General features: G+C 48.8%; 104 protein-coding genes, 1 tRNA gene, 1 pseudogene and 1 riboswitch (2 of these 107 running past the window's edge). Of the genes and pseudogenes, 64 read left to right on the top strand and 42 right to left on the bottom strand.

Features of this window, described 5'->3' with window-relative positions; translation table 11 throughout:
• Positions 1-236: the start of an acyl-CoA carboxylase subunit beta gene (locus DDZ15_RS07280; protein WP_109646411.1), read on the bottom strand. It extends 1,375 nt beyond the left edge of the window; only the first 236 of its 1,611 coding nucleotides appear in the window; it begins with the start codon at positions 234-236; the stop codon falls past the left edge of the window.
• Between the two features lie 121 nt (positions 237-357).
• On the opposite strand from DDZ15_RS07280, the gene DDZ15_RS07275 reads away from it, so the two are divergent.
• The 4 genes from DDZ15_RS07275 (at position 358) to ftsE (ending at position 4,288) form a co-directional block, all read left to right on the top strand.
• The gene (locus DDZ15_RS07275) at positions 358-1,761 is read left to right on the top strand and encodes a GWxTD domain-containing protein (protein ID WP_109646410.1); all 1,404 of its coding nucleotides are present in this window, start codon (positions 358-360) and stop codon (positions 1,759-1,761) included.
• A gap of 76 nt (positions 1,762-1,837) precedes the next feature.
• The gene (gene pdxA / locus DDZ15_RS07270) at positions 1,838-2,848 is read left to right on the top strand and encodes a 4-hydroxythreonine-4-phosphate dehydrogenase PdxA (RefSeq protein ID WP_109646409.1); all 1,011 of its coding nucleotides are present in this window, start codon (positions 1,838-1,840) and stop codon (positions 2,846-2,848) included.
• The gene (locus DDZ15_RS07265) at positions 2,838-3,614 is read left to right on the top strand and encodes a class I SAM-dependent DNA methyltransferase (RefSeq protein WP_242978921.1); all 777 of its coding nucleotides are present in this window, start codon (positions 2,838-2,840) and stop codon (positions 3,612-3,614) included. Before pdxA ends, DDZ15_RS07265 begins: the two co-directional genes overlap by 11 nt.
• Entirely contained in the window at positions 3,611-4,288 is a 678-nt protein-coding gene (gene ftsE / locus DDZ15_RS07260) for a cell division ATP-binding protein FtsE (protein WP_109646408.1), read from the top strand. The genes DDZ15_RS07265 and ftsE overlap by 4 nt, the downstream gene beginning before the upstream one ends.
• Before the next feature lie 366 nt (positions 4,289-4,654).
• Here ftsE and DDZ15_RS07255 read toward each other — a convergent pair whose 3' ends face one another.
• The 7 genes from DDZ15_RS07255 to DDZ15_RS07225 form a co-directional block, all read right to left on the bottom strand.
• A complete protein-coding gene (locus DDZ15_RS07255) occupies positions 4,655-5,374 on the bottom strand; it encodes an SDR family NAD(P)-dependent oxidoreductase (protein ID WP_109646407.1) in 720 nt (239 codons plus the stop codon).
• Between the two features lie 50 nt (positions 5,375-5,424).
• On the bottom strand, positions 5,425-6,078 hold the full coding sequence (locus DDZ15_RS07250) for a 7-carboxy-7-deazaguanine synthase QueE (RefSeq protein ID WP_109646406.1): 654 nt from the start codon (positions 6,076-6,078) through the stop codon (positions 5,425-5,427).
• The gene (locus DDZ15_RS07245; protein WP_109646405.1) at positions 6,071-6,460 is read right to left on the bottom strand and encodes a 6-pyruvoyl trahydropterin synthase family protein; all 390 of its coding nucleotides are present in this window, start codon (positions 6,458-6,460) and stop codon (positions 6,071-6,073) included. The genes DDZ15_RS07250 and DDZ15_RS07245 overlap by 8 nt, the downstream gene beginning before the upstream one ends.
• Before the next feature lie 102 nt (positions 6,461-6,562).
• On the bottom strand, positions 6,563-6,892 hold the full coding sequence (locus DDZ15_RS07240; protein ID WP_109646404.1) for an MGMT family protein: 330 nt from the start codon (positions 6,890-6,892) through the stop codon (positions 6,563-6,565).
• 151 nt (positions 6,893-7,043) lie between these two features.
• Positions 7,044-7,346 carry a P-II family nitrogen regulator gene (locus DDZ15_RS07235; protein ID WP_109646403.1) on the bottom strand — a complete coding sequence of 101 codons (303 nt, stop codon included), beginning with the start codon at positions 7,344-7,346 and terminating at the stop codon, positions 7,044-7,046.
• 60 nt (positions 7,347-7,406) lie between these two features.
• Positions 7,407-8,369: a sodium-dependent bicarbonate transport family permease gene (locus DDZ15_RS07230; RefSeq protein ID WP_109646402.1), complete on the bottom strand. Its 963-nt coding sequence runs from the start codon at positions 8,367-8,369 to the stop codon at positions 7,407-7,409.
• Between the two features lie 140 nt (positions 8,370-8,509).
• Positions 8,510-8,788: a hypothetical protein gene (locus DDZ15_RS07225; RefSeq protein WP_109646401.1), complete on the bottom strand. Its 279-nt coding sequence runs from the start codon at positions 8,786-8,788 to the stop codon at positions 8,510-8,512.
• 299 nt (positions 8,789-9,087) lie between these two features.
• Between DDZ15_RS07225 and DDZ15_RS07220 the strand changes: the two genes are divergently transcribed.
• On the top strand, positions 9,088-9,357 hold the full coding sequence (locus DDZ15_RS07220; RefSeq protein ID WP_146198539.1) for a hypothetical protein: 270 nt from the start codon (positions 9,088-9,090) through the stop codon (positions 9,355-9,357).
• Positions 9,354-9,752 carry a type II toxin-antitoxin system VapC family toxin gene (locus tag DDZ15_RS07215; RefSeq protein WP_109646399.1) on the top strand — a complete coding sequence of 133 codons (399 nt, stop codon included), beginning with the start codon at positions 9,354-9,356 and terminating at the stop codon, positions 9,750-9,752. The genes DDZ15_RS07220 and DDZ15_RS07215 overlap by 4 nt, the downstream gene beginning before the upstream one ends.
• A 227-nt stretch (positions 9,753-9,979) precedes the next feature.
• Here the strand turns inward: DDZ15_RS07215 and DDZ15_RS07210 are convergent, their stop codons facing one another.
• Genes DDZ15_RS07210 through DDZ15_RS07200 form a run of 3 tightly spaced genes read right to left on the bottom strand, consistent with a single transcriptional unit; the run spans position 9,980 to position 12,258 of the window.
• Complete coding sequence (locus DDZ15_RS07210; protein ID WP_109646398.1) at positions 9,980-10,801, bottom strand: Rossmann-like and DUF2520 domain-containing protein; 822 nt, start codon at positions 10,799-10,801, stop codon at positions 9,980-9,982.
• Complete coding sequence (gene amrB / locus DDZ15_RS07205) at positions 10,801-11,580, bottom strand: AmmeMemoRadiSam system protein B (RefSeq protein WP_109646397.1); 780 nt, start codon at positions 11,578-11,580, stop codon at positions 10,801-10,803. The genes DDZ15_RS07210 and amrB overlap by 1 nt, the downstream gene beginning before the upstream one ends.
• Before the next feature lie 21 nt (positions 11,581-11,601).
• Positions 11,602-12,258, bottom strand: a complete 657-nt coding sequence (locus DDZ15_RS07200; protein WP_109646396.1) for a 4'-phosphopantetheinyl transferase family protein — start codon at positions 12,256-12,258, stop codon at positions 11,602-11,604.
• A gap of 160 nt (positions 12,259-12,418) precedes the next feature.
• Here DDZ15_RS07200 and lysS point away from each other — a divergent pair, with 160 nt between their 5' ends.
• From lysS to DDZ15_RS07185, 3 genes are all read left to right on the top strand, one after another.
• Entirely contained in the window at positions 12,419-13,948 is a 1,530-nt protein-coding gene (gene lysS, locus DDZ15_RS07195) for a lysine--tRNA ligase (protein WP_109646395.1), read from the top strand.
• 315 nt (positions 13,949-14,263) lie between these two features.
• Entirely contained in the window at positions 14,264-15,490 is a 1,227-nt protein-coding gene (locus tag DDZ15_RS07190) for an ABC transporter permease (protein WP_109646394.1), read from the top strand.
• A gap of 540 nt (positions 15,491-16,030) precedes the next feature.
• Positions 16,031-16,114: transfer RNA gene (locus DDZ15_RS07185), tRNA-Leu, on the top strand.
• Positions 16,115-16,217: 103 nt separating this feature from the next.
• Here the strand turns inward: DDZ15_RS07185 and DDZ15_RS07180 are convergent.
• A complete protein-coding gene (locus DDZ15_RS07180) occupies positions 16,218-18,275 on the bottom strand; it encodes a S9 family peptidase (protein WP_109646393.1) in 2,058 nt (685 codons plus the stop codon).
• 510 nt (positions 18,276-18,785) lie between these two features.
• Between DDZ15_RS07180 and DDZ15_RS07175 the strand changes: the two genes are divergently transcribed.
• Complete coding sequence (locus tag DDZ15_RS07175) at positions 18,786-20,171, top strand: hypothetical protein (protein ID WP_146198538.1); 1,386 nt, start codon at positions 18,786-18,788, stop codon at positions 20,169-20,171.
• 167 nt (positions 20,172-20,338) lie between these two features.
• Complete coding sequence (locus DDZ15_RS07170; protein ID WP_109646391.1) at positions 20,339-21,358, top strand: BspA family leucine-rich repeat surface protein; 1,020 nt, start codon at positions 20,339-20,341, stop codon at positions 21,356-21,358.
• Between the two features lie 196 nt (positions 21,359-21,554).
• Here the strand turns inward: DDZ15_RS07170 and DDZ15_RS07165 are convergent, their stop codons facing one another.
• From DDZ15_RS07165 to DDZ15_RS07150, 4 genes are all read right to left on the bottom strand, one after another.
• Complete coding sequence (locus tag DDZ15_RS07165; RefSeq protein ID WP_109646390.1) at positions 21,555-22,421, bottom strand: hypothetical protein; 867 nt, start codon at positions 22,419-22,421, stop codon at positions 21,555-21,557.
• 238 nt (positions 22,422-22,659) lie between these two features.
• A complete protein-coding gene (locus DDZ15_RS07160) occupies positions 22,660-23,217 on the bottom strand; it encodes a Spy/CpxP family protein refolding chaperone (RefSeq protein WP_109646389.1) in 558 nt (185 codons plus the stop codon).
• The gene (locus DDZ15_RS07155) at positions 23,214-23,690 is read right to left on the bottom strand and encodes a zf-HC2 domain-containing protein (protein ID WP_109646388.1); all 477 of its coding nucleotides are present in this window, start codon (positions 23,688-23,690) and stop codon (positions 23,214-23,216) included. Before DDZ15_RS07155 ends, DDZ15_RS07160 begins: the two co-directional genes overlap by 4 nt.
• 23 nt (positions 23,691-23,713) lie before the next feature.
• Complete coding sequence (locus DDZ15_RS07150; protein WP_109646387.1) at positions 23,714-24,289, bottom strand: RNA polymerase sigma factor; 576 nt, start codon at positions 24,287-24,289, stop codon at positions 23,714-23,716.
• Between the two features lie 397 nt (positions 24,290-24,686).
• Here DDZ15_RS07150 and DDZ15_RS16700 point away from each other — a divergent pair, with 397 nt between their 5' ends.
• From DDZ15_RS16700 to DDZ15_RS07125, 5 genes are all read left to right on the top strand, one after another.
• Positions 24,687-24,959, top strand: coding sequence for a hypothetical protein (locus tag DDZ15_RS16700; protein ID WP_109646386.1), 273 nt, complete (start codon positions 24,687-24,689; stop codon positions 24,957-24,959).
• Positions 24,919-26,160 carry a DUF418 domain-containing protein gene (locus DDZ15_RS07140; RefSeq protein WP_109646385.1) on the top strand — a complete coding sequence of 414 codons (1,242 nt, stop codon included), beginning with the start codon at positions 24,919-24,921 and terminating at the stop codon, positions 26,158-26,160. Before DDZ15_RS16700 ends, DDZ15_RS07140 begins: the two co-directional genes overlap by 41 nt.
• A 470-nt stretch (positions 26,161-26,630) precedes the next feature.
• Positions 26,631-27,905, top strand: coding sequence for an acetyl-CoA hydrolase/transferase family protein (locus DDZ15_RS07135; RefSeq protein ID WP_109646384.1), 1,275 nt, complete (start codon positions 26,631-26,633; stop codon positions 27,903-27,905).
• Positions 27,906-28,373: 468 nt separating this feature from the next.
• A complete protein-coding gene (locus DDZ15_RS07130) occupies positions 28,374-29,084 on the top strand; it encodes a DUF5995 family protein (RefSeq protein WP_146198536.1) in 711 nt (236 codons plus the stop codon).
• 172 nt (positions 29,085-29,256) lie between these two features.
• Positions 29,257-29,808, top strand: coding sequence for a hypothetical protein (locus tag DDZ15_RS07125; RefSeq protein WP_109646382.1), 552 nt, complete (start codon positions 29,257-29,259; stop codon positions 29,806-29,808).
• 58 nt (positions 29,809-29,866) lie between these two features.
• Here DDZ15_RS07125 and DDZ15_RS07120 read toward each other — a convergent pair whose 3' ends face one another.
• Positions 29,867-30,358, bottom strand: a complete 492-nt coding sequence (locus tag DDZ15_RS07120) for a putative metallopeptidase (protein WP_109646381.1) — start codon at positions 30,356-30,358, stop codon at positions 29,867-29,869.
• 307 nt (positions 30,359-30,665) lie between these two features.
• Between DDZ15_RS07120 and DDZ15_RS07115 the strand changes: the two genes are divergently transcribed.
• Positions 30,666-31,172, top strand: coding sequence for a hypothetical protein (locus DDZ15_RS07115; protein WP_109646380.1), 507 nt, complete (start codon positions 30,666-30,668; stop codon positions 31,170-31,172).
• Positions 31,173-31,393: 221 nt separating this feature from the next.
• On the opposite strand, the gene DDZ15_RS07110 is transcribed toward DDZ15_RS07115, so the two are convergent.
• Together DDZ15_RS07110 and DDZ15_RS07105 are read right to left on the bottom strand one after the other, a co-directional pair.
• Positions 31,394-32,143, bottom strand: a complete 750-nt coding sequence (locus DDZ15_RS07110) for a lysophospholipid acyltransferase family protein (protein WP_109646379.1) — start codon at positions 32,141-32,143, stop codon at positions 31,394-31,396.
• A 10-nt stretch (positions 32,144-32,153) separates the two neighbouring features.
• Positions 32,154-33,776: a DEAD/DEAH box helicase gene (locus DDZ15_RS07105; protein WP_109646378.1), complete on the bottom strand. Its 1,623-nt coding sequence runs from the start codon at positions 33,774-33,776 to the stop codon at positions 32,154-32,156.
• Between the two features lie 152 nt (positions 33,777-33,928).
• Here DDZ15_RS07105 and bamJ point away from each other — a divergent pair, with 152 nt between their 5' ends.
• Both bamJ and queG read left to right on the top strand, forming a co-directional pair.
• Positions 33,929-34,642 (top strand): BamJ family beta-barrel-assembly machinery protein, encoded by a 714-nt coding sequence (bamJ, locus tag DDZ15_RS17015; protein ID WP_109646516.1) that lies wholly within the window; start codon positions 33,929-33,931, stop codon positions 34,640-34,642.
• A 174-nt stretch (positions 34,643-34,816) separates the two neighbouring features.
• Complete coding sequence (gene queG, locus DDZ15_RS07095) at positions 34,817-35,764, top strand: tRNA epoxyqueuosine(34) reductase QueG (RefSeq protein ID WP_109646377.1); 948 nt, start codon at positions 34,817-34,819, stop codon at positions 35,762-35,764.
• A gap of 142 nt (positions 35,765-35,906) precedes the next feature.
• Here the strand turns inward: queG and DDZ15_RS07090 are convergent, their stop codons facing one another.
• Both DDZ15_RS07090 and DDZ15_RS07085 read right to left on the bottom strand, forming a co-directional pair.
• Positions 35,907-36,704: a hypothetical protein gene (locus DDZ15_RS07090; RefSeq protein ID WP_109646376.1), complete on the bottom strand. Its 798-nt coding sequence runs from the start codon at positions 36,702-36,704 to the stop codon at positions 35,907-35,909.
• 115 nt (positions 36,705-36,819) lie between these two features.
• Positions 36,820-37,461, bottom strand: a complete 642-nt coding sequence (locus DDZ15_RS07085; protein WP_109646375.1) for an RNA polymerase sigma factor — start codon at positions 37,459-37,461, stop codon at positions 36,820-36,822.
• Between the two features lie 413 nt (positions 37,462-37,874).
• Here DDZ15_RS07085 and DDZ15_RS07080 point away from each other — a divergent pair, with 413 nt between their 5' ends.
• A complete protein-coding gene (locus tag DDZ15_RS07080) occupies positions 37,875-38,201 on the top strand; it encodes a hypothetical protein (RefSeq protein WP_109646374.1) in 327 nt (108 codons plus the stop codon).
• Positions 38,202-38,208: 7 nt separating this feature from the next.
• Positions 38,209-38,448, top strand: coding sequence for a hypothetical protein (locus tag DDZ15_RS07075; protein ID WP_109646373.1), 240 nt, complete (start codon positions 38,209-38,211; stop codon positions 38,446-38,448).
• Between the two features lie 77 nt (positions 38,449-38,525).
• Here DDZ15_RS07075 and DDZ15_RS07070 read toward each other — a convergent pair whose 3' ends face one another.
• The 6 genes from DDZ15_RS07070 to DDZ15_RS07045 are packed head-to-tail and all read right to left on the bottom strand — an operon-like array spanning position 38,526 to position 43,838.
• On the bottom strand, positions 38,526-39,467 hold the full coding sequence (locus tag DDZ15_RS07070; RefSeq protein ID WP_109646372.1) for a Ppx/GppA phosphatase family protein: 942 nt from the start codon (positions 39,465-39,467) through the stop codon (positions 38,526-38,528).
• A gap of 18 nt (positions 39,468-39,485) precedes the next feature.
• Complete coding sequence (prmA, locus tag DDZ15_RS07065) at positions 39,486-40,322, bottom strand: 50S ribosomal protein L11 methyltransferase (protein WP_109646371.1); 837 nt, start codon at positions 40,320-40,322, stop codon at positions 39,486-39,488.
• Positions 40,319-41,293 (bottom strand): M28 family peptidase, encoded by a 975-nt coding sequence (locus DDZ15_RS07060; RefSeq protein ID WP_109646370.1) that lies wholly within the window; start codon positions 41,291-41,293, stop codon positions 40,319-40,321. The genes prmA and DDZ15_RS07060 overlap by 4 nt, the downstream gene beginning before the upstream one ends.
• Positions 41,293-42,066, bottom strand: coding sequence for an SDR family NAD(P)-dependent oxidoreductase (locus tag DDZ15_RS07055; RefSeq protein ID WP_199222901.1), 774 nt, complete (start codon positions 42,064-42,066; stop codon positions 41,293-41,295). Before DDZ15_RS07055 ends, DDZ15_RS07060 begins: the two co-directional genes overlap by 1 nt.
• Positions 42,063-43,601, bottom strand: a complete 1,539-nt coding sequence (locus tag DDZ15_RS07050) for an amidase family protein (RefSeq protein ID WP_109646369.1) — start codon at positions 43,599-43,601, stop codon at positions 42,063-42,065. Before DDZ15_RS07050 ends, DDZ15_RS07055 begins: the two co-directional genes overlap by 4 nt.
• A gap of 12 nt (positions 43,602-43,613) precedes the next feature.
• Entirely contained in the window at positions 43,614-43,838 is a 225-nt protein-coding gene (locus tag DDZ15_RS07045; RefSeq protein WP_109646368.1) for a Sec-independent protein translocase subunit TatA/TatB, read from the bottom strand.
• Between the two features lie 192 nt (positions 43,839-44,030).
• Here DDZ15_RS07045 and DDZ15_RS07040 point away from each other — a divergent pair, with 192 nt between their 5' ends.
• The 5 genes from DDZ15_RS07040 to DDZ15_RS07020 all read left to right on the top strand — a co-directional run bounded on the left by DDZ15_RS07040 (position 44,031) and on the right by DDZ15_RS07020 (position 50,421).
• Positions 44,031-44,285 (top strand): DUF2795 domain-containing protein, encoded by a 255-nt coding sequence (locus DDZ15_RS07040; RefSeq protein ID WP_109646367.1) that lies wholly within the window; start codon positions 44,031-44,033, stop codon positions 44,283-44,285.
• A gap of 94 nt (positions 44,286-44,379) precedes the next feature.
• Positions 44,380-46,767 (top strand): BamA/TamA family outer membrane protein, encoded by a 2,388-nt coding sequence (locus tag DDZ15_RS07035; RefSeq protein ID WP_242978919.1) that lies wholly within the window; start codon positions 44,380-44,382, stop codon positions 46,765-46,767.
• Between the two features lie 29 nt (positions 46,768-46,796).
• Entirely contained in the window at positions 46,797-47,354 is a 558-nt protein-coding gene (locus DDZ15_RS07030; RefSeq protein ID WP_109646366.1) for a cyclic nucleotide-binding domain-containing protein, read from the top strand.
• The gene (rlmD, locus tag DDZ15_RS07025; protein ID WP_109646365.1) at positions 47,354-48,760 is read left to right on the top strand and encodes a 23S rRNA (uracil(1939)-C(5))-methyltransferase RlmD; all 1,407 of its coding nucleotides are present in this window, start codon (positions 47,354-47,356) and stop codon (positions 48,758-48,760) included. Before DDZ15_RS07030 ends, rlmD begins: the two co-directional genes overlap by 1 nt.
• A gap of 185 nt (positions 48,761-48,945) precedes the next feature.
• Positions 48,946-50,421 carry a phytoene desaturase family protein gene (locus DDZ15_RS07020; protein WP_109646364.1) on the top strand — a complete coding sequence of 492 codons (1,476 nt, stop codon included), beginning with the start codon at positions 48,946-48,948 and terminating at the stop codon, positions 50,419-50,421.
• A 111-nt stretch (positions 50,422-50,532) separates the two neighbouring features.
• Here the strand turns inward: DDZ15_RS07020 and DDZ15_RS07015 are convergent, their stop codons facing one another.
• Positions 50,533-51,042: a metallophosphoesterase family protein gene (locus tag DDZ15_RS07015; RefSeq protein ID WP_109646363.1), complete on the bottom strand. Its 510-nt coding sequence runs from the start codon at positions 51,040-51,042 to the stop codon at positions 50,533-50,535.
• Positions 51,043-51,239: 197 nt separating this feature from the next.
• On the opposite strand from DDZ15_RS07015, the gene DDZ15_RS07010 reads away from it, so the two are divergent.
• The 4 genes from DDZ15_RS07010 to DDZ15_RS06995 all read left to right on the top strand — a co-directional run bounded on the left by DDZ15_RS07010 (position 51,240) and on the right by DDZ15_RS06995 (position 55,134).
• Positions 51,240-52,259 (top strand): glycosyltransferase family 2 protein, encoded by a 1,020-nt coding sequence (locus DDZ15_RS07010; protein ID WP_109646362.1) that lies wholly within the window; start codon positions 51,240-51,242, stop codon positions 52,257-52,259.
• A complete protein-coding gene (locus DDZ15_RS07005) occupies positions 52,256-52,864 on the top strand; it encodes a hypothetical protein (protein ID WP_109646361.1) in 609 nt (202 codons plus the stop codon). The genes DDZ15_RS07010 and DDZ15_RS07005 overlap by 4 nt, the downstream gene beginning before the upstream one ends.
• 154 nt (positions 52,865-53,018) lie before the next feature.
• Positions 53,019-54,203 carry a lycopene cyclase family protein gene (locus DDZ15_RS07000; RefSeq protein ID WP_109646360.1) on the top strand — a complete coding sequence of 395 codons (1,185 nt, stop codon included), beginning with the start codon at positions 53,019-53,021 and terminating at the stop codon, positions 54,201-54,203.
• A 10-nt stretch (positions 54,204-54,213) separates the two neighbouring features.
• Entirely contained in the window at positions 54,214-55,134 is a 921-nt protein-coding gene (locus DDZ15_RS06995) for a Brp/Blh family beta-carotene 15,15'-dioxygenase (protein WP_109646359.1), read from the top strand.
• Here the strand turns inward: DDZ15_RS06995 and DDZ15_RS06990 are convergent, their stop codons facing one another.
• Both DDZ15_RS06990 and sov read right to left on the bottom strand, forming a co-directional pair.
• A complete protein-coding gene (locus DDZ15_RS06990; protein ID WP_109646358.1) occupies positions 55,135-56,166 on the bottom strand; it encodes a patatin-like phospholipase family protein in 1,032 nt (343 codons plus the stop codon).
• Positions 56,167-56,203: 37 nt separating this feature from the next.
• Entirely contained in the window at positions 56,204-63,412 is a 7,209-nt protein-coding gene (sov, locus tag DDZ15_RS06985) for a T9SS outer membrane translocon Sov/SprA (protein ID WP_146198535.1), read from the bottom strand.
• Between the two features lie 331 nt (positions 63,413-63,743).
• Here sov and DDZ15_RS06980 point away from each other — a divergent pair, with 331 nt between their 5' ends.
• Positions 63,744-65,159, top strand: a complete 1,416-nt coding sequence (locus DDZ15_RS06980) for an LptF/LptG family permease (protein WP_242978918.1) — start codon at positions 63,744-63,746, stop codon at positions 65,157-65,159.
• Positions 65,149-66,231 (top strand): LptF/LptG family permease, encoded by a 1,083-nt coding sequence (locus tag DDZ15_RS06975; RefSeq protein WP_109646355.1) that lies wholly within the window; start codon positions 65,149-65,151, stop codon positions 66,229-66,231. Before DDZ15_RS06980 ends, DDZ15_RS06975 begins: the two co-directional genes overlap by 11 nt.
• A 24-nt stretch (positions 66,232-66,255) precedes the next feature.
• Here DDZ15_RS06975 and DDZ15_RS06970 read toward each other — a convergent pair whose 3' ends face one another.
• Positions 66,256-66,573 carry a DUF3467 domain-containing protein gene (locus DDZ15_RS06970; protein ID WP_109646513.1) on the bottom strand — a complete coding sequence of 106 codons (318 nt, stop codon included), beginning with the start codon at positions 66,571-66,573 and terminating at the stop codon, positions 66,256-66,258.
• A 100-nt stretch (positions 66,574-66,673) separates the two neighbouring features.
• A pseudogene (locus DDZ15_RS06965) lies at positions 66,674-67,654 on the bottom strand (PLP-dependent cysteine synthase family protein); the annotation flags it as partial.
• 243 nt (positions 67,655-67,897) lie between these two features.
• Here DDZ15_RS06965 and DDZ15_RS06960 point away from each other — a divergent pair.
• The 5 genes from DDZ15_RS06960 (at position 67,898) to DDZ15_RS06940 (ending at position 73,147) form a co-directional block, all read left to right on the top strand.
• Entirely contained in the window at positions 67,898-68,173 is a 276-nt protein-coding gene (locus tag DDZ15_RS06960; RefSeq protein ID WP_109646353.1) for a DUF4290 domain-containing protein, read from the top strand.
• Between the two features lie 148 nt (positions 68,174-68,321).
• Positions 68,322-69,758, top strand: coding sequence for an isochorismate synthase (locus tag DDZ15_RS06955; RefSeq protein ID WP_109646352.1), 1,437 nt, complete (start codon positions 68,322-68,324; stop codon positions 69,756-69,758).
• A 14-nt stretch (positions 69,759-69,772) separates the two neighbouring features.
• Positions 69,773-71,506 carry a 2-succinyl-5-enolpyruvyl-6-hydroxy-3-cyclohexene-1-carboxylic-acid synthase gene (gene menD, locus DDZ15_RS06950; RefSeq protein WP_109646351.1) on the top strand — a complete coding sequence of 578 codons (1,734 nt, stop codon included), beginning with the start codon at positions 69,773-69,775 and terminating at the stop codon, positions 71,504-71,506.
• Complete coding sequence (gene menH / locus DDZ15_RS06945) at positions 71,503-72,318, top strand: 2-succinyl-6-hydroxy-2,4-cyclohexadiene-1-carboxylate synthase (RefSeq protein WP_109646350.1); 816 nt, start codon at positions 71,503-71,505, stop codon at positions 72,316-72,318. The genes menD and menH overlap by 4 nt, the downstream gene beginning before the upstream one ends.
• Entirely contained in the window at positions 72,311-73,147 is an 837-nt protein-coding gene (locus DDZ15_RS06940; RefSeq protein ID WP_109646349.1) for a 1,4-dihydroxy-2-naphthoyl-CoA synthase, read from the top strand. The genes menH and DDZ15_RS06940 overlap by 8 nt, the downstream gene beginning before the upstream one ends.
• On the opposite strand, the gene DDZ15_RS16695 is transcribed toward DDZ15_RS06940, so the two are convergent.
• Positions 73,142-73,300: a hypothetical protein gene (locus DDZ15_RS16695; RefSeq protein ID WP_158278641.1), complete on the bottom strand. Its 159-nt coding sequence runs from the start codon at positions 73,298-73,300 to the stop codon at positions 73,142-73,144. The two genes, DDZ15_RS06940 and DDZ15_RS16695, sit on opposite strands and share 6 nt — an antisense overlap.
• A gap of 209 nt (positions 73,301-73,509) precedes the next feature.
• On the opposite strand from DDZ15_RS16695, the gene rplU reads away from it, so the two are divergent.
• The 4 genes from rplU to DDZ15_RS06920 all read left to right on the top strand — a co-directional run bounded on the left by rplU (position 73,510) and on the right by DDZ15_RS06920 (position 76,795).
• On the top strand, positions 73,510-73,818 hold the full coding sequence (rplU, locus tag DDZ15_RS06935; RefSeq protein WP_109646348.1) for a 50S ribosomal protein L21: 309 nt from the start codon (positions 73,510-73,512) through the stop codon (positions 73,816-73,818).
• A gap of 28 nt (positions 73,819-73,846) precedes the next feature.
• Positions 73,847-74,101, top strand: a complete 255-nt coding sequence (gene rpmA, locus DDZ15_RS06930; RefSeq protein ID WP_109646347.1) for a 50S ribosomal protein L27 — start codon at positions 73,847-73,849, stop codon at positions 74,099-74,101.
• 149 nt (positions 74,102-74,250) lie between these two features.
• Positions 74,251-74,910, top strand: a complete 660-nt coding sequence (locus DDZ15_RS06925; protein WP_109646346.1) for a fumarylacetoacetate hydrolase family protein — start codon at positions 74,251-74,253, stop codon at positions 74,908-74,910.
• Positions 74,911-74,929: 19 nt separating this feature from the next.
• Positions 74,930-76,795 (top strand): M23 family metallopeptidase, encoded by a 1,866-nt coding sequence (locus DDZ15_RS06920; protein ID WP_242978940.1) that lies wholly within the window; start codon positions 74,930-74,932, stop codon positions 76,793-76,795.
• 51 nt (positions 76,796-76,846) lie between these two features.
• Here DDZ15_RS06920 and DDZ15_RS06915 read toward each other — a convergent pair whose 3' ends face one another.
• The gene (locus tag DDZ15_RS06915) at positions 76,847-77,227 is read right to left on the bottom strand and encodes a RidA family protein (RefSeq protein WP_109646344.1); all 381 of its coding nucleotides are present in this window, start codon (positions 77,225-77,227) and stop codon (positions 76,847-76,849) included.
• A 490-nt stretch (positions 77,228-77,717) separates the two neighbouring features.
• Here DDZ15_RS06915 and DDZ15_RS06905 point away from each other — a divergent pair, with 490 nt between their 5' ends.
• The 13 genes from DDZ15_RS06905 to DDZ15_RS06845 all read left to right on the top strand — a co-directional run bounded on the left by DDZ15_RS06905 (position 77,718) and on the right by DDZ15_RS06845 (position 95,934).
• A complete protein-coding gene (locus tag DDZ15_RS06905) occupies positions 77,718-79,031 on the top strand; it encodes a tetratricopeptide repeat protein (RefSeq protein WP_109646342.1) in 1,314 nt (437 codons plus the stop codon).
• An 18-nt stretch (positions 79,032-79,049) separates the two neighbouring features.
• A complete protein-coding gene (locus DDZ15_RS06900; protein ID WP_109646341.1) occupies positions 79,050-80,294 on the top strand; it encodes a tetratricopeptide repeat protein in 1,245 nt (414 codons plus the stop codon).
• 6 nt (positions 80,295-80,300) lie between these two features.
• Positions 80,301-81,437, top strand: a complete 1,137-nt coding sequence (locus DDZ15_RS06895; RefSeq protein WP_109646340.1) for a cystathionine gamma-synthase — start codon at positions 80,301-80,303, stop codon at positions 81,435-81,437.
• A 27-nt stretch (positions 81,438-81,464) separates the two neighbouring features.
• Positions 81,465-82,643 carry an acetyl-CoA C-acyltransferase gene (locus DDZ15_RS06890; RefSeq protein WP_109646339.1) on the top strand — a complete coding sequence of 393 codons (1,179 nt, stop codon included), beginning with the start codon at positions 81,465-81,467 and terminating at the stop codon, positions 82,641-82,643.
• A 372-nt stretch (positions 82,644-83,015) separates the two neighbouring features.
• Positions 83,016-84,155, top strand: a complete 1,140-nt coding sequence (gene porV / locus DDZ15_RS06885; protein WP_109646338.1) for a type IX secretion system outer membrane channel protein PorV — start codon at positions 83,016-83,018, stop codon at positions 84,153-84,155.
• Between the two features lie 16 nt (positions 84,156-84,171).
• Positions 84,172-87,342, top strand: coding sequence for a T9SS-dependent M6-like inactivated metalloprotease (locus DDZ15_RS06880; RefSeq protein ID WP_109646337.1), 3,171 nt, complete (start codon positions 84,172-84,174; stop codon positions 87,340-87,342).
• Complete coding sequence (locus DDZ15_RS06875; protein ID WP_242978916.1) at positions 87,339-90,638, top strand: hypothetical protein; 3,300 nt, start codon at positions 87,339-87,341, stop codon at positions 90,636-90,638. Before DDZ15_RS06880 ends, DDZ15_RS06875 begins: the two co-directional genes overlap by 4 nt.
• Entirely contained in the window at positions 90,635-91,633 is a 999-nt protein-coding gene (locus DDZ15_RS06870; RefSeq protein WP_109646336.1) for a hypothetical protein, read from the top strand. Before DDZ15_RS06875 ends, DDZ15_RS06870 begins: the two co-directional genes overlap by 4 nt.
• Before the next feature lie 28 nt (positions 91,634-91,661).
• The gene (locus DDZ15_RS06865; RefSeq protein WP_109646335.1) at positions 91,662-92,519 is read left to right on the top strand and encodes a PASTA domain-containing protein; all 858 of its coding nucleotides are present in this window, start codon (positions 91,662-91,664) and stop codon (positions 92,517-92,519) included.
• Positions 92,509-93,213 carry a ribulose-phosphate 3-epimerase gene (gene rpe / locus DDZ15_RS06860; RefSeq protein ID WP_242978915.1) on the top strand — a complete coding sequence of 235 codons (705 nt, stop codon included), beginning with the start codon at positions 92,509-92,511 and terminating at the stop codon, positions 93,211-93,213. The genes DDZ15_RS06865 and rpe overlap by 11 nt, the downstream gene beginning before the upstream one ends.
• A 221-nt stretch (positions 93,214-93,434) precedes the next feature.
• Complete coding sequence (locus tag DDZ15_RS06855) at positions 93,435-94,289, top strand: PhoH family protein (RefSeq protein WP_242978914.1); 855 nt, start codon at positions 93,435-93,437, stop codon at positions 94,287-94,289.
• A 59-nt stretch (positions 94,290-94,348) separates the two neighbouring features.
• Positions 94,349-95,143, top strand: coding sequence for an MBL fold metallo-hydrolase (locus DDZ15_RS06850; protein ID WP_109646333.1), 795 nt, complete (start codon positions 94,349-94,351; stop codon positions 95,141-95,143).
• Complete coding sequence (locus DDZ15_RS06845) at positions 95,140-95,934, top strand: purine-nucleoside phosphorylase (RefSeq protein WP_109646332.1); 795 nt, start codon at positions 95,140-95,142, stop codon at positions 95,932-95,934. The genes DDZ15_RS06850 and DDZ15_RS06845 overlap by 4 nt, the downstream gene beginning before the upstream one ends.
• 127 nt (positions 95,935-96,061) lie before the next feature.
• On the opposite strand, the gene DDZ15_RS06840 is transcribed toward DDZ15_RS06845, so the two are convergent.
• The 3 genes from DDZ15_RS06840 to DDZ15_RS06830 all read right to left on the bottom strand — a co-directional run bounded on the left by DDZ15_RS06840 (position 96,062) and on the right by DDZ15_RS06830 (position 99,209).
• On the bottom strand, positions 96,062-96,784 hold the full coding sequence (locus DDZ15_RS06840) for a hypothetical protein (RefSeq protein ID WP_109646331.1): 723 nt from the start codon (positions 96,782-96,784) through the stop codon (positions 96,062-96,064).
• Positions 96,785-97,013: 229 nt separating this feature from the next.
• Complete coding sequence (locus tag DDZ15_RS06835) at positions 97,014-98,849, bottom strand: glycoside hydrolase family 31 protein (protein ID WP_109646330.1); 1,836 nt, start codon at positions 98,847-98,849, stop codon at positions 97,014-97,016.
• Between the two features lie 75 nt (positions 98,850-98,924).
• On the bottom strand, positions 98,925-99,209 hold the full coding sequence (locus DDZ15_RS06830) for an HU family DNA-binding protein (RefSeq protein ID WP_109646329.1): 285 nt from the start codon (positions 99,207-99,209) through the stop codon (positions 98,925-98,927).
• Positions 99,210-99,410: 201 nt separating this feature from the next.
• Between DDZ15_RS06830 and DDZ15_RS06825 the strand changes: the two genes are divergently transcribed.
• The 8 genes from DDZ15_RS06825 (at position 99,411) to DDZ15_RS06790 (ending at position 109,776) form a co-directional block, all read left to right on the top strand.
• A complete protein-coding gene (locus tag DDZ15_RS06825) occupies positions 99,411-101,033 on the top strand; it encodes an alanine/glycine:cation symporter family protein (protein ID WP_109646328.1) in 1,623 nt (540 codons plus the stop codon).
• 88 nt (positions 101,034-101,121) lie between these two features.
• The gene (gene upp / locus DDZ15_RS06820; protein WP_109646327.1) at positions 101,122-101,775 is read left to right on the top strand and encodes a uracil phosphoribosyltransferase; all 654 of its coding nucleotides are present in this window, start codon (positions 101,122-101,124) and stop codon (positions 101,773-101,775) included.
• Positions 101,717-102,316 (top strand): LPS export ABC transporter periplasmic protein LptC, encoded by a 600-nt coding sequence (gene lptC, locus DDZ15_RS06815; protein ID WP_158278638.1) that lies wholly within the window; start codon positions 101,717-101,719, stop codon positions 102,314-102,316. Before upp ends, lptC begins: the two co-directional genes overlap by 59 nt.
• Entirely contained in the window at positions 102,313-103,728 is a 1,416-nt protein-coding gene (locus DDZ15_RS06810) for an OstA-like protein (RefSeq protein ID WP_109646325.1), read from the top strand. Before lptC ends, DDZ15_RS06810 begins: the two co-directional genes overlap by 4 nt.
• A 141-nt stretch (positions 103,729-103,869) precedes the next feature.
• A complete protein-coding gene (locus DDZ15_RS06805; protein ID WP_109646324.1) occupies positions 103,870-105,075 on the top strand; it encodes an acetyl-CoA C-acyltransferase in 1,206 nt (401 codons plus the stop codon).
• A gap of 297 nt (positions 105,076-105,372) precedes the next feature.
• Positions 105,373-105,506: riboswitch (SAM riboswitch) on the top strand.
• Positions 105,507-105,923: 417 nt separating this feature from the next.
• The gene (locus tag DDZ15_RS06800; protein ID WP_109646323.1) at positions 105,924-107,255 is read left to right on the top strand and encodes an O-acetylhomoserine aminocarboxypropyltransferase/cysteine synthase family protein; all 1,332 of its coding nucleotides are present in this window, start codon (positions 105,924-105,926) and stop codon (positions 107,253-107,255) included.
• 263 nt (positions 107,256-107,518) lie between these two features.
• On the top strand, positions 107,519-108,580 hold the full coding sequence (gene metX, locus DDZ15_RS06795; RefSeq protein ID WP_341458170.1) for a homoserine O-acetyltransferase MetX: 1,062 nt from the start codon (positions 107,519-107,521) through the stop codon (positions 108,578-108,580).
• Between the two features lie 110 nt (positions 108,581-108,690).
• Positions 108,691-109,776, top strand: coding sequence for a homoserine dehydrogenase family protein (locus DDZ15_RS06790; RefSeq protein WP_109646321.1), 1,086 nt, complete (start codon positions 108,691-108,693; stop codon positions 109,774-109,776).
• A gap of 106 nt (positions 109,777-109,882) precedes the next feature.
• On the opposite strand, the gene DDZ15_RS06785 is transcribed toward DDZ15_RS06790, so the two are convergent.
• The 5 genes from DDZ15_RS06785 to DDZ15_RS06765 all read right to left on the bottom strand — a co-directional run bounded on the left by DDZ15_RS06785 (position 109,883) and on the right by DDZ15_RS06765 (position 113,505).
• Positions 109,883-110,344 carry a GNAT family N-acetyltransferase gene (locus tag DDZ15_RS06785; RefSeq protein WP_199222900.1) on the bottom strand — a complete coding sequence of 154 codons (462 nt, stop codon included), beginning with the start codon at positions 110,342-110,344 and terminating at the stop codon, positions 109,883-109,885.
• Positions 110,345-110,448: 104 nt separating this feature from the next.
• Entirely contained in the window at positions 110,449-111,573 is a 1,125-nt protein-coding gene (locus DDZ15_RS06780; RefSeq protein WP_109646320.1) for a serine hydrolase domain-containing protein, read from the bottom strand.
• A 156-nt stretch (positions 111,574-111,729) separates the two neighbouring features.
• Entirely contained in the window at positions 111,730-112,125 is a 396-nt protein-coding gene (locus tag DDZ15_RS06775; RefSeq protein WP_109646319.1) for a hypothetical protein, read from the bottom strand.
• Positions 112,126-112,678: 553 nt separating this feature from the next.
• Positions 112,679-113,101 carry a Dabb family protein gene (locus DDZ15_RS06770; RefSeq protein ID WP_109646318.1) on the bottom strand — a complete coding sequence of 141 codons (423 nt, stop codon included), beginning with the start codon at positions 113,099-113,101 and terminating at the stop codon, positions 112,679-112,681.
• Between the two features lie 101 nt (positions 113,102-113,202).
• Positions 113,203-113,505: a hypothetical protein gene (locus DDZ15_RS06765; protein ID WP_109646317.1), complete on the bottom strand. Its 303-nt coding sequence runs from the start codon at positions 113,503-113,505 to the stop codon at positions 113,203-113,205.
• Between the two features lie 501 nt (positions 113,506-114,006).
• On the opposite strand from DDZ15_RS06765, the gene DDZ15_RS06760 reads away from it, so the two are divergent.
• Both DDZ15_RS06760 and DDZ15_RS06755 read left to right on the top strand, forming a co-directional pair.
• The gene (locus DDZ15_RS06760; protein ID WP_109646316.1) at positions 114,007-115,062 is read left to right on the top strand and encodes an efflux RND transporter periplasmic adaptor subunit; all 1,056 of its coding nucleotides are present in this window, start codon (positions 114,007-114,009) and stop codon (positions 115,060-115,062) included.
• 14 nt (positions 115,063-115,076) lie between these two features.
• Positions 115,077-115,343, top strand: partial view of an efflux RND transporter permease subunit gene (locus DDZ15_RS06755; RefSeq protein WP_109646315.1) — the beginning only. It continues 3,039 nt past the right edge of the window; only the first 267 of its 3,306 coding nucleotides appear in the window; its start codon is at positions 115,077-115,079; the stop codon falls past the right edge of the window.

The raw sequence follows: 115,343 nt of genomic DNA, 5'->3' as shown, positions 1-115,343 counted from the left end.
ATCACAACCCCGGCTGACGGACACCCGCCCTCCTGTTCGTACATGCCGTGTGCGGCCCAGAGGCCAAGCTCCAGAAAATCAGAATCCTCGTCGATCAAAAAGTTGATTCGCTCACGGGCGGTCATTTTCCCTTTTTTATGCTCCTTCTCAATACGTTTTTCACCCCCGCCTTTCCTGATTTTCTGCTCTCCGATCCTCAATTGCTCCATAAAATCGTTCAACGAATTATCTTTCATGACATCTGTTTAATTTGAGGTAAATTTATCTGGACTGATAATACCGATTGTATCGTTCACGTTCCATGAGTGAATAATAACCAATTGCAGCGGCAAACCGGCTCTGCACAAGCCCAACAACATGCTGAAAACTATCCCATTTCTTATACTTTTTTCCATTGTTCTTTCTCTGTCTGATGCTGATGCACAGCGCAGAACCACCTACGAGTCTCTTCTCCAGCGATCGGAACAGCCGTCCACCTACATTGATGAGGCTCTAATACCCATCTCTGACTCTACCTCGGCAGCACTGGTTTTTTTCCGGCTGGATTACGATTTCCTGCCGTTTCTACGGACAGATTCGGACATGGAAACACCGTCTGAAGAAACAGAGTACTACTCTCCGGTTCGAATGGGAATTGAGTTTTTCGAGGGCAATGTGTCTGAATCGGGACGTCAAAACCGTACAGCGGTCTCCGTATTCCGTGACTTCTGGAGTGATACCGTGTGGGTAAATTCATTTGAGGAAACTACATCGAGGTTCGATCATGTGGAAGGGCTGATGTGGCATGAGATGAAGGAAGGAAAGTACCACTATGAGCTTCAATTGGGCAGAGGCGATTCGAACAGAGACTTACCGTCGAGGCGCCGCAATCTGAATGTGCCTGCAAAGGCTGAAACAGAAAAGGGATCGATTATTCTGGCATCCTCAACAACGGCAGATGAGGAGTCATTTACCGGTACACTGATGAATTATGGGAACAACGTACTCTACGGGCAGGATTATGAACTGTTGATCCGTTTTCCTTCGTCAGCAGATGTAACGGATGGCAGCTACACCCTTCAGATTTTAAAAAGACTGCCCGGCAATGAGGATCGGACTGAAGAAGATCCTGTGTTCGAATTCTCCGTAACCGCTGACAATATGTTTCATGCCGTATTTGAATCTGCCACACCCGGCAAGGAAGGTCCGGTCGGTTTTACGCTTAAAAAAACGGAGAGTGAAAATGGCTTTGCCTATGCGGCGATATCCGTTCCCAATTCTGAATTTGAAAACGCAGCCTACCGTGTGCAGCTGGTCGCTGACGGACAGGATGAACCGTTAGCTCAGCGTGACATCTCATCAAGATGGATTGATATGCCTGTAAGCCTCTATAATCTGGATGTCGCTATTGATCAGCTAAGCTACATCGCGGACGAAAGTACCATCCAATCGCTAAACACCGGCTCAACAGCGGAACGGGAGCAGAAATTCCGGGAGTTCTGGGAACAGCGCGATCCCACGCCCGATACCGAATTCAATGAGCTGATGACAGAGTATTACAGCCGAATTGATTATGCATATCGTAACTTCTCATCCATGCAAACCCCGGGTTATGAAACGGATCAGGGAAGAGCATACATCCTTCTGGGTCCACCGGATAACATCGAGCGCAGGCTGCCAACCGACAGCCCTGCCCGGGAGATCTGGACCTATCCCAACCGTACACTTATCTTCGAAGCAACCAGCGGATTTGGTGACTTCAAACTCATTTCCGAGTCATAACTTCTATGCCCAAACCAGATCTCTCACAAGCCGATAAAATCTTTCAGGGTCCCGGTCAGTTTCCTATTTTCAGCCCATGAGTGAGAAAATTGTGATCAGCATGGGCGATTATAACGGAATAGGCCCTGAAGTGATATTAAAATCATTTTCATCTTCATTCCCTTCCGGTGAAGCGGTTGTGATATTGGGGCATCCGGATGTATTCAGCTACTATGCCAATACACTTGATATGGCACCCGGCCTGAATGTTATAGATTCACTCGACCGGGCACAACATGGTTCGCTGAATCTTCTGCAGTGCTGTGATGACGGTGATATTACGCTGTCGCCCGGAACCATTTCAGAAAGTGCCGGGCGTGCCGCCATGAAAGCAGTGGAATACGGAATTGATGCATGTCTTTCAGGCGATGCGGATGCACTCGTAACGGCTCCGATATCCAAAGAGGCCATTCACAAGGCAGGCTACACGGTTCCCGGCCATACAGAGTTTCTGGCGGAAAAAGCGGACACCCGGCAGTTTATGATGATCCTGGCATCCGGAAACCTGCGAGTGGGCCTGGTTACCGGGCACATACCCCTTCAAAATGTATCCGCAGAGATCACTCCCGAACTGATTCTCAACAAACTGGAGACTCTTCATCTGAGCCTGATGCGGGATTTTGGGATTAACAAACCCCGGATTGCAGTATTCGGCCTGAATCCGCATGCGGGCGACGGCGGCGTGCTGGGAACCGAAGAGATCGAAATCATAACCCCGGCCCTGGCACGGGCTGAAGAGTCAGGAATTGAAGCGGACGGACCACTTCCCGCCGACGGTTTCTTCGGAAGCGGTCTGCAGAAAAAATATGACGGAATTCTTGCGATGTACCATGATCAGGGCCTGGTGCCCTTCAAAGCCCTGAGTTTCGGGAGCGGGGTGAATTTTACCGCAGGCCTTCCCTTTATACGAACCTCACCCGATCACGGCACAGCTTTCGGACTGGCGGGGGAAAATCGTGCCGATGCGCGATCGTTCAGTGAAGCATTCCGCCTGGCCTCAGATATGGTTCGCAACAGAAAAAAAGCGGTGAAAACGAATGATGGATAAATCTCCGCAAGAAGAAAATTACTCCGTACTTGCGGAGATCTACGATGATGTTATGGGTGATGTGGATTATGAAACCTGGACGGACTACATCGACGACATCATTGTAGAACACAATCCGGAATCGGTTGATATTCTGGAGCTGGCCTGTGGTACGGGTACCATGGCGTTGTCGCTCGAAGAGCTCGACTGCTACACCATCACTGCCACCGATGCCTCTCCGGAAATGATCCGAGTGGCTCAGCAGAAAGCAGAGAGAATGAAATCGGATATCGAGTTCAGAACCATGAATTTTCTGGACCTGCAGTTTGAGAAGACGTTCGATGTGGTGTATATGGTTTTCGACAGCCTCAACTATCTGCATACCGAAGAGGAGATCCTAGAACTTCACCGGCAGGTCAGGGATGTGCTCAAACCGGACGGAATCTTCATCTATGATTTTACCACTCCGCGAAATTCACGCAAAGCCATTCACTTTCTGAACCATGAGGAGAAAGTGGTAAACCGGAATTATCGATACCGCCGCACAAGCAGGTACGACGAAGATGCCGGCATCCACACCAATTGCTTCATCATAGAGCAAACCGATCCTCACACCAAAAAAACCCTGCAAACTTTTCAGGAAGAGCACCGTCAAAAAATCTATACACAGCGCGAAATTGAAACAATGATCAAAAAAACGGATTTTAAAATAGTGATGGCCTACGACGGCTTCGAGCTGAAACCCGCGCATTCCCGCAGTTTGCGAATAACCATGGTGCTGAAATGAGTGAAAATACTGTGATTGAACTGAACAATGTGAGTGTGATATATGATCAGAGACATGTGCTCGACCGTATTAATTTTTCACTCGAGATTGGTGAGTTTTGCTATGTAATAGGTAAAACCGGAGCGGGGAAAAGCTCTTTCCTGAAACTTCTTTATAGCGATATAAAACCCGATAACGGCATGATTCGCGTCGCTGATTTTGAGGTTAGCAATATATCAGACAGAAAAATCCCACATCTTCGCCGTCGCCTGGGCATCGTTTTCCAGGACTTTCAGCTTCTCCCCGATCGGAATGTCTATGAAAATGTCGCTTTCGCCCTGCGCGTAACCGATCACAAGCCAAAATTTATCAAAAACCGCGTTATGGAAGTTCTGGGGCTGGTAGGTCTCAGTCATAAACGCAATGCGATGCCGGCTGACCTATCGGGCGGTGAACAGCAGCGCGTGGTAATTGCCAGGGCCCTGGCAAACGAACCGCGGATTCTTCTGGCCGATGAACCTACCGGCAACCTGGATCCCGAAGCAAGCAGCTCCATTATGGACCTGCTGAAGCAGATCAACAACCGCGGGATGGCCGTTCTGATGGTTACACACGACTATGAAATGGTTAGGCGGCACCCTTTTCGTACCGTGCAGATCAAAGACGGGCAGCTGCACGAAATCAAGGTGATTTGACGCTGGGTCCCCGGGTGTTACTGCGTGGGGATATAAAGGTCTATTAAGAATACCCCCGTTTGAAGAAAAAACTCTTCAATTAAGTCATGATTTTTTATCGAAAGAAGGGTAAATAAAAAAAGAGAAGCCCGGCTTTCAACCAGGCTCCTCTTCTACGTTGGCTTTTTCGGGGTACATTGTAATATCCGGGTAGATATTACAGTCACTATAACGGCTCATCACCACCTTTGTTCCCCGGGATTTTGTAAAAGTTATTCACCGTTTGAGCGGGCACTGATGCAATGGCGATTTTGCAATTATAAGCGCCTGAGTGAAGCCTGGTGCCTGCCGCTTGCAGCATGTGCCATTAAACATGACGCGAGCGTTTTACATTGCAGGAACACGTCCGTGTTGCGGCTGTATGATGATCTCTTCGACCAGTGTGCGCGGTGAGAGGTGCGACAGTGTAACCAGGATCTGTGCCACATCGGTTGGATTTATCAGCTTTTCTGGCGGCATCGTTGATTCATCCCAGGATGGGGAGTGCGTTTGACCCAGGTTGATCGCGGTTACCCCGATGTTTGTATTTTTCAGCTCATCACGCAGCGAGCGGGTGTACCCCAATACCGCGTGCTTCGCTGCCGAATACGCGCCGCTGTCGGCCAGCCCCGTGAGTGAACCCACCGAACAGATGTTTATGATAAGTGCCCTGTCCAGCTCCATAAGTTCGGACAGGAAGCGGTTTACGGTATTGACGGCCGTAAAAAGATTCACATCGATCTGATGCTGAAACTCCTCGTTGGTTGTCTGAGTCAGGGTTTTATAAAGAAAACTGCCTGCATTGTTGATAATAAGTCCGGGAGACGGAACCTCTTCCGGGAGGTCTAGACTCATTACCGATGGCCTGTCTGTTGCATCACAGCAAATAATGTGGGTATAGGCGGATCCGGCCTTGCGGCAAAGTTCGGCCGTCTCTTCAAGATTTTCCTTATTGCGGGCCAGCAGTATAAGAGGGCGGTCTGTTGAAGCTGCAAATGAAAGTGCAATGCTTCGGCCGATGCCCTGGCTGGCACCGGTTATTAAAACAGAAGAGTGTTCGTACGTCATGAAGTCTGTAGGATGTTCTGTGGTTAATGCGGTCTTTCCGCAGCAGGTACCTACGGCACATTCATAAACTTGTGCGTCTGCAGGCTGATTCCCCACCGCGGATTTTTTTTAACGTACTCTACAATCAAATTTACCGACTCCGGCGTTTCCCATTCAGGCTGTAAAAGCAATCGGGTTCCTTTCGGGCATTTTACCGCATTCTTTTCGGCCCACTCCAGGTCCTTCTTTTTGAGCACTACGACCTTTAGCTCGTCAACATACGGAAAGACTTCATCCAGAGGCTCTTTGAATCGCTTGGGTGAAAGCGTAATCCAGTCGAGATGCCCTGAAAGCGGTGACGAGCCGCTGGTTTCAATATGCACGCTGAATCCTTCCTGACGCAGGCGGATTGTAAGAGGCTCCAGATTGTGAAGAAGCGGTTCGCCACCCGTGATTACGGCAAGCCGGGTGCCGCTCTCTTTGGCGCGTTTAACGATATCGCCCGTTTTAACACGGGGATGTTTCGATTCGTCCCAGCTGTCTTTTACGTCACACCACCAGCACTTTACGTCACACCCTGCCAGACGTATAAAATAGGCGGCACTTCCCGTATGGGCGCCTTCCCCCTGGATGGTATAAAAGTCTTCCATCAGCGGATATTCCACCTGATCAAGTTCAGTCACTTCACCGGTGGTTCTGGTGGTTTGTTCTTCCGTGCTATACATCCTGATCCGTATATTCTACCCAGCTGCTCTCCGTTTCCCATACGGTTACACGCAGGTCGATGTCAGCCGGTATTCTCTTTTTGGTTTCTTTGTGAATGTATTCTGCTATGCGTTCAGCCGTAGTCGCAACGGGAATGGTTTCATTGAGCACCGCGTGATCGAAACCTCCTTTTTTTCCGTCGGCAGCAGCCCATTTAAGCTCCTTAAAATCACACACCATATCGGGTGATTTCAGGTATTTTGAGGGATTAAGCTTGTGCGATTTCGCCGCAATGTGAACTTTGTACGTATGTCCGTGCATACGGCCGCACTTCCCGTCGTAACCTTCGATAAAATGGGCAGCGTCAAATTTAAATTCAGTATGTAGCGTCCAGGTTGCCATGTAATAATTATCAGGTAAATAGCATTTGAAATAGCTTTAAAAGATACGGAAAATTAATGTCCAAATCAGGCATAGGAAGGCAACACCAATAATCCTCAGGGATCAGATATTCAGACCCGGATCCCAAAAGTGTTTGTCAATGTCGACCGTATACTCCTCTGTAAACCGAACCCCCTCCTGTTCAAGACGTTCGCGCATGGTGTCACCCGGAAACCACGCACGCCCCGTGAGCTGGCCCAGGCGGTTTACCACGCGATGTGCGGGAAGAGGTTCATCCGATTTTTCGTGAATAAGCTGATTCAACGCGTAGCCCACCATGCGCGCACCGGAAGCAACACCAAGGCAAGTTGCAATGGCACCGTAGGTAGTTACTTTACCTTCCGGAATTTCAGCAACCACACGGTACACATTCCTGTAAAAATCGCTGGACATAACGCTGATTTGCTTCTTGATTGACCTCCTTGCGGTCCATAACTATTCAATTAATGGAACCACAGCTGAAACGCGCATTCGGACCTTTTCGGCCTCTGTGCAATCGACCGGAAAAGATGATTCAGAAAAGAGCGGTTCAACGATAACCTGATCAGATATATTTATCACCCCGTACAACATGGGCTTCCTGAACGTATACGATAACGGCGTAGTGTTCAAAAAGGTTATCCGAAATGTACTCTATAATCCCGTCTGCCACATCACTGCTCACCAGTGTTTCAATTCGTGTATCGGGCCCCTCCCATTCACTGGCACGAACGCCCCTGGAGCCTTTTCCGGTCGCCTTTGTAAGCGTGTACCCCCTGGCTCCAATCTCGGTAATCTTACGAAGAACGCGTTCTTCCAGTATTCTTTCCGTTACGATGGTCACAAGCTTCAGTGTAGTGGTTTTCATAAGCTAATCCGTTTGATAATCATTGTCAGAAAATTGTATGTATGAATCACTCATAATGACTCAAAGTAGCCACTCCGCAAAGGCATAATAAATCGGTATTCCGATTGTAATGTTAAACGGGAAGGTTATACCGAGCGAAGCCGTCAGGTAAAGCGTTGGATTGGCTTCGGGAAGCGCAATCCGTACGGCCGCCGGAGCTGCAATATAGGAAGCGCTCGACACCATGGCACCCAAAACCGCCGACCCTGCGACGGATAACCCTGCCATATTGCCCAGCCATATAGCCAGGATACCATGCAGGATGGGAACAATAATACCAAATGCGATCAGGAAACCTCCAACCTCCTTCAGGCCTTCCAGCCTTTTGGCCGTAATTACGCCCATTTCGAGCAGAAACAGCGCAAGAGCGCCCTTGAATCCCGTTTCAAAAAACGGAGATATCGGTTCAAATCCATCGGGACCCGAAATCCAGCCGATAATCAGTCCACCCAGCAGCAGCATTACGCTGCGTCCGGCCAACACTTCGTGAAGCGCTTCCTGCCAAGAACCGGCCCGCTTTTCACGGGTAAATGCAATCATCAGAGCTACCACGATGGCGGGCACCTCCAGAATGGCTACCATGGCGGGCATAAACCCTTCGGATGTGAGCCCGTTCATGGTACCAAAACTGACCGCAACAATAAATGTAACGGCCGAAACGGATCCGTAATGTGCTGCAATAGCCGATGCATTGATCCTGTCGAACCTGCCTAATCGTCGCAGCACATTGTATGCGGTTATCGGTGTAATGATACCCAGAAGCAGGGTGATAAGGGCAGGCCATATAAACTCGCTGACCGGTGTCTTATGCAGCTCCACCCCTCCTTTCAGGCCGATGGCCAGAAGCAAATAGATTGTAAGTCCATTGTAGAGAGGTGACGGAAGTTTAAGGTCGCTTTTCAGCAGCGACGCCAGTATACCCAGAACAAAAAGAAGAATTATCGGGGAAAGCAGGTTTGAAGCCAGAACGCCAATATGCTCCATAACGTAGAATGAGGTTAGTTGGATTTTTTAAGTGGTAAGCAGAACCGAAGAGAGCTTAATCTGAAACGGGCCTGCAACATGCAAATAAATAGTGTTTCAGTACATACCGGACTACAGGGATAGTGAACATCCCCGGCACATCATTCAAGGGTGATATGGATCGTCGAGTTGATTATCACGTTGCTTATCCCCTTCTCGTCAACGGATTTCAGCATATCAAGAATCTCTTTGCGCGTCTCCTTTAGATCCGAAATTCTGTCCTCCGATTTTTCATCCCTGGACCCGCTTTTTTCAAAAGAGCTCAGTTTTCGGATGTTGTGAAACTGAATCTTGCTTTGGATCAGGTTCATCAATATTTCCTTCGCATCATCCGGTGAATAAGAACCTTTGACGAGTGTAAATGTTTTGCTTGAGCTCATAATTCGTGGTATTCGTTGCCTTGGGTTCAATGTTCGCAGATTGAAAAAATCAAAAAACCTGTGTTAAATAAAAAGCATTGTGATGCGGTCAGGACGTTTGAACCGAAATTTTATGCCGTTGATCCGAATGCCCTGGAATACGATACAGATACAGGCTGAAATGATCAGTTTTGTGCGATGAATGTAACCCTACCGGCAGGCATTATGCAAATTTACAGGCAGATTCACGAACCTTTGGATGTAATTGATTTCTTAATGAGTCTGTTTGAAAATTTGATGCAATATGTTAATATGTTTTTATGCGAACAACAATAGATTTACCCGATGCCCTGATGAAAGAGGCGAAAAAGAAAGCCATTGAGGAGGGTATATCCCTGAAACAGTTGTTCACGCGGAGCCTTGAAAATGAACTAAAGGCCAAAACCATGTCAACCGAAAATGCGCCCTGGAAAAAGCTGAAGGGAAGCGGATCCGCTTCATCCCTCTCCCCTGAAGAGTCAGGTTTTGAAGGATATTCCGGACCGGACTGGAATCACTCGATATCCGTCAATGAGCCCGAAAGTAAGTGATTCTTCTCGATACCCATATCTGGCTCTGGTGGCTGCTTGGTGACGTAAACCTTTCAGAAAAAGAGCGCAAAGTCATCGATCAGAAAGCATCAACCGGTGAACTGGCCATATCATGGGTGTCCGTCTGGGAAGCGGAAATGCTGGAACGAAAAGGACGGATCACTCTTAATCCCGGTTTTTCAGAATGGATCCGCGCTGCCCTTGCAACCCGTGCCGCAACTCTTCTCATTGCCGATACGGATGTTGTCATTGCACAACGAGAGCTTCCCGACTCTTTTCACACCGACCCCGCCGATCGTCTGATAGTTGCTACATCCATTCTTTCAGGATATCCCCTGGCTACTCACGACACCCGGATAGCAGATTCCGGAGCCTGCAACATCTGGAAACCCTGAACGGGGTAATAAAAGTATTAATGTGTTAAGGTTTTAAGGTGCTTTTGTTAGTAGTCAGTGGTCAGTTGCGTGTTGTTGGTTCCTTTATAGTCCACTTCACCGGTTCGGTATTCATCTGTTTATCTGCATCACATCGCGGGAATCGCCTTCGGCCCGGAGGTCGGTTTCATTACCTCAAAGGCTTGTCTGGTTGAAATGATGTTTTTCCGGCTTATGTCTGAAATCCACTACTCAAAAAGCTGCATCAGTTTATCCGCTTCCTCTTCGGTAAGGCTGCCCGATTCCCTGGCAATATCCAGTGCGGTTTTGCCGAGCCGGCGATAAAGCGCCTGATGTTCGGGGTAAAAAATGAGGCGGCTAAGATGCGATTCAACCGTTTGAACATCACCGCGGCTCACAGGGCCCGTTAACGCTTCAGAAGTGCCTTTTTCAAAAATGTTTCGCATTGTCTGCTCAACAAGGGGACGCATGATTGTGATACCGTCCTCAATCTCTTCTGCTTCAAGATACTCTTCAACGGTTCGAAAAAGGGAAACAAGGTAGTTGGAGGTGAATACGGCACCAATGTGCAGAGCTTGTTTCTGGCCCGGAGTTACATCAATGTGCTTTGCCCGCATTTGTTTTACGAGTGGTTTCAGAAGGGCTTTGGCTTCAAAATCTCCTTCCAGGGAGATCGTAATTCCTTGGAAACGGCCGGCATTATCTCCTTTCCGGAATGTTTGAATGGGATGCATCGATGCGGTGCCGGCACCTTTGGACGCCAAGGCAGAAAGCTGGTCGGATGAGAGGCCTCCGGAGCAGTGTACTGCTGTCTTTCCGGCCCATTTGATCTCTTTCGCAGCAAGGCTTTCAGAGACGGATTTGATCGCATCATCAGGAGTTGTAATAAAAATCACATCACCGTACCGATGACTCTCTTCCGGCAGTCCGGATGTTTGATTTACGGCGGATATAACGGTGTATCCGTTCGATAGAAAAAAATCCTGCAGCGCCGAACCCACGGCGCCGGTTCCGATAATAGTTACCGAAAACTGTTGTTCATAGGTCATTAGCCAAAGATAGGCTGATGCTGCATTTCTGCAAAACCGAGAAGCAGATTTCGGGTATCAGAATGGGTGGTATGATTGAAATTGAGGGACAAACCCCATCTTCTGGATACGATCAGGCCGGCCAGAAAGGTTCCGGCTCCGCGCATGGATAAATCGGCCGATGAGAGGTAGTTCATCATACTGTTGAAATTCTCATCCTTGTAGTGGCTCATTAGCATCTCGAATTCATCACTGTGCGATCCGTCCAGGTCGCAGCAAAACACAACCAGCGCATTCTTTGATGCGAGAATCTCTTCCAGAGCGTAGGCAAGTTCTTTTACGATGTACGGGTTTTCATCCGTAATCTGTATGCTTACAACAGAGAAGTTCTTGAGCGAACACTGCAGCATCATCAGCTGATCGTAAAGGCATACCGATGACGAGTCAAACGCTTCGTCATTAATGAAGAAATCGTCGTCCTCGTCGCAGAAGTCATTTCTGAGGCGGTCATTAGCCATCACTTCGCCCAGCGGGGTGGTAACGGATTTAAAAGAGGGAAGCGGAAGTTTCTTCTCTGCACTGCCCGGATGGGATTCCACAACGACTACGGTGTCGAACTGTTCCTCTGAAATGCGGGAGTATAGCTCGTACACTTCATCTATGTTTTCGCTTGTAATGGAACCCGGTGCAAACATGACGCGGACTGCATCGTCTGATGATTGCTGACCCGAATTTCGTTTCGACCGTGCGCGTTCCAGACCCTGGGTTAGCTCTTCGCGACTATATGATGATATATTCATAAGATTAGCTCCTTCGATGACCTAAATAATGTGAAGTCTTTTACTATCGATGATATGTTTTTTGGGTAGTTGTCTGTAGCAAATGGAGATCCAATGACCGTGATTCGGGAAGCTACAAATTTTTGCACGCATTCCATCGTCAAATTGTACACTGAACCCATATTTATCCATCTGAATAATGCTTACGCTATTCATCGGTTTTCTGAGTCCGGTTCCGATCATTTTTAAGGCCGCTTCCTTGAGCGTCCAAATGCGGATCCATTCATTTTGTTCATAAAGGAGTGGCGACTCTTCGAAATGTTTCATTCTTTCTGCAAGACGCTTGTGAACCGGGCGTCCCATGCTCTCCATATCGAGACCCACATTATACTTTTCGGATACCGCCGCGGCCAGTGCATCCGTAGTATGTGAGAAGCTGACCGATACCTCACGGCTTCCGATGAATGCTTTTGGTTTCTCGTACTTTTCCGTATAGACGTCGATTCTGGAAACATCCATACAGCGGTCGGCAATTTTTTTGATAAGCAGTGTGCCTGTGATGCTCTGTGATGTGTCTATGTCGCCCCCGGATGTTTCAACCCTCAGAGGTTCGTACCCCGAAAGGATCTCCTCCGGCAGACCGTGATGTTGAATTTGTTCAAACAAAACTTCCGGTATGGTATCGATAACGTAGCTCAACTCACCCCCCTCCCTGTTTCATTTCAAAGCATTCAGGCATTCGATTCGTGCCTTTCACTCCTGTGAACATAGTAAAAAGGAAGTATCTGTTGCTACGTTTTTTTGTTATTTTAGGCGTTTCTATAGAACTATAAAATACGTTAATAATCCAACTATTTAAATGACGAAGGCTGAACCCTCGCTAAGTGAACAACAACAGATCCGAAAATCCAAACTTGAGCAGCTCAGGGAACTTGACATCAACCCCTACCCTTATGAATATGATGTCACCCATACTTCAAAGGATATTCTGGAGAATGAAGAGACGCTGATCGCCGGGGAACCGGAAGGCGCAGAGCGTGTATCCGTTGCAGGCCGTGTAATGACGCGGCGTATCATGGGAAAGGCCTCTTTTTTTACGCTTCAGGATTCCGGCGGCATCATCCAGATCTACATTCGCCGCGACGACGTGGGCACCGAGGAGTACAATACCGTATTCAAGAAGCTCACCGACATCGGCGACTTTATCGGCATCCGCGGATTTGTTTTTAAAACGCGAACCGGCGAGACCACCATTCACGCTGAAGAGTTCGAATTTTTAGGCAAAACCCTTCGCCCGATTCCAACCCCCAAGGAAGTGGAGACCGAAGAGGGTGAAACAAAGACCTTTGACGCATTCTCGGATAAGGAGATGCGGTACCGGCAGCGATATGTGGATCTGATCGTCAATCCGGATGTCAAGGATGCCTTCATCAAACGCACGCACATGGTACAGTCAATGCGGGAGTTTATGAATGAGCGCGGATACCTGGAGGTGGAAACTCCCATCCTGCAGCCAATTTACGGGGGAGCCTCGGCAAGGCCTTTTAAAACACACCTCAACGCTCTTGATATCGACCTTTACCTTCGTATTGCCAATGAGCTCTATCTGAAACGATTGATCGTAGGCGGTTTTGACGGGGTATATGAGTTTTCAAAAGACTTCCGGAATGAAGGACTTTCCCGCTTTCACAATCCGGAGTTCACGCAGGTGGAACTCTATGTGGCGTGGAAAGACTACAACTGGATGATGAGCTTCATGGAGAACATGATCGAGCATGTTGCCCTGAAGCTGCACGGTTCAACCAGCGTAACCGTGGGTGAACATGAAATTGATTTCAAGGCACCCTGGCCCCGAATCCCCATGTACGAAGCCATTGAGAAAGAGACCGGCCACGATCTTTCCGGCAAATCGGAAAGTGAGATTCGCAACATCGCAAAGGATCTCCACATTGAAGTGGATAAAAGCATGGGCAAAGGAAAGCTGATAGATGAAATTTTTGGTGAAACCGTTGAACCCAAATTGATTCAGCCCACATTCATCACAGACTACCCCGTTGAGATGAGTCCGCTGGCCAAGAAACACCGCAGCAAGGAAGGGCTTGTTGAGCGTTTTGAAGCGATCTGCAACGGTAAGGAGATCGCAAACGCCTTTACAGAGCTCAACGATCCGGTAGACCAACGCGAGCGATTCGAAGAACAGGCCCGCCTTAGAGCCGGCGGCGACGAGGAAGCGATGACCGTGGATGAAGACTTCCTGCGAGCCATAGAATACGGCATGCCGCCAACCGCCGGTATCGGTATCGGTATCGACCGCCTTGCGATGATTATGACCGATTCAGACTCCATACGCGATGTGCTCTTCTTTCCGCAAATGAAACCGGAGGGGTAGCGCAGAGCGCTTTGGCGTTACAGGTTTGACGGTTAAGGTTTCAGGTTACATGTTGAAATTTGAGGCTGAGGTTAAGCTTGAGGATCACGAGTGCTTTGGATAAGTCCGAGTGTTGTGGTTTTGCAATACATGTTTTCACATTTCCTGATGTACTAAAACCGGGTCCAGAGCGTCTCCTGTAAGAAGTGCTTTTTTTGAAGATGTCTATTTCCAATCCAATCCTGATATTCTCGTGTAGAACTTTAAACCTGAAACCTGCAACTTGCAACCTGAAAAATCCCGAATTATCGGGGAATCCTGCACCCCGCACCTGATATGAATTTCACCGCCTACATTGCGCGACGCTATTTCTGGGGATCGAAGCGTGAATCCCGTTTTTTATCGTTCATCAAGCTGATGGCCATCGGGGGGGTTGCCATCGGCTCGGCGGGACTGCTTATTTCACTGTCGATCGTGCACGGGTTTAAATCCACCATCAATGAGAAAATACTGGGATTTGCGCCGCATGTGACGGTGCATTCGTTTATGAATGATCCCATATTCCGGTCGGATACGCTCAGTGTTCATATAGGCGACATGCCGGGAGTGGATGTAGCACAGCCGGTAATTTTGGGTCAGGTTATGATCCAGGGGCCAGGCGAAGTGAGCGGTACAGGGATCAAGGGAGTACCCGGCGAAGGCGATGTAACCCGGCTCCGGGACTACATATCGGAAGGAACCTACGACATCAGTAAGCAGCAGGACGGGCTGCACGGCATCATACTCGGCAGCTCACTCACCCAAACTCTTGGCGCAGAGATCGGAGACCGCATCACCGTTTATGCGCTGGACGGACTCCCCTCCCCCCTCAATAGTCCCGAGATCAGCCAGTTCCGGCTCACAGGCGTCTATCAGACCGGAATCGCACGATTTGATGACAATTTTGCATTGACGCATATTCAGCCGGTTCGACGCCTGTTTGAGCTTGGAACGCTTGAAGCGAGCATGATCGATATCAATGCGGTGAATATGGATAATATACGCTCCGTATATGCATCGGTTCGTGATGATACACGCTTCCCTTTTGTAACTGAAAATGTATACCAGCGATACCGCAATATTTTCGCATGGGTGGATCTGCAGGAAGAGACGATCCCTTTTGTGATCGCGGTTATGATTGTCGTTGCCGCTTTCAACCTGATTGGCACGGTGCTGATGATGGTACTCGAGCGGGTCAAGGACATTGGTATTTTGAAGACAATCGGGGCCAGAAGCCGTTCTATACGACAGGTTTTTCTTTTGGAGGGACTTTATGTCGCCGTATCGGGACTTCTGATGGGTACCGGAATTGCAATGGTATTTTTCTGGCTGCAGATCAACTACCAGATTATTCCGCTTTCTGAGGAAAACTACTACATGAGCACCGTACCCGTTGAGCCGCATCTGCTCGACTTTGTGATTGTCAGTGCAGTCACCATTCTTCTCTGTACACTCGCTTCCTGGCTTCCGGCCCGCATTGCGGCCAAAACGGATCCTGTTGCCGTGTTGTCGTTCGGAAAGTGAGGTGGGATTCAAGGTTCAAGGTTCAAGGTTCAAGGTTCAAGGTTCAAGGTTTAAGGTTTAAGGTTTAAGGTTTAAGGTTTAAGGTTTAAGGTTTAAGGTTCAACTAAAAGCTGCTAGAATTTTTATCCTTATTGCAAACAGTCTTTTTATTGTCGCAATCCTAGTCCAAAGGTCGACACAGCCGAGCGGGGAATTTCCCATGGGGATCCCTTCGGGGTATTCCCCGTGGACAGGGCTTCAGGCTTTCCCGAAGTCTCGGGACTGCGCTCCGAGCCGCAGGCGATTCCCACGAAGTGAACTGCTCGCAGCAGTCTACAGGCTTCAGCGGGCAATATTGACAACAATACTGAGGTCCACAATCACAAGTCGCACATTTTCAATCGCCAGTCGCCAGTCTCAGTTTCCCATCTCACGTCTGACGTTTGACGTCTCACTTCTCCCTTTTGCCTTCTCACTTCTCAAGACTCAAGATCAATACAACCATTTCTATTAAACAACCTGCTCCGTATATTTGAGATTGCCATCATTAGTACAAACCATGCCCGGGTGGCGGAATTGGTAGACGCGTCGGATTCAAAATCCGATGGCAGCGATGTCGTAAGGGTTCGAGTCCCTTCCCGGGTACTTTTTTATTGATGATTGTTGATTGATAATTGTCGATTTAAAATGCCCATCTCATGATCAGCGGCACGAGAAGCCGAAATAGCCCGGGGCCAGCTGATTCAGATCATTCCAGCGGCATTTCTATTTCCTCGCCCCAGATGTATTTGTTGAACCAGATCCAGTTATGCCAGGTGGCGGCCAGCCTTTCCCTGGGCTTGTTGATGCCGTGCCCAAACCCTTCGTATATAATAAGCTGTGACTCCACACCCACATCCTGAAGGCCCTGGTACAACTCATAGGCATTCGGAGTGGGAACCCTGCGGTCGAACTCTCCGTGCTGAATAAGCGTAGGCGTGGATGCGTTGTTGATGTAGGTCATGGGTGACGTCCGTTCATAGATCTCCAGATCTTCCCAGGGTGTCGCTTTCAGATACTGACGGGTGAACGGATGAATGTCCGTATTTACGTAATAGGTCATCCAGTTGGAGATCCCCGCCCCCACGCTTACCGCCTCAAACCGGTTCGACCATGTCGTCAGAAAAGCGGATATGTAGCCGCCCTGGCTCCATCCCATGGATCCCAGTTTTGTAGAATCCGCAACGCCCTGCTCTATCAGGTGATCCACCCCGGAAAGTACATCCCATGCATCCCCGACCCCAAGGTTCCTGACATTCAGTGAGCGAAACTCTTCCCCATATCCTGCCGATCCCCTGTAATTCGGTTCAAGTACCAGGGCTCCTTTATTTACCCACTGCACAATGGGATAAACGTAGCCGGGCACAGGCGAGGGCAATGAAATGCCGGTCGGCCCGCCATGGATAACAACCAGCAATGGATATTTCTGATCCGGATTATAATCAAGAGGTTTATGTAAGATCCCTTCGATTTCAACACCATCACGGCTGTTCCAGCTGATCACTTCACTGTCCACAGTTTTCCAGCCCGTAATCTGATCATTAAAATCCGTCAGCTTGCGGCTGTTCGTACCTTCCAAGTCCGTCAGATAAACTTCATTTATTTCATCCCCGTCACGTGCGCTCATAGCGTACTTTGAACCATCTTTGGAGAAGGACAGGCCATACACGAGCCTCTTTGAACCGGAAAACATTTCAACAGACCCGGTTTGAGGATCAAGGCGATAGACAGGCCGCCTGGTTTTTTGCCAGGCTGTAGCATAGATGCCGTCGTTGCTCCAGGCCGCAATATTCAGGTTTTCATCAAATTGTCGGGCAACTTCCCTCGATTCGCCGCTGCCCAAATCATAAATAAAATATCTGTTGTTGGCGTAGAAATTACTGCTGTCGTTATCCACACTACTGGTGTAGGCAAATCTGCTGCCATCGGGCGACCATACACTGAATCCATCCGATGAAGCATTTTGGACAACCTTGTCCAGCTGCCCTGTCTCAGGATCGTAGATGGCAATGTCGGATTCCAAAAAGCTGGTGATGATCGGATTGGGCTGATGATCAACTGCAATCCTGTCACCTGCAGGTGACCATTCTATGCCTGTTATGGTAAATTCAGCTTCTTCGAGATGAGGCACTACTTCCGGGGCTTCCGGACACATGGTATAGGTTGAGTCCTGTTCACACGGTTGCTGATGCGACCGGGTAAAATGGGGATTGAATGCCACGGTATAGAGCCGGTTGAGCAGATAGTCGGTATCATCCTCTGCAAATTTACCAAAGCGTTCCTCCATGGTTTTCCGCGCTTCAGGCTGCTCCTGCTGAGATAAAAAGGCAAGGGTTTTCCCGTCTGGAGAGAGGTCGAAGCTCTGAATGCTCTTATCAATATATGACAGTGGGAACGCCTCTCCCCCATCCGGAGAGATCACAAACATCGTGTTCTTTCCGTCCACATTCCGGATAAAGAGGATCCACTTGCCATCATCCGACCAGGTGCCGCTGCTGCTTGAGCCGCTGCTGTTATGCGTCAGGGGAAATGGCTCTCCGCCGTTTTTAGATAACCATAATTCCGAATCATAGCGGTTCTCAGACCATTCCGCTGATGAGACGGAGTACAATACGTGTCGACCGTCCGGAGATATCTGTACCGAACCCGGGTTTTTTAAAGAAAGCACCTGTTCGAATACAGGTTCAGTCTTTTCAGCTGTGTTTTGAGAGAAGGCCAGCGAAGGAATAAAGTAAAATAGTCCAAATACCCAAAAAATAGGTTTCATATCAGCATTGAATTGGTTCAGGGTTATCTATCAATGAACCGAATTTCAGCCATATTTAGAAACGGTGAAAGCAGAAACTGCAGAACCTATCCGGGGAATGATTTTCTTCTTTTTGGCAAATTTGTCTTAGATTTTAGATGTGGGAGTTATTGCAGTTACATCACCCCTTGTCTGAATTTAAAAAAAATGGGTAATGTGAGGTCAGTCAAATTACCCATTTGGACATAGAGAAATGTGCTCATGCATTTCTCATCATTACTCTTGAATCTTCTGTGTTCTCTGTATCTATCGTGTTCTCACTTAATTGAATTCTAACGGCTTAATATCTCTGTAGAATTTTACTGCAAATTTTTCTGAACCTTGAAAAAAATTATGAACCGGTTCGTAAACCCGTTGCCTGAGGTCCGTTATAGATTTGGTTTTTTATTGCTTTGCGTTTCACTGCTTGCTAATTCAGTATCATTATCAGCTCAGGATGGCTCTGAGTCACTGCAAGCGTTCATTGAACCTGTGCTGCAACCAGGCGGCAGCATTCATACCGGGATCGACAGTGAGAATGGCATTATTTATTTGATCAATGAGCAGGGACTCTGGTCATACTCCATCCCTGAAAATAATTGGGATTATCTGTCCGGTCTCAGTCAGCTTCCAAAACCTCTTCGGGATTTAGAGTCAGGCTTTGATTCTGCGAGTGATACATTTTATTTCTGGGATACAGGAGTAGGATCCGTCTATGAACTGGATTTAGATGATGGCAGCTTCAATAGAATAGACAACTCACATCCGCACAGAAATCAGTACACCCATTATCCTTTTTTTAAGGACGGCACCGTTCACGCATTTGGCGGGTATGGTTACTGGTCATGGAAGAGCTACATCACATACTTTAATACATATTTGAAAGAGTGGAGTATTCAAGAGGTAGCTCCAAACTCAACAATCCCAAGTGCCAGGGTAGTTAATACCGGCATCTACATACCGCAGCAACAGGAGCTTTTTACGTTCGGTGGATGGGCACCTGAGAATGAACTTCGGGCTGATGATCCGTCTACAGAAATGGAAACCTTAAGAGATATCTGGAAGTTTTCCTTTGAAGAGAAAGAGTGGCATAAGGAAGGCGTGATTGATTCAGACCTTGAACATTACCCGAACCCATTCTACCGGTCTATTTTTACTCAAAATAAAATTACCGGATCATTCTACAGTTCGAAAAGCAATATATGGTACATACCGGCAATTGAAGAAGATTTAAATGAAGGCATGTTCTTTTTACCCGTACATACTCTGACTTCGGACACACATCCAGCGATTCAATTAGAGTCTGATTTACTCAGAAATATTCTTCCTACAAACTTTTTGATGGATCAAAATGAGTCCATGATTTACATAGTAGGGCTTAACCGTGTAGCAGAACCTTCAGACATCCCCATCAGAATTGTTAAAATTCCGGAAGATTCACTGCTCAGTGAGATTGAAAAAGCACATTCAGATTCGTATATCAGATCACTCTTAATTTATGGCATTACAGTTCCCGCCTTTTTAGTTCTACTGTTTTTCCTTTTCCGCAGCAAGAAGAACGGGAAAAAGCAGGCGCCGGAAGAGGCGTACCCCGATCTCCACAACCTTGACAGGTACTCCTGGCTCAAAACAAAAGAAAAGATGGTTCTGGAGCAGCTGATGAATGAAAGATCAGGCCTTGATTCCGAAGAGCTTGAAGAACGGGTCTGGCCCGAAACCGATAGCTACGACTACAGAAGAAAATTAAGAAATGAAACGATCAGGGCGATAAACTCGAAGTTCAAAAAGCATTTCAAAAAGAGCGACAACATCATTATCCGGATAAAGGATGAGCAGGACAAACGGCGTTATCTATATAAAATCAATGAGGGTTTTTAATTCAGTCAGATTCGTCACACATTCTCTGATATCACAATCCATATTCTGTGATGGAATCAGCTGAGAACTCTTCAATATCGTTATTTGTAAGAAACATCTTGCATAATTAACTGTATTTGTGAATTATTGATTAGCCGGATATCCATAATAATCAAGCGAAGGTGCTTATGAAGAACTCATCAACCCTGCCTTTCTTCCCAACACCACTTTGGGTGATTCTCCTTTTCATTCTCACGTCTTGCTCTACCTCGGTAAATTCAGATGAGACGTTTTTTCTTGACGACAATGGTGTCACCATTAAATGTCCGTCTGCAGCTCCGGGGGACACCGGTGTAGTGGATGGAATCGAATACGAGGCTGTAAACAGGGATCTATTGGAACAGCGTATTGCCGATGGGGCAGATCTGACGAGGGTGTGCACATCAAACATTGCCGACATGAGTGAACTGTTTAAAGATGATTCTTCATTCAATCAGAATATCGGTCACTGGGATGTAAGCAGCGTCACGAATATGGCGATGATGTTTCAGGATGCAGCCACCTTTAACCAGGATATTGGAAACTGGGATGTTGGAAATGTTGAGTACATGAATAATATGTTTCTCAATGCTTCTGCATTCAACCGGGATATTGGTCAATGGAATATGGGTAATGTCCTGAACATGGGAGGTATGTTTGGCGGAGCAGCCTCATTCAATCAGGATATCGGAGCCTGGAACGTTGGGAACGTCCGGGAAATGAACGGGATGTTTACCGGGGCAGTCTCATTTGATCAGAATATCAGTGAATGGGATGTGAGCAATGTGGTTCAATTTAACGGAATGTTTGCAGATGCGGCCGCTTTTAACCAGGACATCGGAGGCTGGAATACCGAAAGCGCAGCCACCACAAACTTCATGTTCGCGGGGGCAACCTCTTTTAACCAGGACATCGGGAGCTGGAACATGGGCAGCGTATCCACAGCGGCATTCATGTTTTCCGGAGCATCCTCCTTTAACCAGGATATCGGAGGCTGGGATTTGAGCAACATCGGAATTATGGACGGGATGTTTCGTGATGCAGTACTCTTCAATCAGGATATCAGCGGATGGTGTGTAGAAAATATTGAGTCAGAGCCTTTTGATTTCGCCACCGGCAGTGCATTGGTACCGGATCACTATCCCGTATGGGGAACTTGTCCCGGTTAGTGTCGATCAAACACCTTTCTGCTTACTTTTTGAGACCAGCGTGTTCATCCCACCAAAAATTGTCTGTGCGTTATGTTTATAACACTCCACGACAATAAACTGACACTGCATCTACCCTTTCAAAACACTCAAGCATAAAAAAGGCAGAACTTAATGAAGCTCTGCCTTTGCGGGTGTTTCAATATGGCATGGGTTGTTAGTTCAACCGAACATATAGATGGTCATCTGTCCGTATGATGGTTCGATAACTTGCCCCGTCAACTACCTGGTCCTCAAAGTGAAGCTGACCAACTGAAACATGCACGGCATTTTTGTCAGAAAAGGAAGCAACTTTGTTTAGGATTTCATTTGAAAGAGTGTAGGTACCGTCCTGGTCTTTCAGGATGATTATCTCACTATTTTCACGATTCAGACCCTGCGGCTTTTGCCCTTTTCTGAACTGTATTGCCGGCCTGATCATGATCCCCACAGGTCTTTTCGGATTCGCATCCCAGTTCAAGGTAAGATCACCTGTGTGGCCTGCCGCATCAGAATCATCAGGCGCAGTTATAGTAACCATATCTTTCGGTGTCGTAACTTGTAGTATGAGAGCAGGGAAAATTTCTGATCCGCTTACGTTGAATGTATAGTCTTGCTCAGGTGCAAATGAGATGGATCTATTTTGCTGAAACGGACCTATGGATCTGCTGGAATAAACTGTGTGATCCTGAAATCGGAAGTTTTGTTTTTCAAGCTGAAGGATTTCCTGCTGTGGTAATTCAATGGTGACGTCACCCATATTCACCGTTGAACTTTTATGGGGCGGAAGAAGTAGTGTTTCCTCTTCAAATCCAATAGCCATGGCTGTGCCCCTGGTTGCATCGCCATCTAAAAACCCTGGATTAAAGTTACTCCAGGTCAGCATGAAGATTCCCTTGCCTTTTACCTCTTTTCCTTCCTCAGAGATTAATGCTGCCGTCATGGGTTCCATAAAATCGCTATCCGTTTCTTCTGTCTCAGAATTCAACATTTCTGAACAGGCACTTCCGGTAACGGCTATAAGAATGATTAAAGAATATTTCATGAATGTGTACATGGTTTACCTCACTGTAATTTATTTGGTTGATCTGTATTGGTTATTGAATTAGACAACCAAAAAACTATTTCCTTGCAAATTATCCCTGGGACCTACATGGAACTGCACCTTCCCTTTGAGTTTCGCAACCTGAAATCATCACCTCTTCAGAATAATGAATCAACGGTCAATTGCCGGCTTGATACCCATGCTGGATTTCCTGGATAATCTTTTACCGATTAGTTAATCAACGATTATCGAACTCCCCCCGCATCATTCCCGGACCCGGAACCGCACCCGGTCCAGGAACCGATGTGCCCGGCGGACTACCCATTCCAGATCTTGGTCCGGCCGACATGATACGATCGATAAACATTCGTTGTTGTTCTTGGGTTAGAAATGACTTTGACCGCTGCAGATTATCCAGCACGTGTTTGCCAATTTCAAACTGCAGATCTGCTTTTTTGCGCATCAATTCCTCAACTTTCTTATTCGGAATTTGATCACTCGTAATCAGTAAATCGCGCATTTCTTTATCAATCATCTGTACCTCATCATGCATCGGCTGAACTTTTTCCCTGAATGACTCAACCAACTGAAATAGCTGACGACGCTGGCCTGGCGTCATGTTTTCCATCTGCTCAATACTTTCAACATAAGGAGGTGTGAAACCCGGGTTCCCATCCATAAGCCTGGCTACCGGAGGTGTGCCATTGGTTACATGAAGATATACGATTGTCCCAATCACGCTGATGTTCAGAACGATAAGGAAAATCAATACTCCCGCAAGTGTTTTAACTTTCATAGCTCTTCATCCTCTATTTCAGATATTACATGTTCATATCGAGAACCTAGTCCTGGCTGCGCGATACCCTCATAGTACATCCATTCAACCGGTACATTTTCATAAGAACTTAAGCGATCGGAATAATAGGCCGTATATACCAACTGCTGTCCAAGAAGAAAACCGATCAAAATACCTGAGACGATCAATGCACCAAGAAAGGTATTTCGAAGCCTTGCGCTGCTTGATTGCAGGCTCTGTACTGAATCCGCTTTTGTTGATTTGATCCTTACAGGCAGATATGGATCCATCTCCAAAACAGGCAGCTGCTCTTTTTGAGGGTTGTTAAAAAGAAACTGCATATTCTTAAAGTATGATGCGCAGTTTTCACACTCGTTTAGATGGTGATCTACCTTCATACTGTCAGCTTCACTGAGTTTATTCTCAGACCAATCCAAAAATAAACTTTTAACATGTTCTTCCTGCGTGTTCATGGCTTTTTGATATTTTTCAGTGTCTAATTCATCAAATCATCTGAATAAGGTTTCATCAGCACAAGCAATTTCTTTTTTGCGCGGTGAACCCGTGATTCCACGGCACTTTCGCTGAGCTCCATCACATCGGCTATATCCTGTATTTTCATCTCTTCATATCGTTGTAAAATAAGCGGCACCCTATATTTCGAGGGCAGTTTTTGAATCAAATTCCAAATCAGGACTTCACTCTCCTGCCGTTCCATTTTCTCATCAGGAGGCACAAAACTATCCCGGCTCCAATATTCAGATATTGGCTTTTCCGAATGAATCACCTCTGAAATCGATCTGTTCAGAAGGTCCAGCCAATTGTACCGTTTACTTTTCTTCAGGTAGTTCAGTATATGGTTAACAGCAATGCGGTATATCCAGGTGTAGACTCGAGACTCTTGGTTAAAGGAGTCCAGATTCTCGTAAACTTTTAAGAAAATATCCTGTGTCAAATCCCTTGCCACATCCTCTCCTCCTGTCATCTTATAGGCTGTATTCAGAATACGCTCTCCGTACTCCTCATAGAGCCTGTCAAAATTCAGAACTTTTTTTTCGGAGGTTTCTATCATCAATTGAATTTTGAGACCGATCGTTACAATCGAATATGCCTGCTGATACTATTAGACAAATCAAGTCCGGAAATCTTGCAAAAAATTTTTAAGTACTCTCAACTTGCCAAAAATATATTCATGAGAATAAACATAATGCTTCAGTGTCTGTCGGCGAAACCGGCATACTAAAAGGCGTTGAGTGTGAAACCGTCAACGAAGGATGAATGAATTCAATGAACCAGCGGAAAAACCGGGCTGACAACTTATTTCATTCTGAACGTCTGTGATATGTTAAAACCGCCTGATTTTATAATAGATTCAGCCAAAGCATGGTATTTAAGGGCCTGATCTGTGTCAAGTTTATGGTTCGCAAATCTTTCAACGCATCTGCATTAGTCATAATATCAGTAATGTTATGCTGGAGGTGTATGAGTCAGAGCCTTTTGATTTCGTCACCTGCAGAGCATTGGTACCGGATTACTATCCCGTATGGGGTACCTGCACTCCGCAGAGGAATCGGCTCAGCCTCTTTCACGGCCTCTTTGTTTTACTGATGTTCGATTTTTATATCTATATTGACGGCTCCAAAGAGCTCCCAACAGCATTTCACAAGGCAGCTCCATCGTCTTTCAATACCATGTCAGCCAATGAATTCTACCGCTCTGAAACCGGTACTAAACCGGATTGAAAGCATTGACGCTTTCCGGGGGTTTGCGCTTGCCGGAATATTAATTGTCCATTTTGTGGAACAGTATATCGCAGGCCCTGCACCGGAGGGAGCCATGGAAGCCATTGTTCAGGGACCTCTTGATCAGGGTGTTGATATATTCGTTAATCTGTTCCTTCGGGGGAAGTTCTTTGCACTTTTTTCTATCCTTTTCGGGCTTAGTTTTTTCATTCAAATGGATCGAGCTGCTCAAAAGGGAATGGATTTCAGGGTTCGTTTTGTCTGGCGGCTTCTGCTGCTTTTTGCGATCGGTTATCTCCACCACCTGTTTTACAGGGGGGATATTTTAACCATCTACGCTGTTCTGGGGCTGGTGTTGGTTCTGTTTCATCGCGTATCGAACAAATGGCTGATATGGATTATGGCGCTTATATTCCTGGGCCTTCCCCGCTACATCATTTACAGCACATTCGGTGCCGGAAGCCTCTTTGGGCAGGCCGGATTCATGCCCGATTCGCCGGAGCTGGCCACCTATTTCGCAACTCTTACTTCCGGCAGCATCTGGAGCGTTTTTGCAACGAATGCCACCGAGGGGATGATCCTGAAAGCGGATTTTCAGGTTGGGGTCATTTCACGCGGTTACCTTACGTTTGCCTTTTTCCTGGGCGGAATGATGCTGGGTCGTCTGCGCTTTTTTGAGGATACAGCGCGTTACGCAACAGAGCTGAAAAAAGCCCTTAAATGGTCGTTTGCCGTTTTAGCCGGCGTGATTGCGGCAGCCGTGATTCTTTTATTGACACAGGACCTGTCAGCCATTGAAGGGCTCGATTCATGGATCGTGATGTTCGGACTTACACTTTACGACCTGCTGAATTTGTCGCTTACCGTTATCATTTTCTGCCTCTTTGTAATGGCCTGGGAAAAAACAAGAGGGGCCCGTTTTTTCAGATGGTTTATCCCATATGGACGTACAGCGCTTACAAACTACGTATTACAGTCTGTAGCAGGCACTGCCATTCTGTATGGATGGGGACTTGGGCTTCTGGGTGAACTCAGAAATATTCATACATTTGCAATCGCTCTCGGTGTTATTATTGCTCAGATGGTTATAAGCCGGCTGTGGCTGCAGAAATTCAGGTACGGACCCTTTGAATGGGTCTGGCGAATAGGCACGTACATGAAACTTTTCCCGATAGTAAAAGATCGCGCGCAGTCAGATTGATACCTGATTTCCGATAGTGGATTTATGAGCCGGTACCTCAGCCCTGACACATCGCATCTTGCTTTTCATTTAACGCAGATCGCATCTTAAACTTCTTCCCGACATTTGTAACAAAAATATCCCCCGGGTGTCTTTCCAAAGACATACGTTTCCATGTGTGAGAATCAACGTTCATGTGATCTTTATTCCGGTTTTTCGGGGGTCAGCAGATTCTAAAAGAAGAACATGATCTTTTAAAGCGGATCACCGTGTTGTTTTGATCCATGACAGGGCACATGCTTCGGCATGTGCCTTTTTTTTAGAGTATTTCCCATCCAAACGCACTGATTCAATCCACTCCTTCTCCTTTCTCTTACCTGTGGCTCATTCTAAAAATAAATTGAAGATCTGTTTTCAAAAACATGCTGATTTCATGATCTTTATAGTTTGATTCAACCACTTTAAACTGTTCAATTTCCGATTCATAAAAGATGAAAACCGTCTCTGCTTCAGAAGCACTCGCTCACATTCAATCCGATACTTCAATTTATGTTCATACCGCTGCGGCAGCTCCCATACAGCTGGTCCAGGCACTGGCCGCGCGCTATAAAGAATTGAAAAATGTTAAAATATATCAGCTGCACACAGAAGGCCCTGCACCCTACGCTAACCCTGAATGCAGTGACGCTTTTCGTGTACACGCTTTTTTTGTGGGGAAGAATGTCCGCCAGGCCATACGAGACGGACGGGCAGATTATGTTCCGATCTTTCTGAGTGAGGTACCTCAGCTTTTTAATCGGGGTATTATCCATCTTGATGCTGCCCTTGTTCATGTGAGTCCGCCAGACAAACACGGTTACTGCTCCATGGGAGTATCGGTTGACGCATCACGTGCTGCCGTGAATCAATCCAGACTGGTCATTGCTCAGATCAACCCCAACATGCCGCGCACACTCGGCGACGGAATGATTCATGTTTCCGAGATTGATTACGGCGTAGAGGTTAACGACCCCATCCCGGAGCACGAACCGGCTGAGCTTACGGATACCGAACTAAAAATCGGCCGCCATTGCGCAGAGCTGATTGAAGATGGAGCCACACTGCAGCTTGGTATCGGCAGCATTCCTGATGCGGTTCTGGCATCGCTTACCGATCACAAAGATCTTGGCCTGCATACCGAAATGTTTTCCGATGGTATTATTGATCTTGTGGAATCGGGTGTAATCAACAATTCCAAGAAAAGAAGGCATCCCAACCGTATCGTCTCCTCCTTTACCGTAGGAACACGGAAGCTCTATGATTTCATGGACGACAATCCCAATGTTGCGATGCTAGACTGCGCGTATGTGAACGACACCGCCGTAATCCGCCGCAATCCGAAAGTTACCGCAATCAACAGCGCCATCGAAGTGGACCTGACGGGCCAGGTGTGCGCCGACTCCATCGGAACGTACCAGTACTCAGGCGTGGGCGGGCAGATGGACTTTATCCGGGGCGCATCCCTTTCGGAGGGCGGAAAGCCGATCATCGCCCTCCCTTCCGCCACGAGGCGCGGAGAAAGCCGGCTTGTTCCGTTTCTGAAGCAGGGCGCAGGTGTGGTAACCACGCGCGCCCACGTACACTACGTGGTTACGGAATATGGAACCGCATCGCTATATGGCAAGGGAATGGCCGATCGCGCGAAAGAACTGATCAAGATCGCACATCCCGATAATCGCGAAGAGCTTGAAAAAGCAGCTGCGGAGCGGTTTAGTAACGGAGACTGAGGCCGGGTTCAAGGTTGAAGGTTCAAGGAACGTGGCAGAAAATATTTCAGAGATCAGAGTTCGCTCCCGAGACTTCGGGCCCAATCTGAGATTCTCTGGCTACAGGCTACAGGCTACAGGCTACAGGCTACAGGCTACAACGGGCAGCTCAGAAATTCTTTCTGAGGTTAATAGGCAGCAGTCAGCAATCAACAATCAACAATCAACAATCAACAATCAACAAAGGCAGGGTAAAATTTTAATGCTTAATGCTCAATACTCAATACTCAAGACTGCCTTCTCATTTTTGCCTTTTGCCTTTTGCCTTTTGCCTTTTGCCTTTTGCCCTTTGCCTTTTGCCACACAATACCAAAGATTCCCTCCTCCCGCCGCCCGCAAATTCGCGCATACCGTGAGGTTGTTTTGATACTTTCTGCGCATATATTCATTACAGAACGGAGTGTTTTTGCCAATTGAAGAATGTGACCTTTGAATATATCAAACCCAAACACATTTCAGCAGCATGATGTACTTACCCGAATGGATCAAACCCTGACCGGCTGGAAGCAGCTTGGAGACCGCAGGTGTATTTTCCTGGGCTGCTATCGCATGATGACCGCCAACATGATGGCAGCTATTGAGGATGGGTATTTTCAGGACCGAAAGTGGGTTGAAAGGCTGCTTCATCATTTTGCAGATTACTATTTCAGGGGCCTTCAGTGTAACAGGCGGAAAAACCGTGCTCCCGCGGTATGGCTGCAGGTACACGAAGCTACCCGAAGCAAGAAGCTGCATTCCCTGCAATATCTGCTTATGGGCGTTAATGCACACATCAACTACGACCTGGTACTTACCCTTTACGACATGCTGCATCCCGAGTGGCAGGAGCTGACTTCCAGCAGGAAAGAGTTACGCTACCAGGATCATTGCAGGGTAAATGACATCATCTCAGAAACTATTGATAAAGTTCAGGATGATATTCTGTGTAAGGAAGATCCGATCATGGGCTGGCTGGATGCAGGAATGGGAAGACTTGATGAATACCTTATTTCCCGGCTCATCACCGGCTGGAGAGAGGAGGTTTGGAATCACGCACAGAAACTGCTCGCTGCAAGCAATCGCATGGAATATGAAAGGCTGCGAAAGGGCTTCGAATCGGATGTGATTAAGACGGGTGCCCGCTTAAGCCTGGGAGTCTGAGAAAGCAACCTGCAGCACTGCCGGTTTAAAAAAAACGTTGTAATCATGGAGAGCCCGTTACAGTATGGTTTTCAGTCGTTAATTCAATTATGAAATCCGTATATTTGCGCATTACACCAATCCGGGTAAGAAACAGATAATAGTTTTAACGAATAAAACGCAGTGGAACCTTATGGTTGAAAGAATTTCATATCAGGATAAAGAAGTTGACAGTCTCGTTCGAAAAGTGGCAGGCCTGAACCTGGATACTTCCTACTACCTGCTTGTACTGGCAGGGAAGAACCGTTCCGCAAAAAAACAGATCGTGGACAAATTCAAAAAAGAGTCTGTCGAGTTTCATTCTGTCGACCTGCGTGAGATTATCTCAACCATAGAAGAGGACACTTATCGTCATATCGATGAACTTTTCAAAAACCTGCCGGAATCTCCCCGACATCTCTATCTTGAACACGCCGACGTTCTAAGCGGAGAGTACACAGGATTTACCTACTCCAGTGTTCGTTACGCAACGCCACAGGAAAAATATCTTCTGCAGAAAATTAAGGGTTCCGAGCGTATTGTAATCCTCGAAATGGTTGATAAAGCAAATATCACCAAAGCCCTTGAGCGCACGGCTCAAACCGCTATCGAATGTGACCTGCCCTCAGGATTTTTCTCCAAGCTGAAGCAGCTTAAAGTGCATGGGCATACATTTGAAAACAAGCGTCCTGCCGATGTAAGGTGACTCACCCTCCTCTTTGTGGCATGCTTTTCGACTTAGAGAGGAGACCGGGGGTGAGACATCAAACACTCACTTTACTCTCCTGTCTGGGATCGAGGTCGTAGAGTGATGATACGGTTGCCTGAATGGTTTTGTACCACGTATTTCCAAACTTGTCGTTGATTACATAATAATCAGCAAAATCGGGTTTACGGATCTGCATCTTCCACTCCTGATTTTTAGCTTTATAAACAGGATCAACGTGCAGTAGCTGGTGGTAGAGAAGCATTTTTTTCGTGTCAGCGTCAAGCATATCCCATAATTCTCCCGAGATCTCAATCAGGTAATCATTGCCTGAATAATGTTTTACCTCTCTGCTGGCTTTCATGCACTTTGCGGCACGTTGCTTGGATATATTCGGGTAGACCAGCAGGTAGCCAATTTGGGCAGGACCCAATTCAATATTGTGCATCTCAATCACTTCTCCTGCAATTTTCTGGATCTCCTCGGATTCCATCAATTGCTTATCGGTATAGGTTACTTCACTCGGTTCCAAAAATTCGTTATCGGGCATGTTCCGGTACTGCTTAGGGGTTCAGAATTTGATTTAAATATCTATTGAAAATGTGCAGGATACGACTCCTGATTCAGGGCTCTGAAGATAAAGAAAAAATTGGTTTAACCGATGGGTTGTTCAGAGTGCGGGGTTCATGGTGCAGGGTGCAGACAACAACCAACCATCAACAACTGGCAACTCCCTGCTCAATACTCAATACTCAATACTCTAAACTCCAAAAATTCACAATATAATCAGATATATTTTTTACCATTAAGGATGAACATATGCTTCAAACAGGGATAATCAGGTTCAGGGGAATATTATGAAACAAGCACTTATTGGAAGTTTTGCCGGAATAGCCATTCTCTTTGCACTCGACTCATTTGTCCGGGTTATCGTTGCCGTCTATTCTGGAACGGATATCCTTATGTTTTCCTACTCGGAATACGGCGGATTAATGTGGCCTGTAATGCTCACCATCTTTGCAGGTCTTACAAGTTTTTTGGGCGCTATGTTCGCATTAACGTATGGCCGCTCACATAAAGGACTGACAGGTTCCGTCTACGTGCTGATGCTGATTGCGGTACGCTATGGGCAGATCCATTTGCTGCTTCCCACAGAATCCCTGTTCTACCCCATCACTGCTCTTATTCTCTCGCTTGGCGGAGCATTTTTCGCATGGCAGCTGTTAAAAGATAAACCGTCTGCCGGGACGGTAACGGGACAAGGATCTGCAGCTGATGCGTCCGGGTCAAAGCCCCATTACCATGCGCCGGAGAGTGACAGCTCAGGCCCGGATACGGGCAGCTCACCAGACATTGACAGGTAAGAGTCAGGCTTTCCCGAAGTCTCGGAACTGCGCTCCGAGCCGAAGGCGATTCCCACGAAGTGAACAGCACGCTGCGAGGTGTATGATGGGTAATTTTTCTGAGATCATAAATCGCATATCACCAGTCTGAGATCATTTCCCCGTCACACTTTTGCCTTCTGCCTTTTGCCTTTTGCCCTCTGCCTTTTCACTCAACACTCAGGACTCCTTTTCCCTACACACTAACCCAGCACCTTCTCTACAGATTCATTGCGCCATTCAGCAAGCTGGGACGCAATCATTTGGCGAACCGTATTCATCAGCTCTTTACCGTCTTTTTCACCAAAACCCTCTACCGGTACCGGGTCCAGAATTTTCATCCGAACTTCAACACCGGGTTTGAATATCCAGGTGTTTTTGGGAAGGCATTCCCGGGTACCGTCTAAAACTATGGGAACAACAGGTACATTTTCCCGAATTGCAAGATCGAATGCTCCAGGAGCAAACCTGTTCAGTTTGCCCGATCGTGACCGTGTGCCCTCCGGAAAGAACATCACAGATACGTTACGTGAAAGATAATAGCTGCATTTTTTGAACACCCCCACCCTTTTTGTCGCTGAAGATCGATCAACAGAAATATCACCCGCCATTCTCATCATCCATCCGGCAAAGGGAAGGCTGAAAAGTTCTTTTTTGGCAACCCATTTCATTTCCCAGGGCAGATTTGAAATTACCGGAATATCTGCGTTGGAGAGATGATTGCTGACCACAACGTAGGGGTGCCGGTCATCCAGATCGGTGCGGCCTTCAACGCGTATGTGCCAGTTTGGGTTTATTCGGGATATGGTATGACCCAGCTTGCGAAACAACCGGCCTGTCTTGTAGTGGGTTGGTTCTCTGTCGAATAGCCTGCGAACGGCCAGCAGCGGAACCCAAAAAACAATTAGTAATACGATGGCAGCCCAGATGAAAAACGATTTAACTTGCTGCATCGTAGCGCCACTATTTTGTAAATTTTGGAATCAGGCTTTTAATAACGCCCCAAACTCCCTTGGATGGCTTTCTTGCACGTTTATTGCGCTCAACAGCCTTTTCAATAATGGGTGGGAGAGTCACATTCTCTTGAGAACTTTTTTGTGAGCCGTTGTTTTGACGCCCCCGGGACCCACTCTTCTCCTGGCTCTTTCCGGATTCTTTGTCGCGACCGTCGTTTCGGCTGCGGCTCTGCGTCTGCTTTTTTTGTTTATCCTCTTTTTCTTTCGATTGTTTTTTCTGAACCGCTTCCTGTTTGTTCTCTTTGTTGGTGCCGCGCTTCTGTTCTGAACCCTTTCCGGAGTTGGAGTCGGATCCTGGCCTTGTCTTGGCTCTTTTAGTAGTTCTCTTAGTATCAGATGAAGTGTCCTTTTTATCAGAACTTTCTTTCGAGCTGCTTCGCTTCTGGCGTTTTTGAGTCTGTGTGCCTGATCCTGAAGATGAAAATCCGTTTTGCCAGGAAAATTCAGATTTCTCGCCAAAATTACCGGGTACATCGATGGTATTCAGGGTATTCCCTTTAATCCTCTGTATGGATTCGAATTTTTTATTATCACGACGGGTGACAAACGTAATGGCAATTCCCGACTTATCGTACCGTCCCGTTCGTCCGATTCTGTGGATGTAGTCGTCCGAGTTATGGGGAACATCATAATTTATGATGATGGATACACCTTTAATATCAATACCGCGGGCCAGCACATCGGTGGCTACAATAACCGGCACGTTCCCGTTTCTAAAATTGTCGAGTGCGCGATTTCGCTCATCCTGCGACCTGTCACCATGAATGCTTTCCGCTTTGATGCCTTCCCGTTTCAGAAGCCGCTGTAGTTCGTCCGTGCCTTTTTTTGTTGATGTAAAAATAATGCAGGAGTCCCAAGTGAGATCCTTGAATATTTTTTTAACCAGCGGGATTTTTTGATCGCTTTTAAGCCGGTATGCACGCTGCTCAACCAGCGTCGACGGTTTGGAGCGCTCTATATCGACACTCTCCGGATCTTTCATGATCGTGGATGCCAGCCTCTGTATTTCGTTAGGCATCGTTGCTGAAAAAAGAAGCGTCTGGCGCTTATCGGGTAGCCAGGAGATAATTTTTTTAATGTCTGGCAAAAATCCCATATCCAGCATACGGTCTGCCTCATCGAGAACCAGGTACTCAAGATTCTCAAAATCGATATTTACAACCTTGTTCTGATCAATTAACCTGCCGGGCGTCGCTACGATAATATCCACCCCTGCTTTGAGGGCCTTGGCCTGAACGGAAAAGTCGCTCCCGCCGATGACGGTTGCAGACGTTATTCCGGCATGATAGCCGATCGCAAAAATCTGCTCATCAATTTGAGAGGCGAGTTCCCGTGTGGGTGAAACAATCAACGCTTTTACACCTTTGCGCTCGCTTTGCAGCACACGCTCCATTATGGGAATGATAAATGCTCCCGTCTTGCCCGTACCGGTCTGAGCCGTAGCGATGAGATCTTTACCGGCTGTAACGATGGGTATTGATTTCTCCTGAATGGGTGTAGGCTCGTTAAATTGTACATCTCTGAGACCGGCAAGCAGAGTGTCGGATAGATTAAATTCGGTAAACTTCAAATGTCAAAAAAATAGTTTAGTAATAGAAATGGATCTGTTTATTTTCAGGGTAGCAATATACCAAAAAATGCGATCTTTAGCATTTTGTTTAAAAAAGCCAGGTTCAGATCACTTTGATCTTGAATCTGTACAAACTCAAAAAAAATATTTCAATGAAGTTTACAGCACACACAGTTCTTATCCTGGCCGCTGCATCACTCCTGTTTTCGGCCTGCAACACTCCGGCTAACCGTGCATCCGCCGACTTAAGCAGCCGGATCGATTCGGTTAGCTACAGCATTGGGTATCTCCAGGGTTCAGGTATGATGGAACAGGGAATCAATGATCTTGATTTGAATAATTTTGTTGCCGGTTTTGAAAAAGCCATCAGTGAAGAAGAGGCTCTCATGGAACGCACCGATATGCAGATGCTCATTCAGCAGTATCTGAGCGACGTTCAGATGCGTCAGGAAGTTGAGCGCCTTGAGCAGGCAGAGGTGAACCGTGAGGAAGGGATGGCATTTCTGGAAGAGAACGCCCAGCGTGAAGATGTTACCGTCACAGAATCAGGCCTTCAGTACCGCGTAATTGAAGAGGGATCCGGTGAAAGCCCGACTGCAGAAGATACGGTTGAGGTTCATTATCGCGGAAGGCTTATTTCGGGCGAAGAATTTGACAGCTCTTACGACAGGGAGCAAACTGCTACTTTTCCGCTGAATGGTGTTATCTCAGGATGGACTGAAGGGCTTCAGTACATGAGCGAAGGCGCCACCTACGAGTTTTTTATCCCCTCCGAACTGGGCTATGGTGACAATCCGCCACCCGGCAGCATTATCACCGCAGGATCCGTTCTTATTTTCGAAGTGGAGCTGATTGATGTGAAGTAGTTTACAGAGCATGTTCCCATCCGATCACTTCCCGTGACCGGATGGCTCCTCTGTGCCCCGACAACTGTCCTCATTTCATTGACTGTTTAACAGAACAGAACTCAGTGTCTTTTATACTCATGCCGTCACGGAGAGTGATGGCATGATCCTACTTTTTCCTTATTTTGAGGACACATGGACCCACTTGCAGCAACCATTAAGGTCAGACATAAAGCTCTCGAACTTGGATTCGACCAATGTGGTTTTGCCCGGGCTGAACCGCTCGATGAGGAAGCCCGCCGCCTTGAACAATGGCTTCACGAACACCGGCACGGGTCGATGGAGTGGATGGAACGCCATTTTGATAAGCGTATAGATCCCACACTGCTCGTTCCAGGATCAAAAAGCGTGGTGAGTGTGATCGCAGGTTACCGGTTCAGGGAAAATGAGCAGTTTGACCGGCAACATCCGGATGCTCCCAAGATTGCAAAGTATGCCCGCGGCCGCGATTACCACAAAGTATTCAAATCGAAACTGAAGAAACTGTTCCGGTACACCGAGGAGCTGATCGGTGACATTCAGGGGCGTATATTCGTTGATTCCGCACCCGTTATGGACAAAGCCTGGGCGCGAAGGGCCGGACTCGGATGGATTGGAAAAAACAGCAACCTGCTCAATAAATCACATGGGTCGTGGTTCCTGATCGGTGAAATGATTCTGGATGCAGCCTTTGTATACGATGCACCGGAAACCGACCACTGCGGCAGCTGTACGCAATGTATTGATGCATGCCCCACCGACGCCATTTATGAGCCGTTTAAAGTGGACTCCAACAGATGCATCTCTTATCTCACTATCGAACTGAAAGAGAACATTCCGGACAGGTATCACGAAGACCTTGGAGACTGGATGTTTGGTTGTGATATCTGCCAGGATGTTTGTCCCTGGAACCGCAAATCAGAATACGGGCACATACATGATCTGAAACCCCGCGGGCGTGTGCTGCACCCTCCCGACCGCAACTGGTCTTCTATCACGGAAGATGAATTTGACAAGCTGTTTGAAGGCAGCCCTGTACGGCGTGCAGGCTATGAACGCTTTGTCAAACAGGCAGAGATTGTGAAGAAAAATCTGGATAAATAAGAGCAGAAGGCAAAAGTAGCTTGTTAGTAGATGGTGGTTAGTTGTCAGTCGCTAAAGCCTATAACTGTTCTGCACCATGCGCAAGATAACCCTTCTCACTTTTCACTTTTGCTTTCTGCCTTCTCCTCTCTGCCGGCTCAGCTTAGTCACAGGCTGCTTCCTGGAAACTGGAATCCCAACAGGTCGTAACTCCATCAAGGGTTATACTGCCTTCAAGTGTTGATGTGTTCCACAAAAGGTCTGCGTTTGTGTCAAAATCGTCACCCGAGGCGTTCACGGTATTCACATCACCGTCGCGCTCATAGGTAATAATGGCCTGTGAGCCGGTATCCGGGTTTGTGTATATGAAGTCGGAAGTATAGCTGGTTTCAGAAGTGAGCTCCCACTCATAGTCCATTGCAACGGACTCAAAGCCGGGAAAATAGTAATCCCAGTTTCCTGAACTTCCATCGCTCTCAACCGTACCCGTCATGAACAGAAAATTGTCGAGGGTCTCATCGGATTGAAGTGAATTTCCGCTCAGGTACACATTCCATTGATATGCATTTCCAAGCGCTTCTGCCGTTAATCGTATGGTGAGCGTTTCTCCGCCCTGCGAAAATGTAAAGGTCCACTCCCAGATTCCATCATCAAGTTCGCCGTTGCTCTGCTGTGCAATGCTTAAAAACCCTGCACCCAGCAATGTTCCGCTGTTAAGTGAGGCAGCCGCAGCTTGTGCATATCCCGCCGCTTCATACCAGGCTGTAGTCTCCTCCGAGAACGCCGGTTGGTTTTGTGTGAAGTAATCGGTTTCTACTTCAACGGGTATGGCTTCCGGGATCGCAGGCGGATCACCGCCGTCATCCACAGACGTGGAGCTCTCGCCGCACGAAGTGAAAAACAACAAAGTGACCGAAATGATTAAAAGAAAAAAGAAGGTGGAGATCTGTGAAAATTTCATGGTGTTTATCCCTCTGTAAGTTTGATTAGAGACTAAGATTCAGGATTCTGAAGTGTTGGTTCACTATATAATGCGTAACATCTGATGCAATGTTGTCAACCTGATTGCAAGAATTTCAGAATCTGTGTCTCTTATCCTTTAATGCTTTATAAAGCATCTCCCGTGCCCTGAATATGTGTGCTTTAACCGTACCAAGCGGAAGATCCAGCTCCTCTGCAATTTCATCATAGCTTAACTCCTGCAGGTGCCGCAATTCTATAACGGCGCGATACTTTTCAGGCAGGTTCTCGATGGCTTCATGGATAATATTCTGCCTCTGCTTGCGAATAATATTCCGGTCCGTTTCCGCATTCTCATCTTTCACCTGAAAATGAAGATTACCGTCTTTTGTCTCTACCGGCTCATTGATCGAGAACGTTTTGAGCTTCTTTTTTCGAAGGTAATCAATGGTATGATTCGTTGTTATACGATACAGCCAGGTAGAAAAAGCGTATTTGGTGTTGTACGAACCGAGGTTGTCAAACGCTTTCATGAAAGCTTCCTGTACCAGGTCTTCCACCTGTTCTCTGTCCTTAACCATTTTCAAAACGTGGAAATAGAGTGGTTTCTGATACTTTTCCATGATGGATCGAAAAGCATCCTGATCACCTTTTACAGCACGCGCAACTAGTTTATCGTCCTCAAGGCTGCTTTCCGAAGCATTTTCCCTTATGGATTGGGTCTCATTTTCTATACGTTTTTTTTCTTCAGATGACATTCAGCCGTCTTTACCTTCAAAAGCTTTGATTCTCGAAATGACCAATATGGCACAGTAAATTGAAAGTATCTGTTTCATTTATCGTTACGCGTATACCAAACGATGCTGAAACCGAAATAAGTATCAAACTTAACAATAGCTCAACGAAAATACTACCTCTATAACGGATGCGCGTTTTTTAACTGTAAAAACAATAAAAAAGTCATCCCTGCCGAACATATTGCACCTAAACGGTAAGCGCCACCTCATTGCATGTATACATTTCAGCAACATATGGCATACTCATTCTCACCAATTGTTTATGTTCACATTTTTTTGACATATTAAACGAATAATTTCCGCTTAGAGGAGTAGATAGCACAATAACACAAACCGGAAATTCATAAATACCAAAAATCCAATCTCTATCGATCATGAAAAAAACAATTCTACTCATTATTCCAGCTTTTCTGATACTCTCGCTTTCAGTGCTGACGCCTGAGGCAGCCGCACAAACCCAGGAAGGTGATATTAAACTCGGCGCAGGCTTGGTATTTGGGAGCGGTGTCGGTTTTGAAAGCCTTGATAACGATCTGGGAATCCGGGTCGACGGAAGCTACATGTTCACTCAGGAAATTCGAGGTGCAGCCGACTTTACCTTCTACTTCCCGAAAAGCGAAAGCGGTGGCGACGTAACCGTTTGGGAGCTCAACTTTAACGGACACTATCTCTTTATCAATGACGAATCAATGAATCAATGACGAATCAATGAACGTCTATGGGCTTGCCGGTATCAACATAACCGGAATAAATGTCGAGTTCGACACAGGCGGATTCGGATCGGCTTCTTCCAGCGATTCGGAAATAGGCCTGAATATCGGCGGCGGAGCAGAATTTGACGTGGATTTTGCCACGCTGTTCGGTGAAGCTAAGTTTGGCGGAATCGGACACGACGCGAACCAGTTCGTAGTTGGTGCCGGTTTACGATTTCCGATCGGAGGCAACTAAACGCAGAACAGCCAGGAATATCTGCTGATTATCAAGACTGAAAAAGCTCATTCGCAGCATACGCGGATGAGCTTTTTTTATTCACTGAGCAGTGCACCGTGGCGGATGCCGCCTGTTGAAACCGTTATCCCGTCAAGATTTTGCCAGCTCAGAAATTCCTGGAGAATGATCAGCCCTCCCGTGATTACGTCCCCCCTTCCTTTCATGAAAACCGGATATTTCTTCTCAATTTGCTCTGCCGGCATGCATGAAAAATCCCGTATAAAAGCCTGAATGGTTTCAGCATCAAGCGTGCTGTTATTCAGTTTTTCCGGCAAGTACTTATCGTGACCAGCTTTTATCGATGCAATGGACGTCACTGTTCCGGCTACGCCCACTGCCTGCGTGCTTCCGGCCACGGCCGGCACGGTAACATCAAGAAGTGCCTCACGCGCGGCTTTTCGCGCACGGTTTATGTCTTCGGGTTTTGGCAGGTCAGTCTTAAGATAACGCTCTGAAAAACGGACACTGCCTATATCCAGTGAAATGTATGAAAGCAGGTTTTGCCCCTTTCCAAATGCTATTTCCGTACTTCCACCGCCAATATCCAGCACGCACCGTGTACCCTCTGAAGGAGGAAGTACCGATACGGCTCCGCGGTAGGTAAACTGTGCTTCCTCCTCTCCGCTAAGGAGCCGTATTTCCCAGCCGGTCTCTTCCTTTATCATCTGCATAAAATCAGCTCTGTTTGACGCGTCTCTGGCTGCGCTGGTGGCAGCAACAGTTACCTTATGCTCAAGACCCGGGTAACTGTTTTCCAAAAATGTTTTGTAGTCCTTCAATACCCTCAATACCCTTTCCATACTGTCCGGATGGAGCTTTCTGCTCTTATCAACTCCGCGGCCGAGCCTGGGCACAGCCTGCTTCTCATCGAGCACGCGGATCGTTCTGCCGTCTGTTTCGGCTACAAGCAGAAGCACAGAATTTGTGCCGATGTCAATGGAAGCGGCTAAACGGGTTGCTGTTACCGGGGTGGTCATATCTGTAGTGTTGTGTGATCAGATTTTCGTAATCCTGAAACAGATCCACTCCTCTTCCCGGGTCACTCCGTTTATCTTCACGGGCAGATCTTCCAATGTATCCCGCAGTTTCAACTCGTCGGTATGCAGCAGGCCGGAAAGAATGAGCACTGCTGCGGGCCTGGCATGACCCAGAAAAGAGGGCAGCAGTTCAAGAATTGCATTCCTGTTTATATTGGCCAGAATTACATCAAATTTCTCGTGGTCATCCACCACTTCCATGCCGCCAAACCGGAATTCAACCAGACCGGCCACATCATTCAGGTATATATTCTCTACAGCGTTATCGCGGCTCCACGGATCTATATCGAATCCCAAAACACGCGCTGCTCCCAGCTTTGCAGCCGCAATGGCAAGAATGGCAGTGCCTGTTCCCGCATCCAGAATCTCCCTGTTTTTTAACGGAATATTACTTAGCTCATTCAGAACCAGCCGCGTAGTGGCGTGATAGCCGGTACCAAACGCCATTTTCGGATCAATTTCAAGAAGCATCTGCCCCTCTTCAGGCATAGCTTCCGACCATGTTGGCCTGACTAAAAATTCACCGATCACCTGCGGGCGGATAGATTTCTCCCACGTTTCATTCCAGTTCTGTTCGGGAATCGATTCTGCTTCGTAGAACGAAGCGCCCGGAAATGCGGCTATAATCTGTTCAATATATTCGCGGTGTGCGTCATTGTACCGGGGTTGCTCCACATAGGCGATCAGGCGTTCATCTTCCTGCTCAAACCCGTAAAAATCCAGGTCCATGAGCTCTGCAATGATCATTTCCTGATACTCTTCGTCAATGTCAAAAATCAGTTTGATGTAGGTCACCCGGGTATCCTGTTATAAATCATTTCAAGTAAAACGTCACCCACGGCCTGAAGCACCTCCCGGTCGATAATCTCCATGGTATCGTTTTGTGTATGCCAGTAGGGAGCAAACTGAACCCTGCCGTTTGCTCCGCGGCGGTGGTGGATAATATTGATCATCGGAATTCCGGTGTAGCGTTCAACAATCACATGATCATCCGAGACGGCCCCGCCCTGCTCGGCCAGAAAGAGGTCACCATGTCCCATTTCGTCAGCCACCGTCCAGATCTGATTCACCAGATCGGGCGCATAGTTCATTGAATAGCCCTCTTTTGGGAACACCGCACCGGTGCCGCCCACCATATCCAGCAGTATTCCAAATCGTGGACTGTATCCCGGAACGGGAGGATTTTGAGCCCAGTGCCTGGAACCCAGAAAATAGTTCGACAAATCGCCCGACTCACCGTAATCTTCCCCATCAAATAAAATAATATCCACGCCTACCGGTACATCATATTCTGCAAATATCGTTGCCAGCTCCATCAGAATGGCCACACCGCTGCCCCCGTCATCCGCCCCGTCAATCGGTTCACCGGGGTTTTCCGGGTCGTTTTCTGCACGCGGACGCGAATCCCAGTGAGCCGCCAGTACAATGCGGTCGCTGTGCTCCAGGCCAAATGCGGCTACAAGATTGAACAGCTGAAGCGTATCTCCGTACACTTCCGTCTTAAATTCCTGAACAAAAACCGCATCACGACCGGCTGTGTTATTGAAATGATCCCTGAAATAGTTGATGGCGTTCCGGTGAGCGTCAGAATTCGGAACCCGTGGGCCAAATGCTACCTGATCTTCAATGTAGGTATAGGCGATTTCTGATGAGAATTCGGGTACTTCATTTCCCTTATTGCTGAAATGAATGTCGTTGTCGGTGGCACTGCATGAGATCAGCGTGAGTGCAGCTGCCGTCACAATATGTAGCAGCGGGCTTTTCATCAGGAATTCCGGTGAACCATCGTTGACGACGACTGATCAACCGGCAGTACGATGGTATCCATAATATTAACATGAGCAGGTCGTGACGCAGTAAAAAGAATAATCTCAGCAATGTCGTCAGCCGTAAGTGGCTGCATTCCATCATACACGCCTCTTGCTTTTTCTGTATCGCCATGGAACCTGACCTCGCTGAACTCTGTATCCACCAACCCGGGCGATACTGCGCTGACGCGAACATTCGTTCCATGAAAGTCCATTTTTGCAGCCTGTGTAATGGCTTTTACGGCATGTTTGGTTCCGCAGTATACAGACCCATTGGCATAGGCTTCGTGACCTGCAATGGAACCAATATTAATGATATGCCCGCTGTTGCGTTTTCTCATGGCCGGGCCGATCAAACGCATCATATTGAGCAATCCTTTTACGTTGGTGTCGATCATCGCATCCCAGTCGTCAAAATCGGCGCTGTCGATCGGATCAAGGCCCGATGCCAGGCCAGCATTGTTCACCAGTATATCGACCTCCGCGGTAATGCTTTCAACAAACGACCTGCATGCTTGCCTGTTTCTGATGTCAAAACTGAAGATCTGCACCTCTGTCCCGAAAGTACTTTCAATCTCACTCTTTATGGATTCCAGCCTGTTTTTTCTGCGGCCTGTCAATATGAGGCTGCATCCTGCCCGCGCGAAATGATGGGCAGCTGCTTCTCCGATTCCGGCTGTTGCGCCGGTTATCAGTACCTGCTTACCTGTCAGTCGCTCGTCACTTGTCACGATCCGGCTCCGTTTATCATTTCCACTCTTCTTGCAGCCTGCAGAATATCGGTTTCTCGGAAACTGTTGCCCATAAACTGAATACCCACCGGAAGTCCGTTCGGATGTGTTCCTGCAGGCACGCTGATTCCGCAAATTCCGGCCAGGTTCGCTGAAATGGTGTATACATCATTCAGGTACATGCTGATGGGATCGTCCTGATTTTCACCCACTTTAAAGGCGGTTGTGGGTGCGGTGGGTGAAACCACAACATCCACATCAGAGAATACCGATTCAAAATCCTCTTTGATCAGCCTTCTCACTTTCTGCGCTTTGGCATAATAGGCGTCGTAGTATCCTGCACTAAGCACATACGTGCCCAGCATAATGCGTCGCTTCACTTCATCGCCAAAGCCTTCCGTGCGCGACTTTTTGTAGAGCCGCACCAGGGGCGAGTCAAGCGCAGAAAGCCGTTCAATAGCCTCTTCCTTTCCGGCCCCTACTGCATTTTTGATATCTTTTTCAATTGCACGGGTCTCTTTACCCAGCTCTTCCTCAATTTCCCTGAAATCTGCGCGATGACCGTACCGGATGCCGTCATACCGAGCTAGATTGCTTGATGCTTCAGCGGTTGCAAGTATGTAGTAGGTGGCGATACCGTATTTGGTATGCGGCAGGGACACGGGAACAATCTTCGCACCGTCCTTTTCGAGTGCGCTGATCTGCTCTTCAATCAATTTGCGGACGTTATCATCCAGGCCTTCTCCAAAATACTCTTCGGGTACGCCAATTCGCAGTTTGCGGTCTTCAGACTCAAGCCCTTTCAGATAATCATCCACCGGCTTGCGCGAAGAAGAGTTGTCCATGGTATCATGACCCGCAATGTGCTGCAGAACAAGGGCAGTATCGGTTACATTTTTCCCGATAGGTCCGATGCAGTCGAATGAGGACGCAAATGCAACCAGTCCGTAACGGGACACCCGGCTGTAGGTTGGCTTCAGTCCAACCACACCGCAATAGGCTGCCGGCTGGCGTATGGATCCTCCGGTATCGGAACCCAGTGAAACATCGCACATATCAGCTGCCACAGCCGCTGCGCTGCCCCCGCTTGATCCTCCGGGTACATATTCCGTATCTACAGGATTTCGTGCAGGGCCAAATATCGTGTTTTCATTGGATGACCCCATGGCAAACTCATCCATATTACAGCGCCCGATAAGCAGGGCGTCTTTTTCCCTGAGCGAACGGATAACCGATGCGTCATATACGCTCTCAAAGTCTTTCAGCATGGCGCTGCTGCAGGTCACTTTTTTTCCGCGTTCACACAGTACGTCTTTCACACCGACTACAGCGCCTGCCAGCGGACCTGCTGAGCCATCTTTGATTTTTTTACTGATTCGCCCGGCTTCATCCTGAACGGATTTTTCATCAAACTGCACCATGGCATTGACGGCCGGATTGATTTCTTTGATACGCTCCAGGTACTGTGAGGCAATTTCTTCCAGATCAGATTTACCTGAACGCAGTTGCTCCTGAACAGAGAGCAGATTCTTCATTGAGAAATGCTGTTAATTAGTATTGGTTTCTTTCTCTTCCTTCGAAGCGGGACGTGCTGATTCGTTAATATCCGTTTTTCCTTTTTCGATCTCTTTTTTGATATCGTCAGAAGCTTTCCTGAACTCCTGGATACCCTGGCCTATACCCCGGGCAAGTTCCGGAATCCGTTTGGCTCCAAAAAGCAGCAGTACGACCAAAACCACGATTGCAATTTCCATTGCTCCAAAGCCACCCATAATACTATCCTGTTGTGTACGTATTCAATATTTCTGTTAGGCGTTTAAGATAAAAAATATTTACCTCACCTCTCGGTAAGGTTATGAAAAAGTTCTTACTTTCGCGCATAAAAAATTTGCATTTCTCATTCGTTAACCGTTTATAGCATTCAAAATTATTATTAACCTTTTTATTCTAACAAGAAAAAAATTATGATTTGGACAGTTGAACTAGCTGCAGCTCTTGATGAAGCACCCTTTCCCGCTACCCGCGTCGAACTAATCGAATGGGCAGAGCGCAACGGGCTTCCACAGCAGGCGATCGATAATCTCTATGAGCTGGATGAAATCGAAGAGGGAGAAGAGACGGTATATGAGGGAATTGAGGATATCTGGCCCGATTACATTCGCAAGGAAGATTTCTTCCATGGTGAAGAAGATGAGGGTTTTGACTACGATGATGTATAAATTATACAGCTGATTCAATACCTTGGCCTTTTTGCCGTTAAGAGTGTTGAAGCTGCTACCGGCATCATATTCACCCTAACTATCAACCGTTTGCGTGCGACACCATTTTCTGCCGTTCATTTTTCTGTTTTTCAGTTTAATCACTCTTCCGTGTGAGCACGCATTTTCTCAAAACAACGGGCAGAACACCAATACACAGGCTGAACCCGAAAATGATCAGAGAGAAATTGTAAGAAAAGTTCGGTTTACGGGTAATGAGAATGTATCCGACCGGGCCCTGCAAACTCTTGTACGTACCCGCACAAACCGCGAGTTCCTCGGTATTCCGCGTTTTACACCCTGGTACTATATCCATCGCGTTTTTGGAGTTGGTGAATCGCCCTCTTACCTCGATCGTGAATTGGTCAGTAACGATATGGACCGGATTCGCATCTACTATGAAAATCTGGGTTACTTCAGCGTTCGTGTCGACACTACCATCATTGAGTATCGCCCCGAACGCGTTGAAGTGTCGTTCATCATTCGTGAAGGGCCCGCTTCAAGGATCCGATCAGTGGGCTATACCGGCCTGCCTGAATTCGATGACCCGGAACTGAGTGACGAGTTTTATTCAGAAAGCCTGTTTTTCGGCTCCTTGCGCAACGATTCCACATTCAGCGTTAACAGGCAGTACCGCGCTGCAACCCTGCGCGAAGAGCAGACTCGCATCATTAGTTTTCTTAGAAATCACGGTTTTGCATCGGTACAGCGCGACTCTGTAAGCGCCTTGATTCAGCGTGATACGGATAATCCCCAGCAGCTCGACGTACTGTACGACATCACACCCGGTGGTTTTTATACCTTTGGAGATGTATTTATCAATCTCTCGGGTCCCGAGGGTGCCAGCGGATTTAACGAAGAAAGCGTGCTTGAAGGTCCGCCCCATGCTCTGCAGGGTTACCGTATTGATATGCAGAAGCAGGAATCGGCACAGACCCGATTCAGCCTGCTCAGCAACCAGATTCAGTTCATGCCGGGTGAACCGTTTGACCAGTCGGCCTATTTGAAAAGCGTAAACTCCTATCAGAGCCTGGGAATGATGCTGGTTAACAGGTTTGGACTCAGTGAAGGCGGGTCGCTGCCCGACTATTCAAATTCAGAAATACCGGTCTATTTCGACCTTCAAACCCTGCCCAAACATTCCATCCGGGCTGAATTTTTTGGTATGCGCAGAACCGGATTCGGTACCGGAGCCGGTATCAATTACACCAATAACAATTCATTTGGGCGTGCCGAAAACCTGACACTGGGTGTAAACGGCAGCATTGAGTTTATCCCGTCAAATATCAGCCAGTCGGACCGCGCAACCACCTATCGGAATTTTGAGACACGTGCTGAATATGCCATACCCAGGCTTAACTTTCCTTTTGCCTTTCTTCAGAACCGCAATTGGGTAGAATCTTCCAGAACACTTTACTCTTTAACCTATGGGCAGTCGAGCCAGGAGTTCTTTGATGTTAATTCGGATATACGGCTTAATCTTCGTTATGAGGTTATTCATTCGGAGCGCTACCGCAGTTTTCTCGACTGGATTGAACTGGATGTGATCGACATCGATATTTCGGGGGGATTCAGGTCAGCGCTGATTGAGCAGTTCCGCGACAATGAGAATCAAACACCAGAAGAGATTGAAAACAAGCTGGAAGTGCAGCGTATTCTGGAGGATTTCCGGCCTCAGTTTTCGTCCATTATCCGGTATACCTTTCGAAATCAAAATACCAATTTGATTAAACGTGACTCAGGTTATTTCAGTGAATTTTCTGTAGCACTGGGAGGAAATATTCCCTATTTCATTGACCGATTCCTGGTAAGCCCCGGTGAACTGCAGGGCACCCTGACGCTTCCTCTGGGGATATTTCCAAGTCAGCTCAGTTACAGCAGGTTTGTGAAGCTTTCTGCCGACTACCGCAGGTACTATCCTGTAACCCCTACCTCCGTATTTGCATGGAGGCTGTTCGGCGGATACGCAACTCCGATCGGACAGAGCGAAAGCATACCGCTGAACAGGCGGTTCTTCGCAGGCGGCAGCAATGATATTCGAGGGTACAATCCATTTTTACTTGGGCCGGGCGCAATTGAGGATGTTTCGGTTCCCGGCGGTGAGATTAAACTGGCAGCCTTTACAGAGCTTCGGCAGGTACTGTTCGACAATGTTTTAAGCGCCCAGTGGCAGCTTGCATGGCATACCGATGCCGGAAACGTATGGTACGGGCCCGGCAACCGTTTCCTGGATGAAGACGACGTTGACATTCTGGAAGACGGCCGGTTTTCGTTTGACACATTTTATAAGCAAATTCCCGTAAGTACAGGACTGGGCCTGCGCTTTGACTGGGAATTCCTTGTAGCACGCATCGATTTCACCTTTCGGGCAAAAGATTTGCAGAAAGGCTGGTTCAAAGACCGCACACCCTATTTCAGTTTTGGTATCGGTCACTCATTCTAACCTTGTATAGGCCTCTAACTCACAGCATCATGTTTAAAAAAAATGATCTTCGTAAAATCAGAAAACAGGGCAATATCGTACTCAAATCGGGTTTATTGTCTGAGCTTTCACTAACCGAACGATACGAGCTTCTTCAGCTCTGCCACAGAAGGCGCTACAAAGAGGGTGAATTTATATACTACCAGAACGATCCCGGAACCGGGATGTACTTTATCGAAGAAGGTACGGTTCAGCTTACCGTTAAAAACAGCCAGTCGGAAAGTGAAAACGATCAGTATTCAATCAACATTCAGGCCCCAAGGGAAATAGGAACCATGTCGATCGGATACGAGATTCGCCGTATGTCGTCCGCAAAATGCCTCACCGACTGTGTTCTTCTGGGTTTCTTTAAACCGGATTTTGAAACACTGAAAAAGAGAAACCCTGAGACAGCCGTTAAATTCCTGGAAGCCATCTCTATTCGCGTAATGAAGCAGCTTGAACTCTCCATGAGGAAACTGGCCGATGTTACCGATACGCGAACGGCCTTTTCCATTCAGTATGAAACACAGTACGAAATTGACAAAGAAAACGAGCAGCAGGTTTAATGGCTCTTAAGAAAGGCTCTGAAGTAGAACTGACAATCGATTCTACCGCTTTCAAGGGGAAAGGTGTGGGACGAATTGACGGCATGGCCGTATTTGTACCCGGAACCGCTCCGGGCGACAAAGTGAAGGCGCGCATTACACGAAAAAAAAAGAAGTTTATCGAAGCAAAGCTGCTCCAGATTACAGACCCCTCTCCTCTTCGCATCGAACCTGCGTGCAGCCATGCAAATGTGTGCGGAGGATGCACATGGCAGCACCTGCCCTATTCCGAACAGCTTATCATGAAGGAGCAGCATGTACGCGATCATATGCAGCGTATCGCAGAGCTTGATCCAGAAATTGTGCAGCCGATCATCGGATGTAATCACGAGCTCTATTACCGCAACAAAATGGAATACAGCTTTGCCACCCGGCGCTGGCTCACGGAAGAAGAGATCAATAAAGACGAATACGTGGACGATACCGGGTTTGCGGCCGGTCTGCATGCCCCCGGAAGATTTGACAAAATCCTGAACCTGAATGAATGCCACCTTCAGGATCCCGTTTCGTTCCAAATCCTGGATTTCGTGCGAAACTACTGCATCACGCATCAGATACCCGCCTTCAATAATCGTGAGAATACCGGGTTTATGAGGCATCTCGTGATACGGAACTCATATTACACGCACGACCTGATGGTGAACCTGGTTACATACAAGGATGATCCGGAGCTGACCGGCAGGCTGAAAGACGCTCTGCTTAACGAGTTCCCTCAGATTACAACCGTTGTCAATAACGTGAACGATCAGCCCAATCCAACTGCGGTCGGGAGGTTCGAACACATATTGTACGGTCCGGGATTCATCGTGGACCATATCGGTAATCACTCCTTTAAAATTCATGCGAACGCTTTTTTTCAGACCAATACGCATCAGGCAGAAAAACTCTACAAGGTTGCGAGAGAATTTGCCGAGCCTGCCAAAGGCGGGCATTTGTTTGATTTGTACTGCGGCGTAGGCACGCTCTCACTCTTTATGGCAGACAAAGCCAAAAAAGTAACGGGTATCGAACTTGTGGATGTGGCAGTCGAAAACGCACGATTCAACGCAAGTGAGAATGGTGTTGATAACGTTGAGTTTGTTTTGGGCGATATGAAAGACACATTCAACGAGTCGTTTTTGAAAAAACACGGTATGCCCGACTGTGTAATTACGGATCCGCCCCGATCGGGAATGCACCCGGATGTGGTGGAACAGCTAAGCCGGCTGCAGACGAAACGGCTGGTCTATGTAAGCTGCAATCCATCAACAATGGCCAGGGATTTGAAAATCCTGAAAGAGTTCTACAGGGTGGAAACGGTGCAGCCTGTCGACATGTTTCCGCAAACATATCATATTGAAGCGGTCGCCAAATTGACCAGAATCTGAACGATTCCGGCATCATATGAAGAAGCACTTTACAATTCATTGTCCGTCAATGCGGATCATCATATGATTGTACAACAAACTTTATCCGAAATTGACTGAGCCTCCAACTAAACGTCTGAATCTGCAACCCCGCTCACCCCGGGAATCGATTAACATGCAACCTAACTTCTTACGGTTAAAGAGCCATGTCTGAGCGTGCAATTGTTATCGGAGCGGGTATCGGCGGGCTTGCTGCAGCATCTCTGCTGGCATCCCGGGGATACAGTGTGGATGTTTATGAAAAAAACGGCACTCCGGGAGGTAAAATGCAGCAGGTGCATGCGAGAGGGTACCGCTTTGACACGGGGCCGAGCCTGTTTACGATGCCGTTTTTGCTTGAAAGGCTTTTCAGCGATTGCGGTCGTTCGATGAGTGATTATCTGGAGATTGTTGAACCTGAGCCTCTGTGCCGTTACTTCTATAAAGATGGTGTTCGTTTCGACAGTTACTCCGATCGTAAAAAGGCTGTTTCTGAGATCAGGACATTTGCCCCGGGAGATACGGACGCTTATGTGAAGTTTTTGGATCGGGCAGAAGAAATCTACACCAAAACCTCCGGTGCTTTCATCTTCAACCCCTTGTTTGAGCTGAGCGATCTGAAAAGCCTGAATCTGGCCGATTTTCTGAATATTGATGCGTTTTCGACCGTATCGAATGTTGTGGATACCTATTTCGACTCCCCTCACCTGAGGCAATTTTTCAAGCGGTTTGCAACCTACAATGGATCCTCCCCTTTCCGCGCTCCCGCTACGCTCAATGTTATTCCGCACGTGGAGCTAAACCAGGGAGGCTATTACGTAAACGGAGGCCTCTACCAGATTGCAGAATCTATGGAAAAGCTCGCCGCGGATTTGGGTGTGCGTTTTCATTACAACAAAAACGTTAATCGTATTCTTGCCGGATCATCCGGAGCAGAGGGTGTTGAAACGGAAGATGGTACCGTTCACAAGGCCGAAGTTGTGATCGCCAACAGCGATGCGACCGACACCATTCTGAACTTGCTGCCCGCAAATGCGGTGTCCTCTCTGAAAAGGGCCAGGCAGAAAAAAATAGAACCGTCCTGTTCAGGATTTGTACTGCTGCTCGGATGCAACAGATCATGGCCGGAGCTTGTGCACCACAACATCTTTTTTTCGGAAGACTACAGGCATGAATTTGAGCAGATATTCGGTGAGAAGAAAATGCCGGGCGACCCGACCATCTATATTGCTAATACTTCTCATACCAATCCTGAGCATGCACCCGACAGTGGATCGAATCTCTTTATCCTGGTAAATGCACCCTATCTGCATGATTCACAGAATTGGGACGAAATTACCCCGGCGTATGCCGATTTTTTGATTGATGAGCTGGAATCACGCGGACTGAACGGCCTGCGCAACTCGGTTGAGTTCAAGGAAACCATCAATCCTAATGATTTTTTCGAACGATACCGGTCGAACCGGGGGAGCATCTACGGCACGGCATCCAACACCCGTTTTTCGGCATTTCTAAGGCCCCGGAACAAACTGAGGGGTATCGACCGGCTCTATCTGGTGGGCGGAAGCACACATCCCGGCGGAGGCATTCCACTCGTGATTCAGTCGGCTTTCAACGCCATGGAGCTGCTTGATAGGGAATAAAAAAATCACCCCGGTGGCGCGGGAGTTTTTTTAATGAGTATTAAATAATAATTGATTCTTTAAACCTACACTTTGCGTCCTTAGCGCCTCCGCGGTGATCCCCCACTCATTTTAAGCTTCCTGGCCTATTTTGCCAAGGTTGATCACTTCCACATCCAGCACTTTACCCTTATCGATGGTAAACCTGACCATGGTACGGTACACCTGGAAGCCCTGTTTTCCGGCAGCGCCCGGATTCATATAGAGCATTTTATCAAGTGACTGATCTCTTGCAATTTTGAGTATATGGGAATGGCCGCAAATAAAAAGATCGGGCGGGTTGTTTTCAATCTCTTCCTTGATGGGAAGGCAGTAGCGTCCGGGCACCCCTCCGATGTGAGTCATCCATACATCAACGCCTTCCCGTTCAAAGCGCTGATTAAGCGGGTAACGTTTTCGGATATCCTGCCCGTCAATATTACCATACACACCAATAACGGGAGCTATGTCAGCCAGTTGTTCTGCTATTTCGATCGTTCCGAAATCACCGGCATGCCAGATTTCATCCCTGTCTGAAAAGTATTCCCTGATTTGGGGGTCGAAATAGTTATGGGTGTCGGATATGAGTCCGATTTTAATCATGCCGCTGTATAATTGAGCTTTCTGTGAAAGTAGGAAACCTCTAAATCCATCCAAAATGGATCGCTCATTTTTTTCATTACAGTTTCTTATAGATTTGTTAACATTTCCACCTGTCGTGCAAAAAATGCCCCTGTTTTATAATATGACCGAATGATTGCTATCTTAGCGGCTTATAACCTCAAACAGCAAATGGTTTATTGAAACCACGCTTCAGTATCATCATCGTAACCTGGAATGCCCTTGACCATCTGAGGCACTTTCTGCCCTCTGTTGCGGCTACTTCATATCCTGATTTTGAGATTGTTATTGCCGACAATGCATCCACAGATGAAAGCTCGGAGTGGATAAGAGAAAATATTCCCGGTATCAAGATCGCCACTCTCGACCAAAATTACGGTTACTGCGGCGGCAACAACCGTGCGGTAAAGTATGCCGATGGCGACATCCTGATCTTTTTAAACAATGACGTCCGGGTTGAACCCGATTGGCTCCATCCGCTCGCCCGCACCTTCAATGATAAATCCATTGGAGTTGCACAGCCAAAAATGCTGTCAGCCACTGAGCCTGACAAATTTGAATATGCTGGCGCAGCCGGTGGCATGATCGATAAGCTGGGATACCCGTTTTGCAAGGGACGGATTTTTGATGTCGTGGAAAAAGACACCGGTCAGTATGATGAGCCTGATGAAATATTCTGGGCATCGGGCGCAGCATTTGCCGTACGAAAAGATCTCTTTCTTGAGCTGGGTGGATTTGATGAAGATTTTGAGTTTCATATGGAGGAGATCGATTTCTGCTGGCGGGCTCATAAAATGGGCAATCGGGTCATGTCACAGCCTGAAAGCGTTGTATATCACCTTGGCGGGGGGTCTCTGCCGATGGGTTCACCGCGGAAAGTGTACTATAATTACCGCAACAGCCTGATCATGCTTACAAAAAACCTTGATAGCTTTATGGTGCCAAAAATTCTTTTCAGGCTGATACTGGACGGCCTGGCGGGTATCCGGTCACTATTTTTGGGGAGACCGGCTGAAACATGGGCCATAATCCGGGCGCACTTTGCATATTATGCGCGCTTGGGCAAAACGCTCAAGAAGAGAAAGCATCAGCTCTACAGTGAGTACCACCCAACACCACAGCACCTGGTGTATCAAAAACTGATTGTCGTACAGGCACTTCTTTTTGGCAAAAAGACCTATCCGGAACTGGATAAATGATAGATAAACTGCAACAAATACCCTGGTCAGTGTTTGTTAAAAAGTGGTGGCTTTCAGCTGCAATGATCCCGTTTATCATCTATCACCTGCATCAGGCTTACTGGGTTCTTCGCTTTAATATCTTTTTCAGCATCTCCTACTCTTTCCCTTTTCCAATAAACCTGGAGAACTTTTTGATCAGCAACTTCCTGCTGATTATACATGAGGCCGGACATACGTTCTTCGGTATTCTCGGCAATCGCACTCTAACCATCCTCGGCGGTTCTCTGAATGAATTAATACTGCCATGTATTCTGATTGGTTTTTTTATCATTAACAGATATTACAAATGGACACAATTCGGATTCTATTTTCTTGGCTCAGCATGGCTCAGCATTGCGTTTTATGCAGCGGATGCCGGCGAGCGGCAGCTACCGCTAATCGGCAACCTGGGAAGTGAATCACACGATTGGGGCAATCTGCTTGCACGGTGGGATCTTCTTGAGTACGATACACAAATCGCCGCCACAATGGTGGCTGCCGGATTATTGTGCTATTTGACGGCACTTGTGATACCGCTTTTTTTTTATGAAACGGAACAAGTTGATTTGGACCTGGACCTCTGAAGCAGACTGTACACTATTCAATGAACGGACTCATCGCATGTTGGGTTATGATGGAGTCTGCGAGTGCAGGCTACCAGCCGTTTGAGGCTGTCTTTAGGGTAAGGCTCCATTGCGTTCCACGAATGTGATGGAGCTTTTTTAACACAGACGAACCATGCAAAAAACTGCGGACTACGATATCATTATTGCAGGTGCAGGTGCTGCAGGACTCAGCCTGCTTTGGCATCTGCTTAATTCCCGCAGTGAACAGATCCGCAACACCTCCATTCTGGTTGCCGACCTATCCCTTACACCGTCGAATGATAAAACCTGGTGTTTTTGGGATACCGAATCCATGCCCTTTTCCGATCTTGTACACCACACATGGAACCGGCTTGAAGTTAAGGCACACGGTCAGCTCTTTTCCGGTGAGCTGAAACATCACAAATACCACTGCATGCGAAGCGTTGATTACGCAGAGAGAATTTTAAATCTTGCCGGGGCCCGCAACAATGTCACGCTTCTGGAAACGGGTATTAAAGGCTTCAGCAGCAAGAACGAAGGTGCCCTGATGGAAACCGAAAAAGGTACCTACTCGGCAACGTGGATATTTCAGAGTGCGCTGAAGCCTCCCGGATTCGACCGGGCAAGGGTGGATATCTCTCTCATGCAGCATTTTCTGGGTTGGGAAATAGAAACCAATACCCCCCTGTTCGACCCCGAAAAGGCCACCCTGATGGATTTTGATATCGACCAGGACAACGGTGTGGCTTTCATGTATTTGCTTCCGTTTACGGAAAAGAAGGTCCTGATTGAACATACGCTGTTCAGTCCGTCCCTGCTTACAGATGAACAGTATGAGAGAGGCATACGGACGTACCTGAAAAATGTATATCACCTTCAGGAAGACGATTACACCATCAGGCGCAAGGAGAAAGGCGTAATCCCGATGGAAGACCGCCGGTATTCAACTGAATGGTGCGACAGGGTTTTCAATACAGGTACGGTTGGCGGACTTACAAAGCCTTCCACAGGGTACACCTTTACACGTATACACCGTCAATCCGCAGACATCCTGGAGGCACTTGAGAAGAACCAAAAGCCCGTCCTTGACCAGGCGTCCGGGTACCGGTTCAGGGTATATGACATGATGCTCTTGCATATTCTGGAGACGCATCCCGGCATCAGTGTCAAAATATTCCGTGAATTATTCAAAAGGAATACGTTCGACCGTATTCTTCAGTTTCTTGAAGAAAAGACTTCCCTCCACCAGGAAGTGGCGATATTTGCCTCACTGCCCTACATGCCCTTTTTCCGGGCGATATGGAACACGAAACAGAGAATTTTAACCGGAGCCTGACGTCTGCACCATGCGGCATCAATCGAGCATACTGAACATTCTCACTATCGCGGTTTCACTGGGATTTATCGCGGCGGCTCTATTTCTCCCCGGTTCATCCGGCAATCTTGCCCTTTGGGCCGTTCTGGCTTCGGTTTTTCTGATCGGCATCCCCCACGGAGCAATTGATCATGTGATGGCTGCAGAGCTGTACGGACTCAACCAGTCGTGGGTGGAACATCTGAAATTTTATGCAAGTTACCTGCTTATTATGCTTGCGGTGGGCCTTCTCTGGTTTTTGGCGCCGGTTGCAGGGATGGCTCTTTTCCTTGTGATCTCCATCTATCATTTCGGGCAGGCTGACATGGAGGAGTTTTCCGCTGAACGCTCCGGACGAATGGCGTGGTACCTGGCAAGAGGCTGTATGATAATCGGCCTGATCATTTTTTCGGATCCGGCCGCGACCTACCCGATCATGGCGGAAGCGATGTCTGTTGATTTGGAGCAATTTTCCGCGCTGATGCCGGATCCGCAGCTTGCCGTTGCCGGAATTATCGGAGCCTATCTTCTGATCGTGGCTGCAGGAGTGTTCGCGGGTAAATTTGACAATCCCCTCCAGCTGGCGGGCGACAGCATCCTGCTGATTCTCGTTCTTATGATTACGGGACCGCTGATTGGTTTTGCCCTCTACTTTGCACTGTGGCATTCGGCGGGCCATATCAATGAGATGCGCGATTTTTTCAAATCCCGCGGGAAAAACCTGACGGTTCCGGGCTTCTATAAAAAAGCTCTGCCCTTTACAGCGGTGTCCATTGCAGGCCTTGGTTTTCTGGCAGGCATTAATCACGCTTTCGGGCTTGATGAGCAGTTTTTATCACTCATGTTTATCCTGATATCCGTACTCACCCTTCCGCATATGGTGATTGTTGACAGGATGTACAAAGAAGGCTGATCAGATTCTGCAGACCGGGTCTTCATCCGGATTATGAAACCATTCGAAATAGGCCTCCGCGCCTATTCTTCCCTGCTCCGTCAAAGCACTTTTCTTTTCATCCGGCAGGTCAAAATCCGTGGTCTCTACATCAAGCGTATTGATGTAGAGCGTGCGCTGCCAGTCGTCACTGTGCAGGTGCACATTTTCCTGAACCTGCATCAGGGCACCCATCAGGGCTTTCACATACGATTTAAAAGCCTGAACAGGACTCCCCTTCAGAGGTTCATTGTATCTGAACAGTCCGATCTCCTCTTTGGTATCCAGCCGCATTCCGAGGGTCTGGCGGTTGTAAACATACGGGCTGCGTCCGGGTCGTTTTCTCAGAAAAATATCGTTTTCCTCATCGTAATAGTTGGTATGGCGGCAGGCTCCCGGCTCCCTGTCCATATCAATGTACTTCATCCGGTCGAACAGTTTCACCGGGTAGTTCCGTATCACCCCTCCGTCCACAAACACATCCTCTCTCTCCCCCAGCCTGCGGGCGGTAAAGAAGAGCGGAATGGACATGCTGATACGCACCGCCTCCACCAGCGGCATATCAGGATGACGCTCATGTGAAAAGACCTCCGCGTAACCGGAAGAGAGATTGGTTCCGATCATATAGAGATCCGGGCGACCAGCACGTTTCAGATCATCGAATGTGGCGTTCCGTTTACCCAGTTTTCGCTCAATCAGTTTCCCGGCCCACTCCATAAACGCATCCCCTCGGTTCCATCCAAACCGGCGCCATACACGCCAGAGATCCCTGAAGATTCCGAATGAGTCGTCCATAAAGCTGTTAAAGTCGGTTCGGTTCAGGATTTCCTCCTGTTCGTCCATGGTGTAACCGAGTGCATAAATCATGGCATTGATCGCCCCTGCACTCGTTCCGCCCACGCGCGTGATGTGTTCCAGGTACCCGTGGCTGTCGAGTACTCTCATCGCTCCAATACAGGCGATCCCCTTCACCCCGCCGCCCTCAAAAACCAGGTTTCTGAATTGTGGTGTCATGATATCTGTATCTCCTTTTTGTGATTACCTCACTGCCCTACGACGACTGAATGTTAATCCGGATGTTGAAACGGATATCGTGCGTGGTTCGCTTGAAGGTGCTCGACGATTTGGGCAGGATCTGGCTGAATCCGTATGTAAAATTGGCGGTCAGCGTATTGGAAAAACGGTACCCGATCAGAAACTCCCCGTTGATGCGGGTCTGTCCCGTAGGCGGACGCGGATTGAAATCGTAGGCGCCGGGATCGCGGTCAATCACCGTCGCGTCCTCCAGCAGCGCGCGCTCCAGATCCGCATCCAGCAGGAAACGCTGTTCGGTATCTTCCACATAGTTGCCGGTCAGGCTCAGATCTACGTTGTTTGTCAGCCGTTTAAACAGCGGTATGCGGAAATTGCGGAGCGTGTAGGCGATCTGCATTCTAAGCCCTCTGGAGATGCGTTCGGCAACCTGTGAGTTCGACATGGCCAGGCTGGTGATGTTGCTGGTTTCATAGCCGATCTGCGTTCTCAGACCGTTCTCCCAGGTCACGTTCAGCTGAATCAGTGGGGCAAACCGCTTTTCGATGTTCACGGAACTGGGATCGAATTCAGGCCTCAGATCCTCAATCGTATAGGCACCCAGACGGCGCGTGATCAGTTCACCGGGATTGTTATTCAGATTCCACCCGATCCGGTAAAGCCCCGTATAGGAGTGGGTCAGCGTGGCACGCTGCATGTATTGGCCAATGAACGGGAATAGTCCCTCCACGCCGGTCCAGTTGATTCTCCAGTTCGGCAGCGGTATGGGAGTAAAGTTTTTCTCTCCCACGGAGGATGAGCCTCCCAGGTAGGCGTTCCTGAAATCCCGCTGAAGCCGAACGCTGTTCAGTACGGTCGTTTCATCGCCGCCCGTGGTAATCAGGTTTTCAGTTGCACTCATATCATCGAAAGCGGCCTGCAGCTGATTACGGAAGAGCGACTCGTAGCCGCTGCCGAACGCCCAGACGCTCGAGCTGATGTTGCCCGATGCACTTCTGACGGTTGTTATGGAGTTGTCGGCCGCCAACGACACAAGTTCGCTGGTTCTTTCATCCCACTGTGACTGCCAGTTGAGGTCAACAGAAAAATTGTTGAACGGATTGAGGCGCGTGGTAACCCCGAAATTATCTGAAAAGGTGTTGCTGGAAGGCAGCTGAATCGATGACAGTCCGTCCGGATTCGCGATCAGTCTGTCGCGCGATATTCTCTCCTGAATACCGATTCTGTATCCAAAACCCGGCGAATAGGTATCTCCGCCGAACATGTCAAAAAACCTGGAACCACCGTCAAAACCCGACTGAGCTGCTGTTTTTGAATCATTGTAGCTGATATCGATACTTCTCATACTGAAGAGTGCAAGCACAAATCTGCGGCCGATGTACGAAGCCGTCTCACCGGCCGAAAACCCCTCAGCTTCCCCGTTCTCATCCGACCGTGCCGCCTGACGCTCCCTGCGCTCGCGCTGATCCGCTTCCTCCGCCTTCCTGTAAAACGGCAGTCGGCGAAACAGGTTTTGGGTGTCCATTCGGAACGTATGATCGAGCCTGAAGCTGTTGGAAATGCGGGATCCGAGATTGGATCCAAACGGTGAATTTTCCCACCTGAACCCACCCGCATACCGGGCGGTATAGGTAAGCCAGTTCAAAGAACCGATATTGCTGAAGCGGGGCTGCCAGTTGGCTGTATAGTTTTCATTATAGTTGCTTTTCCGGGGCGAAATATCACCTGTAAGCAGACCTGAAAATACATCCAGAGACGGATCGGGGGTAAACGCGGTGCTGTCGGGTCCGCTTAGGCCTGCATTACTCACGGAGACCCTGGTAAGGTCGAAAACATTCTGGGTCTGAAAGCTCGTTGATATGGAAGGTGTCAGGTTGTACCCGATGCCCAGGTTGGTATCGTATGTGAAATTGTGTGTCTGCTGCCTTGGAAGAAGGGTCTGCCCCTGCTGCAGGCGCCTCAGTCTCTCCTCGTAACTTCTGCGGGTGCTGGCCGACGTGGTAAGGTTATTTGGCATAATTCCCAGCTGAAGCCCGCCCAATGGGGACAACAGAGGCACACCCCCCAGAAAACCCAGCGGCCTGATAAATTTTACCGACCGGAAATTGAGATTGTATCTTACAGACGCGCTGTAATTCCAGTTGTCCTGAAATCGATACTCCGGATTCCGGCTGTCGGTTGTATTGTAGACATAATTGATGGTGGTATTGTCGAGCGTATACCTGGCAAGTGAATTTTGAGAGTTCTCCTTGGTCATGTTCGACAAATTCAGCGAATAGCTCTTCGAATAGGTTTCTATCTCTCTTGTAACACGGTCAATCAGCCTGTCCTGTTCAGCTTCACTCAAATCTCCCCTGTTTCTTACAGCCTGTTCAAAATCAGAAAAGCGAATGTCCCCCTGGTTGGGAAGATATTTGGGAATGGACGATGAACTCCGTGCCGTAAAGCTGACGGGTATGGACCAGCCGTACCTTTGCGGCAACAGGCTGTGAAGGTTAACTGCCGTATTGATGTCGTAAGCCAGCTCATTGCTGAACAAACGCTGGCCCAGCCTGGAGTCGAGCGAGCCGAATCCCTGCGTTTGACGAGACAAATTTGCGTTTACCGTGGCGAAATCCGCCAGCTTCAGTGTGGTTTTTGCATTTGCCGCCCAGCCTTTTTCATTATCGAAACCGGATACGCGCAGCTCATTCAGCCACATCTCCGCACTCAGTACCGGAACCCCGGGACCGTCCGTGTCATCGGGATCGTACGGGTTGCGGATACCAAGACCAACCTCTGAAACACGGCTCAGAGAAGGATTTCCCTTGATGGCAACCACCGCACCCGGTACCGCATCCTCCAGAATGTCGGAACGCTCATAGATATCGGAAAACTGATTGCCGTTCTCCTGGTCCCGCAGCTGCTTCAGCTGGTTGAATGCGGACAGCACGATGTTCATGCTGTTCTGGTCATACAGCCAAACCTCCTCTGCTTCCTGTTCTAGCTGGCCGCTGTTTGCCGGGTCAAACGGCTGCCACGGAAAATTCTCATTTGTAGGCGTTACCGGCTGACGGTATTCATAATAGTTGTTCTCAAGGTCATTCCCGATCCGAACCACAAGTTCTGCATCACCCCGCTCCTGGTAGCCTTCACCGTGCACAAACATTCTCATGTTTGAGTAGTTCAGTAAATTGAGTCCGCCCGGAAAAACACGCTTTACAAGCTGTGTGGCACCGGGACCCAGGTTTTCGGTTTGCAGAACAATCGACTGCTCATTCTGCAGCGACTGCAGCTGCGACCCCCGGTTCTGGGCCCGGATACCGCCGGCCGGCTGCCGGTATGGAATCGGCCTTCTGTTCGAATTTTCCTCAATGTTGATGGTACTGATGCGGATGTCCGCATTCGGGTCAAGTGTGTTGTTGATCTGCTCGTCCTGCCTCCACTGGCTCCCAACAAATTCCAGTGAGGCAAACCTCATGGTAAACGGCCTCTCATAACCCGACAACCACATTCTCATATAAGTGATGTTCTGAAAATCACTGATATCGCCTACCTGCCGTTCAAACTCTTCGAGGGGAATCCGGACCAGATACCATCGGTCCTGCTGCCGGGAACCGGGTACCCGGTCAACGATGTAAGATCCGGGTGCCCCGATCTGAAGCTGTGTTTCATCGGCCGGGTTCAGTGCCACTTCATATTGAAAATAGGCGTTTGTGAGGCTTACCGTCGACGGGTTAACCAGACCCTCCGTATCCGGGCGATTCGTGGACGCCCTGCGTTCGCTTTGATCCAGGGGAGTGTTTCCGTCTGCGTACCCGAGCATTCTGTGAAAGCGCTCATGAAGGGGAAGCCCGTCGAGCTGCGACTCCCCGTAAAAAGCGTAATCATCATTTGAGGGATCCTCCTGAATCTGCTGAAAAACAGAGCTTATCTCGCCCCACTGAACCCGCATCTGTTCCACGAAATCCTCAAAAACGGTTCGCTCTTCCAGGTTGTTCGCACCGTTTGCATTGGGCATGCCGTCGTACCCCACGTCTTCCAGTTCCCTGTTTTCGTTCGAAAACTGTCCCTCGGGCGGCGGCGGATTTGCGGGCAGCGCGGATCGTGGGTTGGCCGTATTGTCCAGTATCAGATTATCCGGGTTCAATGCCAGGCCATCTTCTGTATTCAGCTTCGAATTCGGCACCACATCCTCTGTAATCAGACCGATATCGATATACATGCGGCCATCATAGTCCTCAATCGAAGAGGCAGCCGGCAGCTGACCGCCGGGAAGTACGGGCTGTACCCAAAACTCAAGAAATTCAATGTTATTCTGGGTGAAATCTTCCTGACCGGAGGGTATGACAGCAGTCATTCCTCCCCAGGTGCGCTCGGGTTCCACCTCAAGCAGCTGCTGGAGGTCCTGGTTATAGTTATACTGCCCGCGCTGGCCGGGGTCGTAATAAACGTCGAGCGTATTGATGATCTCCTCCTGCGGGTTTTGCGTCTCCCTGCCTGGAAACACATCCGTTACCCTCACAGGCTCCGACTCGGGCGTAAATTCCACACCCCCCAGGATATTGCTGATATTTCGCGGAATGGTGTACCATGAAAACGTGGACCGCAGATCAGACCGTTCAATACGCGACTGTTGGTTGCTGATCGGTTGACCCGGAAAATCCTCCTCTTCAAAGAAACCCGCATCAGCAGGATACCCGGGAACCGCTGCAGGCGCCGCAGCCAGGTTCCACCGCGTAGCATTCAGCAAGGTGATCTTGATCTCCGCCCCCTCAAAATCATCCACAAAAGAGAGCCCGTCCTCCTCGTCGGGGAAGAGCTCATTATTCCGGATGGCCTGTTTTACAGCCCTGGTTTCAGCTACTCCGGGACGAAGCTGTGCAATTTCACCGCTGAATGTAAATTCAGAATTTTCCCTTGTTTGAAACAGCGGCAGCCAATCGAGGGCGCGTGTCAGAAAAGGAGCATCAAACCGCGCATTGGTATCAAAACCGATTACGGAATTGCTGATGGGCTCATCTCCGATTCCAATTTTGTCATCCAGCGGACGTTCACTAAAGCGAAAAAATGTACCCCCCAGCGTAAAGCCGCGGATGAGTTCATATTCGGCCCGAATCCCCGTAAACGTTTTCTGTTCAATGGACGTCAGCGCCTGATTCTCATATTCAATCTGGATATCCTGCCCTGCGGCCGTGTAGCGGTCGTTCAGTATGGTAATCGTGCCGAACGAATAATCCACCTGATAGTCAATATCCTCCTGCAGTTCGGTTCCGTTTGCAAATACCCTTACAGATCCCTCCACCAGGGCAAATCCAAGGTTGTAATTATCCTGTAGCCCCCCTCTTGAGGTTCCGCGAATTCTATAAAATCCGTTTTTTGAGCTCTGTGATGCATTTCTCTGTCGTTCGGCATAAAGCTCATCGTAAGCGAGCCTATCTATCTCTTCTGCTGAAGCGGCAGTCTCTTGCAGAATATTGCGAATCCGCTCACCAAACGGTTCCAGGTACGGAAAAATAATCAGCCCGTTCTGTGCATCGAGTGTGCCTGTTCCGAAATCGAGCTGGTTGTCCGGCTCCAGTGCTCCCTGAGTGTCCACCCTGTCTAAACCCAGATCCTGCAAAAGCGTAGCATTCCGGCCCGGAAGACGATCGCGCGCAATGTTATCTTCCGTAAACTCCAGTTCAAGTTCCAGTGATTCACTGGTGATGTTGCTGACGCCAAGCGAATAGATGTTGCGCATCGTGATCTGGAAAAGATCATTATCGGTCGAGATATTGGCGGGACGCAGCATCTTGAGAAAGATCCGGTCGTTGCCGCTCCGGTTCAGTTCACCCACTTCGATAATGTCATTTTGCGAACCGCGGTAATTGAAAGCAACGGCAAGCACTTCACGCGCTCCCAGCGATCGTCTCAGAGAGATGAAGCCCGTTACTTTATTGATGGTGTAGTCTGTTCCCTCATTCAGAAGGGTGTAGTATCCCTCCTCAAAGTTGCGGGAATCCTCAATTCCAAGGTCATCGGCCGATATCCCGAGCTGCGGATCCCTGAATTGATCGAGAAGCGCATCCGGAAAGGCATCCAGTTCATTATTCGGCGCAGAAAAGGTGCCGTCCTGATTTTCAATGACACCAATATCGGCCAGCGCAACGGCCAGTCGTGCTCCTTCATCCGCCTTTATGCTCTCCCTGAGCACCCATACTTCCACATCCGCAATGGGAAGGGTTTGGGTAAGCTGCTGCGGATTGGCCATGCTGGTTTCGAACTCCTGCCGGGTGTAGAAATCAAGGAAAAAATGGCGGTCGTCATGATATTCGGCCGGACGAATGCGAATGGGCTGCTCCTGCGAACCTCCGCTGATGGTTTCAACATTGCTCTCACCGTCCTGCTGCGAAATAACCGACGTAAGCCGCAGTGAGCCCAGCTCGGCGACCGACTTGACGCCAAACAGCGACCCGCTTCCCCGTATCAGCGAGTTTCCGGTATTGATGGAAACATTACCCAGCTCAATGCTTTTTATAATTTCATCTTCGTATCCTTCATAGAGTATGCTGAGGCGGTTTTGATACTCAAATGGCCGTTCGGTGTCCCAGTCGGTCTGGATGGTTAGCTTGTCGCCGATACTTCCCTGAATATTCAGCTGCAGATTCTGGTCAAATGTAGGATCAATACGTGTCTGCTGATCGGGCGGAAGGGCGGGATCTTCTGATTTTTGTATCGACGCGCCTACATTCATATTCGCCAGGCCGTTTACCCTCAGGTTTACCTCCGGCGAACCGAAAATGGTGGTAAAGGCCGACTCCCTGCCCCCTGGAATCACCAGGCTGAAATCGAGCAGGCCTCGCTGCCGTGTCTGCTGCCTGAGCGATTCACGGATTAAAAACTGCCAGTTTTCTGTCAGAGCTTCTTCACGCTTCAGGCTTGCGTAGGAGGAGAAATCCATGCTGGTCGGGTAACCGGATCTGTACCCCCTTATCTGCTTCTCAACCGTAAAACCGCCGTCTGCACGCGTGCTGATTTCTACCCTTTCGGCCGGAAGGGTGATAAAATAGAGCGCCGGAATCGGTTTGAGACTGATCGGCGTAACCGGCTTTATATCCGGAGCTCTGAAGGCGCTGTCAAACTCCGCTGTCCGTACGGTGTCGGCCGCCTGCTCCGCATTCTGCTGAGCATGCAGTTCTCCCACGAGGGCGAAACAGGCTAAACATCCCATCACCTTCAGTATATAAATGCGGATTGTCGTGTGCACAGGCGTACAGTGCGGTTACTGTTTTCCCGTAACAGACCGTTTCAGAGATCTTTCTGTATGTCGATTCTACGGGCTAAGTCGTCGTAGCGTTTTATGCGATAGGAAAATAAGGTGTTGAGTAATATTCAAATGGGTGTTTCAATAATAAATGATTCCCGTTTATGTTAAAAGTCAGAAACGGGTCTATTTCAAGCCGAAAATAATCGGTTTCAGGCAGAATTGTTGTGATATCCTACACGCAACGGATCCGCCTCAACCGGCAACAGGCTTCGTGTACCCGGATAGCTGAAAAACGTTTCACAACCAACTCATTTGCCATTATATTCAGTGCATGCTTAACAGCGTTCAAAAAGATCTACTTAAAAAGCACCTGGGACCCTTTCTCTTCTGCTTTTTCACCATGATGTTTATCCTGCTGATGCAGTTTCTTATGCTGCATGTGGATAAACTGGTTGGAAAGGGTCTGCCTATAATGATTGTTCTGGAGCTGATTGTTACAAATCTGGCCTACATGGTTGTTCTGGCGGTACCCGTTGCCATTCTTGTATCCACGCTGATGGCATTCGGCAAGTTTTCGGAATGGAATGAGTTAACCGCCGTTCGGGCAGCGGGTATCAATCCCTTCAAGCTGATCCTGCCCGTATTGATTGCCGGCACCCTGCTTTTCGCCTTTACAGCCTATTTCTCCAATCTCATCCTGCCTGAGGCCAATCACAAGGCGAGATCGCTTTTTCTCGACATCCGGATGCAGAAACCCGCATTCGATCTGCAGGAGAGCACGTTTTATCAGGACCTGGAAGGCTATACCTTTTTAATCAAAGAGATCGATGCTGAAACAGACTCCCTGATCGATGTGCGTGTATTTCAGGCAGAAACCGACGGACGCGACCGTGCGGTGGTGTCGGCCGAACGCGGCTGGCTCGACAGCCCGGATCAGTTTACACTGTCTCTTTTTCTGGAAAACGGATCCATTTTACGATATCTGCCGGGCGAGCGCCGGGATGATGAAACCGTGGAGAGGTCGTTCTTTGATCGCTACAGAATGAGCTTTGACCTTTCCGACCTTGCTTTTTCACGGTCAAACCCGGATCAGAGGAGCCGTACGGACCGCACCATGAGTACCGAAGCCATGCTTGCGGTGGTCGACTCGCTCCGTACCGAGAGAGAAAATGAATACCGTTCCTTTACCGAAAACGTGAGCGAATCGGATGATATTCCGATATTTTCGGATGTAGGCCGTACACTGACGCTTGGAGAGACACGGGAGCTGGATACACTCCGGGTGTATGATTCCGAGTTCTACAGCGTGAATCAGCTCTTCAACCCGACCCTGCAGATCAACTCTCTGAACAGGGCGATCAACGCTATGGACTCCTACCATGCAGATCTGGACCGCTTCTACACCAATAACAACTGGCGCACGTTCAAGATTGCGGAACTGCTTGTTGAAGTGCATAAAAAATTCTCCATTCCGTTTGCCTGTATCCTCTTTGTGCTTTTGGGTGCCCCTATCGGCATGCTTACACGTAACGGTAATATTGGCGTGGCTGCACTGATCAGTTCCGGGATCCTTACTCTCTTTTTCATCTCCATCATTCAGGGCGAAAAACTAGCCGACAGACTGCTTATTTCACCGATGACCGGCATGTGGGCCGTTAATCTTGTATTGCTTACCGCGGGAGTGCTTCTCACCCTCCGGGTAAGCACATCCTTCCGGTTAACCAATCTTTGGAGCCGTGATCAATAAAATTGACAGGTACATCTTTTTCAGGCTCTTCATTATCACTTTTTTTGTGATGGCGGTGTTGATCTGCATTTACATCCTGGTGGACTTCTCTGAAAACAGTGACGATTTTGTTGATAAAGGCGCCACACTTGCCCAGATCTGGAAAGACTACTATCTGAACTACATACCGGAAATGATGCGTCTGGTTTCACCTCTGGCCGTATTGGTTGCCTGTCTTTTTATTACCGTGCAGATGACCGAAAGGCTAGAAATAACAGCCATCAAATCAACCGGAATCAGCCTCTACAGGCTCAGTCTTCCCTATCTTTTTTTCGGACTGTGTGTTGCCGCCACCATCAGCTATATGGATGCATTTATCATACCCGAATCAAACGCTGACCGGATCGAGTTTGAGCGAAGCTATCTTTCGGGATCCAACGACCGGATAGACCGGGGCGGTATTTTCCGTCAGGATTCCGACAGCACCATTGTCAGTTTCAATTTTTACGATGTGAACTCCAATTCAGGGTACTCCGTAGTGTACCTTGTTTTTCAGGAAGATGAGATCAACCGTGTGGTAAATGCAAACCGCATCAACTGGGTCGACTCCACATCCACCTGGATGATAGACAGGGGAAGCGAACAGATTTTCATGGAGTCCGGATTTGAGGAGCGGCAATTACAGCGCGAGGAGCTGGAACTGAACATTATTCCGCGCGACCTGGAACGAAGATCATCCGACATCTATCAGTTAACCTATCCGCAGGCGCTTGACTATATCGAATCCATTCAACGAATCGGGGCTTCAGGAATCACTATGCCGCAGGTTCAGCTTTACAGCAGGATGTCGTACCCCTTGTCTATCGTCATTGTATGCATGATCGGTTTTGCCATTGCCACCGAGCGCAGAAAAAGCGGGAAAGGATTTTATATTGCAAGCGGGCTGACGGTCAGCTTTATCTACCTCTCCATGATGAAAATATTTGAACCTTTCGGAAGCGCTGGCACTCTTTCTCCCGAATTTGCTGCACTGTTTCCTCATGCGGTATTTCTCCTGCTTGGCGCAGGATTGCTAATTGCGGCAAAAAAATAGCCCAAAAGGAGCTATTTACCGGAATCAGGCTTCCGGTTTGGGGCCCCTGTAGTTAAAAGGCATGTCAAACTTCTCTTTCGAAGTTATCTGTCCGTGCTCCGATTCATATTTATGAATATTATCCTGCAGTGCGTTTAGCAGACGCTTGGCATGATCGGGTGTAAGCACCAGCCTTTTTACCACTTTTGCCTTTGGAACGGCGGGCATCATTGAGATAAAATCGAACACAAATTCGGACGGTGAGTGAGTAATCATCACCAGGTTCGAATAGGTACCCGTCGCCTCATCTTCCTTCAGCTCTATTTCGATAGGATTCGCTTTTTTCTGTTTTTCCTGATTCATCCTGAAATCCTCTTTTGGGTTTAAGATTTTTGCATGATCACGATATTCGAGCAAGGTATCGATTGCTGCCTGTTTTCGTGGCAGGCGATCGCTTAACTCATTCCATAAAACCGTGCTCCCGCATCCAGTTATCATTGTATATTTTTGAAATATATCGCGTACCGCTGTCGGGCAGAATCACTACCATCACATCATTTTCTCCAAGATTCTGCTCTCGGGCATACTGCAGTGCCCCGAAAACGGCAGCCCCGCATGAGCCGCCGATAAACAGCCCTTCTTCTTTAGCAAGGCGGCGGGTCATCTGCATCGCATCTTTGTCGCCTACCTGAACCACCGCATCGATCAGATCCATGTTTACGTTGCCCGGAATGATATCCTCTCCAATGCCTTCGGTGATGTAGGGTTTAATTTCATCTTCATCAAACTCACCGGTTTCAAAATACTTCTTGTAAACAGATCCCACACTGTCCACTCCCACAACCTGTATGTCGGGATTTTTCTCTTTCAGATATGTGGATGCACCTGTGATGGTGCCGCCGGTGCCCATTCCCGCCACATAGTGCGTAACCCTGCCTTCCGTCTGCTCCCATATTTCGGGCCCCGTTGTTTCATAATGCGCCCTTGAGTTGCTCGGGTTATCGTACTGATTCGGATAGTATGAATTTGGGATCTCACGGCTCAGCCTTTTGGCTACCGAGTAATAGCTCCTCGGATCATCGGGCGCCACATTGGTCGGACAAACTTCCACTTTGGCACCGAGTGCGCGCAGCAGGTCAATTTTCTCCTGGCTTTGCTTATCCGTTGTTGTAAAAATACACTTGTATCCGCGTACCGCTGCAACCAGCGCCAGCCCCATGCCCGTATTTCCGGATGTGCCTTCAATAATCGTTCCGCCGGGCTTAAGCAGGCCTTTCTGTTCGGCATCGTCTATCATTTTTACCGCAATCCGGTCTTTCACACTTTGTCCCGGATTCAGGTACTCCACCTTTGCGGCAACTGTCAGTTTCAGGTCACCCGTCACACGATGCAAACGTACCAGCGGGGTATTCCCTATCACATCAATTATGGAATTGTAAATCATATAATGGTTGCTTTTAGCAGTTCTGCTCTTTTTTTGCGGGAATATACTAATTTTTGATGCCCGAACCCGAAGGCATATCAATTACTCTTTAGCAGGCCGCTGTGCAACCCGCCCCCCTTGCCGGGGGACCGAAATTTGGTTTACTTTCCTCTTCAAAAACCTGTAATTTAATTCTTACAGCAAAAATAAGCCGCGCACTCTCCAGCACTGGGTTTAGCCGGTTGCCTTATCTTAATTCGTACGATGTTTCTCAAACAGAATAAGCCGAAAGATTACGACTGCGGATACAATCTGGATCTTATGATTGCCGCAATCCCCCGAATTGAAGACCAGGATGAACGTATACGTTATGCCAAACGTGTGGTTGGCCTGATCAAACAGAGCCACCCCAACTGGGTTGATAAAAAAGGACAAAGCGAACTCGCCTGGGACTATTATTACGAGCTTGCTGAGTATAATCCTGAAGATTACGGGATCAGGAATCCGTTTAAAACGGGCCAGTTTGACGATGCGGAGTAGAGATAACAGCAGATTTTTATGGCATCCCCGGAAAATCTGCCTCTTTAGAGACTGTTGCCCTTCAATAACATAGCCTCATAAATCGTTTTGGAATGATAAACTTTCAATTTATATTGAAAACATTGAAAGTTTAGATGCAATTTGATCTATGAATTCAGAATTTCCGGAAAATATCATCCCTACAGAATTTATTGAAGCGATTGACTCGCAGGATTTCACCAAATTTCTCAAACAGATTGGTGATTCTCCTTCCCCCCTGCTTACAGTCACACTTCCCATAGCGCCTATCGACCCGCTTGCCGCGCTGGAGCTCAACCCGGATTATGAAGAGAAGTTTTACTGGGATCACCCGGATAATAAAATCTCCATATCCGCTGCGGGAAAAGTGCGCGAACTGAAGGCTACCGGTATTGACCGATTTGAAGAAATCGCTCAGCAAACAGCCGGACTTAAGGGAGAAATTGACGCATATACCGCGGTAAGACACTCCATGGCGGGTCCGCTTTTTCTGGGTGGATACTCGTTTGACAATCACAATATCGGACGGGTCTGGAAAAAGTTCGGTGCAGCCCGCTTTGTGCTGCCCGAATGGATGCTTGTTAAAAGCGAGGATCTTCATCTGCTTACGCTCACCATTGACAAGAAGAATTCAAAGCCCCATGATATTTATCAGCAGATCATCAGCAGAATAACGGAATTCATCCACCTCTCGGGAGAAGTTCTGAGTAACCTCAAATCGGAAACAACGGATTCCGGAGTTTTATGCACGCTGCAGTCGCCCGATGAACATCAGGCCTGGATACGTAAAGTGGAACTGGCGAGAGAGATGATACGTGAAAAACGGTTTGAAAAGATTGTATTGGCCAGACCCCTCACCGTGGAATCAAAATCTTCACCCGTCTTTACGCATATCACTTACAAGCTTCGCGAAAAATATCCTGAGTGCTTCAATTTTCTGGTTCAGAAAGATTCTGATACCGCTTTTGTGGGAGCCACCCCCGAACGTCTGGCGTCGTTCCGTAATAATACTTTCAGGACGGAAGGTCTCGCAGGCAGCACATCGCGGGGTAAAAGTGCCCTGGAAGATGCAGCACTTGCCCAGAAACTCATGAAGAGCAGAAAAGACCGCAGTGAGCACGAGTTTGTTATACGCGCCATCAATGACAATCTGAAGAAGTACAGCAAGCGCATCAACCATCCCAAAAAACCCGAAATCAAGAAACTGAACAACGTTCAGCATCTCTTCACACCTATTTCCGCTTCTATTAAAAAAGGCGTGCAGATTCATGAACTGATCAGTGAGATGCACCCCACACCGGCTGTCGGCGGCTTCCCCAGAGACGAGGCCGTCTCTCATATCTATGACATTGAGCAGCTCGACCGCGGCTGGTATGCAGCTCCCATTGGGTGGTTCAATCTGAACGGATGGGGAGAGTTTGCCGTCGCCATTCGTAGTGCACTGCTGCATAAAAACCGTGCTGTACTCTATGCTGGCTGCGGAATTGTAGCAGATTCGGATCCTGAAAAAGAGTGGAAGGAGACTATTCTGAAGTTCAGACCGATGCTTGAATCCCTCTCGGGTTAACAGAGCTGAGTACCATGAACAGCCATCTGAAATGGTCATCACATCTGTTTCGATCCCTCTATGAAAAGGGTGTCCGACATATGGTACTGTCGCCCGGCTCCCGCTCTACCCCGTTGGCCATGGCCGCTGCCATTCACAAGGGTTTTCAAAAACATGTCGTGATTGATGAGCGATCGGCCGGATTTATGGCTCTTGGAATCGGTAAGGCAACCGGAACCCCCGCTGTACTGATCTGCACATCCGGTACGGCAGGCGCCAACTACATGCCGGCTGTTATCGAGGCTCGTCAATCGGGTGTTCCGCTTATCGTGCTCACTGCCGACAGGCCTCCCATCCTCAGAGGCATAGGCAGTTCACAAACCATCGACCAGATCAAGCTTTTTGGAGATCAGGCCATATTTTTCCACGAAGCGGGTGAACCGTCCGGAGGCGCTGCGGACCTGAAGCGTCTTTCATGGCTGGCCCGCCAGGCGGTTGAAGAATCGATCCGTGCAGGAGGTGCTGCACACATCAACCTGCCCTTCAGAAAGCCGCTTGAACCGGAAATGGATGACATTAAGACGGAGATGACCCTGAACAGCAGGCATCCCGAACGTAAGAGCGACACCAACACCGATTCCGATTCCGATTCCGTAAGGCGGACTTTACATTTACCCGAAACAGTCAATCGTCTGATCCAAAAGGCAGAACGACCCCTGATTGTAGCCGGTCCTGCGAATCCGCATCATGCGCTTCGCAATACCTTTCAAAAAGTAATTCACACACTGAGTGCACCGGTGCTCATGGAACCCGGTGCCTCCCTGCAGGCAGACGAATCTTTGACCGTTAATCGCTTTGAGCAGATCCTTCGAAACCCGGAACATCTTGAGAGTCTCCAACCGGATCTTATCATCCGTTTCGGCGATCAGCCCTTTACAAAATCACTCCTCTCGGCGTTCGATGCATGGGGTACAGAAGGGATCCCTGTGATTCATTTTGTGTCAAGAATCCAGCCGCAGGATCAGTCAATGAGCTCCAGTTTCAGCATATTCTGCACACCTGACGATCAGATTGAATTACCTTCCGGCCCCTACTCCGCCGGAAATACCGAAATGAATTGGCTGGAGAAGTGGAAAGAGATCGATAAGACGGCCAAGAATGAACTTGAGCGGACGATGTCTGACCCAAAAAAGCTCAGTGATGGTCATGTTATACGATTTATTTCCAATAAACTGAGGTCAGAATGGAATGTCATGCTTTCGAACTCGTTCATTCCGAGGGATATGGCCTTGTTTGGCCGTCCCGATCCACATCAATTTGTGAACAGGGGAGCTGCAGGAATTGACGGAATCCTTTCCACGGCACTTGGTATCCACCTTGCTTCGGACCGACCCACCGCGTGTATTGCAGGGGATATTGCATGTCTGCACGATTCCAATGCACTTCTCTCCCTCAGAGATCTGAAGCGTCCGTTTGTCATTATTATAGTGAACAACGAAGGGGGAAATATCTTCAGAATGCTGCCCGTATCACGGTATTCCGATTATTACACAGAGTACTTTGAAACTCCGCAAAACGTACAGTTTGAGCGTTTGGCCCAAGCACATGGTCTCACTTACAAGTTTGTGGATACTCCTGACGCACTGCTTTCACTGGATCTGCAGAAAGCACCCAAGGGTGCGCTGATTATTGAATGTAAAACCGACCCGGATGCCTCAATGGATATACGGCAACGGCTCTGGAATTTCGGATCCCTGCCGGACAAATGATCGCATATTCTGAAGGAATTGGTTATAACCTTGATTACCGGCATCACGACAGCCGTTTACCTGTTCTGTTGATGATGCACGGCTTTATGGGGTCCGGAGCCGCATTCCGACAATTCGCTGAGAGGCTTTCAAATCATTGCAACCCGCTCCTCATTGACCTGGCCGGACACGGACACACCAAAACCCCCGCAAAAACGGAACTGTTTAAAACATCACGGCAGGTAAGCCAGCTCCGGTCAGTCCTTTCAAGGTTCAGATTCGAAAAACTGATCGGTTACGGGTACAGCATGGGCGGAAGGCTTCTGATTCAGCTTGCCGTAAAGCATCCCGGCCTGTTCAGCGGGTTGTTCATTGAAAGCTCCCACTGCGGACTTGAATCGGAAAAGCAGCGGGCTTTGCGAAGGCAGAAAGATGAAGAAAGAGCACGGTCAATCGAGACAGACTTTCAATCGTTTGTGGATAGGTGGCTCGACCTGCCTCTTTTTTCCCAAACCCCGGATCATCAAAAAGAGGTTTACAGAACCATCATGCTTGCGCAGGACCCTGCACTTCTCGCCTGCTCGCTGAGGGGATTCGGAACCGGCAGCATGCCTTCCGTCTGTGACCAGTTGCAACGCTTGCGGTCGCCTCTCTATCTTATGGCGGGTGAACAGGATAGAAAATATGTGCACCGAATGTCTGCCATGTCGAAGAATTGCAATGATTGCTCTCTTCATATTGTTCAAAAAGCCGGGCACCGGGCACACGCAGACTGTCCCGAAGAAATTATAAACATCATAAAACACACACTGGAGACCCGTTATCATGTCTGAATGGAAAACCGTTAAAGATTTTCAGGATATCACCTACAAAAAACGCGATGGTGTGGCGAGAATCGCATTTAACCGGCCGGAAGTACGCAATGCATTTCGTCCGCAAACCCTTTTTGAACTCGAGGAAGCGCTGATCGATGCACGCGAAGATACATCCATCGGTGTGGTTCTGTTGTCGGGTGAAGGCCCTGCAAAAGACGGGGTCTACTCGTTTTGCTCGGGCGGAGATCAGAAAGTGCGCGGAGCCAAAGGATATCAGGGCCCTGATGGCGTGCAGCGGCTGAATGTTCTGGATATTCAGAGGCTCATCCGGTTTATGAGTAAAGTGGTCATTTGTGTTGTACCCGGCTGGGCTGTTGGAGGCGGGCACAGCCTGCATGTGGTTTGCGATTTGACCCTGGCCAGCAGGGAGCACGCGATATTCAAGCAAACCGATGCTGACGTGGCCAGCTTTGACGGAGGTTACGGGTCTGCCCTGCTGGCCAGGCAGGTTGGGCAGAAGCGTGCCCGCGAAATTTTCTTCCTTGGACGGAACTACAATGCTCAGGAAGCCCTGGAGATGGGTATGGTGAATGCTGCTGTTACTCATGAAGAGCTTGAGGAAACGGCCTACGAATGGGCAAGGGAAATCCTTGGCAAGAGCCCAACAGCCATCAGAATGATCAAATTTGCCTTTAACCTCGTGGATGACGGGATGACGGGGCAGCAGGTTTTTTCAGGAGAGGCCACGCGTCTGGCCTATATGACGGATGAGGCGAAAGAAGGCAGGGATGCTTTTCTGGAGAAGCGGAAGCCCGATTACAGAAAATTTCCCTGGCTCTCTTTATGAGTTTTTTTTCTTGGTTTCAAGGTGACCGTTTACACCCTTTCGCGACTCAAAAAGCTGGGAATCCTTAATCCACGCACGGCCGCCGTCGTGCTGCAATTTCTTCCGGTTTTTGTATTTGAATGCTTTTTTGTGCAGATCCGGTAATTTATTCATTGCTCTGTAAGTAATCATTGCGGATTGGAATCGTATGAAAATACATTAACATTGCATTCGAAGAAACAGGAAAATGATTTTTGTTGGAATACACTGCAGGTCCGAATAGAGAATACTGAAAAAAACTATATCAGCCGGGTTTTACATTTCCTTCAAATACGTTATCTTTGGAGTCTATCAAAAAATCTCAAATAAGAGTTTAATATTCTATGTACGCTATCGTAAAAATCGGCGGGCATCAGTACAAAGTGGCTGAAAATGATACGGTTTTTGTTAACCGAATCGCCGAAGGCGAAGAAAAAATTACGCTTGAAGACGTTTTGCTTGTCAAGGATGCAAAAGGAAAAGTGAAAATTGGCAAGCCGATGGTCGAAGGTGCCAAAGTAGAGGCAACCGTTGTAGATCATCTGAAAACAGACAAAGTGATCGTTTTCAAGAAAAAGAGAAGAAAGGGCTACAGGGTTAAAAACGGCCACCGTCAGCCCATTACCCAGCTCAAAATTGACAAAATTTCGTAACTGCAATTAACGACCACGAGGTAACCCAATGGCACATAAGAAAGGTCAAGGATCAACAAGAAACGGACGTGATTCAGAATCAAAACGTCTCGGCGTAAAAAAATACGGCGGTGAAGTGGTTCGTGCAGGCAATATTATTGTTCGTCAGCGCGGAACCAAGTTTCATCCCGGCGAAAACGTAGGACGCGGCGGTGACGACACACTTTTTGCCCTTACAGACGGCAAGGTAGCCTTCCGCAGAAAAGGTAACGGCAGAAAATTTGTCTCTATCGAAGAGGTTTAATCTCTTCTGATCTGATTTAATCCGATTATTTTACCAACCCCGGCAGCTTCTGCCGGGGTTTTTTTGTTTCTGCACCTTTGTTCCCTTTGTGGGTTCAATCTGTTACTTTTACAAAAACCTGCAAACCACAACCCTCTAAAATCATCACGATGAGCTTTGATATCCCGGGATTCCACGGCATGCAGTATGGTACCCTGTATTGTATCGGGAGAAACTACGCAAAGCATGCGGCAGAAATGAACAGCGACATACCGGAAACCCCGGTGGTTTTTCTGAAACCCAGAAGCAGCATTATTCATGAAGGCGAAACGGTTCGTATTCCGAAGCAGTCGGGTGAAGTTCATCATGAAGTGGAACTGGTGCTTCTGATCGGAAAACAGGTTTCAAATATTCACAAAGATGACGCCCTTTCAGCGATTGCAGGATTCGGTGTAGGCCTCGATATCACTGCACGTGATGTACAGTCTGAAGCCAAGAAAAAAGGATTGCCATGGTCTCTTGCAAAGGGGTTCAACACATTTGCCCCCCTGGGCAACCTGGTACCCTATGATACCGCAAAACACAATCTCGGGAACATGGAAATCAGGGTTGAGGTAAACGGTGACGTGCGACAGTCCGGCAGAACCTCCGATATGATCTTCAGAGCAGAAGAGCTCATATCCTATCTATCCGGCTGTTTTACCCTCTATCCGGGCGATCTCATCTTTACGGGAACACCCGAGGGCGTCTCCCCCGTTATAGGAGGCGACACCGTTTCTGCTGAAATTGAAAATGGTTTATCAACGTTAACCGTGCATGTTTCCGACTAGATTCGCCATATTGTTGAGTGTGTTGTTCTGCCTGTTATCTGTTCATGCAGTATATGCTCAGAATGCACCAACTGAATTTTTAACCGATTCGGTTACCTACATCTGGCCCACCGACGCCAGCAGGTACCTCTCCTCAACTTTCGCTGAAACAAGATCCGCGCACCTGCATTCGGGAATTGACATCCGGACTTGGGGCCGGGAAGGATACAAGGTTTTTGCAGCCCGCGACGGCTATGTTTACCGTATCGGAATGGGTCCCAGCGGATATGGAAATGTGATTTATCTGCGCCATGCTGACGGTTCTTTCACCGTCTATGCCCATCTGAACAGGTTTGAGCCGGACCTGCAGGCCTACGCCGACTCCATAAGGCTGATCGATTACCGCTTTGAACTGGACCACTACCCCCGTCAGCAGCAAATCTATTACAAACAGGGAGATGTTATCGGTTTTTCGGGCTCAACAGGCGTTGGCCCGCCACACCTGCATTTTGAGATCCGTTCCCCGGACTATACACCGATTAATCCGCTGCTTTCAAATCTCAGCGTGGCAGATAACCTGCCTCCCGTTTTTTCAAGGCTTGCCGTGGAGTACCTCGATTCCGGTACCCTTCACCGAACCGGCCACTCTGTAATCCCTGTCCGGAATGAAAACGGCGCATATCATTTCGGGGAAATCACGGTTTCTGGTCCTGCAGGGCTGGCTGTGAATGTTCACGACCGCGCAAACCGCACACCGAACGTCTATGCAGTGCACTCCCTGGTGCTGGTGTCGGAATCTGATACACTGTTTAAAGCAACCGCCGACTATTTCAGTTTTGCCAATGGCAACAACATGTTTCTTGACCGTTCCTATCCTATTTTATCGCAAACCCGCAGGGGCTATCAAAGGCTCTATAAGGTTTCAGCCAACCGCCTTCCGTTTTACAGTAAATCAGTTAATGAGGGTGTTCTGGACCTTCCGGAGGGAACGCACGAACTGCAGATAGTGGCCAGGGATATTTACGGAAATGAAAGCACCGCGGGATTGACTGTCCGCTCCACGGCTTCAGTGGATAAGCCACTGTCTGACGGAGTCTACATTCCTGCATATCCGTCTTTCGAATTTCAAAACCCCTACCCCCTTTACCGATGGGATACGGATTTTAAACGGTTATCGAATCTGTTGCTGGCTTCTTCTTCGTCCGGCCTTTCGGTTACAACGCAGGCATCATCTCAGCCGGTTCTTGTTTCTGCTGAACGGATGTCGGCCAGAAAGACAATAGCGCCCGGAGAGTATGATATTTTACATACTCCCAACCAGAAACTCTGGCTGCAATTCTCTGAGGCTTCTCTTTTTGACTCGCTGGATGTAAAGGTAAGCATCAGCGAAAACCCCGCTTCGGGTGATCTGAGCGTAGCTTTTTCGCCCACCGATCTGCCTTTGCAGCAGCCTGTGATACTGAATATGATCCTCCCTGACAACATGAGAAATCAGGACGGACTGGCACTGTACGAAATTGACCATAACAGAGACCGGGAGTCTTTTATACCCTCACGGGTATCGGGCGGTGTGCTCAGGGCGGGGTTAACCCGGATCCGTGACCTCAGGCTTGACCGGGATAACAGAGCTCCCTGGACAGGTACTCCCTCTTTCAAAAAAAACCTTGCCGGCCAGCATATCCTGGTCATCCCTACGGTTGACAGGGACAGCGGCATTAACTACAGAAAATCGACGATTCTGATTAACGGAGAGAGAGGCATTATTGAGTATGATCCTGACCGCGACTGGCTCATCTATTACCACCCTGAATTTACACCCGATGCCTCAAACGAGATTACTTATGAAGTTTTTGACGGTGTGGGCAACAGCCGAACCGGAAGTGCAACACTTCGTGCTCCCCAATAGTGACTTACCCTCCCGGAGCCGGACACCCTGGCAATCTGCCTTTTTGATAAACTACACGCTGGCAATGCAGCTGATCTCAACCAATACGTTCCTGGGCAGTGTTTTCACCGCAACCGTCTCCCTCGCCGGAGGATTCTCCGGAAAACTGGCCCCGTAGATTCCGTTAACAACAATGAAATCGTCCATACTGGCCAGGTAGATGGTACATTTCAATACATTGCTGAAATCACTTCCGGCTGCCCTCAGTACTTCCGAAAGGTTTTTCATAACCTGTTCCGTCTGCTCTTCAATACCTCCTTCAACAATTTCCATTGTTTCCGGAATAAGGGCGATTTGTCCCGAGCAGTAGACGATTCCGTTAAAAATTACAGCCTGGCTGTAGGGCCCTATAGCTGCGGGTGCTTTATCCGTGGATACAATTTGCTTTGACATAAGAAATCTGATTTTCAGTGAAACAATATATTTAAACCGGGTTTAATATAACGTCCGTTCGACATAAGATTTATCGTAAAGTGTCTCTCCGTCAGCTGACGGAGGTTAACGGTCGTCTCCCTGAAGGGAGTACCGCCTCGCAGGCGGGGAGAGATGTTACATAGTGGGCGTAGTGCTTAAATTTAATTGTTTGAATCAAATCAACGCTCAACCCCACAGAGATCCCGATCGGGACCGGTCGTCTCCCTCCTCCGCCACAACAGCCGGGCCGGACTCTTCACCTTCACCATAGGCAACCCTACGGGCAAAGGAGACTTTTGAGTTCCATTTTTTAAATCGAACTCACTTAAATATAGGTCCTGCAGATCGATTATCATGAAACAAAAATCAGCTGCGGGAGAAGATACCATTATTGCGGAAGGTGCTTTATATGGTTACTTTTAACATGATATATATCTGATAACCAATCACGAACTGATAGTCACTATTTATGAAACGTTTTAAACCATTATTGTTCATAATTGCAGCTGCAGGTATGCTTTGGGCGTGCGAAGCCACGGACCCATTAGTGAATGAAGTGCAGCTGTTTATGGTAACCGGCGAATACCAGCAGGCGCTTGATGCTGTTAATGCGGCAATTGATGAAGATCCCAACAACTACATTGCTCACTATTATAAAGGCGAAGTCTTGGTAAGCCAGGCCGAAACACTGAATGATCCCCGCCAGAGAAAAGATCTCTATGAGCAGGCAAGGGCCTCCTTTAATACCGCTGAAGAACTCATGCAGGGACTGGAAGAGCGTCCCGATGAGTATGGCCAGATGGAAGAGAGCATCACGTTCTATTGGGCGGAAGAATTTAACAGCGGTGTCAACATCGTTAATAACGACAGTATAGCGGCTACTCTCGAGCAGCCCGGCGAAACCGCAATTGCGCACTTTCAGAATGCAATAACCATTCAGCCCGACAGCGCACTCGGCTATATTGTGCTTTCCTCAGTTCAGTTCAACAACGGTATGGTTGATCAGTCTGTTGAAAACTACGAAACAGCCATGGAGATGCTCGATCCTCCTGCTGTGGATGACTATGAATACATGATCAGCATCCTGCTCTACCAGGAGAGCTACGACAGGGCTGTGATGTATGCAGAGGAAGCCATGGAAATTTATCCGGAAGAGTCCATCTTTGTACAGCTCCTCGCGGACGCCTTCTTGCAGACCGGACAACAGGATCGTGCCATTGAACTCATTGAGGGCCTTATTGCAGATGAACCTGACAATCCTCAGTACAGACGCGTACTCGGAACACAGGTCTATCAAAGAGTAACCGCTATTTCTGATGAAGTTACAGAGCTATACGAAGAGGCTTTCGAACTGCGTCGCGAAATCGATGATGTGAACGTAAACAATCGCGCACAGCTTGAAAATGAACTTGCCGAACTGCAGGACCGCATCTCAGAACTGGAACAGGAGATGGATGAACTGACAGAAATCTCCATTCGCGAAATGAAGCGTGTTGTAGAACTTGAGCCTGACAGTGAATCCGCGAATTCCATTCTTGGAATTATCTACCAGAACCGTGCAGCAAGTCTCTTTGAGCGGCGAAATAACACCGAGGACAATGAGCTTGCTCAGCAGCTTGATGAGCGTGCCCGCCAAAACCTTCAGGAAGCGCTGATTTATTACGAACGCGCTGCAGAACTTAATCCTGAAGATACCGAAAACTGGCAGTCTCTTTTCCAGGTTTACACTACACTTGGAATGGAAGAGAAAGCAATGGAAGCCATGGAGAAAGCGGGTCTTTAATTGAGCTTGACTATACTTATGACCTACATTCAAACCCGAAAGACAATCCCGGTATTAACTGGGATTGTCTTCGGGCTTTTTTTTATCTCATCCTGTGCGCAGCTTGGAATCACCGGCAATGAACCCCGTCAGAAGGGTCCCGCCACAAACGCAGAAATAAGCAGACAGCTCGACTCGATCAATGATCTGCTGAGCGATAATCCGGATGATGCTGAACTACAGGAGCAGAAGGCGGATCTTCTTTTTACCCTTTCGCAGAATGCGGATGACCCACTTCTCCGAAAGCCCTACTATCGAAACATTCGGGAACTGCACGAAAATAGTGTGCAGAGGGGTACGGAAAGCGTAGACGGGGTTGAGGAGGTGATAAGCAGGGCATGGAGTATCGAACAGGCCTCCGGTGTTGAGCTTCTTCAGTCTTCCAGGGATGCCGCTGAAACAGAGTCTGTTGACAGAGACCGGATCAGCGCTCATTTTGAAAATGCCATCATTTTGCGGCCCGACAGCCTCAGCACCTATAACCTGCTAGCCAACACCTACTACTTGGGCGGAGACCTCACATCGGCCATAGAAACCCTCAACACTGCACTGCAGATACCCGGCTCAGATAACAGCGAACTCAGGGAACGGCTTGCCTATCTTTACCTTGAATCAGGAGATATCGAACGTTCAATCAGCCTGTACCGTACGCTTTCCGAGCAGTATCCTGAAGAAGATTATATAAGGCACGGACTGGCCAATGCGCTGATGCTGAACAATGAGCATGATGAAGCCATATCCATACTCAGAAACCTCGCTGAGGAGTATGAAACACGCTTTGAATATCGCGAAGCTCTTGCCGTTCAGCTCTATTACAGGTTCAGCAGGAGCGTCGAAGAACTGCAGGAATCCGCCAATCAGCCTGCCGCACCCGGCCGTGAACAGCTTTCAGATCTCCGTGGAATGGCTGAAGAGATCGATGAACTGCTGACGGGGTTGCAGGAGAGCCTGCCGCTTACCGAAGATCAGCTCTATCGAAGTGCCGTGATATTTATGAACAGTTCTGACAGATTTAATGACCTCTCGGTACTGGCAGGCGAGGAGTATCGTGAAGAGCTGGAGTCGCTGCAGGCAGAATACCTTCAGAAGGCCATACCTCCGCTCGAAAAACTGGCAGAAAATCATCCCGAAAACAGAGAGTATATACAAACCCTCTATGATGTATATCGTGATCTGGGAATGGACGATGAGGCCGATACACTGGAACGCACCTACAATCTGTAAAACATGATGAAATTCAACACGAAGGCAATACACGCAGGGCAGCAACCGGAAGAAACATCCGGAGCCGTGATGCCGCCCGTATTTCACACATCCACCTATGCGCAGGAATCACCCAATATTCATAAAGGATATGATTATGCCCGGGTGGGCAACCCGACACGAACTGCGCTTGAAAAACTGATCGCAGGGCTGGAAAATGCGGATGAATGTGCCTGTTTCTCCAGCGGTGTAGCCGCTATTGACGCGATTCTTAAAACCCTGAAGCCGGGTGATCACGTGATTTCCACCAATGACCTTTACGGCGGTACCTACAGGCTTTTTACACAGGTTTTTGAACCTTATGGCATTGATTTTTCCTTTGTTGACATGACGCGGACGGAGGAGGTGGAAAGTGCCGTTACATCCAATACACGACTTATCTGGATTGAAACGCCTACCAACCCCCTGCTGCGTATCATTGATATAGAGGCCGTTTCAAAAATAGCCCATAAAGCCGGGGCCCTGAGCATGGTTGATAACACCTTTGCTTCTCCTTATCTGCAGCGGCCCCTCGACCTGGGGGCGGACGCAGTGATGCACTCCACCACCAAATATCTTGGCGGGCACTCGGATGCCATAGGCGGTGCGGTAGCCAGCTCCGACAAGGACCTGATGGAAAAACTTCGTTTTCAGGTTAAAACAACCGGAGCTGTTCCCGGCCCGATGGACTGCTACCTGATTCTGAGAGGAATTAAGACACTTCATGTGCGAGTCCAGAGATCCGTGGAAAACGCAAAGGAGATCGCTGAATACCTGTCGGGTCACCCCGATGTTGACCTGCTGTATTACCCCGGCCTGAAGACGCATCCACAGCATGAACTGGCAGCCAGGCAAATGAATGATTTCGGTGCTATGGTCTCTTTCACCCTGAAGGACGACTCGATGGATGCTGCCAACTCTTTTATGAGTAAAACCCGTATTTTTACCCTTGCAGAAAGCCTTGGTGGCGTGGAATCACTGATCAGCCATCCCGCATCCATGACGCACGGATCTATACCCAAAGAGGTGCGGGAAAAAGCAGGTCTGATGGATTCCCTGATCCGTCTATCGGTCGGCATTGAAGATTCAGAAGACCTGATCGGCGATCTTGAACAGGCTTTTTAATATCAAAAAAAAATCTACCCTAACGTTATGAGAAATGTTGTAATTGTAGCTGCGAAACGGACACCCATAGGATCATTTGGAGGCAGTTTATCCTCATTTTCCGCCCCCGAACTTGCCTCTTCGGTTATTTACGAACTGGTGAAAAAAGCGGGCATCAAACCGGACGATATTGAAGAAGTGGTGATTGGAAATGTTCTCACAGCAGGCATCGGTCAGGCTCCTGCGCGTCAGGCGGCCATGGAAGCCGGCCTCAGTGAGCGTACACCGGCCACAACCGTGAATAAAGTATGCGCCTCAGGCACCAGGGCAATTATGATTGCGGCCGATCAGATCGCACTGGGACAGAACGACATCATGTTTGCAGGCGGTATGGAGAGCATGAGCAATGTACCTTATTACCTTCCAAAGCAGCGCTTCGGGTCCAAACTGGGACACGTTCAGGCTCTTGACGGTATCATTACGGACGGACTTTGGGACGTCTATAATGATTTCCATATGGGTAATGCCGGTGAAATATGCGCCAAAGAGTGCAATATATCCCGCGAAGAGCAGGATGAGTTTGCCATCACGTCGTACAAGCGTGCCATTGCAGCACACGAAAACGGCTGGTTTGACGATGAGATCATTACGATGAAAGTTAAAGACCGGCGCGGCAACGTAACGGAAGTAAAAATGGATGAAGAGCTTGAACGCGTCAAGTTCGACAAAATACCATCACTCAGACCGGTGTTTGACAAAGAAGGAACCATCACTGCGGCCAATGCAAGCAGTATCAATGACGGTGCAGCCGGTGTGCTGCTGATGAGTGAAGAGAAAGCCGGTGAACTGGGTCTGCAGCCCCTGGCCAGAATCCTGAGCCATGGCAGTGCAGCAAAAGCACCGGAATGGTTCACCACCGCACCGGCAGATGCCATACCGATTGCGCTAAAAAGAGCGGGTGTCAGCAAGGAGGATATCGACCTTTTTGAAATCAATGAAGCCTTTTCTGTGGTTTCCCTGGCAAACAACCAGATTCTGGAACTGAATCCCGATAAAGTAAACATCCACGGTGGTGCGGTCAGTATAGGCCACCCCATCGGTTGTTCAGGTGCCCGAATCGTGGTGACGCTTCTTCATGCGCTGCGCAGAACTGGAGGGAAACTCGGCTGCGCAGGAATATGCAACGGTGGCGGTGGTGCATCGGCTCTAGTCGTTGAAATGCTGTAAAAGACTGTTTCTTTTACATTGCCTTTAAAATGAGTTGCATTTTAAGAGCGGGGGGTGTATCATTTCAAAGTCAAACAAAAGTAATTATTTCGGTTCATAATTCAGGTACAGTAAGCTGCAGGATCATTTTTATCCTGGTAGTGCATGAAAGAAAAAACCAACCTTTTTCGCCTATTATAAATAGCTACAGATCCCTTTTTTGTTACGAAACGATTCGGTGATCGTCCTTACATTCGATTATCATCCGGCATAAAAACAGACGGATTTATCAGCGTAACCTTAAAAGGGTCGAAACGGCAACATAAATTTCATGCAATCAAATGATACTGATTGCGTTTTCATGCTATATTTGCAGTAAACCAGTTTAGAAAAATGAAAAAAGTTTTATCCACCCTACTACTCATCGTATTTATATTCAGCTTTTCAAGAACTGCAAATGCGCAGGTTGGCATTACGGCGGTTCCATTTCTTCAGATAGAGCCCGATTCTCGCGGTGCCGGCATGGGAAATACCGGGGTCGCAATTGCTGACAATGCATCAGCCATTTTCTGGAATCCGGCCGGGCTGGCTTTTCAGGATCAGAATCAGATTAGCATCACACATGCCAACTGGCTTCCCGCTTTTAACGCAGACCTTTTTTACGACTACCTGGTTGGAACATATTATATCGACGGAGTAGGCACTATCGGCGGACACATCACTTTTTTGAATCTGGGAGAACAGACGCGCACCGACGAAGCGGGCCTGGAACTTGGCAGATTCAACAGTTATGAGATTACAGCCGGTCTCTCCTACGGATTCCGGATTTCTGATAATTTTGCACTTGGAACCGGCCTTCGCTACATCTACAGCTCTCTCGCCGACGGAAGCGTAAGCGGGCAGCAGATCAATCCCGGCTCTAGTGTTGGGATCGATATTGCAGGCCTTTACAAAAGCAACTCATTTACCGTAGCCAACCGGGAAGCCTCCATCAATGCAGGTTTCAATTTGTCGAATATCGGCCCGGGCATTCAGTACACCGACAATGCACAGAAAGATCCGCTGCCGACCGTTCTCAGAGCAGGCTGGGCGTACACCATGGACCTGGATGAAATGGGAATGAATACCCTTACGTTTTCCAATGACATTTCCAAAATCATGGCCCGCAACGAGCGGCTTCAGGATCCCAATGATCCCGACAATGCCACATTCGAGCCAATGGGTGTTGTTGAGGCACTCTTCAATTCATGGGGAAGTCTGGAACGCAACAACGGCACGGGCGAAATTGTATCACTCAGCCTCGCAGAACAGCTTATGTTCGGATTCGGCCTTGAATACTGGTATAACAACCTTTTTGCGCTCAGAAGCGGTTATTACTACGAAAATCCTGAAAACGGCAACCGTGAATTCATCACGCTGGGTGCCGGCCTTAAATACAACATATTTGGATTCGATTTCAGCTACATCTACACGCTTGAGGAAGATCACCCTCTGGCGAATACCATCCGCCTGAGTGTACTGGTTAATTTCTGATTTAGATCCCATGTAGATGGCCGGCGAAAAAAAATGCAGCAGTGGTATGTCAGGAATGCCACTGCTTTTTTTATGTCTCGCGGTCCTTCAGCTAACGCCCTCTCTCCTTCGAGCTCAGACTCTTCCCCCTCCCGTTGAGGGCAACCTTCACATCGTTGCAATCATGGCTGAATTTCAGCCCGATGACAATCGTTTCACGTCCGGCAACGGCACGTTTGAACCCGGAGCCATACCCTACCTTGAAAATCCCGGCACCTCCGTTGATGCTTTACCGCATAACCGGGCCTATTTTGAGTCTCATCTGGAGTTTGTAAGTAACTACTACCGCCGTATGTCCGATTCACGGCTCTCGATCAGCTACACCGTGCTTCCTGACGTGTACCGATTGCCCGAACCCATGGAAAATTACACCGATACGGGAACTGATCCTGAACTGACTCCGCTTGCACGGCTTGTAACGGACGCGTGGAGCCTGGTTGCCGGGTCCGGCGATCTCCCGCTGGAAGAATTCTCTCAGGGTGACATCCGCACTGCATTTGTAATTTTTCATGCCGGTATCGGCAGGGATATTAAGCTGACGGGTACCACTCTCGACCGCACACCCCAGGATATTCCCTCTGTTTATCTCGACAGGGATGCGCTCTCGTCTCTGCTGGCTGACCCGTCATTTACAGGGATACCCATCGACAATGGGAGTGTTATTGTGAACAATTCACTCATTATCCCCAGAACTCAGACGCGTGCCGGAACAGACGTAACAGGCAATCGGTTTTTGGTGCCTCTCTCCATCAATGGGATGCTGGCGGCTCAGCTTGGCAGTCACCTTGGACTCCCCGACCTCTTCAATACCGAAACGGGAGAATCGGGTATCGGCAGGTTTGGCCTGATGGACGGTGCATCCATTTTTGCCTACAATGGGCTTTTCCCCCCGGCGCTTTCTGCCTGGGAAAAGATACGCCTGGGTTGGGCTGAACCCATCGAGCTGGCTTACAGTGAATCTGCCACTCTTACACTCCCAGCCGACGCGCCGGGCCTCAGCCAGAGAATCTATAAGATTCCAATCTCATCCGGTGAGTACTTTCTGATTGAAAACAGGCACAGAGATCCATTGGGAAACGGTATAACACTCACCATTCGAAAACCTGACGGAAGCGTCGCCACAGCCACATTTACAAACAGCGATGAAGCGTTTGTAAACCAGGAGCCCGGTTTTGATGCACTGCTCGAGGCCGGGGTCATTGAAGACGTATCGCACTTCGATTTTGCACTGCCTGGCGGACTGGACCGGTCGAATCCGGAATCACCCGAACCGGTTGAACTGAACGGAGGCATTCTGATCTGGCATATCGATGAAGCGGTAATCAGAGAAAAAGAGCCTGAGAATGCCATCAATAATGATCCTGACCGCCGCGGCGTAAAACTTATGGAGGCAGACGGTGCACAGGACATCGGGCGCCGGGTAGCCATCGGCCTCTCTGAAAATCCGGTTAACGGTTCTCCCTACGACTTCTGGTGGAGCGGCAATAACGCAACCGTTGTATCTGCGGGGGGACAATTCACACTGTATCAGAATCGATTCGGACCAGACACCACACCGGATAACAGCAGTCATGCAGGCACTCCATCTCCTTTTGAACTTCTGAACTTCTCTGACAATATACCGGAAGCGGCTTTTGAGATCGCCCCTGCAGATCCATTCCCGAATCTGTACCAACTCATCGATTCCAGGGAGAATTTTCCACTGACTGTACGGATGAACCGGTCGGATGCATATTACAGCGCCTATCCCCTGTCCATGATTCCATTTGACACAGGCGGGAGGGAACGGTTTGTGATGCCCGGCACGAATGGATTTCTAATTTATGATCCTGTCACGTCCGGTTTTACCGCAGACCCCGTATCCTACACATCCGGCCTGCAGCCGCTGCTTTACGACTCAGGCAACCGGCTGGCTACTGCGGGCCTGCCCTCCGGTACGCAGGAACCGGGCACCCTGTTACTCTTTGATCTCACAACACCGGAAATCACCACTGAAACTGTTTTAGACCTGCCTGAAAGTCCGGCATGGATCAGCGAATCAGAAGGACGTCAGATTGATCTCGGGGGTACTGTTTTCCGATACAATTATGCAGGCGATCAGCTTCTGGAGGATGAAAACGGTTTTATTCGCAGATCAGCAGAAAGCACCGGCTATCAGGCCCTCATTTCGGGTTCTTCCCTGGTTTTGCGTTATCCGGGCGGCTCGGAATCATTCAACCTGAACCAGTCTGAACCAAACGAACGGCTGCATCCAGGCGTGATCCGGACGGATGACAATCGGGTCTATTTCTATCTTCTCACCGGTAACAGGCTGTCTGTTTACTCTCCTGATGATAATTACCGGACGGAACGAATCCTATACACCGGCGATGCGTTCAGCCGGCCTGCCATAGCTGATATCGACAAAGACGGGCTGCCCGACTTTGTACTGACAGATCAGGAAAACAATCTGATGACCGCCATCAACCTGAACGGAACCACCATGAACGGCTTTCCGGTATATCCGCCTGAAGGGTACCGGTTGCATGGCACGCCCCTGGCGGCAGATGTAAATGCGGATGGCGTACAAAACCTGATCGCAAGTGCTGATAACGGGTTTTCGTCAGTTCTGTTTGCCTACACATCCGACGGCGCCCCCACTGAAGGATTTCCGCTTACCGTGGGGCCTGTTGCGGTACCCGGCTCTGCCCCTGTGTATCCGGCCATCAGCGGACCGTACCTGGCGGCATTCGGAGATGGAGGCGACCTGAAAGTATGGCTGTTTGAGAATATGCGGGATGTGCTCTGGCCATCTGCCTACGGCACTGAAAACAACAATAAAATTTCAGGATTTACCGGGGCTTCAGATGTTCAGGCTCCCCAATTCGGGCTTTTAAACCGCAATGAGACCTACAACTGGCCCAATCCTGCACGGGACGAGACCATGCTGAGGTACCAGACCAGCAATCCAGCTGAAATTGTAATCACCATTACCTCGATCAGCGGCCGAAAAGTATACAGCGAGACGATCCGGAGCCGCGGCGGGCTGCCCGAAGAGCACAGAATCGACACATCAGGCTGGGCGAGCGGGGCCTATTTTGCAAGAATTACAGCGGAATCGTCGCAACAGAAAGAAAGCAAAACGGTATCTATAGCCATTGTTAAATGATCACTGCGGACCGTCAACATAGCACCCATTTCATCATCGGCGCACTGCTGCTTCTGCTGATGCTGTGTGGAGCGGCCGGAGAGGCAGACGCTCAAACATCCCCTGCTCTTCTTGATTATCCCCAGAATCATCTTCCCTGGTTTACTATCGAGAGCGAGCACTTTCTGGTGCACTACCAGGAAGGAAGCGAGGCCGGAGCCGTGTCTGTTCTGAATGCTGCTGAAAAGGTTTATGATCCCATAACCGGCCTTTATCAATTTGAACCGGACGGAAAGCTCAGCATTGTGATTCGCGACCGGGAAGACTATTCAAACGGAGCCGCTTTTTTCTTTGACAATAAGATTGAAATCTGGTTGCCCGCCCTGGATACCCCGTTTCGCGGCACTCATTCCTGGATCGAAAACGTGGTTGCCCACGAGCTCACGCATATGATACAGCTTGGGGTTTCCATGAAGCGGTCGCGCCACCTGCCGGCCATTTATTTTCAGTGGCTCTCTTATGAAAATGTACGCAGGCCGGACGTTCTGTATGGTTTCCCGAACGGCCTTATTACTCTACCGTCGTCCGCAACCAGTGTACCTGCCTGGTTTGCCGAGGGCACAGCCCAGTACATCCGGCAATCCATCTCCCACGACAGCTGGGACAGCCACCGCGACATGCTTCTTCGTACGCGCATACTGGATGGCTCTGAACTGGGGCTTACGGAAATGGCTGTTTTTTCATCAAAAAACAGCCTCGAGAGAGAACTGGTTTACAACCAGGGATACTCTTTTGTGAAGTACCTCACTGAGACATTCGGAGACAGAATTGTTGCGGAGATATCCCGTGAATCCTCATCGGCCGGGCTGAATAATTTTCACAATGCCATCGAAAATACGACCGGTATCCAAGCCGGCAACCTGTATAGAGACTGGCTGAACCGGAAACGCAGCGAATACCGCAAACAGCTGCAGGGAATGACTTTAACTGAGCCGGATATTGTGGAAAACGACGGCTTTCTGAACTTCTATCCCCAGTTCAGCGGAGTAGACGGCCGGCTTGCCTACCTCACCAACCGCGGCAGGGATTTCAGCCGTACTGCCCTGGTACTGCGCGACGGTGACCGGCTCATCTATGTGGACGATTCAGGCGATCCTGACAATGAGGAGTCAACCTCAACCCCGCCGGCACGCCATGGCGTTGCATCACCTTTTTCCATCGACTACATAGGGAATCGTTTTTCATTCTCTCCCGATGGCGAACGTATAGTTTACAGCAGGGCTGAAAAAAACCGGTTCGGTGAACAGTATCAGGACCTTTATCTCTTTAACATTGAAAACGAATCCACCCGGCAGATCACTTTTGATCAGCGAATCCAGGACCCTGTGTGGCACCCGGAAGGAAACCGCATAGCCGCCGTTAAGCAGAGTGCCGGCACTCAAAACCTGGTACTTCTCAACACAGACGGCTCTGAAATAAGAACACTTACCCGCTACTCTGATTTTGAAACCGTGTACACTCCCGTGTGGCATCCTGACGGCTCAACGATCTATTTTTCAGCCGCCGATGAGGGGAGCAAAAACCTGTTCAGAATCCGGGAACCATTTGACCGGGCTGAACCGGTACTGGTAAACGAAGAGATTGATATACGGGATCCATGGGTGGACGCTGACGGTGAATATCTCTACTTCTCCGCCGACATAAACGGCATTTTCAATATCTACCGTTTGAATCTGGCTGACGCCACATCAGAACAGCTGACCAATGTGCCGGGAGGCGCGTTCATGCCTCATGTTTATAACAACACGCTCTACTTTTCAGGATACAGATCCAATGGCTATAACATATCCAGCTTGCCGCTCAGAAATTCAGTGCCTGCTGACACAGATGATCTTCTCCCCCGGGTACGCACCGGTCAGAAACTGTTTACGGCCTCAAACAGAGCAGCAACGGATGAACCAACCGCCGTGCCGGTTATTGACAAACGACCCTACGAACAGACCACAACCGGACTGTCGGTTTTCCCTGTGGTTCGTTTTGACAACTATACCAAGCTAAAGGGCAGCAACCGCACTCTGCTGACGGAGGGTGAGTTTGGCAGGCTGGGTGAAAATCTGGCCAGAGACATAAAACTGGGAGTCTATCTCTCATCTAGGGATGTCACCGAGCGGCTGTCACTATTTGCAGGAGCACTGATCGGGCCGGGTTCCATACCGGCCGACGGGGTGTCCGGATTTTTTTCACCCAACAGGATCAATAACCTGGACAGGGATCTTTTTTTAATAGCGGAACACCGGGGACTGCCCTTTATCAGGCGCTCCTGGTCACCTACGATTAGCCTTGAACTTTATAATCTGAAACGCAATGTCAGGGACGGGCTGCTGATAGAAGAGTTTCCGTGCACCTCCTGCCTGCCGGCCGAGAGGGGGATCGATATCCGGTACTCCGTTTGGGAAGCCAGCCTTTGGTTTAAGAGTAAGCTGAACCGCTGGAGCGTTGCGGAACTGGGCGTAACATACTCTCCCTACAGCGTTCAAACGGACGGATTTTTTTCCAATGAGTTCAATGAGTTTATTCCGGGATCCACATCAGAATATTTCCGGGCCACAACCTATACGGCATCCTATACCGCTTCGCTGTTTGAACCCTACAGGCATAGCGACATCGCCCCGAAAGGCCTTGGGGGAACAGTGGCCTACAGGCTGCAGCCCGGCAATCTGCTTAGCAATTTTGAGCTGGATGACGGTATTTTATCCCCGGTGTATGAAAAAACGGTTAATCAATCGGTTGAGCTGAAGGGGCGCTACGGGTTCGGCATTTCAGGCCTCACCACCGCACTGATACAGGGCCGCGCATTCACCTATCTTAATTCGCCATCCGATTTCTTCTACCTGGACTACACGGGCGGCCTGGCGGGAATGCGCTCCTATCCCTACTTTGCGATCGGAGGACAGACAACCGCCTTTTTAACCGGCTCCCTGATCTTCCCCCTTCGAACGGGTATATTTGCGCAGGCGGGTGCCAATACCATTGATAAAGTTTTTCTTCGGCTTTTTGCAGAGTCCGGCAACGGCTGGGGCGGCCCGCTGAACATCGGAAATCGCCTTAAGAGCGGTGCAGGCGGCGAGTTGCGGGTGGCATTCAATCGAAATTATATCTTCCCCATGAAGCTTTTTATCAATGGTTCATATGGTTTCGACCGATTTGAAATAGAATTTCCATCCGAATTTATCAGCACGGATACCGGTAACAGGTCACAATACGGTGGCGAATTTCTTTTCTATATTGGGCTTACATTCGACTTTGATTCACTATGAAATCACTCACTTTTGCATTCCTGTTCCTTGTATTCTGCCTGGCGGGCGCCGCTGCTCTTCAGGGCCAGGAAAATACCGGGTCGTATATACTGCAGTTGGAGAATGAGCCTGCCGGTGAAAGTGAGCGCAAAGAGATGTACCGCATGGTGCCTTCCATCCTGTCAGGTTCCATTACGTTTTCTCAGGCCTCGCTGCCGGATATAGCAGACAGAATCGGCAGCCGGGCGGGCCTGTCGTTTGCCGCATCAGCCGTCATCCCGGGATTGGGTCAGGCCGCAAACAGAAACTGGTTAAAATCGGGTATTTTTCTCGCCATTGAGTCTGCTGCGATATACGGCGCCATCGAATACCGCAACCGGGGCCGGCGTGGTGAGAGAAGCTATGAACAGTGGGCGGATCAAAACTGGAGCGTTGTTCAGTATGCCGCCTGGCTTGTTGAGTATCACGATGTGCACGACATCAGCAATCCCTACATCGATCAGCTTCGCGCCCAGCTCAATGGGGTTTCGGCCGCTTTTGATCCGGATATTGACTGGCAGATTGTAAGCCTGGCACTGCTCCGGAACGCAGAACGCAATTCACCCTTTATTCTGACGGATGACCTGACAGCAAACAATTTTTCGCACGTACTTCCCGATTACGGATCGCAGCAATACTATGAACTGATCTCCAAGTACTACCAGTACCAGGCAGGCTGGAGAGATTATCACGATTTCCATGATTCACTGGGCCATACGGGCGCTCTATACAACCAGCGTTTTTTCATCGACAGGAACGGTGCATATGCCAGTCCGCTGTTCTGGGAAGGTGCTGACCGCGCGGGCATGTTCAATAACAATTACAGAACCGGACGCAATTTCAGCCTGCTTCTCATAGCCAATCACGTATTTTCTGCGTTCGATGCCTATTTTACCGTTCGCCTGAAACAAAATCGCATCAGCGCTACTCCAAGTCTTATACCCGGGCACCAATTAAGCATGAAGCTTCGTTTCTAAGATCACAGGTAAAATCGTATTTTCAGGCATGCAATTTCTTAAGACACTCCTCAGAAGCAAAACCTTCTGGCTTTCACTGACCGGCATCGCAGTTGCCGGTGCACTCATAGTGGCACTCATGAACTATATCGTGATGCCCATGTATACCAATTACAACGAGGGTATCACGGTACCCGATGTCACAAAAATCTCTCTTTCAGAAGCAGAAGAACTGCTTACGAGCCGTGGTCTGCGCTTTGAGGTGATGGACCGCAGAGCCAACGCCGCCTATCCCGCCGACTATATCATTGATCAGTCGCCCAGTGCCAGGGTGCTGGTAAAGCCGAATCGCAAGATCTATCTCACGGTCAATACGGCTGAAACACCGATGACCGAAGTACCCGACGTGGTGAATATGTCGTACAGAAACGCCGAAATACAGCTCAGAAATCACGGTTTAACGGTAGGAACCATCAGCTATGAATCCTCCCGGTTCAGAAACACCATTATGCGGCAATCTGTTGCTGCGGGGGATACGGTTGCGCGGGGTACCGTGGTGAACCTGGTTGTGAGTGACGGTTTAGGCACCCGCATGGTTGACGTTCCGGAGGTTGTCGGATTAAGCTATTCGGAAGCACAGCGATTGATTCTGAGTTCGGGCCTGCGAGTGGGTGAAGTGCGTTTTCAGCCCGACAGGGAAACAACTCCAAATACCGTTTTATCAGCCCGCCCCGTCGCAGAACAGCTTACCGAAGGTACAGAACTTCAGCTTGTGATTTCAGAGCGTTTTGACGCAAGGGAAGAATCCGAAACCGGAGCCATTGTCGACGACTCAACAGCGGTGAATCCGCCCGGTATAAACCCGGACGGCGAGGAAGGGAACGACAACAAACAAAATGAACGCTGAACAGATGAATTTTGACCTGCCCATACTTGCACCTTCCATTCTCGCCGCTGACTTTTCAAGGCTTGGCGAGGAGCTTCAAACCTGTGCCGACGCTGATATACGATGGTTTCACTGCGATATAATGGACGGACATTTTGTGCCAAATATCAGCTATGGCCCGGGAATTGTGGCGGCGGTTCGGGAATCCCAGCCCGAAGCCTTTCTGGATGTTCACCTGATGATTGAGGATCCTGATCGCTATCTGGAGGATTTTGCAGATGCAGGCGCCGATCTCATTTCCGTACACTACGAAACCTGTCCCCATCTGCACAGAACCATCGACGCAATCAGGTCACTGGGCTGCATGACCGGCGTTGTGATAAACCCTGCAACATCCGCCGAGTTGCTGCGTCCCATACTGGCTTATGTAGACCTGGTACTGATTATGAGCGTAAACCCCGGATTTGGCGGTCAGGCATTCATTGAATCGAGCTACCGGAAAATAGCCGAACTTGGCGCCATGCGGAGCGAGGAGAATGCAGAATTTCTTATTGAGGTGGACGGAGGCGTGGGGTTAAAGAACGCAGGAAAACTTGTGCAGGCGGGTGTGGATATACTTGTTGCGGGAAGCAGCATATTCAAAGCGGACGACATTCCCGGCAGAATAGCAGAACTCCGGAATTCAGCGATCAAATCATCGGAAAAAACCGTTTAACTACTCTTCACAATAAACCGTTATTTTAACGAATACACCTTTTTAAACCAGTAAAATCCAATACGCATATCGAAACATCACACCAATTAGCTGAAGAAACCATTTTCATTGATAATATTGAACCGGTTGTTATTCTGGGTTTTGGTGACGAGCACCTGAAGCATCTTGACAAAGCTTTTCCGGCTACAAAAATAACTGCCCGCGGAAACAGGATTAAGATCATGGGACCTGCAGCCGAGGTGGAAGCGATTAAAGAAATTATCGGGGAAATGATCTCCGTTGCCCGGCGAAGCGGCGACGTGAACCCGGGGGATGTTACCACCCTTCTGGCACTGGCCAACAGATCGGAATCGAGGGGGAAATCGGGCGATCGCGGCATACGCGAGACATTTGCAGAGGATACGGGCGATATTATACTGCATACACACACCGGAGATGCTGTGACTGCAAAAACAGCCGGTCAGCTGAATATTGTGAAAGCCTCCGAGCGAAACGATATCCTCTTTGCAATCGGCCCGGCGGGTACGGGAAAAACCTATACTTCGGTAGCCCTTGCCGTGCGCGCTCTCAAAGACCGCAAAGTAAAAAAGATCATCCTTGCCCGTCCTGCAGTTGAAGCTGGTGAAAATCTGGGTTTTCTGCCGGGTGATCTGAAAGAGAAAATTGATCCCTATCTAAGGCCCCTCTACGACGCGCTTGAAGAGATGATTGAGTTTGACAAACTGGAGTTTCAGCTTGCAAAAAATATCATCGAAATCGCACCGCTTGCCTATATGCGGGGCCGTACGCTGAACAACGCTTTTGTGATCCTGGATGAGGCACAGAATGCCACCAACACTCAGATGAAGATGTTTCTGACCCGGATCGGGTTTAACAGCAGGGCAATTATTACAGGTGATATCACGCAGACCGACCTTCCCAAAAAGCAGGAATCGGGCCTAATTTCCATTCAGAAGATATTGAAGGATATAGACGGAATCTCCTTCGTGTATCTGGATCAGACGGATGTTGTTCGCCACAAACTTGTTCGCGACATCATAGACGCCTACGAAAAATTTGAGGATAAAAAACGCTGAGCCGGTCCGGAGTTGTGGTTAATCAAACAGAAATTCAGCGTTTAAACGCAAAGCAGAAAATGAGTGACATATCCGTTCACCCTCTCTACGAGGGTACTTTTTCAGTAGCAAAAGACAATAATTTTAACAGAATCGGAAAGAACGACAAACCTCAAAAAGGGGCCCTTAAACTCTCCATCAATCCGTTTTTAATTCGGGAGGGCAAACGGAATATTCTTTTTGATGCGGGTCTCGGTGATCTTTTCGGCGAAAGCACGCACATCGATACGATCCTGAGCAATCTGGATGAACACGGCGTATCCGATTTTGAAGTAACCGATATCTTTATTTCTCATCTGCATTTCGATCACATGGGAGGTCTCGCCCATCGCAGCAGCGGCTATTGGGAGAGAACTTTTCCGGAAGCGTCTGTATGGGTGTCAGAAGACGGATGGAACAAGCTGGAAGCAAACATTGAGAAAAATCGAGATATCGAACAGGAGTTTTTCTACTTTCTGCAAACAATGGATTCCGTCCGGTTTCTGGGAGAAAGTGAGTCGCCTGTTGATCATCTGCGTGTGGAACGGATTGGCGGCCACACGGAGCATCACTACGCACTCTATTACGAAAACGGGAATCATAAGTATATGATGGCGGGCGACGTGATTGGCTCGAAAGGGGCCATCAACCGCAGCTATGCGGCCAAATACGACTTTAATCCCAAACAAAGCATGAAGATGCGCGAAGAGCTTCAGAAAAAGGCATTCGATGAAGGCTATGCCATAATGGCCTATCACGAAACGGATTCTCCGATTTTCAGGTTAACCGGCCACGACCCCAAAAAGGGATACACCATCGAACCCTTTGTATCATGAAAAGCAATCAGGTATCAACCGAACAAATCCACCTGTTCCTGACAGGCCATGGCTTTCCCGAGAAAGTTGACAGTGCAGTAATACTGGGGTCGGGTCTGGGCGATTTTACGGAGAACCTGGACGAACCTGAGTCTATCCCCTATTCAGAAATTCCCGGCTTTCCGGAGACCTCCGTTCAGGGCCATACGGGTGAACTTTTCCGCGGAAGACTACATGGTAAAGAGGTCATTGCGTTTTCAGGACGCTTTCATCACTACGAGGGGCATCCATTCTCAAGAACCGTTTTACCGGTACACCTGGCGCATGTTTTCGAAGCTGAAAAACTTATTATCTCTAATGCGGCCGGAGCCATAAATACCCGTTTCAGCGTTGGCGATCTGATGGTAATTGATGATATCATCCGTCTTTTTCATGGTATTGCTGCTTCACCCTCCGAACCATTCAGGTACAATCTTTACCCTGTTGCCGATCGTGTGAGAGCCCTGGCCGCCGAAATCGGCCTGGAGGTTCAGCGTGGTACCTACATCTATCTGAAAGGGCCCAATTATGAGAGCAAGGCCGAAATCCGCGCATTTCGAACTCTTGGTGCGGATGTTGTGGGAATGAGTACGGCTCCGGAGCTAAGCGAGGCTTCCCGTCTGGGAATACGGACTACTGCCATATCGCTTGTTACCAACATGGCAGCTGGTGTATCGGCTAAAAAGCTGGATCACTCAGAAGTTAAAGAAGCAGCTGAAGCGCGGAAAGAAGACTTTGCGCGGCTTGTTTCCGTTTTGATTGAGAAGCTTTGAGCGGCTGCCCCCGAAGTCTTGGGACTGCAAACTGCATGAAGCAGGTTCCATAAAGGGTGAATTTCTTTGACCAGGAAACTTCAACCATCGCTCATCACACATCGTCCATCACAACTCCTCTTCTGCCTCAGTGATAGATCGTCTGCATCAGCTTTCGCTTGGCAACCGGCAGAATGGTATGACTAAATGAGAAATCGAGCTGTGTGTTAAACGAGTACGTGGCCGGATTGGGCAGCTCTTTCACTTCGCGGATCAGATCGAGCTTGATGGAGCCCGGCGACCGTAGGGCTCCTCCCTGCTTCAATGATTTCATGTAGGTTGTTTTTAACGCCCTGTAACGGTCATCCGAACTTTGAAAAATGGATACCTCAAAGCGAAAGAGGTTCAACAGTCTCTTTTTATTGTCGGGCAGAAAAAAATATCCTTCTTCCCTGTAATTGGGCAGTATGCCCACCTGCTCCACCGAAAGTTCCCTTTCAACAAATTCATGAATGGCAGCCCCCTCCTCAATCACTTTTTCAATCCTGGGAAGCGCCCAGATAATGAGATCCTGAACTGCCGACAAATCCGTACCGTCCACAAAAACCACTTCATGCTCAATCGTTCGGTTCACCCAGTCAATTTTCCCGATCCGTTTCGGAAATTTATTTCTGAGATCCTGCAGACGGCTGATGATATCCGCAAGCGTATTACGCAGCTCTACAAGCTCACTCAGATGCGGGTATATTTTGTAGTACTGAAAGCGGGAAGAGATCTCTTTAAGTTCGCCCAGAATGAGATACCGTCTTTTTTCAAGATCATCCTGAACCCTGGTAAAAAGATCCAGCGAAAGCTGTGACTTTTCATTCATATCGACCTCCGTTGATGATAATCAGTGGTAATAGCTCTTAAACGCTATTTAAAACTGATCATTTTGTCAACATCAAAAAAGATTGAATCTTCTTTCTATACCATAAGAGGGCTCGATTGGCTTTTCATTACGAATTTCTATGAATTTTTTATTCAACTTTCCCCTGAGAGCGCTCAATCCGCACGCTTTTTTTGCTCCTGAGTCGATACAATCCGCCCCTCTGTTCTCCTCACCATACGAATTCAAACTCCGTTCGCCTGCTGCTGGACTGCTTCCAGTCTAATACTACCGCCTGCAGCTGCTCATCGTAATACCACTCTCCTGTATCCATGCCTTCAGATAACTCATCACCATTTGCCGTTACCCCCAAAGGCGGCCTCAGATACCGGAACCTGAGCAGGTACCGGGTATCGGTTCTGTACTCCTCTCCTCTGCCCCAGACCATTGCACCGATGTTGAATGTAGCCCTTCCCTCCTGCTCAAACCAGCGAAATGCCGTGGTGGAAAATTCACCTTCCCTGTAGTCGAGAGTTGTTCCGTCGTCTTCATAAAGCCTGAATGAACTTACGCCTCCCGCAAAGACATCTACCGTAAGAGTTTCGTTTGTATCCCGGTTTACGGGAAGTCCCTCCGTGCGCTGCGGAATAATACTTCCCGCTTTCACAAAAAGAGGCAGACGGTTTCTGAATACGTCGATCAGCCAGGTCTGCCCGCCTTCAAATCGTTGCCCGTCCCACCACGAGTACCAGTCACCCTCCGGAAAATGAACGGGCAATCGATCCGTGCCGCTCGCCGATACGGGCACAGCGAAAAGTTCCTCTCCGTAACGGATAGCGCCATCATGGCTGTCGGCCGCTGTTACGGTCCTGACACCCGACGTTCTGGCCCTCAATGTATAACTGTAGATGAACGGAAATAGGTTTCTCCGTAAACGCACCGCTTCCCTTATATCGGCACGGTCCCGGTCCGCAAGCCGATCCACCTGATCCCGCTCATTTAGGGGCAGTACCATAACTGGACTCAACATGCTCAACTGAACCCAGCGCAGCAGCAGTTCACCCGTAACCTCGCTTTCACTATCACTATCCTTGTTGTCAGTGAGCCATTCGGGCATCGGTGCAAAAAAGGGGATTTCGTAGGCTGGGATAGACGGATCACTCAGATACGTGAGCTGACGCTGTAGCTCTTCAAATTCAGTCAGGCCACCCGTAAACCAAAGCGCGGGATATTTCTTAAACTCAGGATTCCCAATCCCGGATGCAGGGTGCAGCACAAATCCCCTGTCATCTTCTCTTTCTATGCTTTCAATAAAACTATTTTTCAGATGCTCAAGCCGGCTGACTGAACCGGGTTCAGACCCGTGCGTTCGTATAAGCACTTCCTCAAGCCTTTCATCGGGAACCGTTCCGGTGATTTCGTCCATAACCGCTGAATCGGCGATAACCCCGAATGCGGTTGAAGGAGGTATGGCAACAACCTGCTCCCTTTTCTTGAAGCGGGGCTCCGAGTCGGGCTGCCGGGTTTCCGGATATCCCATTCCCTCAGGAGGATGTTCATTATTCAGGGTAAGCTGCAGTGCATCGATAACAAGTCCACTTCTTGCCGCATGACTGATCCGGATCGTATAGATTCCGGGTTTCTCCAGAGATACGGAGGCCGGCTCACCGGTCGATCCAATGCTTATCCAATAGGGTATGCGTGAAACTGGAGGGGCCATCGAAACGCTGCCGGCCAGAAAACCGTCCGGCCCGGATATGGTAATCGACACGTTTTCTGCGCTCTCTTCAGATAGATAGGCCGAAAGAAGCGACAGGCGATAGGTTCCAGGATTCTGAAGATAGAACCGGAATTGAAATGAAGGATCATGTTCGTTGATTTGGCCCCTGTAAACCAAAGAGTGAGTGAGGTCGAGAGGTTCGGCAAACCATCCCGGCGGGGCACTTTCAGCGCCTGTTTTTATTGACAGGATTCCGTCCGATTCGTAATAATCCGAATCGGGAATGGTGCTGCAGGACACCAAAAAAGTGAGCAGCAGCAAAATGCAGGTGTATTTTGTGCGGATCATGCAGAGAAGCTACAGAAATGTATTCTGAAACGCACGATCCGTTCAGCCAGGCAGGCAGCACGTTACCCGGTTGCTTCAGCTGTGGGATTTATTTACAGCTTCCTTGAAATCTTTCGACACTTTGAGCATGGGGACATACTGCTCGGGTACAATCACTTCTTCATTGGTTTTGGGATTTCGCGCAACACGCTGGGCCCTCTTAACTACCTTGAAACTGCCGAATCCTCGCAGTTCGATATTTTCACCCCTTTTCATGGCGTCTATAACCGTATCGAGAAATCCTTTTACAACGGCTTCGGTCTCAACTTTGGTAATTCCTGTCGCAGATGAGATTACGTCTACTATATCAGCTTTCGTCATAACTCTGTTGTCTTAGTCGCTTTATTTTGATTTTACCGGGTGTCCCGGATTAACTGAAGACTGCTTTACTTTTTCTATCTTCAGCACCAATAAAGTGAAATTAAAATTCAATCGTTCACTCTTTGTCTATTTTTCACAAAAATTATGCGAAATGTTTTATACATTCGACCCTTAATAGTTAATAGATAACGAACCTTCTGCATGGAACTATTTGAAAGCGTCATTAACTGGCTTGTAAACCTTATCTGGAATACACCGGAAGCGATGCCCGCCATGGTGGTCATCCTTCTCTCCTACGGTATTTTTATTACTATCCGTCTCGGTTTTATTCAAATACGGCAATTCAGGCACGGCATCAAGGTTGTAACCGGTCATTATGATGACCCTGAAGATGAAGGGGATATCAACCATTTTCAGGCTCTCACAACGGCATTGTCAGCCACGGTCGGTATCGGGAACATTGCCGGTGTGGCACTGGCCATTCATTTTGGCGGCCCCGGAGCTCTCTTCTGGATGTGGATTACGGCCGTATTGGGTATGGCGATCAAGTATACGGAAGTTTCGCTAGCACAGAAATTCAGGGTCAACAATCCGGACGGCAGCGTGTCGGGAGGACCCATGTACTATATTGAGAAAGGTCTCGGCCCCAACTGGAAATGGCTTGCCATAGCGTTCTCCATCTCTGCAGCAATCTGTGCTTTTTTAACCGGCAACGCCGTTCAGGCCAATACCGTAGCCGATGTAATGAACAGTGATTTTGAAATTCCATTTTGGATTACGGGTCTTGTCACCGCCAGCCTTGTGGGTGCGGTGATTCTCGGCGGAATCAAGCGGATCGGATATGTAACGGCCCGCCTTGTACCCTTTATGGCTACCCTCTATGTTCTGGGCGGGCTGTTGATTCTGTTGCTGAACTTCGACCAGATACTGCCTTCATTCTGGGTAATTTTAAGCAACGCATTTAATCCGCAGGCCGGTGTTTTGGGTGTTGGATCCGGTGCTTTTATTTTTACACTCAGCTATGGTGTGCAGCGAGGCCTTTTCTCTAATGAGGCCGGACAGGGTTCTGCTCCGATTGCTCACTCTGCGGCAAAAACAGATCAACCCGTTCGGGAGGGCGTGGTAGCACTGCTCGAACCCTTCATTGACACGCTTATCATCTGTACCATCACCGGATTGGTCATTGTTTCAACCGGCGCCTGGGATCAGTTTCATCCTGCATCCGTCGACCCCGCAGACGGTGTGATATCCTACACCGTTGAGGATAACGGCAATACGCTTCTTTTTGAGGAGGGCCTGCCCGTTAACGGTGCCATGCTTCGCTACAATGTACCCGTCGATACGATGTTTGCCGATGAAGCCAGAACCACTCTCTTTACAGGAACCATCGAGAACATCGGAACGGAACCCGTCATTGTTCTTGAAACGGGAGGTCAGCAGGAGCGTATATACGGAGGTGTGATCGAAAATGGTGCTCCGCTTACATCCAGGGCCTTTGAGATTGGCCTCGCGCCCCTATTTCCGGGCGGCGGATTTGTGGTAACATTTGCCGTACTGCTGTTTGCCATTTCCACATCCATCAGCTGGAGCTACTATGGCGACCGTGCTGCGCAGTACCTTTTCGGATTCAAGTCTATCTTCTGGTACCGCATCGCATTTGTTCTGATGCACTTTTTCGGGGCCACGGTTGCGCTTACCACCGTCTGGGCTTTTGGAGACGTGATGCTCGGACTAATGGCGTTTTTCAATATTATCGCACTGTTTGCCCTTTCCGGAGTGGTTTACAATATGACCAAAACCTACTTCGAAAATACGGAGGTGTGAGTTGGCGGGTTCGTCACTGATGAAGGTGCGGACCCTTTCCATCGTTAATTTCAATTCCATTTCGAATACATTTACCTGTTTTTAGAGTATGGCGGAGTTAAAACGCGATTACGAACACGAAAACGTAACGATAATCGACCACCCGCTGGTGGCGCGCGACCTCTCCATTCTGCGAAAAAAAGAGACCAGTACCGCAGGCTTTCGGGCTGCCATGGCCAGAATAGCCACCATTCTGGCATACTATGCACTTAAAGGGTTACCGCTCCGCACAACCCGCATTGAAACGCCCGTTACTGAAACGGAAGGCTTTGAAATTGACACAAGCATATTTGTGATCCCCATTCTGCGGGCGGGATTAAGTCTTGCAGATGCCATCATCGATTTTGTTCCGGATGCTCATGTAGGCCATCTTGGCATGTACAGAGACGAAACTACACACAAGCCCGTTGACTATTACTCGAACATCCCCGACGGCATTGATCAGGGATTGACGCTCGTTGTGGATCCTATGCTTGCAACCGGCGGAAGCGCTGATGATGCCATTTCGTACCTGAAAAAACATGGTGCAAAAAACATTCTCTTTATTTCGTTAATTTGTGCTCCAGAAGGACTCAAAAGAATCAACAGTACACATCCCGATGTCCCGATTATCACTGCAGCGGTTGACGAAAAACTTAATGAAGATGCATTCATCGTACCGGGTCTGGGCGATGCAGGCGACCGCTTTTTTGGCACTGCGTAAACTGCTGCCTGTGCCGGTTATTTCCCTCCTTCTGTTCGGAGCCTGCGCAGACCTCTCTGAATATGATGCGCAACAGGTTCGCAGTTCGCTGAACGACTCGCTGGTCTTTACAACCGAGAGCTGGGATGTCGAAATGATGCTGATGCAGGAAGGCAGGGCACGCATGAGGCTTGAAGGAAGTTACGCCGTGGGATACAGAACACGCGACCGAAAGGAGACACACATCGCAGGCCCGGTTTATGTGCAGCTGTTTGATTCGCTGGGCAGCGTTGAGACCGAGGCCTGGAGCAACCGCGCTGTGTACAAGGAAAGGAGCAGCGAATTTGAGCTTTTTGATTCGGTTTCCGTACGAACCAACACCGACCGGCAGCTCTTTTCGGATTACCTGATGTGGTCGCAAAAAACCGACAGCATCTCGTCCTACCGGTTCGTCACCATCATTACTCCCACTGACAGCATCACCGGCAGGGGTTTTTATGGCCTTACCGATCTTTCAGAATACACCATACCTGAACCGGGCGGCAGATCCAGACTGCAATGACTCACAGGAAACCACGATACCATCTATTCGGCCTGATTCTGGTGTTTCTTATTCCGGTACCGGCAGCGGCACAAAACAGCGTGACGATAATTGATGCCGACATACTGCAGACGTCCATTATTGACGGACAGACCGTAACCAGGTTTCTGGATAACGTTATACTCTCCATCGACAACCGTACCATGTACGCCGACAGCGTCTACCAGTTTGCCGCTCAGAACCGCATACAGGCTTACAATATCCAGATTGAAACGGAAAATGAGATTATCTGGGCCGACACGCTCTACCACAATACGTTCACCGATTACAGTGAATTGCGGGGGCGTGTTGTTGTGGAGTCAGATAACAACAGGCTTTTTAGCCAGGCCATGGACGTGAGTATGCCCCGAGATATCACCTTTTTTTTGTCGCCCGTACGGTTCGAGGATGACCGGGGCGCCCTAGTTGCAGAGTCCGGCCTGTACTATCAGCAGGCCGACAGCGCCATTTTCCGGGGCAATGTGCAGCTGGCCGACTCCACACAGTACCTGGAGGCCGATTCCCTGTTTATGAATCGGTCAACTGATCTCTATGAGCTCTTCGGGCGCGTCTACGCGCAGGATTTTGAGGACAACGTAACCTTTAAGGGCGACTATCTCTATGCGGACTCAAGCGGCTACCGGCTGCTAACCGGCAACGATGCATGGCTTCTCGATATCAGCGAAAGCGAGGCCGATACCACACACCTGCTGGCCAAAAAAATTGAGCTGATGGAAAACGATTCAGTATCAACCATGGATGCATTTGAGAATGTGCGGATCTGGTCGAATGAATTTTCGGCCGTGGGCGATACGGCCAATTACGACAACTCGGCTGAGCGGTTTGTTCTGCGATCCAACCCTGTTTTATGGCAAAAAAATATTCAGCTTACCGGTCCTGTGATTGAAGTGGAGATGGAAGACGATGATATCCGTTTTCTATCCTCGCATCCGAGGCCCATTGCGGTACAGGAAGACTCCCTCACCCGGCGTCTTCACCAGATGACCGGCGACACGCTTCACGCCCATTTTGAAGACGGATCCGTTGAGCGAATCATCGTATTCAACAACTCTGAAATCATTTTCCACATCAAGGATGAAAACGAGGAGCCCGACGGGCTGATAGAACTGATTGCAAACGGATCCTCCACCCTCTTTTTCAGAGACGGGGAGTTTGACTTTTTCAAGGCAGAAGAAAATCCGGACGGTTCCTGGCTGCCGGAAGATCCCGCCAATGTTGACCGCAAACTGAGCAATTTTCGCTGGGACCCCGGCCTCAAACCATACAGACCCATGCTGCAGCTGCCGCGGTTACCCCAAATTCCGGATGAACCGCTGTTTGAGTTTCCGCCGAGGTATGAGCGATATCTTAGTGAAGCGGAAGATGAGGACTGATTTGTCATTGCGACAGGTGATTGATAGTGGCTGATTGCCGATGGCGGGAAAAATGGTTTTTTTATCAGTTTATAATCAATTTTATTAGCACCTTATGAGGTTTTAAAAACAACAAACAACAAACAACAAACAACCAGCAATATGCCAGATTCCTTTATCATCGACGCCATTCGAACTCCCATCGGTAATTTTCGTGGCACGCTTTCGCCGGTTCGAACGGATGACCTGGCTGCTCATGTGATCCGTGAACTGATGAAAAGGAACCATGCACTGGAGCCGGAGCTCATAAACGATGTAATTATGGGATGCGCGAACCAGGCGGGCGAAGACAACCGGAATGTGGCGCGTATGGCGCTGCTCCTTGCCGGCCTGCCCTTTACGGTACCGGGCGAAACGGTAAACCGCTTATGCGCATCGGGGATGTCGGCCGTGATTCATGCACACCGCGCCATAGCAGCGGGCGACGGCGACCTGTTTATCAGCGGCGGTGTGGAGCACATGACCCGCGGACCCTGGGTTATTTCCAAGGTATCCAGGCCGTTTGGCAACGATGCTGAGATGCACGACTCCAGCTTTGGATGGCGGTTTATCAACCCGAAAATGGAGGAGCTCTATGGAACCGAGGGCATGGGCAACACGGCCGAAAACCTTGTGGAGCTGTACGGAATTTCCAGGGAGGATCAGGACAAATTTGCGGCATGGTCGCAGAAAAAAGCGGCCGCTGCGCGAGAATCCGGACGGCTTGGGGAAGAGATCGCAGCAGTTGAAATACCGCAGCGGAAAAAAGATCCGGTTGTTTTTGACATGGATGAATTTATTCGTGCAGGAACCACGACCGATGTGCTGGCCGGACTGCGTCCCGCTTTCAAAAAAGACGGAAGCGTAACCGCGGGCAACTCTTCCGGACTGAACGACGGTGCCGCTGCCATGCTGATTGCATCCGAGAAGGGAGTCAAAGACAACCAATTGAAACCCCTCGCGCGCATCGTGGCTTCGGGAGTAGCAGGCGTAGAACCACGCATTATGGGTATTGGTCCGGTTTTCGCCTCAGAAATCGCGCTCAATAAGGCAGGGCTATCGCTTGACGATATGGATATCATCGAGCTGAACGAAGCTTTTGCTGCACAGGCACTGGCCTGCACCCGCAAAATGGGGCTTCAGGACAATGATATGCGTATCAACCCGAACGGCGGCGCCATTGCACTCGGCCACCCCCTTGGTATGAGCGGCACGCGCATCCTGCAGACAGCTGCCATTGAACTGCATAAACAGAAGAAAAAATACGCACTGGTCACCCTCTGCATCGGAGTGGGCCAGGGATATGCCACCATTATTGAGCGGGTCTGATGAAGACCGTGTATTGACGTTCAGAAATCAGTTATTCGAACCGTTGATACCATACCAATCGGATGAATTCTAACGTTTCAAAAAAAATCTTGCATGATCCGATAAAAGAATCGTATTATTTGATCAATGAAAAATCCGGTCACATATTATTCAATTCCCTGCTGTAGCTGTTGTATGTGTTTGTACACATAACAATGAGGGTGTGACCATTTTTCATAAAGATAGTTGAAGCCCTCAGGAATGCTGCAGGGCTTTTTTCATGTTCGGTAACCGAACACGTTCTTTGTTTTTAATGAACTCTTATCCAGAAAGGTGGAGGGACAGGCCCTGTGAAACCTTAGCAACCGCCCCGAATGCGTTCGGGGGTCAGGTGCTAAATCCTGCCCGCTTTGATAAAACCATACGTTTATCAAAGCAGGGAAAGATGAGAGATCAGGCACCTCTGCTGTTTTTTTACAGCAACCGACAAGCCTCTTCTGAAAATCTTTCCCGCCACGGATTCCCGGATTTTCGGAAGAGGCTTTTTTTTTGCGCCGTCCCCTCTCCAGAGGGGACAGAATTGAGAAAGCGCATGCAGTGCGTCTTCCGAAACACAGGGGTGTGTTTCCGGAGCGTTGAGTTGGTTCTGATGAACAATCACCCACCTTAGCCCCACACTACACACCCCTCGTTCAACAAAACAGGCTGCGCCTTTTTGTTTTCACCTGTCCCCTCTCCAGAGGGGACTTTTAAATCCAAACCATTTTTAACAATAAAACCCTAATCGACCTCCAAATTCTTTAAAAAGTTCTCCCTCTCTACCCGTAGAGAGGGGGACAGGGGGTGAGTCAAAACCACACAACAACACCATGAGCACAAACGGACAACCAAAGACCTACAAATTCGAAACCCTGCAGCTTCATGCAGGACAGGAACCCGATCCCACCACCGGCTCGCGGGCGGTGCCGATCTATCAAACCACCTCATATCAGTTCGACGATACCGATCACGCTGCCACACTCTTTGCACTGAAAGAATTCGGCAACATCTACACACGGATCATGAATCCCACAACCGACGTTTTTGAAAAGCGCATTGCAGCTCTGGAGGGAGGTGCAGCGGCCGTAGGCACCGCGTCGGGTCAGTCCGCACAGTTCCTGGCCATGATCACCCTGGCCCAGTCGGGAGACAATATTGTATCCACGCCCAACCTCTACGGTGGCACCTACAACCAGTTTAAGGTGACCCTGCCGCGCCTGGGCATTGATGTGCGATTTGTGGGCGAAGATGATAACCCGGAGGATTTTGAGGCCGCCATCGACGACAAAACGCGCGCAATTTATGTTGAGAGCATCGGAAACCCGAAAGGAAATGTGCCCGACTTTGAAAAGATCTCAGCCATCGCCAAAAAACACGGCGTAGCCCTGGTGGTCGACAACACCTTCGGAGCCGGCGGTGCCATCGCGCGGCCCATCGACCACGGTGCCAACGTAGTGGTGGAATCAGCAACCAAGTGGATCGGCGGACATGGTACCAGCATCGGAGGCGTGATTGTGGACGCAGGCAACTTCAACTGGGGCAACGGACGCTATCCGCTCTTTACAGATCCATCTCCTGCTTACCATGGGCTCAATTTCTGGGAAGTCTTCGGTGAAGAAGGTCCGTTTGGAAACATCGCGTTTGCCATTCGTGCGCGCGTAGAGGGCCTGCGGGACGTGGGTCCGGCTCAGTCGCCCTTCAACAGCTTTCTGCTGCTGCAGGGACTGGAAACCCTCTCGCTGCGGGCCGAGCGTCACGCCGAAAATGCACTGAAACTGGCTCAGTGGCTCGATGGCCGTGATGAGGTGGCCTGGGTCAACTACACGGGGCTTTCTTCCCACCCGCACCACGAAAATGGGAAGAAGTATCTGCGCGGGGGACGATTCGGTGCGGTGCTCACCTTTGGTGTGGAAGGTGGTTATGAGGCGGCCCGCGGGTTCATCGAAGGCGTAGAACTGGCCAGCCACCTGGCCAACGTGGGCGACGCCAAAACACTGGTGATTCACCCGGCATCCACCACGCATCAGCAGCTTACGGAAGAGGAGCAGGCCTCCAGCGGGGTGAAGGAGGACCTGATCCGCGTCTCCGTCGGAATCGAACATATCGACGATATCATCGGTGACTTCGAGCAGGCTTTTAAGAAGATTAAAATAGAGGCTTAACATGAAAGTTATCACCGCAGAGACGCGGAGAAGAGTAGCCACGGAAGCACGGAAAAGAAAGTTATTCCGTCAATGGCGACTACACTCCCCTCCTTTTTAAGGAGGGGCCGGGGGTGGTTCAAGACATGTAAATCATCCACCCCTTAATCCCCTTCTTGAGAAGAAGGGGAGAAAATAGTCACAGATTATAAAGCTTCCGTTTCCGTGCCTCTGTGGCAAAATAATTTTTACTCCGCGTCTCCGCGGTGAAAAAAAATCAGTTAATGACTATGAACCAGGGAATTACCATTACAACACTTAATAAGCCCTTCATCACCGAGTCGGGGCACCGGTTTAAGCGGGCGGAGGCCGCGTACAAAACGTGGGGCGAGCTCAACGAGAGCGCCGACAATGCGGTGGTGATCTGCCATGCGCTGACGGGTCATGCAGCGGCCGACGAATGGTTTCCGGGACTGATCGGTCCGGGCTGTGCCGCCGATCCGGAGGAGGATTTCATCGTCTGCATAAACGTGCCGGGCAGCTGCTACGGGTCGCTGGGGCCATGGTCCGTGAACCCCGAAAGCGGTGAGCCCTGGCGCGGCGGCTTTCCGGAGATCACCATACGCGACATGGTGCGGTTCCAGATGCAGCTGCTCGATCAGCTGGGAGTCAAGGGAATCAAACGCGTTCTGGGCGGATCACTGGGCGGTATGCAGGCACTGGAGTTCTGCATTCTGGACGAACGGGTGCGGTCGGCCATACTGATGGCCATGGGCAAGGCGCACACCCCCTGGGCGATCGGGATCAGCCATGCACAGCGCGCGGCCATTATGGGCGACGCCGACTGGAAAGGCGGTTTTTATGACCGGGAAAAGGGTCCGGCGGGAGGCATCGCGGCCGCGAGAATGATGGCGATGATCACATACCGCACGCCTGAGGACTACAACCGAAAGTTCGGACGCAAGCTGCAGAACGAGGACGGACAGTTCCAGGTGGAGTCATACCTGAACTACCAGGGGCAAAAACTGGCCAAACGGTTCGACGCGCTCTCCTACATCATCCTCACCAAAGCGATGGATACACACGATGTATCGCGCAATCGCGGCTCGTTTGAGGAAGTGCTGGGCCGGGTAAAGATCCCCGTGCAGGTGATCGGAATCGACTCCGATCACCTCTATCCCGTTCCCGAACAGAAAGAACTTGCATCCCTCCTGCCAAACGGACGCTTCTCCAAAATCACCTCCGATTTCGGCCACGACGCGTTCCTGATCGAGTGGGAGCAGATGAATGAGGTGATTCGGGAGTTTAAGGAATCGCTTAAATCAGCACCAATTAATGCAAAGTAACATTAATCGAGTTAGAAATTCGGCTAAGGAATCTCCCCTCCTTACAAAGGAGGGGACTTTTCACTTTCAGTCCTTATTGCAACTCACATTTAGATAAACATCACACAATCATGAGCCCATCCGAGGCAATCGCTTATTCAACAGAGATCGCAAGAATCCCCCAACCAGCCAAATACATTTTTGTGGCGGGCGTAGGCGCTGTCGGTGAGACGTTTCTACGGCAAGTGGCCGGCAACGCGTCATGCCGCGTAATCGGCCTGTGCAACTCACGACATGTTCGGTGGCTCAACCCGGAGGAAGAGCCATATGACGACCGCTCCGGGGATCTTAACCTCTGGAAGGGAGAACAGAAGAACTGGAACGACATTATCCGGAAACTGGCAAACTATGAAGCAGGATGCGTGATCTTTGTGGATACATCCGGAAGCCGTGAGGTTGCGGAGCTCTACGCCACCCTCCTTTCCCTCGGCATTCATGTGGTAACACCCAGTAAGATCGCCAACACCCGCAGCCAAGGGCAGTTCGACGAGCTGCACGAACTGGCGCGCAGAAACGACACAGAGTTCCGATATGAAACCAACGTGGGCGCCGGACTGCCCGTGATCCGAACGGTGAAAAGCCTTATTGAGTCGGGTGACGAAATCCTGGAGATCACCGGCGTTCTTTCAGGCACGATGACCTATCTCTTTTCACAGCTCGACAAGGGCGAGCCGTTCAGCAAGGCCGTAATCAAGGCACGGTCGCTCGGCTATGCGGAGCCCGACCCGCGTGATGACCTCTCGGGCGAGGATGTGGCCCGCAAGTTTTTGATCCTGGCCCGCATCTGCGGACTCCGGCTGGAGAGCAGCGACATCAAGGTGGAATCGCTCATCCCCCCTTCACTAAAGGATGTGGATGCTTCCGACTTTCTGGAACGCCTGCATGAAGCGGATGAGGAGTGGAAAGAGCGCATGGAGCCGGTTCTAAGCCGCGGAAGCACCCTGCGCTATGAGGGTGTTCTGAAAAACGGAACCGTGCGCGTAGGTTTGGTGGAAGTGCCCAAGGGATCACCCATTGGCCTGCTCACCGGCACCACCAATCTCATTCAGATCAAAAGCCGGCGGTATAAGGATCAGCCCCTCATTATTCAGGGACCCGGAGCCGGCAAGGAGGTGACCGCCGCGGGGGTGCTGGCGGATGTATTGAAAATCCGTTGAGTTATTGCAGGAACCGGGATAGGATCGTTTTTGGAAGCAGGATTCCACTTGGCTGCGTGATTATAATACTCTCTATCTGCCCAATCGTGCTGCTATCGAATTGGCTTTATATCTTAAAATATGTGAGTATCTCATCCCCATTATCGTCATATGTATTTGATGGCTGCCATCCCAGATGTCTGTAAAAGCCATATGCTCTGATTTGTGGGTCAGATGAAGCCGCAAGCCACAGTTCAGAGAGTCCTGCAGAAAATAACTCTTCCATAACTTTGGACAACAAATGACGCCCCAAACCAGCACCTTCGTACTTTGGAAGCAAAGCCAAAACCAGGATCTCCCCTGTTTGCGTATCACCGAAACAATAACCAACGATTTCTCCCTTTTCTTCGGCAACTACACCGATATATTCACCCTTCTCTAGTTTTATAGCCCATGCTTCTTCCGTAACTCCGATTGCTATTAGTGTCGCTCTGTCAATCGGATTATCCCGTGTTAACCCGCGGATTTCGGTACACCGATTGAGGTCTTTAGGTACAGCCTTTCTGATGTTATTGTTCATTTTTTTCATCACTTGATATCACCTTGTTAACATGTTTTCCTCTGCTTCACAACGAGATGTCGGCTGCGGGGTGCCGGCGGATATCCTATCCAATGGGTTACCCGTTTTTTAATTTAGTTATTCTTTAGCATAAGTCCGGCAAGCGGGTGCAGTATCTCCTGCCTGAAATCTTCATTGTAATCGCAGTTGGCTAACAGTACCAATCCTGTCTCTTCTTCCGGTATCATCAGCAGGTAGCTCCTGTACCCCTTATCGCCCCCATAGTGGCCAATGGTTGCCCGGGATTCCAGGGTGCCCAATTGAAATCCCAAACCAATGTACGGATAGGCACGAAAATCCGGCTGGGTCATCTGTGTAAACACGTTCTCACCGTTATTTGCAATCATCGATTCCATGAACGAAATCATCCACTTGCTCAAATCCGATGCTGATGAATTCAGCGTACTGCTTGCGCCGTGCTCTCTGGTATAGGGATATGTTTTCCGAACATAAACATTTCCGGTGAGCCAATTTTTTGAGTGAGGAGATGTTCTCAGCGAGTCGGGAATCAGATAATATCTGAAATCACTGCCGCTCATTCCATTCGGGTCAAGAATATGTTCTTTCACATAGAGTTCAAATGACGTTCCGGTTACTCTTTCGATAACATAGCCCAGGATGTTGTATGCCAGATTACTGTAGTGATATTGAGAGGAAGGGTCCATTTCGGGTTTCAGGTTCAGGCTCAGAACATACTGCTCCAGACTCCGGTCGGACTGATGATTATTTCCCCACTCATAGCTGGAAACATCGGGCAGCCCCGAGGTGTGGTTCAGCAGCTGCCGGATCGTTATCTCTTCCACCCGTTTGTCACTGTACCTCAAATTGGGAACCCGTGCCGGCAACCGATCATCCAGGGAAATCCTATTCTCTTCAACCAGCATCATGATGGCCTGCGCCGTAATCAGCTTGCTGATGGATGCCGTATGAAAATTTGAAAATTCCGTCACCGGAAGCGTATCCTGAATCGTTTTTATTCCATACCCCTTTGCGTACCTGATTGAATCGCCGGATACCAGTCCAATGGCAAGCCCCGGAATGTTATACCGGTTCATTGTACTGATGACCAGTGAGTCAACACGATCCGTAAAGTCATTATTGGATGGACTTCTTTCAATATGCTGCTCAAATCCCTGGCACGATACCATGATCCAGCTCAGGAGTGACAGAACGATAATGAATGAGTACTGTCTGTTCATCGGTTATCAGGTAAGCCGTTTATGGAATGGCAGGTTTACGGAAAGATCACCATAATCCACACGACAACAACCTACAAAGACGTAATGGCAGTAGTAAAAAAACAGGTAAGCACTGAAATGGATGGAATCATGCATTGTCGACTGTTTATTCTATTTCTATGCCTCTCTCCTGTTTCCCAGTGCTTTCATGACAGAATAAAGTGTGGTTAAAAGCCCCCAGACGAACAGGAATATAAACCACTGGACCACTTGTGTTGTGCGAATAATCGCACTGCTTTGTCCCTGCGGATAATCAAGCAGCTGTTCGTTCGACTGGATTTCATGTATGGTTTCAGGAAAACCAAATGTATGCAATGAAGGCGTTGAGGGGAGCATAAACCACAGTACGATGGATAGAAAGCCGATCAAAACGATATTGATCTTAAGCTCGGATATTGCTTTTTCCAGTTCACTCTCTTTCCTGCCTTCCCAAAACCTGAACCCCATTGCAAGAATGATCGCAACGAGCAGGGCCGGTCCGAATATGTAATAGAAATCAGAATCCAAAAACATGATGGCTGGGTTTAGAGTTGCTAAGTTATGGACGCCTGACATTCCCGTACCGGCTCTTACGCCACTTATTGTGTCTCCATAATAATTTATAGATGCATGCAAGGCAAGCAGATTCAATATTTTGCCGTTAGAAAAGAGGGATCACATGGATTGATGGCCCATTCGCCTGAAGGCACCGTTTACTCGGTTCAGATTAAATGAATAGTCTTAAAAGAGAATACTAAAATTTGACTGCACTTTGGGTGGTTATTCAATAGAAAAAATTACTTGAGGTTAGAAGACCTTCTTACACACGGCTCTATGAGGATATTCACTATCACAAGACATCATTTTATATCTTAAAGATCTTAGATTAAGTACAATAACATATAATTATACAATTTCGGAATTTCGGAAAACCGTATAAACCAGTTAAATAAAAGTTTAGAATGCCTTTAATGGCAAACAAGATCGGGTTTTGGTTACATAAAATGACTGCAGGACAGATAAAAGAGTTAAATAAAATATCCTCAGGTTCGTCTATTCGTAATTGAAATCAACCCATCTACTCACTTCACCTCGCCCAATAATCCACCACCAGTACATCCTCCAGGTGCGGGCTCAGGATCTCCACAAAGGCCTGGTGAGCGGGGTGCGGCAGGTAGATGTCCCGTCCCTCCTCACTGTCGAAGGTCACGATAAAGCAGTGGGTAAAGCCTTGATCGAGCCCTTCGGGACTGTTGTTGATTCCCCATTCAAAATCCCGGATCACGTCAATCTGCGAAGGCAGGGCTGCAAAGGCCTCTTCGATGCGCTCAATATCTTCAGTAGTTGATGTTTCGGTGAATTCAAAAAGAACCACATGCCGCAGCTGCCGGGTTTCTTCGATGACGGTATTGATTTCTTCAGTTGAATCGGTTTCTGCGGAACCTGACCCGGAATTACAGCTCAGGAGTATGAAAGACGACAGAATCAGTAGGTGAGTGGTGGGTTTCATAACGATTATTTAAAGTGTTGGGGTGTTTGGGTTGCCGGTATTTGGGAATACATTGATGGGTTGAGCCATAAAATTATGTTGGATGGAGAGATGGCTGGGTGTTATGATTTAAATATGTCAAAAACGGCCTGCATCCCACCCTCTGCGAAGTTGACTGCAACGAAAGGAACCAATCCTCCAATCACCAATCCCCAGAAAAGGGAAAAAACAAGCGGATTTTCCGCTTTCTCTTTCGAGGGCCAGAATGAATTTGTATAGGAAGCCAGAATCAATGCAACCATGGTTAGCAGTGCGACATAATATCCAAATACAGGAGAGGCCTGTGAGCCCAAATACGCAGTGATCGCGATCAGAAGCGTAAACAGTAAGGATGCCTTTTTTGGTTTTACCGGTTTTTTAAACATTTGTACCGTATTAAAGTGCTTATGTGTTTACTTGTCAATGTGTTGGATTGAGGGCATTTGGCAATCGGATGAAGGCACGGGTTCAAAATGAATCTTTCCGTCGGGAGTGTTTGGTTGCTGGGTGTTTTGAGCTGAAAATGTCAAAGGCGGCCATCATACCTCCACCTGCTCAGTTAACCGGGGAGAAAGGCCCCACCTTTCGATCACCAAACCTCAGAATAGTAAAAATCTCCCGCTTTTCTGTGCATAAATGTATGCACCTGATTTTTCGTATTCGGGATTCCAAAACCAATTTTCCGGGGATTTTCACTTCTTTAATGAGTTTTTGGTGCTCTCATCCTTCTGTTTCAGGGAAGCTTGGCAGCGGACATACAGCCTCACGCTGCTCTTTTAAACAGATCTGTGGGTAAGGTTGAACTGCTCCTGTAACAAACATGTCGTCGTCTCGTACCATGACGCGTTACAGGATCCAGATTATGATTTAAATTCAATAGTACTCACATGACGTTTACCAGGAATCTCCTCTCTTTGGCCCTGCTGCTGGGCGCACTCTTTACCCTTCAGGCCTGCAGCAGCAACGGAAACACTGAAGACAACACGGAAGATGACATTCCGATTATCCCGGTTGAGGTATCATCCGTTAGCCGGGGCGACATCTCAGCCTACTACTCCAATACCGCTACGCTCGACGCCGAGCAGGAAGCCACGGTGGTTTCAAAAGTCCGCGGCATCATCGAAACGCTTCATGTGGAAGAGGGCGACCGGGTTCAGGCCGGACAGGTTATCGCCAAAATCGAAGATGATCAGTATCAGATAGAGGTCAATCGAGCCAAAGCCACCCTCGACCGGCTTGAAAGCGAGTATCAGCGAAACAAGAGCCTGTTTGAACGCGAGCTGATTGCTGCAGAGGTATATCAAAACGCTAAGTTTGAATATGAGTCGCAGAAAGCGACCTACGACCTTGCCGTCCTCAACCTTGAGCATACCTCAGTACGTTCTCCCATCTCTGGCGTCATCTCCATGCGATACGTAAAAAGTGGGAATATGGTGACGATTGACCAGCAGCTCTATCGCGTATCCGACTTTAGTCCGCTGCAGGCAATTCTTCACGTTCCCGAACATGAGATGTCAAAAATTAAGAAAGATCAGCGGGTGGAGCTCCGTGCCGACGCTATCCCGGGCGAAACATTTGTTGGCCATGTGGAGCGGACCAGCCCGGTTGTGGATTCAGAAACCGGTACGTTTAAAGTGACCATCTATGTTGACGAGACACAGGGTCAGCTGCGGCCCGGCATGTTTGCACGGGTTAAGATTGTGTACGACACGCGCCAAAACACCCGGATGATCCCCAAATCGGCCGTCATATCGGAGGATCTCTCAAACAGTGTATTTGTGATACGGGATTCGCTCGCGTTTAAAAAATCGATCCAGACCGGGTACACCAACGGATCGAACGTGGAAGTAATCGGGGGACTGGATGACGGTGAGATGGTTGTAACCATCGGCCAGACAAGCCTGCAGGACAGCTCCAGAGTCAGCGTTATTGATCGTATATAGGAAGCGGATAACTTATGAAACTCATTGACATATCCATCCGCCGGAAAGTAACCATTGCTATGTTCACCGTGGGCGTCATCCTGTTTGGGATGGTTTCCCTCTCCCGCCTGAACGTTAACCTTCTTCCCGAGCTCAGCTACCCTACCCTTACCGTCCGAACCGATTTTGAGGGTGCCGCTCCCGTTGAAGTTGAAAACCTGATTACCAAACCCATTGAGGAGGCTGTGGGTGTGGTAAAAGGCGTTCAGCAGGTTCGATCCATCTCACGCGCCGGTCAGTCG

Origin of the sequence: Rhodohalobacter mucosus (assembly GCF_003150675.1) — a bacterium.
Classification (GTDB): domain Bacteria; phylum Bacteroidota; class Rhodothermia; order Balneolales; family Balneolaceae; genus Rhodohalobacter; species Rhodohalobacter mucosus.
The sequence above is the reverse complement of the archived record's forward strand: the minus strand, read 5'-3'. Positions and strand labels throughout refer to the sequence as shown.

What these genes read in the sequence shown, in the direction of transcription:
- DDZ15_RS07275 (WP_109646410.1), top strand. Translation starts at nt 358, where the DNA reads ATGCTGAAAACTATCCCATTTCTTATACTTTTTTCCATTGTTCTTTCT.
- pdxA (WP_109646409.1), top strand. Translation starts at nt 1,838, where the DNA reads ATGAGTGAGAAAATTGTGATCAGCATGGGCGATTATAACGGAATAGGC.
- DDZ15_RS07265 (WP_242978921.1), top strand. Translation starts at nt 2,838, where the DNA reads ATGATGGATAAATCTCCGCAAGAAGAAAATTACTCCGTACTTGCGGAG.
- ftsE (WP_109646408.1), top strand. Translation starts at nt 3,611, where the DNA reads ATGAGTGAAAATACTGTGATTGAACTGAACAATGTGAGTGTGATATAT.
- DDZ15_RS07255 (WP_109646407.1), bottom strand. Translation starts at nt 5,374, where the DNA reads ATGACGTACGAACACTCTTCTGTTTTAATAACCGGTGCCAGCCAGGGC.
- DDZ15_RS07250 (WP_109646406.1), bottom strand. Translation starts at nt 6,078, where the DNA reads ATGTATAGCACGGAAGAACAAACCACCAGAACCACCGGTGAAGTGACT.
- DDZ15_RS07245 (WP_109646405.1), bottom strand. Translation starts at nt 6,460, where the DNA reads ATGGCAACCTGGACGCTACATACTGAATTTAAATTTGACGCTGCCCAT.
- DDZ15_RS07240 (WP_109646404.1), bottom strand. Translation starts at nt 6,892, where the DNA reads ATGTCCAGCGATTTTTACAGGAATGTGTACCGTGTGGTTGCTGAAATT.
- DDZ15_RS07235 (WP_109646403.1), bottom strand. Translation starts at nt 7,346, where the DNA reads ATGAAAACCACTACACTGAAGCTTGTGACCATCGTAACGGAAAGAATA.
- DDZ15_RS07230 (WP_109646402.1), bottom strand. Translation starts at nt 8,369, where the DNA reads ATGGAGCATATTGGCGTTCTGGCTTCAAACCTGCTTTCCCCGATAATT.
- DDZ15_RS07225 (WP_109646401.1), bottom strand. Translation starts at nt 8,788, where the DNA reads ATGAGCTCAAGCAAAACATTTACACTCGTCAAAGGTTCTTATTCACCG.
- DDZ15_RS07220 (WP_146198539.1), top strand. Translation starts at nt 9,088, where the DNA reads ATGCGAACAACAATAGATTTACCCGATGCCCTGATGAAAGAGGCGAAA.
- DDZ15_RS07210 (WP_109646398.1), bottom strand. Translation starts at nt 10,801, where the DNA reads ATGACCTATGAACAACAGTTTTCGGTAACTATTATCGGAACCGGCGCC.
- amrB (WP_109646397.1), bottom strand. Translation starts at nt 11,580, where the DNA reads ATGAATATATCATCATATAGTCGCGAAGAGCTAACCCAGGGTCTGGAA.
- lysS (WP_109646395.1), top strand. Translation starts at nt 12,419, where the DNA reads ATGACGAAGGCTGAACCCTCGCTAAGTGAACAACAACAGATCCGAAAA.
- DDZ15_RS07190 (WP_109646394.1), top strand. Translation starts at nt 14,264, where the DNA reads ATGAATTTCACCGCCTACATTGCGCGACGCTATTTCTGGGGATCGAAG.
- DDZ15_RS07180 (WP_109646393.1), bottom strand. Translation starts at nt 18,275, where the DNA reads ATGAAACCTATTTTTTGGGTATTTGGACTATTTTACTTTATTCCTTCG.
- DDZ15_RS07170 (WP_109646391.1), top strand. Translation starts at nt 20,339, where the DNA reads ATGAAGAACTCATCAACCCTGCCTTTCTTCCCAACACCACTTTGGGTG.
- DDZ15_RS07165 (WP_109646390.1), bottom strand. Translation starts at nt 22,421, where the DNA reads ATGAAATATTCTTTAATCATTCTTATAGCCGTTACCGGAAGTGCCTGT.
- DDZ15_RS07160 (WP_109646389.1), bottom strand. Translation starts at nt 23,217, where the DNA reads ATGAAAGTTAAAACACTTGCGGGAGTATTGATTTTCCTTATCGTTCTG.
- DDZ15_RS07155 (WP_109646388.1), bottom strand. Translation starts at nt 23,690, where the DNA reads ATGAACACGCAGGAAGAACATGTTAAAAGTTTATTTTTGGATTGGTCT.
- DDZ15_RS07150 (WP_109646387.1), bottom strand. Translation starts at nt 24,289, where the DNA reads ATGATAGAAACCTCCGAAAAAAAAGTTCTGAATTTTGACAGGCTCTAT.
- DDZ15_RS16700 (WP_109646386.1), top strand. Translation starts at nt 24,687, where the DNA reads ATGCTGGAGGTGTATGAGTCAGAGCCTTTTGATTTCGTCACCTGCAGA.
- DDZ15_RS07140 (WP_109646385.1), top strand. Translation starts at nt 24,919, where the DNA reads ATGAATTCTACCGCTCTGAAACCGGTACTAAACCGGATTGAAAGCATT.
- DDZ15_RS07135 (WP_109646384.1), top strand. Translation starts at nt 26,631, where the DNA reads ATGAAAACCGTCTCTGCTTCAGAAGCACTCGCTCACATTCAATCCGAT.
- DDZ15_RS07125 (WP_109646382.1), top strand. Translation starts at nt 29,257, where the DNA reads ATGGTTGAAAGAATTTCATATCAGGATAAAGAAGTTGACAGTCTCGTT.
- DDZ15_RS07120 (WP_109646381.1), bottom strand. Translation starts at nt 30,358, where the DNA reads ATGCCCGATAACGAATTTTTGGAACCGAGTGAAGTAACCTATACCGAT.
- DDZ15_RS07115 (WP_109646380.1), top strand. Translation starts at nt 30,666, where the DNA reads ATGAAACAAGCACTTATTGGAAGTTTTGCCGGAATAGCCATTCTCTTT.
- DDZ15_RS07110 (WP_109646379.1), bottom strand. Translation starts at nt 32,143, where the DNA reads ATGCAGCAAGTTAAATCGTTTTTCATCTGGGCTGCCATCGTATTACTA.
- bamJ (WP_109646516.1), top strand. Translation starts at nt 33,929, where the DNA reads ATGAAGTTTACAGCACACACAGTTCTTATCCTGGCCGCTGCATCACTC.
- queG (WP_109646377.1), top strand. Translation starts at nt 34,817, where the DNA reads ATGGACCCACTTGCAGCAACCATTAAGGTCAGACATAAAGCTCTCGAA.
- DDZ15_RS07090 (WP_109646376.1), bottom strand. Translation starts at nt 36,704, where the DNA reads ATGAAATTTTCACAGATCTCCACCTTCTTTTTTCTTTTAATCATTTCG.
- DDZ15_RS07085 (WP_109646375.1), bottom strand. Translation starts at nt 37,461, where the DNA reads ATGTCATCTGAAGAAAAAAAACGTATAGAAAATGAGACCCAATCCATA.
- DDZ15_RS07080 (WP_109646374.1), top strand. Translation starts at nt 37,875, where the DNA reads ATGAAAAAAACAATTCTACTCATTATTCCAGCTTTTCTGATACTCTCG.
- DDZ15_RS07075 (WP_109646373.1), top strand. Translation starts at nt 38,209, where the DNA reads ATGAACGTCTATGGGCTTGCCGGTATCAACATAACCGGAATAAATGTC.
- DDZ15_RS07070 (WP_109646372.1), bottom strand. Translation starts at nt 39,467, where the DNA reads ATGACCACCCCGGTAACAGCAACCCGTTTAGCCGCTTCCATTGACATC.
- DDZ15_RS07060 (WP_109646370.1), bottom strand. Translation starts at nt 41,293, where the DNA reads ATGAAAAGCCCGCTGCTACATATTGTGACGGCAGCTGCACTCACGCTG.
- DDZ15_RS07050 (WP_109646369.1), bottom strand. Translation starts at nt 43,601, where the DNA reads ATGAAGAATCTGCTCTCTGTTCAGGAGCAACTGCGTTCAGGTAAATCT.
- DDZ15_RS07045 (WP_109646368.1), bottom strand. Translation starts at nt 43,838, where the DNA reads ATGGGTGGCTTTGGAGCAATGGAAATTGCAATCGTGGTTTTGGTCGTA.
- DDZ15_RS07040 (WP_109646367.1), top strand. Translation starts at nt 44,031, where the DNA reads ATGATTTGGACAGTTGAACTAGCTGCAGCTCTTGATGAAGCACCCTTT.
- DDZ15_RS07030 (WP_109646366.1), top strand. Translation starts at nt 46,797, where the DNA reads ATGTTTAAAAAAAATGATCTTCGTAAAATCAGAAAACAGGGCAATATC.
- rlmD (WP_109646365.1), top strand. Translation starts at nt 47,354, where the DNA reads ATGGCTCTTAAGAAAGGCTCTGAAGTAGAACTGACAATCGATTCTACC.
- DDZ15_RS07020 (WP_109646364.1), top strand. Translation starts at nt 48,946, where the DNA reads ATGTCTGAGCGTGCAATTGTTATCGGAGCGGGTATCGGCGGGCTTGCT.
- DDZ15_RS07015 (WP_109646363.1), bottom strand. Translation starts at nt 51,042, where the DNA reads ATGATTAAAATCGGACTCATATCCGACACCCATAACTATTTCGACCCC.
- DDZ15_RS07005 (WP_109646361.1), top strand. Translation starts at nt 52,256, where the DNA reads ATGATAGATAAACTGCAACAAATACCCTGGTCAGTGTTTGTTAAAAAG.
- DDZ15_RS07000 (WP_109646360.1), top strand. Translation starts at nt 53,019, where the DNA reads ATGCAAAAAACTGCGGACTACGATATCATTATTGCAGGTGCAGGTGCT.
- DDZ15_RS06995 (WP_109646359.1), top strand. Translation starts at nt 54,214, where the DNA reads ATGCGGCATCAATCGAGCATACTGAACATTCTCACTATCGCGGTTTCA.
- DDZ15_RS06990 (WP_109646358.1), bottom strand. Translation starts at nt 56,166, where the DNA reads ATGACACCACAATTCAGAAACCTGGTTTTTGAGGGCGGCGGGGTGAAG.
- DDZ15_RS06980 (WP_242978918.1), top strand. Translation starts at nt 63,744, where the DNA reads ATGCTTAACAGCGTTCAAAAAGATCTACTTAAAAAGCACCTGGGACCC.
- DDZ15_RS06970 (WP_109646513.1), bottom strand. Translation starts at nt 66,573, where the DNA reads ATGAATCAGGAAAAACAGAAAAAAGCGAATCCTATCGAAATAGAGCTG.
- DDZ15_RS06960 (WP_109646353.1), top strand. Translation starts at nt 67,898, where the DNA reads ATGTTTCTCAAACAGAATAAGCCGAAAGATTACGACTGCGGATACAAT.
- DDZ15_RS06955 (WP_109646352.1), top strand. Translation starts at nt 68,322, where the DNA reads ATGAATTCAGAATTTCCGGAAAATATCATCCCTACAGAATTTATTGAA.
- menD (WP_109646351.1), top strand. Translation starts at nt 69,773, where the DNA reads ATGAACAGCCATCTGAAATGGTCATCACATCTGTTTCGATCCCTCTAT.
- menH (WP_109646350.1), top strand. Translation starts at nt 71,503, where the DNA reads ATGATCGCATATTCTGAAGGAATTGGTTATAACCTTGATTACCGGCAT.
- DDZ15_RS06940 (WP_109646349.1), top strand. Translation starts at nt 72,311, where the DNA reads ATGTCTGAATGGAAAACCGTTAAAGATTTTCAGGATATCACCTACAAA.
- DDZ15_RS16695 (WP_158278641.1), bottom strand. Translation starts at nt 73,300, where the DNA reads ATGAATAAATTACCGGATCTGCACAAAAAAGCATTCAAATACAAAAAC.
- rplU (WP_109646348.1), top strand. Translation starts at nt 73,510, where the DNA reads ATGTACGCTATCGTAAAAATCGGCGGGCATCAGTACAAAGTGGCTGAA.
- rpmA (WP_109646347.1), top strand. Translation starts at nt 73,847, where the DNA reads ATGGCACATAAGAAAGGTCAAGGATCAACAAGAAACGGACGTGATTCA.
- DDZ15_RS06925 (WP_109646346.1), top strand. Translation starts at nt 74,251, where the DNA reads ATGAGCTTTGATATCCCGGGATTCCACGGCATGCAGTATGGTACCCTG.
- DDZ15_RS06915 (WP_109646344.1), bottom strand. Translation starts at nt 77,227, where the DNA reads ATGTCAAAGCAAATTGTATCCACGGATAAAGCACCCGCAGCTATAGGG.
- DDZ15_RS06905 (WP_109646342.1), top strand. Translation starts at nt 77,718, where the DNA reads ATGAAACGTTTTAAACCATTATTGTTCATAATTGCAGCTGCAGGTATG.
- DDZ15_RS06900 (WP_109646341.1), top strand. Translation starts at nt 79,050, where the DNA reads ATGACCTACATTCAAACCCGAAAGACAATCCCGGTATTAACTGGGATT.
- DDZ15_RS06895 (WP_109646340.1), top strand. Translation starts at nt 80,301, where the DNA reads ATGAAATTCAACACGAAGGCAATACACGCAGGGCAGCAACCGGAAGAA.
- DDZ15_RS06890 (WP_109646339.1), top strand. Translation starts at nt 81,465, where the DNA reads ATGAGAAATGTTGTAATTGTAGCTGCGAAACGGACACCCATAGGATCA.
- porV (WP_109646338.1), top strand. Translation starts at nt 83,016, where the DNA reads ATGAAAAAAGTTTTATCCACCCTACTACTCATCGTATTTATATTCAGC.
- DDZ15_RS06880 (WP_109646337.1), top strand. Translation starts at nt 84,172, where the DNA reads ATGGCCGGCGAAAAAAAATGCAGCAGTGGTATGTCAGGAATGCCACTG.
- DDZ15_RS06875 (WP_242978916.1), top strand. Translation starts at nt 87,339, where the DNA reads ATGATCACTGCGGACCGTCAACATAGCACCCATTTCATCATCGGCGCA.
- DDZ15_RS06870 (WP_109646336.1), top strand. Translation starts at nt 90,635, where the DNA reads ATGAAATCACTCACTTTTGCATTCCTGTTCCTTGTATTCTGCCTGGCG.
- DDZ15_RS06865 (WP_109646335.1), top strand. Translation starts at nt 91,662, where the DNA reads ATGCAATTTCTTAAGACACTCCTCAGAAGCAAAACCTTCTGGCTTTCA.
- rpe (WP_242978915.1), top strand. Translation starts at nt 92,509, where the DNA reads ATGAACGCTGAACAGATGAATTTTGACCTGCCCATACTTGCACCTTCC.
- DDZ15_RS06855 (WP_242978914.1), top strand. Translation starts at nt 93,435, where the DNA reads ATGGGACCTGCAGCCGAGGTGGAAGCGATTAAAGAAATTATCGGGGAA.
- DDZ15_RS06850 (WP_109646333.1), top strand. Translation starts at nt 94,349, where the DNA reads ATGAGTGACATATCCGTTCACCCTCTCTACGAGGGTACTTTTTCAGTA.
- DDZ15_RS06845 (WP_109646332.1), top strand. Translation starts at nt 95,140, where the DNA reads ATGAAAAGCAATCAGGTATCAACCGAACAAATCCACCTGTTCCTGACA.
- DDZ15_RS06840 (WP_109646331.1), bottom strand. Translation starts at nt 96,784, where the DNA reads ATGAATGAAAAGTCACAGCTTTCGCTGGATCTTTTTACCAGGGTTCAG.
- DDZ15_RS06835 (WP_109646330.1), bottom strand. Translation starts at nt 98,849, where the DNA reads ATGATCCGCACAAAATACACCTGCATTTTGCTGCTGCTCACTTTTTTG.
- DDZ15_RS06830 (WP_109646329.1), bottom strand. Translation starts at nt 99,209, where the DNA reads ATGACGAAAGCTGATATAGTAGACGTAATCTCATCTGCGACAGGAATT.
- DDZ15_RS06825 (WP_109646328.1), top strand. Translation starts at nt 99,411, where the DNA reads ATGGAACTATTTGAAAGCGTCATTAACTGGCTTGTAAACCTTATCTGG.
- upp (WP_109646327.1), top strand. Translation starts at nt 101,122, where the DNA reads ATGGCGGAGTTAAAACGCGATTACGAACACGAAAACGTAACGATAATC.
- lptC (WP_158278638.1), top strand. Translation starts at nt 101,717, where the DNA reads ATGCATTCATCGTACCGGGTCTGGGCGATGCAGGCGACCGCTTTTTTG.
- DDZ15_RS06810 (WP_109646325.1), top strand. Translation starts at nt 102,313, where the DNA reads ATGACTCACAGGAAACCACGATACCATCTATTCGGCCTGATTCTGGTG.
- DDZ15_RS06805 (WP_109646324.1), top strand. Translation starts at nt 103,870, where the DNA reads ATGCCAGATTCCTTTATCATCGACGCCATTCGAACTCCCATCGGTAAT.
- DDZ15_RS06800 (WP_109646323.1), top strand. Translation starts at nt 105,924, where the DNA reads ATGAGCACAAACGGACAACCAAAGACCTACAAATTCGAAACCCTGCAG.
- metX (WP_341458170.1), top strand. Translation starts at nt 107,519, where the DNA reads ATGACTATGAACCAGGGAATTACCATTACAACACTTAATAAGCCCTTC.
- DDZ15_RS06790 (WP_109646321.1), top strand. Translation starts at nt 108,691, where the DNA reads ATGAGCCCATCCGAGGCAATCGCTTATTCAACAGAGATCGCAAGAATC.
- DDZ15_RS06785 (WP_199222900.1), bottom strand. Translation starts at nt 110,344, where the DNA reads ATGAAAAAAATGAACAATAACATCAGAAAGGCTGTACCTAAAGACCTC.
- DDZ15_RS06780 (WP_109646320.1), bottom strand. Translation starts at nt 111,573, where the DNA reads ATGAACAGACAGTACTCATTCATTATCGTTCTGTCACTCCTGAGCTGG.
- DDZ15_RS06775 (WP_109646319.1), bottom strand. Translation starts at nt 112,125, where the DNA reads ATGTTTTTGGATTCTGATTTCTATTACATATTCGGACCGGCCCTGCTC.
- DDZ15_RS06770 (WP_109646318.1), bottom strand. Translation starts at nt 113,101, where the DNA reads ATGAAACCCACCACTCACCTACTGATTCTGTCGTCTTTCATACTCCTG.
- DDZ15_RS06765 (WP_109646317.1), bottom strand. Translation starts at nt 113,505, where the DNA reads ATGTTTAAAAAACCGGTAAAACCAAAAAAGGCATCCTTACTGTTTACG.
- DDZ15_RS06760 (WP_109646316.1), top strand. Translation starts at nt 114,007, where the DNA reads ATGACGTTTACCAGGAATCTCCTCTCTTTGGCCCTGCTGCTGGGCGCA.